The sequence below is a fragment of the Thalassotalea sp. PP2-459 genome (assembly GCF_001913705.1).
Classification (GTDB): domain Bacteria; phylum Pseudomonadota; class Gammaproteobacteria; order Enterobacterales; family Alteromonadaceae; genus Thalassotalea_C; species Thalassotalea_C hakodatensis.
Map to the genome: position 1 here is coordinate 1 of NZ_MKQD01000037.1, position 115,343 is coordinate 115,343.

The following is a 115,343-nucleotide window of genomic DNA, read 5'->3' on the forward strand; positions in this document are numbered from 1 at the left end:
GCTGTTATATCGTAGCTCCTTCACTCATTCCTAAAAAACCTGGCGACCGAGTAAAAACAGATAAACGTGATGCGGCTAAACTAGCGCTACTTTTTAAGGCAGAAACGCTCACCGCTATTTATGTACCCGAAGCAGAAGATGAAGCCATACGAGATTTATCTCGTGCACGGAAAACGGCCATGAAGGATTTAAAAGACGCCAAATTTCAACTGAAAGGCTTATTTCTTAGAAACAATATTCAATGTGAAGTTAAAGATAACTGGTCGAAAAAACACTTACGCTGGTTAACAGAATTGGTGTTGCCCCTCCTAGTCAACAAATTGTATTGTAGGACAAATGAAACTGGTGAATGTTAAGTAGGCTTTTATGACGGAAATATTATCCAAACTATTAAAGGCTTGATGTTTAAAGGGCATAGAATCTTAACGCGGTTTTTCAGTTGGCGTTTAGAAAGAGCAAATGTAGTTTGTGATAACTTGGAGTTCTGTATATAACTGTACGGAAAATTAGTTGAGTAAAAATAAATACTTAAATATACTCTTTGCTATTATATGGATTTATTTGAAAGGATACTCATGCGTTTTATACTTTTTGTTACTTTAATTATTTTTAATTTCGATATTATTGCGGAAACTAAAGGAAAAAAAAAGAATATAGAAGTTGAACCAAAAAATAGTATTTATCTAAAATCCAATCATAAAAAAAGATATTTAATAGAGCTGCATGATGATTTTTCTGTAAATTCAGATACGCGAGTTTTAACTAGCGCTCAGAGTCGCTCAAATAAAAGGATAGAGCAGCAAAATAAAATATTAAGGGATACGAAAGATCCTCTCCCTAAATTCAATGTTATTTCAAGACTAACAAAATCAACAAATACGATTATTGCTAACCTTGATCAAAATGAATTATCAAAGGTTAAGGCGCATTCAAAAGTAAGAAGTGTTTATCCTTCTCTTAATTTGAAGCCAATTCCAGTTCAAGAACATAACCAAAAGATACTAAGTAAAAACAAATTAGCTACACCCGATAATACTAATCAAGGTGAAGGAATTACAATTGCAATTATTGATACAGGCATTGACTATACACACCCTGCATTAGGGGGGTGCTTGGGTACTAGTTGTAAAGTTATAGGCGGGTATGACTTTATTAATGATTCTAATGACCCAATGCCTAAAGAAACAGATTCTCATGGCACGTTAGTCGCAGGAATTATTGTCGCTGAAGGAGAAGTTAAAGGTGTAGCTCCAAAAGCATCATTATTATCGTATAACGTTTGTTCTCATTACTGTCCAGATCATTTAATGATTAAAGCAATTGAAGCATCAATGGATCCTAATGGTGATGGAAATATTGATGATGCAGTTGACATTATAAATATTAGTTTAGGTAGTGAAGAAGAAATTAATAACCCAGAACATCCTTTATTAAGAGCTATTGATAAAGCAATAGCAGCTAACATCTTAGTTGTTGTAGGTGCAGGAAATGACGGCGGTAAAAACTTTACATTAGGAAATATATCCGCGTATGACAATGTTATAACTGTTGCAGCATCTGAAGGTGAATCACACATCGCAAATTTTAGCTCTAAAGGTATGTCTGAGCAAAGTGGATATGCAAAACCAGATATTTCTGCTGCAGGTGTTAATATTCAAACAACTGGCCTCAATGGTAGCTACACAACTGCGTCAGGAACTAGTTTAGCGGCTCCCGTTGTGTCAGGTTATTCTGCATTATTATTAAAGGATAAACCCAACTTAAAACCAAATGAAGTTAAAGCCATATTAATGGGAACAGCCATTGACCTTGACGAAGATTATAGCGCACAGGGAATGGGAGTTATTAATTATGCAAACGCTCAACAGATAGATTTTTTAGTTGATGAAAGTGTTTTCAATCTCGGTTGGTATGAAGATATTACTGAATTAAATCAGCTCAAAGCATTGAAGGTTACAAACTCTAGCAATGATAGACAACGTTTTGATATATCAGTTATTAAAAATAATGAAAACCCCATTGTTTATACCCCTTCACTAAAAAGCATAGAACTACTTCCTGGTGAAAGTAAATCAATAGAAATTGAGATCGAACTTCCAATCGATTTAGCTGTTAAGCCTATTGAACATCCAACATATATAGCGAAAATTTTAATAAAAGGAAATAGCTCCGAACTTTTAATTCCTATCGCTATCACTAATGTAAACAGAGTTGTTCTAAATGTAGAAGAATTAAATAGCGAGGAGATTCTAGATAGCTATCAATTTACTCTAAGTATTTTAGAAAAAAGCAAAGGGCTAATTGAGAATATCTGGTTCAATAACAATGACATAACACAGAAAACCTTTGTATTACCTGAAGGTGAATACAGAATTATTCTAAATGCATTGGGAGGGTTTACTTCAAAAGCTTATATATTTGATAAATACTCGCTCAATAATAATACAAAGCTCACTTATCAGATCGACGAAAGCTTAAAAAAAGTGAATTTTGACTTAAAAGATCAATTTGGTAGGAAGTTAGATCTTAATGGTGCATTACCGCCTTGGTTACAGATTCATATAAATGCTATGCATTCAGATCACGCTGGTAAATGGTCAAGTATTTTGGGTGCTTACCCTGAACAACCTCCATTAGAACTATATATGAATCAGCCTACAGATGATGTTTTCTACGATTTTCAAATTAGAAAACGAGACGACTCGTTTAATTATCACAACGAAATACTGATAGATCATCGGTTTGACAAATATTCAATTAATGGTGATGAGCTTTTATTTTCTAATGATGTTAATAACATCCGAATGTTAAATTTTTCCTATGCAATGAAAGATGATAAAGAAAATCAATTTATTAACCCCACTTTTTGGAGATACGAAGAATATCCACTAAATAACTTAAATGGGACTGGCAGTTCAATTTTAATGCCTGAAAATAGCGAAACCACTTTTAGTATGATGTCATTATCACCATCACCCGATTTTTCATTTTTTGCTAATAGCAAAGCATATACTAATTCAGATGAAAGCAGTTATGCGTATTTTCACGAGATTGATGGCGTTTATAAGAGTGCTGAATATTATTTCGACTCTCAGGGAGACCTTATAGTTTTTGATGCTCAAAATACTAATCACTCTGAAAAGAAAATAGAAATGAATGATGCATTTTATGATTTTAAATTAGGTTATGATTTACCTGTTTTCAGGGCGCGAATAATTGACAATGACGGTATATTTATTTTAAGCCATAAATTTGCCAATAGCACAGCTTACTTTTCAGATGACCTAATGACATATTATAAAGGGGATGTAAGTTATTATATCGATGGAAATGAAGGAAAATCGAAAAATAGAGACGTTTATATAAAAAGCGCTGGCGGTATTAATCTCTGGGAAATAAAATCTATTGAGTTACCACAAGAAACAGAACAAATAGAGCTTCAATTTAATAGTTATTCCATTGAAGATACCCTCGTATCTATAAATACAATATTAAATTATGATCTTAACGCCGTAGATAAGTCGCCACCAATGATTAAAGCTTTTTCAATTAGTACACTTGGCTCTTCACATAATTATCTTGCAAATGGTAATGGAAAAATTTCTGTCAAGTTTGATGACGATTCATCAATTATATCAAATATTATTAGCATAAGGTTCAGCGGTACTGAGCAGTGGGTAGAATTAGCAAATACATCAAATTCCTTAAATGAAGCTTATTTAACTGATCTCGAATATGGAGCATATGATATTCAACTTATAGCAACAGATAGTTATAACAATAAAATAGAATATACCGCAGTACCTGCATTTATTGCTGAAGAAGGTTGTAGGTATGACGCTGACTGTAATGGCCGATGGGATGAATTGGAGTTAGGGATTATTGATTCAGACGATGATGGTATAGAAGACTCCTCAGATGCTTTTCCATATGATATAAGTGAAACCGTAGATACCGACAGTGATGGCATTGGCAATAATGCTGATACAGATGATGATGGTGACGGTGTAGATGACAGTGCCGATGCTTTCCCGTTAGATGCATCTGAGTCAGTGGATACAGATAGTGATGGCATTGGCAATAATGCTGATACAGATGATGATGGTGACGGTGTAGATGACAGTGCCGATGCTTTCCCGTTAGATGCATCTGAGTCAGTGGATACAGATAGTGATGGTATTGGTAATAATACTGATACAGATGATGATGGTGACGGTGTAGATGACAGTGCTGACGCCTACCCATTAGATTCTTCACGTAGCTCTAATTCGAGTACAACAGATAATTCAACTTCATCAGATAGTTCTGACGGAGGAGGAAGCATGCATATTTTATTATTTCTTTTGTTTTCAATTACACTAGTAAAATTTAGATCAAGAAATACATTTAAAATAAATTGAACACTTGCTTTGCTTACATGGAATCTACACAAAGCATCACCAAAGCATTAACCGTTGTTATGTAGCGCTTTTTTTTGCGAACAATTATAATAAACTGTTAGGCGACCATAATTTATGGTTGTCGCCGACAAAACTGTATGTGTCGTTATTTTGTCGTGTTTATTCTCCTGTAAGGCTGTCATAAATAGGCATCAAACAGCAAAAGGAAAAGTGATGAGTATTCAACAACGTCGATTAGACAAAGGGTGGACTCAAGAAGACCTTGCTCTTCATTCAGGTCTAAGCGCTCGTACTATTCAACGAGTCGAGAGTGGACAAAGTGTTGGTTCAGAGTCTTTAAAGTGTCTTGCTGCTGTATTTGAAACGTCAATTAACAATATAATTCAGGAGCAAAATATGAATGCAACCAAGCACGATGAAAAATCTGAACAGATAACGCTTAATGCAATGGAAAAATCTGCAATTAAATATGGTCAGTCATTATTTCAAACACCTAAAAATGGTCAATCTGACCCTTTAACTAAAATTGAGCGTGAAGCTATAGATTACGGAAAAACCTTACTCGGTAAACTTAAACCGCAGTAGGATCGCCTAACAACGCGCCCTGAGGTGGACTGTTATTTCTATGGTCTCCTTTGACATTAATAAACGATTTTTGCCTCTTAATGAGGCTACATGGCCTCCACTTTTCTTTGAATTTTATTATTTAGTTGTATACGGTTTTTCGTGCATAACCTTTATTGCTTTTTGTAGTCTGTCGCTTAAGTTTTGATCTTGACGAACGCTTGCTTGTTTTATTTTTTATTGCGCTTTCTATAAAATTTATACATACAGAATCGCTATTCATCTCTACTACATTCATTGTCGTGAATCCTTCATAAACTCGTCATGTCATTGTCAATCAATGCTTCTACTCTACACGTTGTTTTTAATGTGTAATTCGAAGGAAGTATTGTGAATAATTATAAAAAAAGTGCACTATGTTTGTCATTGATTGTTGCCTTATCGGCTTGCGGTGATGACGTTAAAATAGTTGAAAAAGAAGTCGTTGTTGAGGTGCCTATTGCACCCGAACAACCTCAAGAACCTCAAGAGCCAGAACCTGTTGTTTATAATCCATTTAAAATTGGGTTGTTGCCAGATACTCAAGGAGGAACCGATGCAGAAGGTCAAGCACACGTTGCCTTACACCCTATGGCAGAAGTGGTAAAACATCAAAAAGCTCATAATGTTGATCTGATCATTGCTGTTGGAGATTTAACCGATAATGGTACTGATGTTGAATTTGCAGAATGGCGCTCAGTAGCAGATGCCTATGCGGAACAAGGTATCGAATTTTTACCCGTGATGGGAAACCACGAAACCAGTTATGCGTACACATATAATTGGATAGAAAACATGAAAAATTTTATCCCTGAAGACGCCATTCATATGCCTGCTTATGAATGGGTAAATTATTCAGTGATTCGTGAAAATGTGCTTATTTTTGGCCTTGCTTATTATAATTTACCATTAGCTTTTGATTGGATCAAAGAAACCGTTGAAGCTAATGAAGGGAACTTTGAGCATATCGTGGTAGCCAGCCATGATGGTTTAATTGGTGCGAAGTATGGCCAAACTCGTGAGCAAATTGTCGATGGTACTAAAGATGATAATTGGTTGTATGATGTTCAACCAGAAATACGTAAGTTTTTTTCAGCGTATGATGTGATTTATGTGCAAGGTCATGAGCATCAATATCAGCGCTCATTAATTACGGCTAAGTCAGTACTTACTACTTATCCTTCGAGTTCTACGCCAACGGGCGGAAATTATCGCATGGACGCCTATACTCAAATCATGGTGGGTAATGCGTCTTATAAAGGGTATGAGTATCGTTACGGAGAGCGAGATCTCGTGCAGGCAGTAATCTCGCAAAAGAACCAAACTGATCGCTCAGATGATCCCGGTTATGATGTTAATTCATCAATATTAACGTTTAACAATGACCGTGTTGAATACGAGTCGTATTTTGCGAATCATCAAGCACATTCAAATGCGCCTGAATATGCATTTAATGCACAGTGGCAATTAATGGATAAATTCGCTAGAACCAATAATCGTTGTGAAACACTTGTCTATCCTAATGCTATTCACCCTAACACACGCCCTGCAATGGTGTTTCAACCAGAATATATTACCAATGATTGTTACGCGAATGATGGTTCGTATGCTCGTTTAGTCGGCGGAAGTAATGATACTTTTAATCGTACTGATACGCGTGAAAGAGATATGGGTTATACGCCAGGTATCAGCCGCGCAGAAACAATGAATGATTTAGTTCGGTTAGCGTATCAATGGCTATTTCAAGTTCACGAACGCTGGTCACCTAACTTAAATGCTGCTTACCGGGTTGTGCCAGACAATGAAAATGATGAACTGGTTATTCCCGAAACGACTTTTGATTTAAAAGAGCATGTTACCTTAAGTTGGACTCCTGCTAACGACAATACTGCTTCAGACATTTTGATTGTAAGTGGTACACAAAACCAAACAGGTATGTATCAAGATGATTATGGTGTGGAAAAAAATATTGAAGCAGATGTTGGTCTTGCGTTTTCTTTATCTGGTCCTGATTTAGGTGATATTGAACAAGGTGCAGGCAAACCAGCTGTTACCTTACCTGAAACCGCGACTAAATCTTGGGATATCAGTGATGCTGTATCAGACAAATACGTAGTGCAATACAGTGCGAATGAAGACATTGATTCAGCGACCGTTCAATTAGCCATAAAAAAAGACGATTGGCAACCGATTGCGCCAGATGAGTGTATTATTGACGCTGCTTGGGATGATACGTTTTTAACGACAATACCTACTCAAGCAGAAGGCTGTAGTGATTACCCATTGGTCGGTTTTGATTCAGCTTTTGGTAATCGCTGGTGGGTGGTGCTTAACGCTGATGCTGAGCTAGCCTTAATTAGCAAGTAAACAATTAGGCCTGTTGATCTTTCGCGTTTAGTTCAAACAACATTTAATCTAGAAAGATCAACAGACCCTAATTAACCAAACGGGGCAATTCTCGTTTGGTTACCTCTATTTGAAATTTATCTTTAAAACAATATTAAATGACAATAACAGCAAACTATATGTTTTATGCGCTTATTCTGTATACTGAATAAGGATGAAAAATAAACAACTGATACGTTGTTAAATCAAAACAATAATAAACATGGAGTTTACTGATGAGAAAATTTCCATTACTAGCCACTATTATTTTTACTGGCTTTTACCTATCGGCTTGTTCAAAGCCAATTGAAGAGGCTTCTGAGCAACCTACTGCTCAAGAAGAATCAAGCTTTCAAACATATACTGCTGAAGAATTTCATAAAACGACATCTGTTTTTGGGTCGTCAATTAATGCAGACGCTAGTGCGGTACTAGTAAGTAATGATACAAGCGGTATTTTTAACGCTTATAAAGTACCGCTTGATGGTTCTCCTGTAATACCGTTAACGCATTCCACTGTGGAATCAATTTATGTGGTTAGCTGGTTTCCAAAGGATGACAGAATACTTTATACCGCTGATAAAGGTGGTGATGAATTAAATCATTTATATGTTAGAGAACTATCAGGCGATGAAAAAGATTTAACCCCAGGTGATAACTTAAAAGCAAGCTTTGTCGGTTGGCATGAAAATGATAAACAATTTTATGTTGCCACGAATGAAAGAGATCCAAAGTTTTTTGATGTTTACCGGTATCAAGTGAGTGACTATTCAAGGGAGCTTGTGTATCAAAACACCTCTGGTTACTCAGTTGAGAGTATTAGTCCTAATGGTCAATATATCGCATTAAGCAAAACAATCACCAACGCTGACTCAAATTTATATTTAGTTAATCTAAAAGAAGAAAATGAGGTGGCTCAATTAATCACTGAGCATGAAGGAGAGGTTGAACATAGTGCCTATACGTTCACGCGTGATAGTCAAAAACTTATTTATTCCACTGACGAATTTGGCGAATATCGACAAGCATGGGCTTATGATCTCAATACAAAAACAAAGGAAGTGAATTATAAGGCGAATTGGGATGTTAGCTTTACTTATTTTTCTAAAGATGGTCGCTATCAGGTGGTGGGCGTTAATGCAGACGCGCAAACAAAAATAGAAATATTAGACTTATCAACCATGAAACCATTGACCTTACCTAAAATGCCAAGCGGTGATTTACGTGGTGTTAACTTCTCAAATGATGCTAACACGTTAGTATTTTATATTAATTCAGATACATCTCCGTCAAATTTATATGTTCATCAACTGGGTTCCGATAACGTAAAGCGTTTAACCAATACAGGCAATCCCAACATACTTGAAGACAATTTAGTTTCCGGCGAAGTTGTTAGGTTTAAGAGTTTTGATGGTTTAGAAATTCCAGGCATTTTATATAAACCTATTCAAGCTGAAACGCAGAAAGTGCCAGCACTTATTTGGATACATGGTGGCCCAGGAGGGCAAAGCCGTAAAGGGTATTCCGCGACTATTCAACACTTGGTAAATAATGGCTACGCAATCTTTAAAATTAACAACCGAGGATCAAGTGGCTACGGTAAAACATTTTTTCACTTAGATGATAAAAAACACGGTGATCATGATTTGAAAGATGTGGTGTATAACAAATATTATTTACAGTCGTTAGATTGGGTCGACAATGACAGAATAGGTGTGATTGGTGGCAGTTATGGTGGTTATTTAACCATGGCGGCAATGGCATTTACTGATGAATTTGAAGTGGGGATCAATATTTTTGGGGTGACAAATTGGGTTCGTACCTTAGAGAGTATTCCACCTTATTGGGAAGCCTTTAGGCAATCACTTTATGACGAATTAGGCGATCCAAGTACTGATAAAGAGCGACTTCACAGTATTTCACCTGTTTTCTTTGGCCATAAAGTTAAAAAGCCAGTATTAGTGGTGCAAGGCAAAAACGATCCTAGAGTGTTGAAAATTGAAAGCGATGAAATGGTTGAGTCAATTAGAAATGGCGGCACCTTTGTCGACTATTTAGTGTTTGATGACGAGGGTCATGGCTTCAGTAAAAAAGTCAATCGTATAGAAGCATCCAAAAAATACGTTAGCTTTTTACATGATCATCTATAGTGCTTAAACCACGCACTTAAAAGCTTACAGCAATCACGCTGGTTTTATGTTGGCGCAACGATAACCAAGTTGCGCTTATACACCTCTTTTTTTGTTTTCAACGGCAATCAACGCTGGTACATGTTGTAAAGATGACATCATTAAATCGAGTTGTTTGGTTAACGTTGAAGAATACTGTGAAGATGACTTTATTTGCTGCCATTTGTTTTGTTGAACAACATATAAGCCAGACATCTTTACTTCGGTGTCATCATTTAAGGTAATATCGAGTTTAACAGGTTCTAATAATGCATCATCGTTGAAGGGAAATAGCGTATGCGCACTATTTTCTTCATAGGGAAATTTTTTATTATGTTGGTTAGTTTGATGAATGCTTCCTTGGTCAGTTAAGTGGGTTAAATAAATAGGTGTATAACCGGATGCTATTTTCTTAAAAAATATTGGATACTGCTGGCTAACCTTGGATAAGTTATCGCTTGATAAAAATTGCCATGGTTGATTGTTTTGTCTATTGTCTTGATTAATATCGATGTGAATTTCGCGGTTCTGTTGGCGAATTTCGGTGAGTATTTCACGGTTTGTTGGTAATAACGAAGGCATTTTATGTTGTCTAGATTTTACTTTATTAATCGCTTCGTTTGATTGTTTAGTTAATTCTGTTTCGTTGCCTAAGCAGTTGGCTTGAGTGTTAAAGCCCATACCATAGAGAATATACTGATAGCTTGCCGCAGGGAATAGGTCATAAGGGCTTAAAAAACCATTGTTTTCTGGTGGTTGGTATTGCCATAAGGTCAGTAACTCTTTTAATGAGTCAGGTATTGTTGCTGGGTCTCGGTTATCACGCCAAAAACGACTATCATCTCTTTTACTCAACACATAATGTAACTTTAAAAAGTCGATAATACGTTGCCATCGAAAGGTCATATTTTTATTGTACTGCCGGGCGATAACATCCATTGCTTCACGACTCGCTGGCATTTGTAGTGCAATGGTTTTCGCTGCCAGTTCTACCATAACTAGGGCAGATGCTTCTAAAGGCTCTAGAAAGCCAGAAGACATGCCAACAGCAACACAGTTTTTATGCCAAAAGGTTTCTCGGTGCCCAGGGTTGATATCAAGCGTTCTGAAGGTGAGTTGCTCAATGTTATCCACTGATTGACCTAAATACGATTTAAGTTGTTTAGTAGCCGTTTCAATAGATGTGTATTTAGTACTAAATACATGGCCAACACCTCGTCTTGTCGGTAAGCCTATATCCCATATCCACCCTGCTGTTTGTGCGGTTGAAAGGGTGGCAGATTCAACGGGCGAATTTTCACAAGAGTAGGGCACTTGTACCGCAATGGCTTTATCAATAAACAATACGTCTTTTTTGCTGATAAACGGTACTTGAAAATGTTTACCTATTAATGCTGCTGCTTGACCTGAACAGTCTATAAACAAATCTCCGTTAATATCTCCGTGTTCTTTGGTTGTTAACGATGCAATATCACCGTTTGACTTACTTTTTACCGCGATAACATCATCAAGGATATGTTTAACGCCCAGTTTTTCAGTGCCGTGTTCTGTTAATAGCTGTGAAAATTTACCGGCATTTAAATGATAGCCATAGTTTTCTATGGTCTTAAAATCGCCAAGTTTAAGCTGTTTAGGAGCACGTTTTTGCTGACAAAGTAATGTTTGTAAACAAACGGTTTCTGCAAAAGGTTTATCTGCGTATTGTTGTTGCCAAGTGCTGGCTAAACTAATTTGATCAAATGATTGTGGTGGGGTGAACGGGTGATAATATTCATCGCCTTGTTTATTGTTCACCCAATTTACAAATTTTGACGCTTGTTTAAAAGAGGCATCGCAGCGTTGCATAAAGGTTAATTCGCTTATGCCAATTTGTTGTAAAGTGTTTACCATGGTTGGCCATGTGCCTTCCCCTACACCAATCGTTGGAATATTAGGAGACTCTATTAATGTCACGGAAAAAGGGGAGTTTTTGTTAACATGTTTAGCTGCTATTAAGCATGCGGTTAACCAACCTGCACTACCACCACCTAACACAACAATTGATTTAATCATTTACTTTCCCCTGAAAATGTGAAGAATATAAAATATATAGTATAAATGGGATATTTTAAAGTGTTAGCGAAAATGATTCGCAACCATTATGCTCGTTAATTGCATAAGCACTTGATATTCATATTAAAGAGGGTGTTATGATAAAAAGATGGTTAATAGGATGTATCTCCTTTTGTTTGATCAGTACTGTTCAAGCATCGGTGGAAGAAAAGCCGTTTAAAAACTTGATCAATCGTGCAGGTACACCAGCTTCACATCAAAACTTTGACCAATATGGTAACCAAAAATACAATCCGCTTTTTGATGCAGGTAGTTGGCATGGCTTTTTATTGCCTGAAAACCAACACGAGTTAGGCGGTTTTACTGGACCAATGATAATCGCCGAAGAATATGGCGTTTTCATTGCTAAACAGTTAGATAAGCTAACACTGATTAAGCAAAAAAATGGTGAGAAGATAGATTGGTCAACGTTCACCGTTAGCAAGTCATCACAACCAGGAAAACTTATTCAGCACTATCGTGGTGAAGACATTCAGGTAACCTTTACCTTGCAATTTGTCTCGAAGCGAACGGCATTGGTTAACACGACAATAATAAATAACAGCAAAGATACTCAAGCATATTCACTCAGATGGTCAGGCGAATTATTATCTCAATGGACGCCAGAAATATCTGTGTCAAAACAATACCCTAATTGGCAACGAAGGTTATCGAAATCAGCACGAGGCGTATCTGTTGAGTTTGATCGTTTACGTAGTACGTGGAATATGATGTTTTCAGGTACTTCTCGTTATGTAATAAAGCGTTCAATAAACAGTAAAACACGCTTAAATCAGCAGCAATTGTCTTATATCAGCCAGGCTTCACTAACGCTATTACCAAACGAAAGCCAGACGATTTATGCAACCCATAGTTATTATCATAACGAGCAAGAAGTGGAACAAGGTGAAGCATTAACAACAAAAGTGTTAAAGGATCCTGAACAATATTTGTCTGCTACCTCTAAACGTTGGCAACAATATTTAGCCAGCGTTGGCTTTATTGAAAATATTGAACAACAGCGTGTTGCTGCAAAATCGATTGAAACGTTGATAGGTAACTGGCGAAGTGCGGCCGGTGAATTAAAACACGATGGGGTAACGCCTTCCGTAACGGCTAGGTGGTTCAATGGTGTGTGGGCTTGGGACAGTTGGAAGCATGCGGTTGCCATGGCTCACTTTGCACCTGATGTGGCGAAAAATAATATTCGAGCCATGTTCGATTATCAGGTTAAACCAAATGATACTGTTCGCCCGCAAGATCACGGCATGGTGATTGATGCCGTCTTTTATAACAAAGATAGTGTTCGCAATGGCGACGGTGGTAATTGGAATGAACGAAATACTAAGCCAGCGTTAGCGGCTTGGGCTGTTTGGGAAGTATATAAAGCAACACAAGATACAAGTTTTGTGCAAGAAATGTTTGAGCCGTTAATGGCTTACCATGATTGGTGGTATCGTAATCGAGATCATAACAACAATGGATTAATAGAATATGGCGCAACTAAACATCGTTTTCATAATGATGAACAAGGAAATATCAGCTTTACGCTTAAAGTCTCAGATAAAAACAAAGATAAATATCAACACCAATGCCAACCTGCAGATAACGGCTGGTTGTCTTGCCATGGCTTAGCTCTCTATGAACAAGTGCTAGCAGAAGGTGACTATGAACAACTAGATATTGGTGCTCAACACGGTGCGGGTTGGGAATCAGGGATGGATAATGCCGCACGTTTTGGCTTTATCAATCAAGCACAGCTAACAGCTTATGCAAATAAACACTATCAAGGAGATGTAGCTAACGCGAAACAAGATTGGCAAGTAAGGTTTTTTGAAAATCGCGACAGTAAAGGACAGTTACTTGGCTTTTCCATTGATCAGGAGTCAGTCGAACTGAATGCCTACTTGGTTAAAGAAAAGAAAATCTTAGCTGACATGGCATCTTTACTTGATAAAGAGGCACTTAAAAAAGATTTATTAAAAGACGTAAACAGATTAACAACATTAATAAATCAGTGCTTTTTTGATGAGAAAACTGGATTTTATTACGACCTGCAAATAACATCTGAAATGTTAGCACCGTTACAATGTCGGGGAAAATTACTCACTGCTAGAGGAATGGGGCCAGAGGGTTGGAGCCCACTTTGGGCTGAGATTGCCGAGAAAAAACAAGCAGAGCAAGTAGTCGAAAAAATGATGGCGAAAACACAGTTTAATTCGCTGATCCCATTACCTACAGCAGCGCTTACAAATCCTGCATATGATCAAAATATTTATTGGCGAGGGCGTGTTTGGTTAGATCAGTTTTATTTTGGCATAGCAGCCTTAGAAAATTATGGTTATTATCAACAAGGTAAAGCGCTTACAAATAAGCTTTTTGATAATGCACAAGGTTTAATATTAGCAGAGCCGATCAGAGAGAATTACAATCCAATGACCGGTGATATGCAGGGTGCAACCAACTTTAGTTGGAGTGCTGCACATTTGTATATGCTTACCATTAATAATAAAAAATAATTAATAATTAACGCACATAAAAAATAGCAAGAATTAGGGGAGAAATGATGAAATTAGAGATGTTGGATGCCGGTGTATTCATCGCCTACGTGTTAGGGCTTTTAGTCTTAGCGTTATGGGTGTCACGAGAAGATAAACAGGGAGGTAAAAACACCGAAGATTATTTTCTCGCAAGTAAAGCACTGCCTTGGTGGGCAATTGGTGCATCGTTAATCGCATCTAATATTTCAGCAGAGCAAATTATTGGTATGTCTGGTTCCGGTTATGCACTGGGTTTAGCAATCGCGTCGTACGAATGGATGGCTGCTATTACGCTTATTTTAGTAGGTAAGTATATGCTGCCTATCTTTTTGAAAAATGGCATTTATACAATGCCGCAATATTTAGAACAGCGTTTTGATAATCGTGTTAAAACGACCATGGCATTGTTTTGGTTGGCGGTTTATATCTTTGTCAACTTAACCGCCGTTCTTTGGCTTGGTGGCCTAGCGATAGAAACCGTAGCGGGTGTTGATTGGATGTACGGTATGATTTTTCTTGCTTTTTTTTCAATTGCTTACTCATTATATGGTGGCTTAAAAGCGGTTGCATACACTGATATTTTACAAGTTGTCTTGCTCGTATTTGGTGGACTATTTTTGAGTTACCTTGCACTTGATGCAGTGTCTGGTGGTGAAGGGGTACTTGCTGGTTTTGGTGTATTAACTGAAAAAGTTCCGAGTCATTTCGATATGATTTTAAGTAGTGATAATGAGCACTACATGAGCTTACCTGGTATCTCTGTATTAATTGGCGGTATGTGGGTCATGAACTTTAGCTATTGGGGCTTTAACCAATACATTATTCAACGTGCGCTTGCAGCGAAAGATGTAAAAGAAGCGCAAAAAGGTATTGCTTTTGCCGCGTATCTTAAACTCTTAATGCCGATTATTGTTGTGTTACCGGGTATTGCAGCAGTGATTTTATATCCTGACTTAACGACACCTGATCAAGCATATCCATCGATGATGGCCTTAATGCCTGTAGGTATTAAAGGGTTAGTATTCGCAGCACTTGTGGCAGCGATAGTGTCATCGCTCGCTTCCATGACAAACAGTATTTCCACTATTTTCACCATGGATATTTATGCCAAGATGAAGCCTGCGAAATCGCAACATCATTATGTGCAAGTAGGTCGAATTGCCGCATTGGCATCATTGGCTATTGCCTTGGTTGTTGCAGAACCATTATTAGGTAAGTTTGATCAAGCATTCCAATACATTCAAGAATTTACGGGCTTTTTTACCCCTGGAATTGTGGTGATTTTTGTCATGGGCATGTTTTGGTCTAAAGCCAGTTCATCGGGTGCTTTAGCGGCAGCTATTGGTTCAGCGGTATTTTCATTATTGCTTAAATTTACTTGGCCAGAATTACCCTTTATGGATCGTGTTGGCTTAGTGTTTTTAATGTGTCTGGCATTATGTGTATTAGTATCATTATTTACTGACAGTAAAGCATCGAATTCTAGTGTTAGCCTAAAAGAAGTGAATTTTTCCACTGATAAAGGCTTCAATGTGGCAACGGTAGGTGTTGTGATTATTTTGATCGCGTTATACGCTGCATGGTGGTAATAAATAAAACAGCAAGCAGGCCGAATCTTCGGTCTGTTTGCGTTTTTATACGTCTTAAGTCACTTAGTAGAAAGGTTAATAGTGAGTGTTATCACTGACTGTTTATTTGAGACGGTATTTTCTACAAACAAAGGAGAGTTATATTTTTGATAACATTCAACACATGATTTTTATATCATTAATGTTTATTATCGCGTTAAGATGATTCTTTACATCAGTTATATCAATGAACCTTAAAAAGCAGGGCAATAATCAAGTTGTTACACGCTATAAACTCTCAATTATAGGGATTTTTTTCGCGATCTTGCTGGTTGCCGTATCTATGGCTGGTTATCGCTATTATCATCAACTTGAGTCACACGAGTTGAATGAGTATGGAGCATTAGAAAACCAAAGTTACGCGTTAAATGAAACGCTCAAACAAGCCATAAATTCCATTAGTTCTATTCAGCGTTTTGCTAACTATGCACTCAGTAAACCCGATCATTTTCCTTTGGCAACACCTCTACTTGAGCAAGAAGACGAACGTTTTTATCTAGCCCAAACTAAACGCGATATTATTGAACAACGGCAGCAACTTAGCGTTAATATCACCGGTATTGGACAAATCAAAGAATTCAACGATGAATTAAAACATGAGCTAGCAATGGCTTACACCTTAACCCCTGCATTTGTTAACGCGCAAAGTACCAACCATGCTGCAAACTGGTTTTATTATGTATCGAAAAATCAATTTGTCAGCATTTATCCTTGGATAAGCCGTGAAAACTGGCAGTATTCAGCGTCTTTACTCGACAACGATCAAATTAAACAGTTAAGTAACACCGCTTACTTTTCCAATAGCTATCAGTGGTCAGCACCTTATTTGGGATCTTCTGCAACCAGTTTATATAGTTCCGTTGGTGCAGGGGTATTTGATAAAGAAACCTTTGTGGGAGCCGTGGTGATCAATATTGATCTTGCAAGGTTACACAACGCGATATTAATGAATGATGACGATAAACATAGCTATATTTTATTTAATCAGCATGACCAAGTGTTGCTGCACAAAACGGCGAACAATTTAGCGATTAATCAAGTCAGCAAATGGCAAAGCTTAATGCCTGACACGCTAAATGATTTAACTTACAAAACATTGCAAAATGAGCCAGCATCGTTTCAGCACAACGGATGGTTAGTGCAACAATTTCTTTTACCATCAACTGATTGGGTATTATTACGATATCAACCCTATGATCACTTTTCTCAACCAATAGTTAGCCGTTTTATTTGGTCGTTTTTGTTGCTTTTTATTGGACAAACAGCCTTATTAAGTGTTGTTTATTTTGTCACGCGTAAAACGTTTATTAAACCGACACAGGCATTTATCAGTCATATTGCTTTTAGTGCGCAAGGTGACCACGGAAAAATAAGACCACCTTCTGGTTGGCAACATTGGTTCAATATTGTTGGCGATATTTTTAGTCAAAATAGAAGCCTATTGCAGCAGCTAAAAGATCAAAATAACGTGCTTGATATGCGTGTGCACGAAAAAACGCAAGCACTATTAGAAAAAAGCCAACAACACCAACGAGATTATGCCATTTTACGTTCCGTAATGAATGCGATTCCTGATTATTTGATTTTCAATGATTCTAGCGGTCAAGTTATCGGCTGTAATTTAGCCTTTGAGCGCTTTGTTAGCTCCTCAGAAATGCAAATAATAGGTCAACAGGCAGGAAAATTAATTAATAACGAACTCGGAAAAGCACTGCTAGCCTGTGAAACTGGAGGCAAAACGACTGAAAGCATGCACGGCATTTTTCGTGTCATTGAAACAGTAAGTAATACGTATGAATTATTCTCATCAAACTTTTATGATCAAGGCAATAAAGTGCTTGGTACGATTATTATCATTCGTGATGTGACTGAACAATACGCAGTCAATGCTGCTTTAGAAAATGCGAAAGAACAAGCTGAATTAGCCAATAAAGCTAAAAGTCAATTTTTAGCGAATATGAGTCATGAAATCCGCACTCCGATTAACGCAATTCAGGGCATGCATGCTTTACTGACAAATACACAACTTACTTCACAACAAACACAACAAATTGCCAATGCTCAAGATGCTTCAGATACCTTATTACACCTTGTTGACGAATTACTAGATTTAGCAAAAATTGAATCAGGTAATATGAACATCGTTAAAGATTTTTGTAGTGTGGATCATATTGTACATCGCGCCATTAATCTTAATAAAAATATCATTGTACGAAAAAAATTAACTTTACAGGTGGTGGTTGAACCTGATGTACCTGAGATGGTTTTTACCGATGATATGCGATTGGTGCAAGTGTTAAGTAACTTACTTAATAATGCAGTGAAATTTACGGAGCAAGGCTCAATAAATGTAAATGTTGGTGTTATTGCCAACAGTAATGATAAAACATTAGTTAAATTTAGAGTTAAAGATACCGGGATAGGAATTGCTCTAGAGAAACAAAAAACACTCTTTGATGCGTTTATTCAAGCGGATGAGTCAATGACTCGTAAATATGGTGGTTCTGGGTTGGGCTTGTCAATTTGTCAAAGAATTGTCAATTTACTTGATGGTGAAATAAAAATTAAAAGCGCGCCTAAGCAGGGGAGTGAGTTTAGTTTTATTTTACCTTTTAACAAATCAAACAATGCGCAACAACAAACGATATATACGCCTGTCACTATTGAATCATTTGGCGTTACATTACCTGATTCATTTGTACAACTACTGTCATCACTCCACTATCGCTATCAACAACTATCAGATTTTGAGCAACATCAAGTAACAGAAGGTGATACTTGTTTCTTGTTTGTCAGGCTCGATGTCATCACCACTGAAAACTGCCAAAAAATTGTTGAGTATTTTTATCATGCAACAGCAAAAACGGCGGGGGGTTTTGTGCTAGCGGTTTACCAACAAGACAACACGTTGCCAGCTAGTAATGCTTATCAATTGCTAGATCAAGCGCAAATTCCTTATGTAATATGTGATGCGCCATTATATCGTTATACGTTATGCCAGCTTCATTTAGCGTTGAAAAGTGTTCAACAAAATAAGCCTTTGAACCCCGTAAGTACGCCAAAAAAAATTGAAAAACAACAGATTAAGAAAGAACAATTAGCAGACGTAACAGTATTGCTGGTAGAAGATAATTTGGTCAATCAACTGGTGGCAAAAGAATTATTATTATCAATGGGCGCAAGTGTTATTGTTGCTGAAAATGGCGAAGTTGCTTTATCACAATTAGATAAAAACCCTGTCGATATTGTGTTAATGGATATACAAATGCCGGTAATGGATGGTCTCACCGCGACGAAAATTATTCGTGAAAATCCAAAATATACCCAATTACCGATTATTGCGATGACCGCACACGCTAGACAAGAAGATAAAGATAACAGTATTGCGGCTGGTATGAATATGCATGTTGCTAAACCAGTAAAAGCAGAAAAGTTATTGAAGAACATACTGGCAGTGCTAAATTAGCAAGCGCTAGTGGCATGCTATATTTTTTATTTTCTCTCTTTATCTTTGATTAACATTTCATCCCCGAGCAATATTTTTTCACTTTGTTTGGCTAATTTTTCAAAGACGGTAGCTAAACATTGCTTTTCTTGTGTTGATAGTACGGATAAAAGTGCTTCTTCCTGTTGGCTCACCAAGGGAACTAATTGCTTAAATAATAAATCACCTTGCGCAGATAATGATAATAATTGCGCACGTTTGTCTGTTTGAGAATTTACGCGAATAATAAGTTGCTGTGCTAATAAGCCTTTAATTGCTCTGCTGGTCGGCATTTTTTCTAAATCGGCAAGTGTGCCAATTGATTTAGCATTAATAGGGGCATGCGTTGCTAAAATAGCTAATACTCGCCATTGTTGTCGAGAGAGGTCAAACTCACCTTGGTATACTTGAGCAATAGATTGACTGACTAACGCTTGTAAACGGGTTAGTTGATAAGGAAAGAAGTGAGACAACGCAAATTGCTTATTCGACATAGCTTTATTGAGAATAAATGCCTATTAATCTGATTGGGATAACACAGATTATAACGGACAACGCGTTGTTATTATAGCAATTGAGTTAAAGATTTAATCAACTTACAACTTCATTAGCGCGCTTAGAACAAGCTACATAACCTGAGCTCGGGATAACAACTTACTTTCTAGCAGTTGTTTTTCCTTATTACCACACAAATTTGCCTTGCACTAAGAAAAAACTCCGTGCTAGAACAGTGTGATATATAAAAAGCTTACCGTTTCAGTTGGTATAACTTCTTATCCCGAGATCAGGTTAAATAATGTAAGAATAGTCGCTCTATGCTTTGATTATTGGTATTAAATGTATTGAAAAACGTGTGATTTAAAACTATTGAAGAAAGCTCAAGCAAGCTTGGGGGAGAGCCAAACTTGCTTGAGTGAAAGCGGAACAATGTAGAAAATTAAATAAGCGCACCAACACCCCTGCAACTGCACTAAAATTAACCTTTTATTAACAATGTTTTGTTACGCTCTCAGTCTTAAAGGTCACTTAAGACAAAATAAGACTAGCAGAACGTTTGCAAGTTAACAAAAAAATAACATAAAAGTTTTTCGTATTGGTAGCTGTGCAAAATGAAATTTGTACAAAAACTATTACAGATAACGAAACAAATTTTCTGAAAAGCTATCAAAACAAAAGAAAACATCACAAAATAAAACAATACCCCTGTAAAATGAAGCTTTCATAGTGCTTCATAATATTCTTTAGGGAGTATGAATTTTTTGGCAAGGTGCGCGGCATACAATAATACCGCACATGAAGTATTGTGTTATTTTACTGTTTTGAAATGTGTCATTAGTGATTCTAATTGGTCGGTTAATTGAATTAATGCAGAAGTGGCATCTCTGCCTTTATGGGCCAGTTCAGCTGCATCATGCGAACTTTCAGCGATCATATTAATACGTCGTGAAATGTCGTCACCAACTTTATTTTGCTCATCAGAAGCTGTGGCAATGTGATTATTCATATCGGTGATAGAGCTCAGTGCTTGCGCAATTTGGTTGAGCGCTGTCGCTGCCTCTTGAGTTTGCTCTACTGTGCCTTCGCTTGAGATTTTGCTTGTCTCCATCGTTTCAACACCGCGGTTAGAACCCGTTTGCAAGCGTACTATCATATTTTGAATTTCTTCAGTGCTATCTTGCGTGCGTTTCGCTAAGTTACGTACTTCATCGGCAACCACGGCGAAACCCCTACCTTGTTCACCAGCACGGGCAGCTTCAATAGCAGCGTTTAGTGCTAATAAGTTTGTTTGATCTGCAATGCCACGAATAACATCGAGTACTGAGACAATGTTGGTTACATCATTACCAAGTTCCGTAATAACGACGCTTGCGTCTTCAATTTGGCTGGCAAGGGTTGTAATTGATTGAACGGCTGAATCAACAATTCCGTGGGCTTTTACTCCTTGTTGATCAGCTTCTGCTGTTGATTGTGCAGCAGCATTAGCGCTGTCAGCAACGGTTTGAGACGATGAAGACATTTCTGTCATGGCAGTGGCAACCATATCAATTTCGCTACGCTGTGACTCAAAGGTATGATCAATTTCTGCACTACGACGATTGGCGTCTTCCGTTTCTTGTCGTAATTTTTGAATAGACTCCTCAATACTACCTAAAATAGTCGCTAATGATTCACGTAAACGTAATATCGAGCCAAGAATTGAATCTTCCCTAGTATTTGAACTAGAGTTATTTCCCGTTAAGTCGCCGGCTGCTACCTTTTGGACAATTTTTAAAACAGCTGACGGCTCGCCGCCAAGATCATCAAGTAATTTACGGGTAAAAAAGAATAATAAAACACCCAAGCCGCCTGTTAATGCTAAACAGATAAACACCTGCCAACTTGCGTTAGACCAAAAACGTGCTTCAACTTCGGCAAAACCAATACCGGTACCTACATACCAACCCCAAACTGGTGTTTGTTGGGCGATAGATAATTTATCTTCTATGGAGCCATCTGGTTGTTTTTGGGTCCACTCATAAGTGGCAATGCCATTAGGTTTTTTATTGACGGCATTTTGAAGAATATTACCTACACTTTGCCCTTTACCGTTTTTAAATTCGTGAAAGCTAGTGCCATGTAATTCAGGATCTAAAGGGGTTGCGATAAAGTTTAAGTTTTCGTCAGCGACGTAAACGTATTCAGACTTATGATATTTGTTTTCTCTGAGTAGCTGAGTGGCTAGCTTCTTGGCATCTTGCTCTGACATTTTACCATCAGCAACATACTTTTCCATTTCAACAATTATATTGTAGGTGGATTTAAATAATTGCTCAACACGTGCGCGGTTATCATCATTGCTTGCTATGCGTAGTGCCGTTAACCCTACTACCATTAACATTAAAAACGAAATTAAAATTAGCGCAACCAGCGCACTTACTTTAAAGCGTAACTTCATTCTGCTTACCCCAATTATAGTTGTTCTGACAATTCGTTTTGCAATTCTTTCCTTGTTTACACTGCTACTTTAATAGCATAAGGCTAGTTATAGTTACAAGAATTACTGTTTTTTATTTAGCCTAACATTGAAAGGGAAGAATTTGATAATTGATTTAATAATAAACAATTACTTAGTGATATTAGGGAAAAAGCTATCTTTATAGAAGAACCATTACTGAATGAAAGATTTTTTACCGTCAAATACGAAAAATTTATAGTTGAATTAGATGGTTAGGTGGGAGAGTGTCAGCATGTTCTGTTTTGAACATTCATATTGTTTTACTTTCAAGAAAATAATTGATTGCACATAATAGGGTTACAGAACAATAGCTCTGTACGCGTTGTTACCTGGTCAAGTTTGGCAGGGTAGGGAGTATCCGTTAAATGTTTTATGTAACGAAGCAGGTTTTATCTATGCGCATTCATTACGATATCGTGTAATGTTTCACGTTGGTCTTTTAAGCGTTGATACATGGTAATCTGATTTAACGCGCGCGATAAGTTGTGTTCGTTGTACTGAGTGTGAAAGTAATTATCGCCATCTAAATAGTCAGTTAAAAAGCGTATGCCGATCATAAATGGTAATAACTGGGCGCCAATCACTAAGCTTTGTTGTTCAAGTGTAGACAACTTGCCTTGAAAACTTTCAATATAGCCTCGGGCTAGTCCTTGGAAAATTTCTATTGAAATAGATAGTTCGTCAATATTTTTGCCATCTTCTGGTAAGTTTGAGCAACAGGTTCTCACCATGTCGCCGAAATCATGCATAACAAACCCTGGCATACACGTGTCTAAATCGATAACGGCGACGGGTTTATTGGTGGCCTTAGCAAACAGCAAATTATTAATCTTAGTATCATTATGAGTGACTTGAACGGGTAATTTCTTAACGATATCAGCTACCTCATCAATAAAGGCGGTTTCTGATAAACAAGCGGTGACTAAATGCTGGCAGTTTGCAAGACGACCCTTAGGGTCATTAGCTTTTGCTTGGCTGAGTTGGGATAGCCTAAATGCTAAGTGGTGAAAATCAGTAATAATTTCATCTAGCTGTTCTGCAGGAAAATCACTTAATGCACAAGTAAATGCACCAAACGCGTTTGCGACTTCGTGGGCTTGTTGTGCAGATTCTACTTTTTCTATAGTAAAGCAGTTTGGAATAAATTGGATAGCGCGCCAACTATTGTCGCGATACTGCACCATTGAATCACCTTGATGATTCTTGATTTGCCAGATGGGTTCGAGATGATACTCCCCCAGTTTTTGTTTGACATGTAAATGTTCGTTGATCAAATCAGCATTGTTAATGACTTGGTTTGGTTCAGTGAACACATGATGATTAATACGCTGCAATACAAACTTTTTATCGGGATTCGATACTAGGTACGTCGTATTGATCAAACCGTTACCTAACGGCATTATTTTACTGGTTTCTGTGTCGCATAGGTACGCTTCTAAAACGTGGCTTATTTGTGCACGATCAATATTAATGTTCATAAAAGTATCGCTGTCCCTAGTTTTATTATTGTTAATCGTTAATGTCGAACGCTCCATTACTCGACAGGTTCTTTAACGCTTGCTCTACAGATGGAGAATCGGCCGCATATGTTACGCCAAACCACGCATCTTGTGAAGTTAAAAGCGTTACACGTGCATTTGTTGTTGCCATATAGGCAAAAACGGTTTCAGGTAAATATACTTCTTGGGCTTTTTGTTCAGAAGTATTGGCTGTGTTAGCGGGAAAATATTTGATTAATTGGGTTTCAATACAGTTGAAAATAGCTGGTGTTAAGCGCCAGAAGTTCATTGATACTAATTGTGTTTTAGCAAGGGAAACTTGTTCTCCCTCACAAAACCCCTGACAGTTATTATCATCTACTTCAGTGATTTCAATGACTTCTTTGATGTTTTCTAATTGATTATTTGTGTGATGGCATAACCCTCTGTTTACTCCGCCATGTGCAGATAATGTTTTGCCTAATTCAAAGGCGACAAGGCCAAAGTTATTTGGTGCAAGGGCTTGAATGTTAGCGAATGCTTGCTCACCGTAATAATCATCGGCATTGATAACGATAAAACCCTCTTTGATGACGTCTTTAGCACACCAAACTGCATGCGCGGTACCGAGTGGTTTGACTCTGTCTTTTGCTACACAACAGTTTGCGGGTAAATTGCTTGTTTCTTGTAACACAAGGTGTGTTTTAATACCTTTAGGCAAACGAGGCAATACTTGTTCTATTAGGGTAGTTTGTTGTGACACTTGTGTGATGAAAACAACTTCTTTAATACCCGCTTTAACGGCTTGAATAATGTTGTATTCCATCAATGTTAAATGTTTTGGACCAAATTGAACAAATTGCTTGGCACGGCCAAAACGACTTCCTTGCCCTGCGGCAAGTATCACTAATGTGTGGGTGTTTACGTTCTTACTCATGGCTATAAATATTGTTAGCTGACAATGGAAAGCGGGACGGTATTTTTCCATAAACCGCGGGTAAAGTCAGGAATATCTTTATGGTTGCTTTTATTGAAGACTAATTCATCGATAAGCGGTGAAACCACAGACAAAGCAGCAGCATCGTAAACATTTTGATCAAGTGCTTGGCCATTACGCAAACAAAAAATGATGCGCCACAGCATAAGAAAATCTTTGTCATGCTGTTCGTCGTTTTGTGTAGCTTCCGCTCCTATATGCTGCCAAAAAGGGTGTTGATATTGTGTTTGCCAGTACGCCATATTGTCATCCCATTGGTGTTGACTTGGCATTTCGGGCTTCTTACCCGTTTGACCATTTTCTTGCCACTTTTTAACCGCTAATTGGTGAATATTTTGATAATAATGCTTAACAGTATCTGGCAGTTTCTCTAGAGTTATACGACTTGGGGAACCAGAAAATGTGCCGTTTGTCCCCTGTATAAAGGTATGTTCAATGTTAGGTTTTTGGGTTTTAGTACCGTGTTTAACGCTGATGGTTCGACCGAGTTTTGTCGTAATGACTGTGGTATTAAAATCACTTCTAACAGGCTGTGATTGATTTTGAGTGTCTTCGGTTCGTTTTACTGGAGTTGAGTGAGCAGCGGTGAGAAAATCAAATTGATCGCCACGGTTAATGTTCATGTATTGTGATATGGGCCCTAGGCCGTGCGTAGGGTATAAATGTTCTGGTATTTTCTTATGCGATGAACCAGTGTTATTTGCTTCTTGCGTTACTTGTTCTGGTATCTCTTTGTTCGAAGTGGTTTCAGCATGTTTTAATTCGCCAAACAGCCCCTGTTTTACCATTTGAAGAACCATTAATTCATCTTGACCATAGCAAACACTTTCCATCATCATGCAGTTTTTTTGTGTACGTTCTGAGGTGTCTACCAGTAGCCAGCACTCATCAATGGAAGTTGCTGCGGGTACTTCAACGAAAGCATGTTTGTTACTGTTCATTGTATCGACGGCCATGGGAGTATGCCATCGCGTAGGTGTGGAAATAATAACGATATCGATATCACTTCGGGTGAGCATGTCTTTATAAGCAAGCTCGGAACCCGAGTATTCATCGGGCCGAGTTATTTTCTGTTGTTCAAGGTATTGGCTGGCTTGATTCATGGCGTTTTGGTCGATATCGCAAAGCGCTTTTATTTCTATGCCATCAATATGACTACAGTGCTTAACATGGCTTAAACCTCTTTCTCCTAAGCCAATAAAGCCAATGCGAACGGTTGCCATTTTAGGGGCAATTAAGTTCATTACACTTTTATGATCAAAGAGTGTCGATGGGGATATTTGAGTAAAGGTATCGGCGAGTGTCTTCGCTATATGGGTTGTCGAAATTGCTGCGGCAGATTTGATAAAAAAACGCCGATCGATTATTTTCATGAATAGTAGTGCATGTTAAGTTATTTGCTTAACGTTACTTGTATCGAAATATGAATGCAAGCAAGAGTTTATGGTACTTTGCTATTGGTTTTCACGAGGTAAAGAAAGTATGAATTTAGCGCCTTTTAACAATGTTGATCGGCTTGCTGATATCTGGCCGTGATGCCAATCGACCACTTTGTGACAAATGGCAAGTCCTAAACCAAAATGCCCTTGCTCTCTTGAGCGGTTGGAATCGAGTTTGACGAATGGATCGAAAATAACGGTAAGTTGTTCCTGTTCAATGCCTTTTCCATCATCTTCAATGATAATTTTTATGTTTTTGTGTGATATTTGTGTTCGGATAATGACGCGACTATTGGCGTAATGAATAGCATTAGTGATTAAATTCTGTAGCGCTCTATTTAGCCAGTATAGATCACCAGAAATATATTCATTATTTGCTAACTCTCGATATTCAAAAGAGATGTTATGTTGCAGTGCTAGTGATGTAAAGTCTTGCCAAAGGTTACTAATAAATTGATTAATTTCTATTTTGGTGATGATTAAATGTACCCCTTGTCGTTCCATGCTGGCATATGATAAAAAGGCTGCAGTCATATCCTCCATACGAGAAAGTTCTAACTCCATTCTTTTCAAGTAATTATTTTTACTTTCAATATCGTTAGCATCTAGGGCGGCATCTATGCCAAAACGTAAACAGCTCATAGGCGTGCGAATATCGTGTGATAAGCTTCTGGCAAGTAGTTTATTATCTGCCATGAGTTTCTCTATTTGGTATGCCATTTGATTAAAACGAGTTTCAAGTAATGAAATGTAAGAAAATCGACTAAGTTTAATTCTTACGTTCTTTTCACCTTTTCCAATGAGGTCTGCGGCATTTGTGAGTACATACAAACGTTGTGCTAATGGTAGCAACCAAAGCATAATAATACTTCCTACACCTAAATATAAAATGGCGGTAAAAAAGACATTTAACTTTTGATCTTTTTCGGATGCTGTCGGCAAATGTAATTTCACTAAATGTTGTGGAAAGGTGGTTAGCTGTTTAACTAAATATGCTTGTTTTTCTGAGGCTAACAGTAAACCACCTTGTTGTGAAAGTTGTTTAAATAATGCAGGCGGGAGTGCTATAGCAGATGTACTTTCTAAGGTTAGATCAAGCGAATAGTGTTTGGCAATTTGCGTTAAGTGTTGTGAAAGTTGTTGTTCTGGTGTGCTATTAAGCTCTGCACTGATGCCTTCAATAAGGTTTTTATAGATAATTGTATCGGAATTTTCGTTTTCATCGCTATGTTTTGCAATGAATTGATCGACTCCCCAACTAATGAAAAACAATGAGCCAAAAACAGCAAAAATAATACTGATAAAAAGCTTTTTCATGATTAATCAGTCCAAGCATCAGCAACAAATAAGTAGCCTTTACCCCAAACGGTTTTGAATTTTTTCGGGCTTTGTGGATCATCTTTAAATATTTTTCTCAAGGTAGACAACATCACGTCAAAACGGCGATCTTGGCCGTCATATTCACGTCCTTTCAGTGTTTTAAATACACTGTCTCGGTCTACTACTTCACCTGCATGACTCGCTAAATACCATAGGAAACTAAAAAGGCTGGTTGAAAGTTCAATTTCTTCGTTTTTGTAAGTAACGCGCTTTGCTTCACCGTTGATGTGTAGCAGACCAAAACTAATAGTGTTACTTTGTTTCGATGACATGGGCTGATACTTCAATGCGCTTTGGATTCTTGCTAATAGAGCGCGAGGCCTAACTGGCTTTATAACATAGTCATTAGCACCGGCTTCAAAACCAATCACTTCATCAAATTCATCTGCTCTTGCTGTTAACATAATAATCGGTGTGTCAGATTGTTGCCTGAGTAATCGACATACTTCAATGCCACTTAGTCCGGGTAACATCACATCAAGCAATACCACGTCAGGCGTAAAGTGATTAAAAGCAACTGCTACTTCATCGCCATGTGCGACATGTTCAACATCAAATTGTTGTTGTTCAAGGTATTCTTTGACCCACTTAGCGAGCGATAAGTCGTCTTCAACTAATAATACTTTTTGCATTTTATTCATGATGAGTCCTGCAGTTAAAACAATCGCCAACGACGTTTTCTAGGTGTTGCTTTGTGTACCCAACTGACATTAATACGGGTTTTTGCAATCACTTTTATTTTATTAAGTGAAACTAATTGGTAATCAGTTGTTTCGTTGCCTTGAAATTCAAAGCTCCACTGGCCTTTTTGGCTTTTTTGCCAGCATTTCATGGATTTTCCCGTTGTTTTATGCCGTAAACAGTAATCACCCTTCACATTGCTTTGCCAGACAATCATGACCTCAGCGTAGCAGGTTCTTCCTTGGCGTAAGGTGACACAATTATTCGGGGTAGCTGTGAGTATTATCGTTTCATTTAAGGCTTCTTGCCCTAATGAACATGTACTTACGGTTAATAAAATGATTGAAACAAACCCTGCAATTCCTTTGCGGTAGTTAAAAAACATAGAGTACTCCAAACATGGCGGTTACTTTATGAGATTTATCAACAATGGGGCTATCTGTTATGTTGTCAGTGTACTTAGTAAAGCTAATGCCGGCACTAAATGTCCATGACTCAGAAATAGGGCGTTGCACGAATATTTCAACTTGGCCCTTTAACGTGGTGTCAGCTTCGTAATATGGCCTTGTGTCGGTAACTTCGTGACCTTTTATGCCATAGTAATAGTCCATCATGCTATCTGGATAATAACTTAAGCTGGTATTGATATAAATGTCCCAATTTCGATAAGGGATCAAATGACTATAAAATGCTTCGACTAACCAACCTTTGGCATGGCTAGGTACAGCAAGGTTTGCAACATCTATAGATAGTTGGCTATTTGCATAATAATGGGTATAACGTAAGCCAATACCTTCACCAACATCTCGTTCGGAAAGCCCATAGATACTGTCTATTTTTTTATCGGCTTGTTCCATAATATTATCGGGTGAAATACCGGCAATATAAGCTTTACTGATGATATCGAGTTCCCAGTTTTCGCGGACTATTAATTGATAACCGAGTTCGGCACCCAGAGCGAAACTTTCAGAGCGTCGATGATTGGATTGAATGAAAAAGCCTTTGTAGTAAAAATCGAATAGTAGCGGTATGGTGAGGTAACTTTTCAGATCTGTTTGCTCAACGTCTTTGAGTATAATGTCGGTATAATAGGCTGAAATACCTATTTGTGCTTGCCAACTGAAGGTTTTATTAAAAACCGTACTTTGGTTCTCTGGCTTTTTTTCATTAGCGTTAACGTTGGCGCACATCAAAACGAACATGATGCTGATGAGCAATTTAGGCATTTGGGCAAGTTCCTATGAAGTAAATGCAACTATCTTTCAACAGGATTATTGAGAAATGATCAACAGTCCCTTAGTGACAAGGGCAATGTTAACAAATTGTGCTATTTATTGGCAGTTCTAGCATAAGGTAAAGTGTTTAAAAATTGTAAATAAAATTAGCATTGTTGAATGCGTATAATGGTTTATCTGCTCAAGTACGCTATTTAAGAAGGTACAAAATGCTAACTTGTGCTCTTCATGCTCTGAATTGTTGACTGTAAACTGGTCAGCAATGGCGAAGCTTGTTGAAAGGCAAGTACAACTTCTCGTGTTAACGCTAAACCTTGTACTGTTTTAAAACAGATATCGGGTAATTCGGTGATTTCTTTATGCGCAGGGACAATTGCCCCGCCAAGCCCAGCTCTTACTAACCCTATTGCATAATCAATCGTTTGAATATTTGCCCTTATTCGAGGATAAATACTTGCTTTTGTTAACGTTGATGAAAGTGTTTGCCATGCGGAACAAGGGACACGTTGAATAAAGTCTATTTGATGAAAGTCTGCTATGGTGATTTCATTTTTAAGTGCAAGAGGATGATTATGAGGTAATGCGATAACAAAACGTTCTTGCCAAATTGTGATAAAATTTTCAGCGGAGATTAGCTCTTCTTTTGTGATGATTCTAGCATGGCATTGCGCATCTTGAGGCACTAGTGTGAGTGACATAGAAGGCTCTTTAGAAATAAATGCCTTAAGCAGCTGGCTCATACGTTCTACGCCTAAGCCTTTCGTTACGCCAAGTGAGAATTCACTTTTAATGGTTTGTTGGTTAAAACTGGTTTTTATGGCTTGTGCTTGGCCAAGTAATTGTTTAGCCATAGGGTAAAGTTGTTTACCTTCTTGTGTGGGACAAACTCCTGTTGACTGACGAGTAAATAACCCTTGTTGTAATTCACGCTCTAACTGTGCAACAGCGTTTGAAATAGACGGCTGAGCAATAAAGCAAGCTTTTGCTGCGGCGTTAAAGCTGCGATGTTCATAAACAGCGACAAAATACTTTAATTGTTTTAAATCCATGCCATTCTCATGTGTCATTATTTGCTATAGTTTAAAGCTATAGCAGTTAGATAAAAACTATATTTTACCTTTAATGAACGTTTGCGTAACCTTACGTTGTAAATTGGAATGCACACTGAGTTGTAATAGCTCTAAAAGAGAGATTTAGCATGAATACACCATGTTTTAATTGGCAAGATCCGTTACTGTTTGATGCGATGCTTTCTGAGGAAGAGAGGCTGATTCGTGATACTGCGCAACAATATTGCCAAAAGTCATTAATGCCTAGAATTTTGCAGGCAAATCGCAACGAAGTTTTCGATGTGAGTATTATGCAAGAATTGGGTGAACTTGGATTACTTGGATGTACCTTACCTGCAAAATATGGTGGCGCAGAAACAAATAATGTCAGTTATGGTTTAATTGCTCGCGAAATTGAGCGGGTTGATAGTGGTTACCGCAGCGCTATGAGCGTGCAGTCTTCACTGGTGATGCATCCTATTTTTGCTTATGGGAATGAAGCTCAAAAGCAAAAATATTTACCACAGCTTGCAACTGGAAAAATGATAGGCTGCTTCGGATTAACTGAGCCTAATTCTGGATCTGACCCTGCAAGTTTAACAACCAGAGCTGAAAAAGTATCTGGTGGATACCGTATTACGGGTAACAAAATGTGGATCACAAATGCCCCAATCGCTGATGTTTTTATTGTTTGGGCTAAGCTTGCTGGCGACATTAAGGGTTTTATTTTAGAAAAAGGCATGCCAGGGCTTTCAACGGCTAAAATAGACGGTAAGTTTTCATTACGGGCATCAAGCACGGGTGAAATTATCATGGACAATGTGTTTGTTGAAGAGCAACAAATGCTGCCAAAAGCTTCTGGACTTTCAGGCCCTTTTGGTTGTCTAAATAAAGCACGTTTTGGTATTGCTTGGGGAGCGTTAGGCGCCGCTGAATTTTGCTGGCACGCGGCCAGACAATATACATTAGATCGTGAGCAATTTGGTAAACCATTAGCAGCAACACAGTTAATTCAAAGAAAACTAGCCGATATGCAAACTGACATTACCACAGCTTTGCTTGCTGTTTTACAAACGGGTCGTTTAATGGATAGCCAACAATTAGCACCACAAGCAATTTCGTTAGTAAAACGAAACTCTTGTGGTAAAGCATTAGATATTGCTCGTGCCGCTAGGGATATGCACGGTGGTAATGGCATTGCTGATGAATATCATGTCATTCGCCATATGATGAATTTAGAAGCTGTGAATACTTACGAGGGCACACATGACGTGCACGCGTTAATTTTAGGCCGTGCGCAAACAGGTATACAAGCGTTTTATTAATATGGAATATTATTCGTTGATCAGATCATTCTCATAGGCAGGCGTGTTAAGCAACGTTGAAACGGTGACGAAGGTATAATTGTTTGCCAGGTAGTGTGAAATTATGTTGTCTAAAGCGTTAATGGTGTTTTTACGATTTCCGCCACCATCATGCATAAGAATGATCGCTTCTGGGTGCATAAATTCAGTTGCAGAGCTCACTAAATTGGTAACTGAATTTGTTTTTTCATTCCAGTCTTGAGTGTCTATCGACCAGATAATGGTTTTAATATTACGCTCGGCAAGGAATTGCACTTGTTGATCAGAAATTCGGCCAAAAGGAGGCCTAAATAATAGTGGTGTTTTACCCGAAATAGACTGACTGATTTTGCGTTGTTTATTGATTTGCTGACGCCAAAATTCATCAAGATTAGGGTAATTGAGCATATCGTCATGATCCCATGAATGATTTGCAATTTCATGACCGTCGTTGAGCACTTGAGTAACAATGTCAGGATATTGTTGCATTTGATCACCCAGCATAAAAAACGTTGCGTGAATTCGGTGTTTTTTGAGTATCTTTAGCAACGCGATGGTATGGTGCGAAGGGCCATCATCAAAGGTAAGCGAAACGGTTTTATTTGTGTAACGACCTTCTAATATATAATGCTGAGGGAACGTTTTAGCTCGATGTTCATGTACACCAAAGTTTGAAGGCTCTGCGCGTCTTATGTGAGAAGGTTCTGATTTTTCATTAATCGCTGGTATTTGTTGGCAGCTGAACAGCAATAAAAGCACAGCTAAAAGAGTAAAGCGCATGTTCATATAGAGACGGTTAAAAAGCAATGATTTTATATACCTTAAAGTAAGCACGGGGTCATTACAATCTGGCTGCATAAATATTCATGGTTTTATAATATTTATATTTATCAAGCTAGGGAGTATTCAGCCTTTGTAAGAGGTGTAAACTACAAAAAGAATGAATAAAAGATAGGACTAACGCTAAAAAGTCGTTAAAATATTCGCTAATACACTTACTTGAACAAAGACAGATAATGACATCTATACGCAAGAAAAATGAAGCTGAATTAATTATAGCCTTTAAAAGTTTATTAAAAGAGCAATGTTACGGCTCTCAAGGTCAACTTGCAGCGGCACTTGCTGAGCAAGGCTTTAAAAATATGTCTCAAGCTAAAATTTCGCGTTTGTTATCTAAACTTGGCGCCGTTAAAATGCGTAACGCTAGCGATCAAGTGGTCTATATTCTTCCTGATGAATTAGCTATTCCAAAATCTCGTCAAGCGATTCAATCTGTGGTTGCCAGTGTAAAACACAACAACATGCAAATTATTGTTAAAACAGGCATTGGCGGTGCACCACTCATTTCTCGTATGCTAGACAGCATGGGAGAGTCTGCAGGTATTTTAGGTACTTTAGCGGGTGATGATACTATTTTTATTGCACCGATAGATGTCAAAAGAATCGATCAAACCACCGAAGATATAAAGCGTTTACTTGACGTTTAATATTAAAAAAGCGCTCAGCGCTTTTTTTTTGCTTTAATTTCAATTGAATATAGAATGTGACACTAAGTGTCATATGTCAGATTCTTGTCCTGTCATAAGCATGTCGCAGACCATTTTACTTGCTTGTGATGTACTTGCTCTCGAAGTGAATTAACAACAGGATATCAAATGAATAATGAAAAACTCCAAACGGATATGAATGAATCAATGCAAGAAGTTGGTTATCGAGATGGCTACCATTTCCATTTCATCTTAGATGAACAACGCATCCATGTGCATTGCTCAGCACTATCGGGAAAAGAGAACATCTATGTAAATGATGAATTGATATTGTCTCAGCGAAGTTTACGCCGGAAATCTTGTCATGCGTTAACTATTGCCAATCGAATGGTTGAAGTTGAAGTTACCATGGCAAAGATATTAATCGGTGAAGTGCATTGTACTCTAATTGCTGATGGCACACATGTAGCAACGCAAAAACAAGTGCTTAAAAAACACTATCAACTTAAAGATAAAAAAGTAATACCTTGGCTACTGCTCTGTGGTTTATTGGGAGGCGTAATAGGGTATATGAGTGTTGAAATAATGAATAAGTTGTTTTTGTGAACACGTTTGCAAGTAGAGGCTATACATGGATATAAGTGCAAAAAAAATAAAACAGCTCCGTACTGATAAATCGTGGACACAGCAACATTTAGCAGATGCCTGTGGTGTTAGTCTACGAACCATTCAGCGTGTAGAAAGGTATGGCAATAGTTCGAAAGAGACGTTAATGGCATTAGCCTCAGTATTTGAGCAAGAGCAAGCGACGTTATTAGATCTTACGAGCCAAATCGAAGTCGTAGAGCACGTTGTCGATATTACACCTCAACATAAGCGTAAAGCGCTTGTATTAGCGGGTGTATGCGGTCTTGTCGTCGGTGTACTGGTCACTATTCTCGTGCAAAATTTAGTTTAGTAAGAGGTCATTATGAAAACATGGTGGAAATCTTTAACTGCAGCAGAGCAATCTGCATTAGCAACCTTAGGAGGCATCAGTGCCGTTATTTTTTTATTCGCTAGTGGTATTGTTATCGGTAGTGCTTTAGCAAGGTTGTTATAAACAAACCTAGTTAGTACAAAAAAGCAGCTGTTAGGCTGCTTTTTTATTGTCAATTTTAAACAACCTCCTATGAAGGTGGCTTTTTACTTCTAATCGCTATCACGCTTCGATTGAAAAAACATACCGTGATTTACTATAAAAAGGTGTGTTGGGGGTTAACAAGGTATTGTTAATGTCAGCACCTGTTTTCATGTTGTTCGCTCGTTGTGGCTCTAAGCATAAAGCTGCACGTTGTTGATAACGACTGTTGTTTTTTCCTGTGTGACTTCCGTCAATATAATTTGCTGTGTATAAAATGACACTTGGCTGATCACTATACAAGGTAAGGGTTCTTCCGGAGGCTGGATCTACAACTTTCGCTATGTAATGTTCACCTGTTTGAGCATCTGGGTTTACCAACCAATAATTATCAAAACCTTTCGCTATTTGTACTTGTTCATCATCGCCGTCAATATGTTTACTTAAGGAGGTTAATTGACGAAAATCTTGTACTGTTCCTGATACCTCACAAATTTCCCCTGTGGGGTAAGCGGTTGGCGTCATAGGCAAGAAGTGATCAGCATTAATTGCTACTTGATGCTGCGCTATTGAACCACTGTTATGTCCTGCTAAATTAAAGTAACTATGCTGGGTTAAATTGAGCAATGTAGTTGCGTCGGTTTCAGCGAAATATTCAACAGACAGTGTATTGTGATCGTCAAGAGTGTAAACCACCTTAATCGTGACATTACCAGGGTAACCATTTTCACCATCCGGGCTAACATAGCTTAACGTTAAGCTGGTGTTTTGGTGTTCGTGCTTAGCAACTGCATGCCATAGCTTTTTGTTTAAAGCATGCGGACCACCGTGTAATTGGCTGTCTGGAGCATTTAACGCTAGTTGATATTGTTTTCCATCAAGCGATATTTTACCTTCGGCAATTCTTCCAGCATATCGACCAATAATGGCACCAAGGTAATAAGTATCTTGCTCGTAATCTGCCACGTTATCGTAACCAAGTACAATGTCGGCAAGACGCCCTGTAATGTCGGGGGTGAAAATAGACACAATAATACCACCATAATTGGTGATGTTAACTTGCATGCCTTGCTTATTTGTTAAGGTGTATAGCGTAGCTGATTCACCTGATAATAATGTACCAAAAGGCTGTTCAGTAATGCTTGAATCGCTAAAAATACCGGTCACACATGTCTCCATTTTTGATGATACTACTGTGATATCTTATCTATGTAAAAGCTAGGTGCAAGTATTTGCTGATAAATCAATTTTTTAAAATGTATTTTGGTATTTTAGGGGACTACTATTATTGATATTCTCAGGTTGCAATTATTCTTATTGTTTGGGAAGCTTAGCGCTATAAAAAAAATTGATAAGAAGTTGTTATGAAAGGACTCAACATTCGTGTTGCTACCCAAGATGATATCCCAATATTACAGACGTTAGAGCAAGGTGTGATAGCTGCAGAGCGTCCGTTTGAAAACCAATTCAAACCTGAACCCGTTACCTATTACAATCTTGATGAATTGATTAAGAGTGATGAAAGTGTATTAATTGTCGCCACATTGCAAGGGCAAATCGTAGCCAGCGGTTATGCCAAACTTAAAGCTGCAAAACCTTATTTACAGCATCGATTTTTGAGCTATATCGGATTCATTTATGTTGCGCCAACGCTTCGTGGAAAAGGGGTGGCTGAACAGGTTTTACAATACCTAGAAGAGTGGTCGATATCGCAAGGGGTTAATATATTGCATTTAGATGTGTTTGCACAAAATGAACCCGCAATGCGCGCTTATGAAAAGTTTGGTTTTGTACCCCATTTAATTGATATGAGAAAGGTTATCTAACTCTTAACAAGGATGTAATTATGAAAAGTATAAAAACAACAATCGTGTTAATGTTTACAACGTGGTTTGTACAGGCGAGTCAAGCAGAAAATCAAGCCTTAGCAACACATTTGAGCACAGTTGAGGCACCAATACCTATTAAACGCGTCAACCCTAAATATCCTATGTCTGCTGCCAGACAAGGAAGAACGGGTTGGGCGACATTTAGTTTTGTGATCGAAAAAAATGGATCTGTTTCAAACATCGTGAAATTGGATTCATCCGGCAGCAAAGATTTCGAACAGGAGTCTTTAAAAGCAATAAAACATTGGAAATATAAACCCGCAATGGAAAATGGCGAACCTATTCAACGTTGCGTCAATACTGTTCAGCTTGATTTTAAAATGTCTTCAAAAGCTGAGGAAGATGGCGTTCGTCGACGTTTTATGAAAAAATATCGCCTAGCACTAGAGGCGTTAGAAGAAAAGAAAATAACGGCTGTTGAGCAGTATATCGAAGAAATGTCGTCGTTTAATAATCGCTATGCGTCTGAAAGCAATTTATTGAATTTGCTCAAAGCAAAATACAATGAAGCAACTGATAATAAGCAATTACAGCTCACGTATTTATCAAAAATTCAGTTTAACTACGGTAAAGACAAAGGCGCACAATATAAATTAGCGATAACGCATAATAAACTCGTACTTGCTGTGCAATTAAATCAGTTAACTAAAGCGTTAAGCTTTTTAGATAACTTAACAGCAATGTCGTTAAACGAGCAGCAAAAGTTAACTTACCAACAACTTGAGCAAAATATTCACAATACCATTAAGAGTGACAAAACGATCTTGGTCAAAGGGGTGTTACATCAAGCACCGTTTTGGAATTTTACCCCTGTTCGTAATAATTTTTCGATAGTTAATGTTTCTGGGTTACTGACTAAAATGGACGTGCGTTGTGCTAATAAATACCATACCTACACTGTGAATGAGCAATCTACGTGGCAAATACCTGAAAATTGGCAAGGATGTAGTGTTATTTTATATGGTCAATCAGGGACTACGTTTGATTTTGTCGAGTTATCTGAATCAGCTAACGAAGCGTAAAGGTTAACTTCTGCTTGTTTGTTATAACAGCAAATGACAGTGGGTGATTAAAAAGTATTGTTTTAATAATCAGCCAATGGGTAAAATAACGCTAATAAAATATGTAAGTAACTACTATGTCAGGCAATTTGTTTTTTCAAACGCAATATAAATTAGATAAAGCGTATTATACCGAATGTTTTGAACAGTCTTCTCAACAAGAGCAGGGTTGGCAAAAGTACCGCAAAGCGATGCTTTTAAGCGGCATAGGTGCAATTTTGATTCTGATTACTGATATTTTGCCTTATGCCGCTTGGTTTTTGTTTATTTTGGGGTTAGTTGAAGCGTTAAGTGTTAAATACAAAAAGCCGTGGTGGATCACCCGACAAATGTGGAGTCAAGCGGCCAATAATACGGTACATTTAACCGTAGATCACCGTGGTTTTACCACCACATTAACGGGTGTCAAACAACATACTGCTTGGCAAGATATCAACGGTATTAAAATGACTGAGAAAGGTTGGGTATTAGAAACCGATAAAGGTAAACAATATTTATCTTCACAATCTTTGTCGCCAGAGGTGATAGCCGTATTAGCTGAGAAAGCAAAGTAAGTTAACATTATACGGTTTGCATAATTTTTAACATCAACAGACCCTAGTCAAAATTAATCCTATTGAGATCAATATTTTTGCTTATTGGCAATACTATGATGGTTATTCAAAAATAAATGGTGATACAACGTTAGTAAATGAGAATAATTCTCAGAAACCTTGACTCACCATGCTAATCTGATTAGTCTTGCTGCATTCATTTTTCCAGTATTTGTTGAGACCTTGTTATGTTAAAAAACACCCTGATAAAATTTACGGTATTAGCGGGTTGCTTTTTACCGTTTACCTTCGTTCATGCTAGTGAGGAAGTAAATGTTTACTCGTATCGGCAAGCTAACTTGGTAAAACCACTTTTTGATGTGTTTACGCAAAAAACAGGGGTTAAAGTCAATGTTGTATTTGCAAAAAAAGGGATGGCGGAACGGTTAGCGCGTGAAGGTGAACATAGCCCGGCAGATGTTTTATTAACAACCGATATCAGCCGATTAATTGCCTTACAAGATAAAGATTTAATACAACCTGTTTCATCAACTGTGTTGGAATCGAATGTTCCTGCTCACCTTCAAGCGAATGATAATACTTGGTTTGCGTTAACAACACGTGTTAGAAATATATACTCTTCGAAACGCTTAGGTAATATCAACGTAAATTATGAAGATCTTGCAGATCCTAAATGGCAAGGGCGAATTTGTACCCGTAGTGGTAAGCATCCATACACAGTTGCGTTAGTTGCATCGATGATAGCAGAACATGGTGAGCAGAAAACACTTGAATGGTTAAATGGTTTTAAAGCAAATTTAGCGAGAAAGCCTCAAGGTAATGACCGTGGTCAGGTTCAAGCTATTCACCAAAACTTATGTGATTTAAGTTTAGGTAACAGTTACTATTTCGGAAAAATGTTAACCAACCAAGAGCAAAAAGTATGGGCTGACGCGGTTAATATTAATTTTCCTAACCAAAATAACCGTGGCGCACATATCAATATTTCGGGTGTAGCCATGGCAAAACATGCACCAAACCGTGAAAACGCCCTTGCGTTGATGGAATTTTTGATTTCAGAACAAGCGCAGCAAATGTATGCTGAAGCTAATATGGAGTACCCAGTGAGAAAAGGTGTGCCATTAGCAGAGTTGGTTGCGTCTTGGGGAAATTATAAAGCGGATGATCTACCGTTAACTACTATTGCAAAACATCGTAAAGCAGCAATATCTTTGCTAGATCAGGCTAAATTTGATTTGTGATCACTCGCGTTAAATATCCTGCTTGGTCTTCAACAAGTTGGCTAATTGCATTGGCGTTAATGACGCCAATTGCAGTAATGTTTTTTTCAGGTATCGCAGCTAATAGCGATACCTTTTTACATTTATGGCGAACTGTTTTACCTGATTATGTATTAAACACTGTATTGTTAGCAGTGTACGTGGTTGTGCTTGTCATCTTATTTGGTGTGCCTAGTGCTGCTTTAATTAGCTTAACGAATCTAAAAACACGCGGTGTACTTCGTTGGTTACTGTTATTACCGCTTGCAATGCCCGCCTATGTAATTGCTTATTTATATACTGATTTATTTGATTATGCGGGACCTATACAGCGCTATTTACGTGCTCTTTTTTCTTGGCAATCTCCAGCGGACTATTGGTTTTTTGATTTAAGAACCTTAACAGGGGCAGCAGTGATGATCGCCTTAGTGTTGTTTCCCTATGTGTATATGCTGACAAGAACAGCGTTTGAGTATCAAGATCAACAACTTGTGAAGGCGGCTCGTTCATTGGGCCTGAGTTCACGTCAATGCTTCTTCAAGGTTACACTCCCGCTCGCTCGACCGGCAATTGCTATTTCAGCTAGCTTTGTATTAATGGAAACCTTGGCTGATTTTGCAACGGTGCAGTATTTCGCAGTTAATACGTTAACAACCGCAATTTACGATACATGGTTGGAGTATGGCGAATTATCAACTGCCAACGCCCTCGCGAGTATTTTGATGGTTATGGTGCTGTTAACGGTAGCTGCAGAGTATCGAGCAAGGGCTCATCAACGACACCAATCAAAAGATAAACAAACCAGTAAGGCGCGTATTTCACTGACAACCCGTCAACATATCATAGGAGGGATCTATTGTTGGTTTCTGGTGTTTGCAGGGTTTCTTCTACCCTTTATTTTATTAGTCGATATGGCGGTTCAGTATTTTGAGCAAACAAGCTTAGCGGGTCTATGGCAGGCAGGTTTGAATAGTTTAGAGGTATCGATTTATGTTGCAACAATGGCAACATTGATAGCTGTGTTGTTAGGGTTATATCGCCGATTAAGTGGTGTAAAAAATTGTGCAATACCACTACAAGTTTCTGGCTTTGGTTATGCTGTACCAGGAACCGTATTAGCAATGGCTATGTTAGCTACGTTTGGTCCGTTAGATCATTGGCTGAACGATGTTGCAAAATGGTTTGAAATACCTACGCCTGGGCTGCTGTTGTCTGGAAGCCTATTTGCCATTATTTTTGCATTAGTGACACGTTTTGCCGCAATTGCAAATGGTACTATTGCTAGCGGACTTACTAAAATCCCTAAATCTTTGGATCTGGCGCCTGCTAGTTTAGGCGTGAGTAAATGGCGGAGTATATTCAAAGTACATTTACCGTTATTAAAATCCTCCATCATGGTAGCTTGGCTATTAGTGTTTGTTGAAGCAATGAAAGAGTTACCTGCTGTTTTGGTTTTACGACCTTTTAATTTTGATACACTAAGTACCCAAGTATACCAAATGATTTCAGATGAAAGGTTAGAGCAAGGGGCCATAGGCGCTTTATTCATCGTACTATTTGGTTTATTACCTATTATCGTACTTAATAAAAAAGAGTAATACCGTTGAGTGAAATATTAAAAGTTCAACACTTATCCGTTGATCTACAACAAAAACATATACTTTCTGATGTGAACTTTTCGCTCTATTCAGGTGAAATTTTAGGGTTGGTTGGCCCAAGCGGTTGTGGGAAAACAACCTTGTTAAACGCGATTGCAGGCTTTGTTGATTTTACTAAAGGACAATTAAAAATTGACGGTGTTACGATTACCGCATCACAAGTTGTGCCAGCTGAAAAGCGTAATGTAGGAGTTATCTTTCAAGATTATGCATTGTTTCCACATTTGACTGTCAGAGAAAATATTGCATTTGGTATCAGCAAATTGCCAAAACAAGCACAGCAACAACGTATTGATGAATTATTAACGTTATTAAAATTAACGGAGCAGGAACAACAATACCCTCATCAATTGTCTGGAGGCCAACAACAGCGTGTAGCAATTGCACGAGCATTAGCGGTTAGACCTTCAATTTTGTTATTAGATGAACCTTTTTCAAATATTGATACGAGATTACGAAATAGCTTAATGATTGAATTACGTGCGTTACTCAAGTCCTTAAATATTAGTGCTATTTTCGTCACTCATAACAAAGATGAAGTGTTCTCTTTTGCCGACAAAATCGCTTTGATACATCAAGGGAATATTATTCAATACGGTACACCTAGGGCAGTTTTTGATCAGCCAAAAAGTTGGCATGTGGCTGACTTTTTACAAATTGGCAGTTGGCTACCAATCACGCGTAATGGCGACAAAGTATTTACTGCGCTCGGCGAGATAACTAACATTGAAAACACGAATATTAACGAGCAACAACAAGTCATATTGGTAAAGCCGCAGCACTTAACCTTATCTTCTACAGCACCAAACTGTGTGGTTAAACATGTATCTTTTACCGAACAAGGCTATCGCTATACGTTAAGTAGCATTACTCAAGATGACGATTTATCATTTGACGATCTTAGTTTCTATAGCGACACTTTATTAGCTGTAGGACAAACTATAGCATTAACGTTGACACCGCATTCTTATCAGTTATTCGCGTGTCCGAAAAGTAATTATTGATAAATTGAGATTATCTTACGTAAATCCTACTAGTTAGTTCGACTCATATAATTACTATCAACAATATCCCTGATTTTTCCCGTTTTTATCCCAAGCTGAACTCGTACTCTTTTAGTATTCCATAGACGATGTTTATTAATATTTATTTACAATTTTATTACTTACTGCTACCTTTTGGATATACGATATATTGTATACATTAAGTGGTTTGTATTTTTTGTCCACTTTAATCAATTAGTTAGGTTGTTTTAACTAGTTGGTTGTTTGATCGTAATGATAAAGCAAAGGTGTGATTGAACTTGGTATTAAAAAGGAATTGTAGTTTTAATATTTTAAAACTACAGCGTAAGAAATTAAATCAAGAATTAAAAAGGAAGTGTTCGTCACTTATATTTTAGTTGATTGGAAGGTAATAATTATAATGAAAATAATCGGAAAAATAATTATAGGAGTAGTAATACATGCATTATTTAGCATGCAAGTAGCAGAGTCAGCTACCATCGAACAAACGTTTACTCAAAGCTATCAATGTAACTCAACCGTAACGTTGTGGGCTCAAACAGGTATCTCTCAACAGCAATTAATAAATAGTTGTAATGAAATAGCTGAAACAGATAATGCATTCCATAATTTTTTTTATACAAATTCACCATTACCAAACGATAATAATAATACTCTAGATGTTTATATTTATTTATCTAGTAGTGAATATCAAACGAATGCAGGTACACACTTCGGTATAAATACTGACAATGGTGGTATGTACTTGGAAGGAACCCCTTCAAACGTGAATAACCAAGCTAAATTTATTGCACATATTTGTGAAAATAGCTGGGTACCTTATTCTTGTTCCTATGTAGGTCAGGTATATAATCTTAAACATGAATATGTTCATTATCTTGATGGCCGCTACAATGTGTATGGAGCTTTCGGTACTTTTACTTACAATGCTGGTTTAAGCGAAGGTCTTGCTGATTTTATTGCGCATGGCACGAATTATTCTAGAACGATTAATGGTATGAGCGGTCTAGATGTACCTCCCTTGTATAATATTCTGACTGCCGATTACAGTCATCCTGATTTGTATAAGTGGGGTTACTTAGCAATACATTATATGAGTGCTAATCACCGTAATGAATATGATCAAATAATTAGTGCGTTACGCTCAGGGAATACCTCTTCGTTTAGAAGTAGTGTTAAAAGTGTGGCAACCAATATTGATAGTGGGTTTGATGCTTACGTGAGCTCATTAACCAATGCTAATGCAGTCATTGACGCTGTTGAACCAAATGATAATGCTTTTGGCTCTTGCGATTTAGAACAAAAATACGTTCGGTACGTGGATGACCTTTCTAATTCAACACTTTCAGTCACTAATAATAGTTCTGTTCCTTTAAGATTGATGTGGATAAATAACTACACAGGCGTAGCTGGTGTTGATGAAATCGCACTACTTAACCAAGGACAATCATATAACAATAATTATTGGCGGAAAAACGATCGGTTTATCATGATGAGCGAAAATCGAGAGTGTGTGGGAATTGGAATTGTTGGCCAGACTGCTACCTTTTCTGTTGATGAAAGTTTAGTTAGCAATGTGACTCCCGATATCTTGCCTGCACAAAATGAAATTGGAGCATGTAGTTTAGAACGACCATATTTCAAAACCGAAACTGCAACCAATGTTACAGTAACTAATAACCTGAGTGAAACAGTTGAGGTACGTTGGGTAAACTATGTAACAGGGGTAAGATCTGACACTGTTTACGCAACGCTGAATAGTGGTCAAAGCTATACTGGTTCAACATGGAAAGCCGGTGATAGAATGATTTTTGTTGATTCTACAAATAGCTGTAAAGGGGTCGTTTCTTTAGGAAGCAATAGTAACATTTATAATATTAATGGTTCTGTATCGAATTCTGCACCAATAGCAAAAATTAATGGTCCTTACACAGGGGAAGAAAACTCTTTAATACCTTTTAGTAGTGCGGGCTCTAATGACACTGACGGCAGTATTTCCAGTTATAGTTGGAACTTCGGTGATGGTTCAACCAGCAATGCAGCAAATCCAAGTCATGCTTTTACTTCTGTTGGTACCTATACTGTGACATTAACGGTTACCGATAATGATGGGGCAACTGATTCGCAGACTACTACCGTCACTATTAGTGAAAACAATGGTGGTGGAACCAACCCTCCTAATAACATACCTAATGTGTGCTCTTCTGAAAGCCCGATTACTAGTGGTAGCTTAACCCCTGGTGATGCAGCTTGTTTGGGTAATGCATCAGTTATTTGGTTATCAATCCCGGATATTAGTGGACATAATAGTGTTACTATAAAAACTGATCATGGTAGTGGTAACTTACGAATAGATTACGATAATTCACAATGGCCAAATGGTACAAGTAGTGATGATGGTAGCTCAGACAATTCAACAAACAGTGAATGTATTCATGTTACTGGAGGTACTAATTACTGGGGTAATCTAAAAGTATCAAACTCAAATGGTACGGCATCTATTTTAGTCGAGTTTGATACCTCTGGTTGTGGAAATGGTGGTGGTAATAATCAAAATACTGCCCCTGTAGCCAATGCTAATGGTTCGTATAGTGGTGTTGAGAATGTCGCATTAAACTTTAGTAGTGCAGGGTCAAGTGATATGGAAGGGCCAATTACTGCTTATAGCTGGAATTTTGGAGATGGTTATACAAGTACTTCAGCAAATCCATCACATACATATAGTGCCGCAGGTACATATAGTGTCAGTTTAACAGTTGTCGATAGCGATGGCTTATCTAATACAGCAACAACGAGTGCAACTATACAACAAGCTCAAACTGGCGGTGGTAACATACTTAATGCTTGCCTGAATCAGAATCCAGAATCTGGCTGGGTTGACACAAATAATGCTTATTGCGTTCCAACAGGAGGGTTGAGTAATTCTATTGCCTATTATGGTATCAATGTGCCAAGTGGTATGAACTCTTTAGTCATCACAACTGCTCACGGAACAGGAAATGGCAATCTTTACTATAAAGCTTCATCTTGGGCGAATGAATCAAATTATGATTCAAAATCAGATCAAACTGATAATAATGAATCAATAACTATCAACAACCCTGCAAGCGGCTATCATTATATCAGTATTGTTGGGGAACATAGTGGAATGGCTGTCAATATTGCACTTGAATAATGGTTTAAAGTATTAAGATAGCTAACGTCACAGGCTGCTTTATCACAAGCAGCCTGTTTGTTATTACGATGACAAGAAATATAAAACTAGAGGGCAATATAATCCGCATTAATAGGTATTTTATGTCGTAACTATGAAAGTTAAATCAGCAAAACTATAACAACTGTTGTCTTTTTTCTTATAATATAAAATTACATCCGTGTTGTTGTATAGAGAACCCCACTTATGAAGTTTAAATAAGCTTGTAAGTGACAGCATTTGATACAACCCTCCCTTATTTTGCCCATTTAGGTTAAATAATCGGGCGAGAAAACCACAAAACTCCACAAAAACATAAACTTCCTTCTATACCGCAATTTTATTGCTGATCACGCAGATCAAATAAGCAATTCTTTGCTTGACATACCTTTACTAGACTCACTAAACTGTATAAATGTGGAGAAAAGTGGAAAAAAGTGGATCTTAGTAGATCTTCAAATAAAAAGGCAGCATGTTTAGAGGCACCAGTTCAATCACGCTTGATAGTAAAAGCCGTATCACGATACCAACAAAGTATCGTGAAGAGCTTGTGGCTGATTGTCAGGGAAAAATGGTGTGTACGGTAGATATACAACATGCGTGCTTATTGCTGTATCCACTGCCTGAATGGGAAGAAATTGAATTAAAACTTTGTGGGCTTTCGAGTATGAACCCACAAGAACGTTTATTACAGCAAGTATTGCTGGGAAATGCGTCAGACTGTGAGATGGATAAGAGTGGTCGCTTATTAATCAATGGTCCGTTACGCAATCATGCTGGTCTTGACAAAAACGTGATGTTAGTCGGTCAGCTGAAAAAGTTCGAAATTTGGAGCGAACAAGCATGGCAAAGCCAAATGCAGCAAGGCATTGCCAAAATACAGTCAGGTGAAATTGAATTAACAGAGCGCTTGCTCGACCTGTCTTTATAACAAAAGAATTCATTACAACTAAAACGGCGTTTATTTAAAATGCAAACTGATAAGTCTCACATTTCTGTGTTGCTTGACGAAGCAATATCAGGACTCGCGATTAACCCCGACGGTATTTATATCGACGGTACCTTTGGTCGCGGCGGCCACTCAGGACTTATCCTTTCCAAGCTCTCTGACCAAGGGCGTTTAATAGCAATCGATAGAGACCCTACCGCAATAGCTGCTGCAGAAAAATATTCTGCCGACCCGCGATTTTCTATCGAACACACTGGTTTTGCTGATTTGTTATCAATCGCAGAAAAAGAACAGCTGTTAGGAAAAGTAGACGGCATTTTACTTGATTTAGGGGTGTCTTCACCGCAATTAGATCAGGCAGAACGTGGTTTTAGTTTTATGAACGACGGACCGCTTGATATGCGTATGGATACCACACGAGGGCAAACTGCCGAACAGTGGCTAGCGATTGCTGACGTTGAAGATATCACTTGGGTGCTGAGAACCTTTGGCGAAGAAAAGCACGCGTGGCGCATTGCTAATGCGATTGTTGACAGTCGAGAAGAGTCTCCCCTTACTACCACTGGACAGTTGGCTGCGTTAATTAAAAAAACAGCGCCACAACGTGAAATTAAAAAACACCCGGCAACACGAAGCTTTCAAGCAATCCGCATGTATATCAATAGTGAATTAGAGCAAATTGAACAAGCACTTGCCGCATCGTTATCTGTATTAGCTGAAGGCGGCCGTTTAGTGGTGATTAGTTTCCATTCGCTGGAAGATAGATTGGTGAAACAGTTTATGAAAAAACATTCACAAGGTAAGCAAGTGCCGCGAGGTTTGCCAGTTAGTGAAGCTGAAATTAATAAAGGTAAAAAGTTACGTTTAGAAGGAAGACAAAAACCTTCAAAACATGAAGTTGGTGAAAATGTGCGCTCTCGTAGCTCTGTTATGCGAGTAGCAACGCGGTTGGCTGAGTAAACATGTCAACCAAAGTGGTTTTGGCGTTTGAAGTTTGGCATGACATTAAACAGCATATTTGGATGTATTTGTTGTTACTAGCTGTTGTATTTTCAGCGTTTACGGTGATTTATTTCACCCACTTAAATCGACAAAGCACCAGCCACTTGGAAGTGTTATTAACAGAAAGAGATGAGTTAGATATTGAGTGGCGAAATTTGTTACTTGAACAAAACAGTTTAGCAGAGCACAGCTCCATTGAGAGTAAGGCAGAAAAATTGCTCAATATGGAAAAACCTTCTGCTGATAATGAAATAATTATTAGGTTGAAATAATTAATGGTTAAGAAAGTAAGTAAGTACAAACAAATGACAGCATCATGGCGGTTTTATCTCGTCATAGGCGTTATTGTGCTTGTTTATTTAGGCTTAACCGCTCGCACTGCTTACATTCAAGTGATTGAACCTGATATGTTAAAACAACAAGGTGATATGCGCTCGCTTCGTACTGCTGCGAATAAAGTACATAGAGGCTCAATCGTTGATCGAAATGGCGTTGAACTCGCCGTTAGTGTCCCCGTTGATACTGTTTGGGCTGATCCTAAAATCATTATGGAGCAAAATGCACTGGCTAAAGTTGAGCATTGGCAGGCCTTAGCGGATGTACTAGATAAAGATGTGAATAGCTTAAAGTCGCGCGTCACTAAAAGCCCTGCAAAGCGCTTTGTCTATATTGAGCGTCAAGTGTCGCCTGCCATGGCGGAGTATATTAAACAATTAAAAATCCCTGGTATTCATTTACGAAAAGAATCTAAACGATTCTATCCTGCAGGCGAAATAAGTGCTCATGTGGTAGGTTTTACCAATGTTGATGACATAGGAATTGAAGGGGTAGAAAGCGTATATGATGACCTATTAACAGGTGAACAGGGTAGCAAGCGTTATCGAAAAGATGCAAAAGGCAATCGCATCGAAGTGCTAGAAACAGTAGACGCTAAGCCACCACAAGATTTAGTGCTTAGTTTAGATCAACGTATTCAAGCATTAGCATATCGTGAATTAAAAGGGGCAGTAAAAGCCTTTAATGCCAGCTCTGGTTCGGTTGTGGTAGCTGATGTTGATAGTGGTGAAGTATTAGCACTTGCCAATAGTCCGTCTTACAACCCGAATAACCGTAGCAATGTTGCTTTACATCGTTTACGTAACCGCGCAATAACCGATTTTTATGAACCTGGTTCAACGATGAAGCCAATGGCCGTGTTGTCAGCACTTGAATTTGGTGAAGTCACCAAAGATACCGTGATTGACACCAGTAAACGTATTATGCGTTTAGGTGGCAGAAGAGTTGGCGATCCTCGTAATTACGGAAAACAAACACCAACTGATATTTTAGTGAATTCATCAAACTTAGGTACGTCAATGTTGGCGTTATCACTTCCTAAAGAGTTCTTTTTAGATAAATTTTTCCAAGCGGGCTTTGGTGAAAGTACCGGTATCAATTTGATTGGTGAAAGTGAAGGCATTATGCATACGCGTTCTCGCTGGTCACAAATTGAGCTAGCAACACTTTCTTATGGCATGGGGGTTTCTGCTACGCCGATTCAAATGGCCCGTTTTTATGCCTCAATTGCTAATGGCGGTGTTAAAAAACCATTAAGCATTTTAAAACGCGAAAAAGTTAACAGCTATGACGAACAGCGCATTTTTTCAGAAAAAAACACCGAAAGCTTGCTAGGCATGCTAGAGCAAGTGGTTGAGAAAAAAGCACATAGAGCCAAAGTGGAAGGCTATCGCGTAGGTGGAAAAACAGGTACAGCGTTTAAAGCGGTAGCTGGTGGTTATGGCAATGACTATGTTGGTTTATTTACCGGCATTGCGCCTATCTCAGATCCTAAAATTGTTGTGATCGTGGTAATAAATGAGCCAGGTGGTGATTTATACCACGGTGGCGAAATTGCAGCGCCAGTATTTTCTAGGGTGATGCAGGGTGCTTTACGTTTGTTAAATATTGAACCTGATGCTGATACTCGTGTGGTAAATGCTAAAGATGATAACGGAGGTAAACGTGTTTAACGTTGATGCTCGTTATCTAGAAACGCTACTCGCTAAATTTACTATTACCGTCTCATTGACGGTTCCGAGCATGCCTCGCCAATTATGCAATGATAGCCGACAACTAACCGTTGGTGATGTTTTCTGTGCGGTGAATGGCACCTTACAACAAGGTAAAGCCTATATTAGCCAAGCATTGCAAGCTAATTGTAGCGTGATACTTGTTGAAACGTCTGTTCAAGCCGAACATGGTCATGTCAAAAATGCGCATAATAAAGCGGGAGAGTTAGTACCTGTTATTGCGTTTTATCAATTAAATAAACAGTTATTTAATGTCGCAAAAGCATTTTATCAATCGCCGCAAGCTTCATTAAATATGGTTGGTGTTACAGGAACGAATGGCAAAACAAGTACCAGCCAATTAATTGCGCAGCTACAAGATCAATTAGGTTTTGAAACCTCTGTTATTGGCACTAATGGCGCAGGTAAAGTCAATGCTCTTGAGCCTATTAATAATACAACTCCTGGTGCTTCAGAGCTTCATGCTTTATTACAACGTTTTGTCGAATCAGCTCAGCACACGGTAGTGATGGAAGTTTCTTCGCATGCTTTAGCACAAGGGCGGGTAAATGCTGAATTGTTTGATATTGCTGTTTTTACCAATCTTTCTCGTGATCACTTAGATTATCACGGCACCATGGAAAATTACGGTGAAGCTAAGGCGAAGATATTTGCACAAAATGACAACCAATATGCGGTAATCAATGGTGATGACCATTGCGCTCAGCAATGGCTGAGTAAGAAAGCCATTAAACAACCGACTATTGTCTATGGAAAGCTAAGTAGCGTTCGTCAATATGAGAAGTTTGTTTACGCTGCAAAAATAACCCCGAACCATGATGGCGTGAAAATAGAATTACAAACACATTGTGGAGAAACCGAAATACACAGTCCTTTGCTAGGCATATTTAACGTTGACAACTTATTAGCCGCGATCAGTGTATTGCTAGTACAAGGGATTGGTTTAACTGAGATTGCAACGGCAATTACCAAGTTAACACCGGTAACTGGCAGAATGGAAACATTCCACGCAAACCATCTACCTCTCGCTGTTGTTGATTATGCACATACACCAGACGCTTTACAAAATGCATTGCTTGCCTGCCGAGAACATTGTTCAGGCCAATTGTGGGCAGTGTTTGGTTGTGGTGGTGATAGAGATAAAGGTAAACGTAAATTAATGGGGCAAGTCGCTGAAAAATATAGCGATAGAATTGTTGTGACTAATGACAACCCGAGAAGCGAACAACCTGAAGCGATTGCTAATGATATTTTGTCAGGTTGCGTTAAGCCAGAGCATATTACTGTGATGTTAGATCGCCAACAAGCGGTTATCTATGCGTTAAAAAACGCAAGCCAGAAAGATGTGGTGTTATTTGCCGGTAAAGGGCATGAAAATTATGTCGAAATACAAGGCGAACGCCATCAATACAATGAACGCGAGTGGGTAAGCTCACAATATAAAATTGGTATAACGCAATGATAAAACTACAACTATCAGAAATTGCTAATGCGGTAGATGGCACCTTAATCGGTGAAGATAAAACGATTGATGCTATCAGTACAGATAGCCGTTCATTGGCAGAAAAAAATGTTTTTCTAGCCTTGCGTGGTGATAAGTTTGATGGTCATAAGTTTGTGCAACAAGCTGAAGATATTGGTTGTTCAGCGGTAATTGTTGATCATGACTGCCAACTAAATATTGCTCAAATTGTGGTTGAAGATACCCACAAAGCACTAGGAAAAATAGGTGCTTACGTGAAAGAAAAGGTATCACCGAAAACAGTGGGTATTACAGGAAGTAGCGGTAAAACAACAGTAAAAGAAATGGTAGCGGCTATTTTGGCTCGTTTAGGCAACGTGCTTGCGACTAAAGGTAATTTCAATAACGATATTGGTGTGCCATTAACGTTATTGCGTTTAGAAGAAAACCATGATTTTGCCGTGGTGGAAATGGGCGCGAATCATATGGGCGAAATTGCCTATACTTCTGGTCTTGTTCAGCCTGATGTTGCGGTTATCAATAATATCGCCGCCGCTCATTTAGAAGGGTTTGGTGACTTATGCGGTGTTGCACGAGCAAAAGGCGAAATTTACGAAGGCATGAAAAGCAACGGTGTCGCACTTTATAACCAAGACTGTAAGTTAGCGAATAAGTGGCAATGGCGTTTAGTGGATAAAACCGTAAAAACCTTTTCTTGTTATAACAAAGCAGATTGTTACAGCAACGATGTTGTTCTTGATGACAATGGATGTGCAAGTTTCAACCTGTTTTGCGACCAAGTAGGCTCTACTTTTGTTGAATTAAGCATTCCAGGCCGACACAACGTATGTAACGCCGTTGCGGCCGCATCAATTGCACTTGAATTTGGTGCTAGCTTAGAAGATATAAGATTAGGTTTAGCTGAAATGACACCCGTTCAAGGCAGATTAAACCTTCATCGTTTAGATGAAAATTGTAAATTAATTGACGATAGCTATAACGCCAATGTTGAATCAATTAAAGCTGCTAGTGATCTACTCGCCAGCTATCCAGGCAAGCGTGTACTGATTCTTGGAGATATGGGTGAGCTTGGCACAAATGCACGGAGCTACCATCAAGAAGTGGGCGAATATGCAGCAGGTCGAGATATCGATGAGCTATTAACGCTTGGTGTATTAAGTCAAAGCACTGCTGATGCATTCAATCAACGTAAACCTTCTCACGGCAAACACTTCAGCGAGCGCAGCGTTTTATTAAAGCACCTTGCTCAAGTATTGGCAGGTGAGCAGCAAGAAATTTCGATATTAGTGAAAGGATCCCGTAGTTCTCATATGGAGTTGGTTGTTCAAGATATTAAAAAGTGGCGTAGTGGCCAAATGCATGAGGAAATTGCTTAATGTTACTTTGGCTAAGTGAATACCTAACTCAATATTTTACCGCGTTTAACGTTTTCTCATATTTAACGTTTAGGGCAATTGTTTCCACGTTAACGGCGTTGGGTGTTTCTTTATATTTTGGTCCTAAATTAATACGCTACTTACAACGAATGCAAATTGGTCAAACGGTACGTGACGATGGGCCTGAAAGCCATTTATCAAAATCAGGTACACCAACCATGGGCGGCATTTTAATTTTAGCTGCCATCGTGTTTAGTGTTTTATTGTGGGGCGACTTAACCAATCGTTATGTGTTAACCGTGCTGTTTGTCGTGGTCAGTTTTGGCATTATTGGTTTTGTTGATGATTATCGTAAAGTAATTCGCAAAGATTCTAATGGTTTAATTGCGCGCTGGAAATATTTTTGGCAAACGGTGTTAGGGTTTGGCACTGCATTATTCTTGTATTCAACGACACAGCAAGCATCTGAAACGGCACTCATAATACCGTTTGTCAAAGATGTGCTACCACAATTAGGTATGCTTTATATTTTATTAACCTACTTTGTCATAGTGGGTACAAGTAACGCGGTTAACTTAACAGATGGTTTAGATGGATTAGCTATTGTTCCAACCATTATGGTGGCGGCGGCTTTTGCAGTATTTGCTTATGTAACCGGCAATATTAATTTTTCAGCCTATCTCAACATTCCATATATCCCACTGACCAGTGAGTTGGTGGTGGTATGTACGGCAATTGTGGGTGCAGGTTTAGGGTTTCTTTGGTTTAACACCTACCCAGCACAAGTATTTATGGGTGATGTTGGCTCTTTAGCCTTAGGTGCGTCCTTAGGCGTTATTGCTGTACTTGTTAGGCAAGAGTTGGTGTTGTTCATTATGGGGGGCGTGTTTGTCATGGAAACGGTCTCTGTCATTTTACAAGTAGGCTCTTACAAACTACGTGGTCAGCGTATTTTTAAAATGGCGCCTATACATCATCATTATGAATTAAAAGGTTGGCCTGAACCACGCGTTATAGTGCGCTTTTGGATAATTTCTTTAGTGCTGGTATTAGTCGGCTTAGCAACGTTGAAACTTAGATAATTAGTAAGGTTTGTAATCAATAACATGAAATTAAATGTTGTCAATCATTATAAAAACAAACGCATTGTGGTGTTGGGTGCAGGCCTAACGGGCATGTCTTGCGTGCGTTTTTTACAACAACATAATATTTCATGTTTATTAAATGATAGTCGTGACAATATTATTAATGGTGCTGAATTTACACGTGCTTATCCAAGCAATACGTTAGTCACCGGTTTGTGGGATCTTGATGAAATTAGTCAGGCCGACATTCTCATTGTTAGTCCAGGAATAGATTTACACGCTGAGGATCTTTCTCCTCATATCTCAATGGGCTGCAAAGTTATTGGCGACGTTGAACTTTTTTGTCAGTTAAATGATAAACCAATTGTTGCTGTTACTGGCTCAAATGGTAAATCTACCGTCGTCAGTATTTTATCGCATATTGCTAGTGCTCTTGATGTCAATATGGCGCTTGCAGGTAATGTTGGTACGCCAGTACTTGAATTGATAAACGCGGAAGTAGATGGCTTTATTTTTGAATTATCAAGCTTTCAAATAGAAACATTGCAGAGTATGCAGGCTAAAGTGGCCACGGTTTTAAATATAAGTGACGATCATTTGGATCGGCATTTAACTGTTGAAAATTACAGCGAAATTAAACAAAAAGTCTATCAGCAGTGTGAATTTGCAGTAATCAACCGTGATGATCCTGCAAGCTTTAACCACTTAAGTTTATCGGCTGAACGTGTAACATCATTCGGGCTTGGTGTACCAAATCAGAATGATTTTGGCATTATCACGGAAGATAAGAGTCAATATTTAGCGTTTGGAAAACAAAAAATTATTGCCATAAATGCACTACCTTTAGCGGGTTTACATAATGCCTTAAACTATCTTGCGATATTTGCTATTGCTCATCGTTTAGGTTGGCCGCTTGATGCAGTAGCAAATGCATGCAAATCGTTTCACGGACTTGAACATCGTTGCCAACGAATTATGACTTCTGACAAAATCAATTGGATCAATGATTCGAAAGCAACCAATGTGGGGGCCACTGTAGCTGCTATTGAAGGACTTTATCCAACCCTAACCTCAGGTAAAATAATACTCATTGCTGGTGGTGAAGGGAAAGGTGCAAACTTTTCAGTTCTTGAAGATGCCATAACGAATAAAGTCGCTAAGCTAATTACATTCGGCAAAGATGGTCATCAAATCGCACAACTTAACTCATCAAGCTTACAAGTCGAAAGCCTTGAACAGGCGGTAAAGCAAGCAAGTGTATGTGCTAAAGCTGGTGATATAGTTTTACTTTCTCCTGCTTGCGCAAGCCTTGATATGTTTAAAAACTTTGCCGAGCGTGGTGATGTATTCGCTCAAACCGTTAAGTCGTTACAGGGGGCGGAATAATGTCGTCAGTAACTCAGCTGTCTTTATTCAAGTTTCATCAATGGTTCACTCATGAACGTAAAACAGTGGCTACGTTTGATAGAGACTACGTGCTACTTGCTGCTGCGATGTATGCTATAGGTCTGGTAATGGTGATGAGTTCGTCAATGCCTGTCGCTGAACGGTTATTTGATAATCCATTCCACTTTTTTATCAGACACAGTGTTTATATTGTATTAAGTGTGATTATTGGTGGTTTGGTCATGCAAATCCCTATGGTGAAGTGGCAGCAATATAGCGGACCGCTGTTGATATCTGCGATTGTGTTACTGCTCGCTGTACTTATTATCGGTCGTACCGTGAACGGTTCTACGCGTTGGATTGTTATCGGACCGATCACGGTACAAGCTGCCGAGCCAGCAAAACTTTATTTTTTCTGTTATTTATCTGCTTATATGGTGAGACGCAGAGAAGAGGTGATGGAAAACTTTAAAGGGTTTTTCAAGCCTCTTGTTGTTTTTGGTGTTTTAGCCAGCTTACTGTTATTTCAACCTGACTTAGGCACTGTGGTGGTGATGTTTGTGACCACTTTTGGTTTGTTGTTTTTGGCGGGAGCAAAGCTCTGGCAGTTTATTTCAATTGCCTCTGTAGGGTTGTCAGCGATTGCTGCGTTAGCGTATTTCTCGCCGTATCGCTGGGCGCGAGTAACCAGCTTTTTAGATCCATGGGCTGATCCATTTGGTACAGGTTATCAACTCACACAATCATTAATGGCTTACGGGCGGGGTGAAGTATTAGGACAAGGTTTAGGTAACAGCATTCAAAAGCTTGAGTATTTACCTGAAGCTCACACCGACTTTGTCATGGCGATTTTAGCCGAAGAAATGGGGTTTGTAGGTGTCGCTATGGTACTTATGTTGAGTTTAACATTGGTCTGTAAAGCCTTACTGCTTGGCAGAAAAGCGCTATTAAAAGAAAAATATTTTGAAGGCTTCTTTGCTTATGCCATTGGCATTTGGTTTAGCTTTCAAACGGCAGTAAATGTTGGTGCCAGTGCGGGGATTGTACCTACTAAAGGGTTAACTATGCCGCTGATCAGTTCTGGCGGTAGTTCAATGATCATCATGACGATAGCCTTAGTGGTATTAATGCGAATTGATCATGAAATTCGGGTGCAAAGCTTACAAGCGACGAGTAAAGGAGGTAAAAAATCGTGAATACGACTAAAACACCTACTTTATTAGTCATGGCTGGTGGTACTGGTGGACATATTTTCCCCGGTATTGCAGTAGCAGAACACTTAAAAGCACAAGGTTGGCATATTCATTGGCTTGGCACCAAAAAGCGTATGGAAGCTGAAATTGTACCTGCACATGGTTTTGACATTTCATTTATTAATATTGCGGGTATACGGAATAAAACATGGTTAGATTGGCTAAAGCTACCGTTTAAACTAGGGCAATCAGTTTGGCAATCAATTCAGGTTATTCGCAAAGTTAAGCCAGACGTTGTTTTAGGGCTTGGGGGTTACGCAAGTGCGCCAGGTGGAGTAGCTGCGTGGTTATGCGGTAAACCGTTAGTCTTGCACGAGCAAAATGCCGTTGCGGGGATGAGCAATCGTTATTTATCCAAAATTGCTGAAAAAGTGCTCTGTGCATTTCCTCATGCCTTTAATGATAGCGTTAAATGCCAAGTCGTGGGTAACCCATTGCGTGGTAATATTATTGCCTTAGAGCAAGTTATACCTGTAGAGCCAACAAGTACGAAAAAAGTATTAGTGGTAGGTGGAAGTTTAGGAGCAAAAGTGCTTAATGACACCGTACCGAAAGCTATCAGCCAAATTAAACGCCAAAATATTCAAATATGGCATCAAACGGGTAAAGGGCATTTAGCCTCAGTTAAGTCGCTATATCAACAATACGGCATTGATACTTCACAAGTCATATTACATGAATTTATTGATGATATGGCGAGTGCTTATCAATGGGCTGATGTAGTGATATGTCGAGCGGGCGCGTTAACGGTTTCTGAATTAGCGATGGCAGCTAAACCGGCAATATTTATTCCACTCCCTCACGCCGTAGATGATCATCAAACAAAGAATGCGCTGTATTTAGTTGAACGACAAGCGGCGAAACTAATTGCACAAAACGATTTAAACGGAACAAGCTTAGCTCAAATGTTAAATAGCTTATTTATCTCCGATAGCGTCATACAAGCCATGGCGAAAGCTGCACATGATGCTGCACATGCAAACGCCACAAAAGATGTTGCTAATATTTGCCAGGGGCTTGTTCAACGATGAGTAAACTTATGAAAAAAATATCGAATACCATTAGTACTATTCCAGAAATGCGCCGTGTTAAATCAATCCACTTCGTTGGTATTGGTGGTGCTGGCATGGGAGGCATCGCCGAAGTATTATTAAATGAAGGTTATCAAATCACCGGTTCAGATATCGGTGAAAACTCAGTGGTTAAACGCCTTGAAGGTCTTGGCGCAAAAGTAACGATAGGACACCAAGCAGACAATATTATAAGCGCAAGTGTAATTGTGGTATCAACGGCAATAGATCAAGAAAACCCTGAACTCATCAAAGCAAGAGAGTTACGTATACCAATAGTTAGGCGTGCAGAAATGCTAGCAGAATTAATGCGCTTTAGGCACGGTATCGCTATTGCTGGTACACATGGTAAAACGACAACCACTAGCTTAATAGCCAGTGTCTTTGCAGAAGCTGATCTCGATCCAACGTTCGTTATTGGTGGCTTATTAAATAGTGCAGGTACCAATGCACGTTTAGGTTCAAGCCGTTATTTAATTGCAGAAGCTGACGAAAGCGATGCGTCATTTTTACATTTACAGCCTATGGTTGCAGTGATCACTAATATCGATGAAGATCACATGGAAACCTACCAAGGTGATTTTGAAAAGCTTAAAGACACCTACATTGAATTTCTACATAACTTGCCTTTCTATGGGCTTGCTGTGGTCTGTATTGATAACCCAGTAGTGCGTGAAATACTGCCAAGAATTGGTCGCCAAGTGATTACCTATGGTTTTTCTGATGACGCAGATGTTGTTGCCACGAACTATCAACAAAGTGGTGGCGTTAGCTATTTCTGTGTAGAACGCCAGGGCTTACCAAATCTTGACTTAAGCGTTAATTTGCCTGGCCAACATAATGTATTAAATGCATTAGCGAGTATTGCAGTGGCAACCGATGAAGGTGTTGCTGATCAAGCGATTGAAAAGGCTCTCTCGAACTTTGCAGGTATCGGACGAAGGTTTGAACAGTTGGCTGACTTATCAACGGATAAAGGTCATATGGTGTTGGTGGATGATTACGGTCATCATCCACGTGAAGTTGCCGCAACGATAAAAGCGATGCGTAATGGTTGGCCAGATAAACGCTTAGTGATGATCTTTCAACCGCACCGATATTCCCGAACACGAGATTTATACGAAGACTTCACTGAAGTGTTGTCTGAAATCGATAGCTTATTTTTGCTTGATGTTTATGCCGCAGGTGAGATACCTGTAGCAGGTGCAGATAGTAAAAGCTTAGCCAGAAGCATAAGGCAACGGGGCCAAGTAGAGCCCATTTACGTTAGCGATTTAAAGAAACTCCCTGAGCTACTTGCCAGTCATCTCATTGATGGTGATATGGTGATCACTCAAGGTGCCGGTAATATTGGTGCGCTTGCTCGTTCATTAGCGAATGATGCGATATTGGGAGGCAACGATGAAAGCTAACCTTCATATTGCGGTATTATTTGGCGGTGATTCAGCTGAAAGAGAAGTGTCATTAAGATCAGGGCAGGCAGTAGCAAACGGCTTAACCGAAGCCGGCTTTAAAGTAACGTTAATTGATACTAAAGATTATTGCTTGTCTGATTTAGCAAGAGCTGATGTTGATCACGTGTTTATTGCTTTGCATGGTCGAGGTGGTGAAGATGGTAGTGTGCAAGGGGCCCTAGAGTATATGAATATCTCATATACTGGTTCTGGCGTACTTGGTTCAGCACTTGCGATGGATAAAATACGTTCTAAACAAGTGATGCAGTCGGCGGCAATACCAACCGCTGCGTTTGAGATAGTACATAAAGATAGCTTTAACAATGCTCAGGCTAAAACGATCCTGCAAAAGCTAGGCGATAAAGTGATGGTTAAACCCGCACACGAAGGCTCTAGTATTGGTATGTCAGTAGCTGAAAATCCCTCTGAATTAACGCATAGCCTTGAAACAGCTTTCCAATATGATGAAGAAGTATTAGTGGAAGCATGGATTTCAGGACCAGAATACACAGTCGCGATTCTTGGTAATAATGCGTTACCAGCAATTCATATGGAAACGCCAAATACCTTTTATGATTACCAGGCGAAATACCAATCAAGCACAACACGTTATCATTGCCCTAGTGGTTTATCTGATAATGATGAAAAAGCACTTAGTGACATCGCATTGAAAGCATTTAAATGCACTGGTGCAAAAGATTGGGGGCGCGTTGATGTTATGCGAGATAATAAAAACCAATGGCAGGTATTAGAAGTAAATACGGTACCAGGAATGACAGAAACATCGTTAGTGCCGAAAGCGGCCAAAGTTTATGGGTTATCGTTTGTTGAACTGGTAACAAAGATTGTTGAATTAAGCATAGACAATAAAGGCAAATAAGCACCGTGGCAACCAAGCAGAAAAAAGCAACGTCACAAAGCAACAATGTAGAACAACTTCATTGGGGGTTCTGGTTTGGTGTTAGCTTTTTTGTGTTAGTTATTTTATCGCTTTGTTATATGGGATGGTTGATGTCAGAACGCTTATCTGCGCAAGAATCTGCGCCGGTAACTTCTGTGGAAATCATGGGTGAAATGCCATATACCACAAGGTTAGACATTGAAAAGGCTATCGAAACAATCAATTTGGGTAACTTTTTTAACGTTGATGTAAATAAAGTACAACAGCATGTGGCTGATTTACCGTGGGTGTACTCTGTTTCCGTGCGAAAACAATGGCCTAATGAATTGAAAATTTATGTGGTAGACCAAGAGCCTGTTGCATTTTGGAATGGTGATTTTTTAATTAATACGCAAGGTGTTGCCTTTCAGGCAGATACCTCAAGGGTCGTTAAACATTTACCTGCATTTTACGGCCCAGAAGGTAGTGAACAAACAGCGTTAGAAAACTACACAAATTTGAGTGAGATTTTAGCATTTGGTGAACTAAGCATTGATGAGTTAATGCTTTCAGAGCGTTATTCATGGCAGTTGACACTAAATGATGGCGTATCGCTAAATTTAGGTCGAGAAAATAGAGTACAACGAATACAGCGATTTATCGATGTATATCCACAAATTAAAAAAAATGCTGAGCAAAAGCAACAAGTAGATTATGTGGATTTACGTTATGACACCGGCCTTTCAGTAGGTTGGAAACCTTTAACAGAGAAAGAAAGAGTTTAACTTAAATGGCAAAAGTTAATGACAGAAATTTAGTAGTAGGCTTGGATATTGGTACATCCAAAATCTCTGTTGCTGTGGGCGAAATTACGTTAGATAGCCAACTTAGCATTGTAGGTGTTGGGAGTCAGCCGGCGAGAGGAATGGATAAAGGGGGCGTAAACGATTTAAACCTCGTGATCCAATCTATACAGCGCGCAATTAATGAAGCGGAATTGATGGCTGATTGTCATATTACCTCTGTGTACTTAGGTATTTCAGGTAAGCACATTAGTTGTCAAAACGAAAACGGCATGGTGCCAATTAACGATCAAGAGGTCACGCAAGAAGACGTTGATAACGTGATCCATACCGCACGTTCAGTACCGCTTTCAGCAGAAAGACGTATGTTGCATGTGTTGCCCCAAGAATATTCTATTGATTGCCAAGACGGTATAAAAAGTCCAATAGGTATGTCAGGTGTGCGTATGGAAGCAAAAGTACATATCGTCACGTGCGCTAATGATATGGCAAAAAATATTGTTAAGTGTGTTGAGCGTTGCGACGTAAAAGCGGATCAATTAATTTTTTCAGCACTAGCGTCAAGTTATGGTGTGATCACTGATGATGAAAAAGAACTGGGTATCTGTGTGGTAGATATTGGTGCAGGTACCATGGATATTGCTGTATTTACTGGCGGTGCTTTGCGTCATACCGCGGTGATCCCTGTTGCTGGCAATCAAGTAACCAGTGATATTGCAAAAATATTTAGAACGCCGTTGAGCCATGCGGAAGACATAAAAGTGCAATATGCGTGTGCATTACGCCAAATGGTCAGTATGGAAGAAAACATTGAAGTTCCCAGTGTAGGTGGTAGACCTGCGCGCTCTATGTCACGTCATACGTTGGCTGAAGTTGTTGAGCCTCGATATCATGAATTATTCGAGCTCATCCAAGAAGAATTACGCCAGTGTGGTTTAGAAGACCAAATAGCAGCGGGCTATGTGTTAACAGGTGGTACCGCGAAAATGGAAGGCGTTGTTGAGTTTGCTGAAGAAGTATTTCAAATGCCAGTACGTGTTGCAGCCCCTCAACGCATAGCGGGTTTAAAAGAGTACGTTAATGATCCTACATACGCGACAGTAGTAGGGCTATTGCAATATGGCATGCAAGCGAACGAACAAAACCAAAGTGAAGAAAAGCCAACTGATGGTGTCACCAGTATTGGCACAAGAGTTCTGGCTTGGTTTAAAGGTGAATTTTAAAAAGGGTGACATTGTTATCCTGTTATTTTTAAAAGTTTTGGTGGAACAAAACATAACAATCGGAGAGAGAAAAAATGTTTGAATTAATGGAAGATCATAACGAAGAAGCTGTAATAAAAGTGATTGGTGTTGGCGGCGGTGGCGGTAATGCCGTTGAACATATGGTTTGCCAAACCATTGAAGGTGTGGAATTTATTACGGCAAACACAGACTCACAGGCGTTACGTAACTCATCAGCGAATGTCACGTTACAAATAGGTGGTGATGTCACAAAAGGTTTAGGTGCAGGAGCTAACCCAGAAATTGGGCGTCGAAGCGCAGAAGAAGACCGCGAAACCATCAAAGAAACCATTCAAGGAGCAGATATGATTTTCATTGCTGCTGGTATGGGTGGCGGTACAGGAACTGGCGCGGCACCTGTTGTTGCAGAAGTTGCTAAAGAATTGGGCATTTTAACGGTTGCTGTAGTGACTAAGCCTTTCCCTTTTGAAGGTAAAAAGCGTATGAACTACGCAGATCAAGGGATAGAATTTTTAGCACAAAACGTAGACTCGTTGATTACTATTCCAAATGAAAAGCTATTAAAAGTGTTAGGCCCTGGTACGTCATTATTAGATGCATTTAAAGCTGCCAATAACGTATTGCTAGGTGCTGTTCAAGGGATTGCGGAACTTATTACCCGTCCTGGACTCATAAACGTAGATTTTGCTGATGTTCGCACAGTAATGTCAGAAATGGGCACAGCAATGATGGGCTCAGGTATTGCTTCAGGTGAAGACAGAGCAGAAGAAGCTGCAGAAGCTGCAATTTCTAGCCCATTACTTGAAGATGTTGATTTAGCCGGTGCACGCGGCATATTAGTTAATATTACTGCTGGCATGGACATTTCTATTGATGAATTTGAAACAGTTGGTAATGCAGTTAAAGCGTTTGCTTCTGAAAATGCAACGGTTGTTGTTGGTGCGGTCATCGATCCTGAAATGACTGATGAATTAAGGGTAACCGTTGTTGCAACAGGTATTGGTGCAGAGCGCAAGCCTGATATCACGTTAGTGAATCCGACGCCAGCAGTTGAACCCATTGCGGTTGGTCAGGAATTTACTTCGGCACCACAACCAGAAGTAAATACACAATCAGCAGCAATGCCAGAAGCAAATGCTCAGGCACAAACACAAAAAGTAACAGCGGCTGCGATTGATGACTACTTAGATATTCCAGCATTTTTGAGAAAGCAGGCTGACTAAGTAATTATTTATTCCGGTATAAATACGCCGATAACGCGTAGGTATTTTGCTAAATTTTGATTTTGTTAAATTTTGATTTTGTTAAGCATTTTTGCTATATTATGCCGCCGCTCGAAAGGTGGTGCCATATTTGGCAATTAGTTAGAGCTTAAGAAGGCTACTTATGATTAAACAACGTACATTAAAAACGAGTGTTTCAGCAGTAGGTGTTGGTTTACACAAAGGTAAAAAGGTGCAGCTCACTCTCCGTCCTGCGCCTGCAAATACAGGTATTGTATTTCGCCGTGTAGACTTAGAACCTGTTGTTGATATTAAAGCAACGCCAGAGGCTGTTGGTGAAACCACGATGTGTACGTGTTTAGTGAATGAACAAGGTGTGAAGATTTCCACCGTCGAGCACTTGTTAGCTGCAGTTGCAGGTATGGGAATTGACAATTTAATTATTGACGTTGATTCTCACGAAATTCCGATCATGGATGGTAGCTCCTTACCGTTTGTTTATCTGATTCAATCGGTAGGTATTGAAACATTAGAAACAGCAAAACGCTTTATTCGTATTAAACGTCCAATTAGAGTAGAAGAGGGTGATAAGTGGGCTGAGTTACGTCCACACGAAGGTTTTAAAATTGATTTTGCTATTGATTTTGAACACCCGATTATTGCCAACACGGTTCAACAGAAAACAATGGACTTATCAACGTGCTCTTTTATTAAAGAAATTAGTCGAGCACGTACCTTTGGTTTTGTACGTGATATTGAACTGCTGAGATCACATAACCTTGCGTTAGGCGGTAGCTTAGAAAATGCGATTGTGTTAGACGATTTTCAAATGTTAAACAAAGATGATTTACGTTATGACGATGAATTTGTTACACACAAAATTTTAGATGCCATTGGTGATTTATTTATGTGTGGTCATAATATGCTTGCTGAATTACGTGCATTTAAATCAGGACACGGATTAAATAATTTATTATTAAGGGAAGTTTTCAAGCATAAAGATGCTTGGGAGTGGGTAACGTATGAAGACTCATCGGTTTCCCCGATAGAATTTCAAGAGGCTAGTGCAACAAGCTTCTAATAAAAATAACAAGCCGAACAATTTGTTCGGTTTTTTATTTACTTTAGTAAAATATTGTTTTGATATTACCTATCAGCAAGTTTAGCTAAGTTAAGAATTTTTTGTTTCAGTGAGTCAGATGCGTGCTCAGCGACTGCTTCAAGTTGCTTAGCGGTATTTTTGGAAAGGTGTTTGCGCGGCTTTGAATCCTCGCTTTCTTTTGCTATTTGATTTGCAAACGGTCGTACTTTTATGTCAATTTGATTGAACTGGCCTTGTGTAATGTCTGCGAGTTTACGGCAAATGTTCATTCGCTCAAATTGTAATCGTTGAGACCACACTGCAGAAGAAACACCAATAACACAGGTGTTCTGATTAAAGTTACTGATGTGCCACACTTGCTCTGGCAAGTCAGGGCAAGACTGCCGGATGATGTCTTCAAGCTGTGATAAAAATTTGGTTTTTGTGGCAATTTGTGCCAAAGTGCCTGCTGACGATTTTAGTAAGCTAGACGCATCAAACGGTGATTTATTTTTTCTAGCCATCGTATTTATGAAATATCAACAAAAGGTGAAATAGGTAGTATGAGTTTAACACTACTATACCGAGGAAAAAACGTAAGATTCTCAATGAAGCTTAATAAATTTCATTGGTTGTCTGCTATTACGGTATTTGCCATTATTTCTGGTTTTGTTGTTCACCTTTTTATGTCTGCCGATGCAGTGCCTAACAGTTCAACATTTACCGTTAAATCTCCCACTAAAGAGCCTGAAGCATTAACGGTAAGTAAACAACAGGTCACGGCACTTACCATGAAATTAGCTGAATTACAGAGCCAAGTATTAAGGCTTAATGCTTTAGGTGATCGTCTTGCAGAAGAAGCGAATATTCCCGCGAAAGAATTTAATTTTCAAGACTTACCTCCTAGTGGTGGCCCCATAGAACAAACGCTTTCTAGTCAAACTAAAACCTTAGCAGAGTTGCTTGCAGACATTACAAGTGTTGAATCATCACTAGCGTTTGAAGAAAAACAATTGAACTTGCTTGAATCTTTGACGTTAGGTCACCATATAGAAAATACCAGTTATTTATCCGGTCGTCCTATCACAAAAGGGTGGCTTTCGTCGTATTTTGGTACGCGTAAAGACCCTTTTACAGGAAGACCTGCGATGCATAAAGGGGTTGATTTCGCTGGTAAAGAAGATGCTGAAATTATTGCCACAGCCGCAGGCGTTGTATCTTGGGCTAGCCGTCGTTACGGTTATGGTAATTTAATCGAAATTAATCACGGTAAGGGATTAAAAACACGCTATGGCCATAATAAAGAGATTTTAGTGAAGATTGGCGACGTAGTGAGTAAAGGGCAAGTTATTGCACGGATGGGAAGTACAGGGCGTTCCACTGGACCGCACGTACATTATGAAATCTTGCGTAATAATAAGCAAATTGATCCCATTAAATATGTCTATCGCAAAGCAAAATAGAGTTAAGATGTATTGAATGATTGCATAGGTTGTATGATATTTATCACGCTTTCTGACAAGCAATGTACTAGGTAGGTAGTTTTTCTACGTAAACATGCGATAATGCAGAATTACTGACAAGTAAATACAAATAACAGGGCAATTAAACTCCAGTTTATTAACGATTGATGGCATGCTATTTACCACGAATTTAATCAGTGTGAAGGTAAAATCATCAACGTGAGTGAAATGTGCACAGTAAAATTCAATTTGTCCTAGTAAAATGTAAGTTTCTGGTGATCGGCTTAGACCGATCACTTTTATTTTTATCAGCTGAAGAATTTTCTTCTAACAATGGTTATACGAGATGTTTGTAAAGTTAATGACAAAGCTGTTTGGTAGTCGTAATGATCGACTTATCAAACAAATGCGCAAAGAAGTAGAAAAAATAAATGCCTTAGAACCAGCTATCGAAGCGTTGAGCGACGAAGAACTAAAAGCAAAAACTGCTGAGTTTAAAACCCGATTATCAAACAATGAAACGTTAGATGCTATATTGCCAGAAGCGTTTGCTGTTGTGCGTGAAGCAAGTAAACGTGTGTTTGGCATGCGTCATTTCGATGTACAGATGATCGGTGGTATGGTGCTTAATGACGGTAAAGTTGCTGAGATGCGAACCGGTGAAGGTAAAACACTTACAGCAACCTTACCCTCGTATCTAAATGCATTAACTGGTAAGGGCGTTCATGTTGTTACGGTCAATGATTACCTAGCAAAGCGTGATGCTGACTGGTCTCGTCCATTATTTGAATTTTTAGGATTGACGGTTGGTTGCAATATACCTGGTATGTCTCCTCCTGATAAAAAAGCTGCATACGAAGCTGATGTTACCTATGGTACCAATAACGAATTTGGTTTTGATTATCTTCGCGATAACATGGCATTCTCTCCTGAAGAACGGGTACAAAAACCGTTAAACTTTGCTGTTGTTGATGAAGTTGACTCAATTTTAATTGATGAAGCGCGTACACCATTGATTATTTCTGGGGCAGCAGAAGATAGTTCTGAACTATATCGTTCAATCAATGAATTAGTGCCAACACTTGATATACAAAGTGAAGAAGACAAAGATGAAGAAACCGGTCAATCTGCCGATTTTGTTGAAGGTGACTTTACCGTTGATGAAAAAGCTAAACAAATTTATTTAACGGAACGTGGTCAAATTCGTATTGAGCAAATATTGCAAGAAAAAGGCTTAATTGAAGAAGGCGATTCATTATTCTCTGCAAGTAATATTACGTTATTACATCATGTAATGGCTGCACTGCGCGCGCACAAGTTGTTCCAAAAAGATGTTGATTATATTGTTAAAGATGATGAGATCATTATTGTTGACGAACACACGGGTCGTACGATGGAAGGCCGTCGCTGGTCAGAAGGTTTACACCAAGCTGTAGAAGCGAAAGAAGGGGTAAATATTCAAAATGAAAACCAAACATTAGCATCAATTACCTTCCAAAACTTTTTCCGTATTTATACCAAACTTTCAGGTATGACAGGTACTGCGGATACCGAAGCTTTTGAGTTTAATCATATTTATAGTTTAGAAACTGTGGTTATTCCAACCAACCAGCCAATGGTGCGAAAAGACATGGCTGACTTGATTTATTTAACGGCAGAAGAAAAATTTGAAGCAATTTTAGAAGATATTCAAGATTGTGTGAAACGAGGCCAGCCAGTACTTGTTGGTACCATTAGTATCGAAACCTCTGAATTTCTATCTTCATTTTTGAAAAAAGCTAAAATTAAACATAAAGTGTTGAATGCTAAATTTCACCAGGAAGAGGCTGACATAGTAGCTCAAGCAGGTAAAGTTGGCGCAGTAACAATTGCCACTAATATGGCGGGTCGTGGTACAGATATCGTTTTAGGCGGTAATTTAGACTCTGCCATTGCAGCGCTTAAAAATCCAAGTGAAGAAAAAATTGCCAAAGTAAAAGAAGAATGGCAGGAAGAACACGATAAAGTACTTGAGTTAGGCGGCTTACATATTGTCGCAACAGAACGTCATGAATCACGCCGTATTGATAACCAATTACGTGGTCGCTCGGGTCGTCAAGGTGATCCAGGTTCTACACGTTTTTATCTTTCGATGGAAGATTCGTTAATGCGAATTTTCGCCTCTGAACGTATTACTAATATGATGCGTAAATTAGGCATGGAACGTGGCGAAGCAATTGAACACCCTTGGGTGACAAAGAGCATTGAAAATGCTCAACGTAAAGTTGAAGGTCGCAACTTTGACATTCGTAAGCAACTATTAGAATTTGATGATGTAGCGAATGATCAACGTAAAGTTATTTATGAGCAACGCAATGAATTAATGGATGAAGCAGACATTAAAGAAGTGATTGCTAATATTAGAACTGATGTTGTTAATAGCGTTATTGAACAACATATTCCGCCACAATCTCTTGAAGAAATGTGGGATATTCCAGGGTTAGAAGAGCGCTTAAAAGGTGACTTTGCGGTTGAAATGCCAATTGCTCAATGGCTTGAAGAAGACACAAAACTGCACGAAGAAACGTTACGTGAGAAAATTCTTGAGACCATTGAACAAGAGTATCAAACAAAAGAAGAAATGGTTGGCCCTGATGTATTGCGTCAATTTGAAAAAGCCGTGATGTTACAAAGTTTAGATTCACATTGGAAAGAACATTTAGCAGCGATGGATCATTTAAGACAAGGTATTGGCTTACGTGGTTATGCGCAAAAAAATCCTAAGCAAGAATACAAACGTGAGTCGTTTGAACTGTTTTCAGAGATGCTAGATAACCTTAAACATGATGTAATTGGAATTTTAAGCAAAGTAAGAATTCAAGCTGAATCTGATGTTGAAGCCGTTGAAGAGCAACACAGAAAATCAGACGAAGCACCTAAAGCTTTTACTCATGAATCAGCAAGTGAACCGGCAAGTGAAAACGCGATACCACGAGTTGGTCGTAATGAACCTTGTCCCTGTGGTTCAGGTAAAAAGTATAAACAATGTCATGGCAAGTTAAGCTAAGCACACATTATTGATATTTGAATAAAAGGGCTTTTTTAAAGCCCTTTTTAATGGCTAATTTTGAGTAAATAAGATGAGTACAAAGGTAAAACAAGTTCATGTTGCCGTAGGTGTTATTATCAATGGCGATCAAATATTTCTAACTAAACGCCTCAACAACGCGCATCAAGGCGGTAAATGGGAATTTCCGGGTGGTAAAGTTGAACAAGGTGAAAGTGTTGCTGGAGCACTGTATAGAGAACTACAAGAAGAAATAGCGATTGATGTACTATCATGCATCCCGTTAATTAAGGTATCACATGACTACGGTGATAAAAGTGTATTGCTTGACGTGTATATTATTGATAATTACCAAGGTGAACCTTGTGCTCAAGAAGGCCAAGGTGAAGGTTGGTATCAAGTAGAAGCACTAAAAACCCTTGAGTTCCCTAAGGCAAATGAAGCGATTATTGATGCTGTGGTTGCTTGGTTTCAAAGCAACAATCAGTGAATAGCCATGCCTAAATGCCAAGTTTCAAACCTATGAAATAGCTTGGCATTAATAACGCTAAACTACTGCAATAAGTGAACAGGGTAACCGCTGGTTATGCTCAATTATCATTCGGGTTCGATGAAAAATTTGCTGTGTTGTAATACTTCTTCTTCGAGTTGGTCGATCATTTCTTCAGTCAGAGGAACATCTTGCTGAATGGGTTGAGTGATTTTATGATTTTCGTCGGCCCAATCGCCAAGATCAATTAAGCGACAGCGCTCGCTGCAAAAAGGTCTAAATTTACTTGATGCTTGCCAAATTACGTCTTTTTGACAGGTTGGGCAATTCACGTTTATGGTCATTTATTCCTCCCATAAAAAATGCGTATTATAACAGTAGATTTTGTAATTGATATAACAGATGGTTTAGCAGCGGGCTAACTCAAAGGGTATCGCTAAATCACAGTACTTACGACCAGTTTGTTCACATGGACACATAAATCGAATGGAATACCGAATACGGTTACCACTAACTGTTGGATAGTACTCCGCGCCTTCAGGTACTTTCATCCTTAACAGCAATAACCCGTCACCACTTTCTTGAAAAAAACCATTATTGGTATTTATTTGTTCATAAGATCCACGTTGGCGGATAAACTTGAGAATTAAAGCAAGCGCTTGATACATGTTCTCAAGCAATGAGAGCCACACTGACTGTTGCTCACGCGTTTGTTGCTCTGGTTGAACTAACCAAAATCGAAGTTGTGGTAAATCAAAGCTAGAGCTGCCTCCTTGCATAGCAAAACGCTGTTTGAGTGTAGCAAGAAATTTATCATCTTTAAGCTGCAACCACTGCGGTGAAGGAGACTTTAATTGACTTAACAATGCAACGGTTTCTCTTAAGGTATCTTGTAATGCACTGTTATCAATGTCTGGAGATTTAGACCAAACGACAAGGTTTTGTTCTAACTTTTCTAAATCTTTTATTAAGTCACCACGTATGTCGTTTCTTTCTAGAGTATCGAGAATAGCAAATAATGCGTTGAAAAATACTTGGTGACTTAATGATATGTCTAGCGTTAAACACTCCTCCACTTGAGCAAATAATTGCTCGAGCTTTAAATAGTTTCTGATCCGTTCGTTCAAAGGGTGTTCGTATAAAATGCTAGTCATAATCACTTTTTACTGGGAATCTAACCGCTTATCTTAACCATACATAAATTAAATGGCTAATTTTTTAGGGAAATAGTTTTAATTCTTTGCTAATTCTAAGTATTTTAGGTGAATTTCTTGAACTTTTTCATTCAGTTGTGAAAACGTCAGGCTAGTGTTACTGATTATGTCATCAGCAAGCAAACACTTTTCTGTTCGAGGCATTTGACTATTAATTATTGCGCGAATTTGTGTTTCGTTACTGTTGTCTCGTTTTACACTACGGGAAATTTGCGCGTCTTGTTCTATATCAATCAATAACGTGCGATCAGTATATTTATCCAAACCATTTTCAAATAATAGCGGTGCAGAAAGTACCACGTATTCACTTTGTGCGGCCGCCAGTTTGTCGAGTAATTGCTGCCTAATGAGTGGGTGCAATAAGCTGTTTAGCCATTGTTTTTCATCTTCATGTTGGAAGATTAACGATCTTAACGCACTTCGGTTTAGAGACTTATCTTTGTTGAGAATTGAGTGGCCAAAATGTGCCTCGATTTTATTTAACGCATCACTGCCTTTAGCCACTATTTCACGAGCAACAATATCGGCATCAATAATATCAATGCCATATTGGGCTAGCTGATCAGATACAGTGGTTTTTCCGCTTCCGATGCCGCCTGTTAAGCCGATAACTAATGCCGCCATTATAGTAATAGGTCAAGGTACCATTGCCAGATAGCTTGCCCCCATAATAAACATACCCAGCCGGCGACAGCAATGTATGGACCAAAAGGTATTGCTTGCTCACGCCCGTGGCCTTTAAAAAGCATTAATGCAATGCCAACGATAGCGCCAACGGCAGAAGACATCAAAATTAATAAGGGGAGTAATTGCCACCCCATCCATGCGCCAAATACTGCAATGAGCTTAAAGTCACCGTGTCCCATGCCTTCTTTACCCGTTATTAATTTAAACAACCAAAAAACGCTGTATAAGCTTAAGTAACCGGCAACTGCGCCAATAACCGCTTCATCTAAGGGAACAATCAAGCCGTTGATATTAATCAACAGTCCTAACCATAATAAAGGATAAGTGATTTGATCGGGCAGTAACATATGGTCAAAATCGATCATGGTTAGACATATTAGCCCCCATGTTAATAGTAATACGGCTAGTGTGCTCGCGGTAACACCAAAATGAACAGCCACAACGATGCTTAATAACGAGGTGGTTATTTCAATACTTGGATATCTTGCCGAAATTTTTTGTTTACATTGGCTGCATTTACCGCGTAATACAAGCCAACTGATCACTGGGATGTTTTCGTAAAAGCGTATTTTGTGCTGACAATGTGGGCAAGTGGATGCAGGGCTTGATAAAGTTATTGGTTGTTGTTCTTTTACAGGCTTAGTGCTGAGCTCGTCAGCTAAAAATTCTCTACACTCTTGGTACCAAGTTTGTTCTAACATTTTGGGTAAGCGGTAAATCACCACATTTAAAAAGCTACCAATTAATAAGCCTAAAATACCAACGGTAATGTAAAAGCTAACTGGGGAGGTGGAAAACAATAATTGAAAATTTTCTAACACAATGACACTGCCTTAATAAAATCTAGAGACAGTGTAAGCGAATGCTTTTGAAAAGAAAACTAACGAGTGACTACACCACTTGACCGATTTGGAAAATAGGTAAGTACATCGCGATAATTAAACCACCAATAACGACACCTAATACCGCCATGATCATTGGCTCGAGTAAACTGGTTAATGAATCTACCGCATCGTCTACTTGCTGTTCGTACACCGTAGCTACTTTAGCTAGCATATCATCAACAGCACCTGACTCTTCGCCAATCGCTACCATTTGAATCACCATGTCAGGAAAAATATTACAATTACGCATGGCTAAGTTCATCTGCATACCAGAAGAAACTTCTGCGCGGATATCTAAAATAGCGTCACGAAATACTGCATTGCCTGAGGCACCTGCGGCAGACTCTAACGCATCAGGTAAAGGTACACCGGCGGCAAATGTGGTTGATAATGTGCGTGCATAGCGAGCCACAGCTGCTTTTTGTAGTAAGTCACCAATGACTGGAATTTTTAAAATATTTTTATCAACGGTATCTCTAAATTTTAGGCTATTTCTATGGGCTCTTTTGAACAGAAAACCTGCTCCAAATAATATGCCTAAACCAATATACCAATAAGCCTGCATAAACTCTGATATACCTATCACCATAAGGGTAAAGGCAGGAAGTTCTGCACCAAAACTATCAAAAATTTCTTTAAAAACTGGCACAACAAAAATTAATAAGATAGATGTAACAACGGCGGCAACCACTAATACCGCAATAGGGTAGGTCATGGCTTTTTTAATTTTTGCTTTTAATGCTTCTGCTTTTTCTTTATAAGTCGCGATGCGGTCGTAAATGGTCTCTAGTGAGCCTGATTGTTCACCTGAATTAACAAGGTCGCAATACAAGTCATCGAAATAACGCGGGTGCTCTCTTAAACATTCTGAAAGCGGAATGCCCGACTGTAGCTTATTACCGACATCACCGAGTAATTTTTGCATTTTACCGTTGTTATGGCCTTTGCCTATCATCTCGATGGTTTGCACTAACGGTACGCCAGCGCCAAGCATTGTGGCAATTTGTCGAGTAACAACAGCAATATCGGCAGGTGTAATGGCCTTATCACCGCCTAAGCCAAATAGTGGTTTAGGTTTCTTTTTAACGCGGCCAGGAGTAATACCTTGTTTGCGAAGTTGTGCTTTAAGCTCCATCATATTAACAGCGGAAAGTTCGCCATTAACTTTTTTGCCTTTACGGTTTACGCCATGCCATATAAAGACATCTAACGCTTTAGGCGCGGCTACTTTTGCTTTTGTTGCTGACACTGCCATACACTATTCCTGCTATCGCTGAGTGTTGTTGCTATGAATTCGTTACACGGTTTACTTCTTCTAAACTGGTTACGCCTTGCATGGCTTTTTTCAACCCAGATTGCCGTAAATTGTTAAAGCCTTCTTTTTGACATTGTGCGGCAATATCTAAAGAATTACCACCTTCCATTATGATGCTGGATATACGCTCGTTAATGCGAATTACTTCATAAATACCCACACGGCCTTTATAGCCACCTGTGCACTGATCACAGCCGACAGGCTTAAACAAGGTAATATCATTTAGCTGTTCAGGGAGAAAGCCTTGATTTAGCAGCTCAGGCTCAGGGATATGTTCCTCTTCTTTACATTGTGTGCATAATCTTCTTGCTAAACGTTGTGCAATGATAATTGTGACAGAGCTCGCCACGTTATAAGAAGGAACGCCCATGTTTAATAGCCGAGTTAAGGTTTCTGCGGCAGAGTTTGTGTGTAACGTTGAAAGTACCAAATGGCCCGTTTGCGCCGCTTTTATGGCAATTTCTGCGGTTTCTAGATCTCGTATTTCACCCACCATGACTATGTCTGGATCTTGGCGTAAAAATGAACGTAACGCACTAGGAAACGTTAACCCTGCTTTGGTATTTATTTGAACTTGGTTAATACCTTCTAAGTTAATTTCCACCGGATCTTCTGCAGTAGAAATATTACGCTCTGCGGTGTTGAGAATATTAAGGCCAGTATATAGTGAAACTGTTTTACCTGAACCCGTAGGCCCTGTGACTAATATCATGCCTTGTGGTTGAGCTAAGGCGTCCATGTATATTTGTTTTTGTTCAGGTTCATAGCCGAGCATATCTATGCCGAGCATGGCACTAGATGAATCTAGAATACGCATTACTATTTTTTCGCCCCACATCGTAGGTAGGGTAGAAACACGAAAATCGATTGATTTTCTTTTTGATAATGCCAGCTTTATGCGACCATCTTGCGGTACACGTCGTTCTGCAATATCTAATTTAGACATTACTTTTAAACGAGCCGCCATGCGAGAAGACAATGCAATTGGCGGCTTGGCAACTTCAGTTAAAATACCATCAACCCGAAAACGAATACGATAAGATTTTTCATAGGGTTCGAAATGTAAATCAGATGCCCCTTTTTTGATGGCATCCAATAGTATTTTATTAATATACACTACAATAGGCGCATCTTCTTTATCGCCTGTTGCGGTATCTTCATCATCGTTGCGTTCTTCTTGAACATCGATACCCGATAATTCTTCGGTATCAATATCACTGATATCAAGCGCACCGCTTTCTTCTTCTAATACCTTTTCAATACAGTTGTGTAGTGCTTTTTCATCAACCAGTACTAATTCAGTGGTAAAGCCGGTATTAAACTGAATTTCTTCTAAGGCATCTAAATTTGTTGGATCTGAAATGGCAACATAAAGCACTTTTCCGCGTAAAAATAAGGGGAGGGCATTGTGTTTTCGAATGAGCTTTTCGTTACGAATACCTTCGGGAACAAGGCTGGTATCAAAATGTGCTAGATCAATTAATGGGTAACCAAAGCTTCTTGATAATATAGTGGCAATGTTTTGTGCGTTATAATGTTTATCTTCAACAAGAAAGCGTACAAAAGGTTTTGATTGTTGAATAAAATCTGCACTGATTTTCTCGACCATTTCAGTCGGCACTAAATCATGCTTAGACAAAGCAGACAAAACGCTTGATTGTTGATGCAGTCCTTTCATAACACCTTGGTTACATTAAATTTATATTATTATTCAACAGTGTAACGCATTTTTGTTCACAAACACAAAACAGGAAAAAATTTTTATGAGAAAATAGGATCTTTTAATAACTTTATTATCTTTTTAAGTAGCTAAGTGTTTGTTAGTTCAATATATTAACAAAGCCCTGAAGCAATACAACCACCTGTACCGTTTGTCCATAGTACTCTTCCGCCGGTTACATTGCCGATTAAAATGTAGGTATCGCCAGAAGTAATACCACCAATATTATCTGGTGTGACGGTAATGGTTATTTGAGTAGCATTGCCAGAAAAGGTGACTGTATCAACTAACGTTGTTGCTGACCATTCAGGTTTTTCAGGTAAAGTACTGCAATCTGCTACCATATCGGTTTGCACGCAAATATCGATTAATTTTCGTGCTGGATCGGCAGCGGCAACAACTGTTGCAAAGCGTGCACGGTCAGAATAAGTTTGAAAGGCAGGGATAGCAATAGCGGCTAAAATACCTATGATTGCTACTACAATCATTAATTCAATTAAGGTAAAACCGCTATTTAGTTTTTTCATTATGCAAGAAGCTCCCGTAGGAGCTTATTAACTGATTAACATAAACCAGCCGCTTGGCACGTACCGCCAGGAGTCCACTGAATTGGCGCAGCTACACCGCCTGGCAACATGGTATATGTTACACCGTTTACGTCAGTGGCTGTAATCAATCCATCAACAACAGTAACACTTGCTACCTCACCACTCGCACCAGCAGCAGCAGGAATACCGTTTGTGCCGTGATCTGCATCTGCTAACGCATTGATTCTGCCAGTTTGTGCAGCAACTTCGAATGCACTTTTGTATGGTGTTACTGCTAGTACTACTTCTGAAAACGCTGCGCGATCAGAGTAGGTTTGATAAGCTGGCAGCGCAACGGCAGCCAAAATACCAATGATTGCCACAACAATCATCAATTCAATTAAAGTAAAACCTTTTTGGCCTTTTTTGGCAGTTAAAATGTTTTGTAGTGTCTTTTTCATAATAAGTAAATCCATACTAGTTATTACGGGGGCTAAATTCATACTGCGCCAAAAAATGAGAAATGTAAAATATTGTGTGCGATTTTTTGTTAATTTTTTTTAAGATTGGCTTTTTTGTACTAAATCAGGCTGATTTTTAACAAGTTGTTAACGAATTAAATCAGTAATAAGTTCATATTTTGAAGATTAATAATGGTTGGTTTTTGTTGTGAGGTCACTGTGTTATTAACGATAATGTTTAAACTGGTAAACTAACGCACTGTTCATACTTTGCTAAAAGTATGAACAGTGGCATTTGAGTATTGATATGTTTTAGTGTGGTAGACAATTAGACAAAGCGCATTGAAAGGTCAATAGCATTAACATGCTTAGTGATGGCACCTACTGAAATAAAATCAACGCCAGATTTTGCATAAGTGGTTAAGGTATCAAAGGTCATGTTACCTGATACTTCTAATTTCGTTTTCCCTGCAGATATTTTTTGTGTCAAGGTTACCGCTTGCTCTATCATCTCTGGCGTAAAATTATCTAACATAATTATGTCGGCTTGTGCAGTTAATGCTTCGGTAAGCTCTTCTATACCTTCAACTTCTACTTCAACGGTTTTTGATGGGTGGTTTTGGCGTGCAGTGCTTATTGCTTTAGTGATGCCTCCACAGGCAGCTATGTGGTTTTCTTTAATTAAGAATGCATCAAATAAGCCGATACGATGGTTTACACCGCCACCACAAGTCACCGCATATTTTTGCGCTAATCTCAGCCCAGGAATGGTTTTTCGTGTATCAAGTAATTTAGTTTTTGTGCCAGATAGCCGCTCAACGTACTTTGCAGTAACCGTTGAAGTAGCAGATAAAGACTGTAGAAAATTCAACGCTGTACGCTCACCTGTCAATAAGATTCTTGCGTTACCTTTGAGTTCAAATAAAGTGGTGTTTGCTTTTACTGTTTGGCCGTCGTTAACAAACCAAGTAATTTCAGTGTTTTGTGCTGCACTGTCAGCTAATACACTATCAAGTTGTTCGAAAACTTGATTTACCCATTCTACGCCACAAATAACACAGTCTTCACGTGTGATCACTGTGGCAACAGATTGTTCATTAGCAGGGATAAGTTCAGCGGTAATATCAGCAGATGAAGTAATATCATTAAGTGTATTTACACCAAGATCTTCACACAAGGAGCGAGTGACCGCTTGATTAATATCAGTTGTTAATTGCGCAGAAAACATGAAAAAAGTCTCTTATCTTTCTTTTAAAGTAAGTTGGTTGCCATATTGATTGAATTCTACCTGTTTCAGTGCGCTCATGCCTAATAGAATTTCATCTGATTTCATTCCTGGATTGATGCTAGCGCTTACATCGTATAGAAAAAGGTTACCGATGCTGAGTTCATTGAGTGTTGTTGCAAATACTCGTACGTTGCCATTCGCAGTTTGGGCAATGTGGCTACCTGTACTGGTTAAATTGAGATTGTCTGCAATATGCGCCGGAATAGAGACATTGGTAGCGCCAGTGTCTAATAAAAAAGTCACGGGCTTTCCGTTAATAGTGCCTTTAACGACATAATGCCCAGCTCTATTTTGTGCTAAAATGACTTCGGCTTTACCAGTATTAGACAGCCGAAATTCCGGTGAACTATTAGGGTTCCATTGTTTATCGAGTATATCTTGAAAGAAAAAAACAAGTAAGCCAATAGCGATTATCCAAGCTACCCAAACAAAATATTTTGCAAAGCCAATTTCAGGTGGTGTTTTCTGGTTCAAAACTTTAAATCACTCCCGTGTCGCAGTATGATGCGTTTAAATGTGCATCTATATTGTAAGATGATTATGACTGATTCACTATCGCAAAGTGAACATAAGATTGTAAAGGGTTGGTATTCGGCGGCGGAAAAATGTGAGTCACCGCATTTTGATTTGCGTGAACACTGCCTGCCAAAAGATATCAGTTTGTTAGTGATTCATAACATTTCATTACCCGCTGGGGAATTTGGTGGCCCATATATAACCGATTTATTTTTAGGTCAGCTGGATAAGCATGCTCACGCTAGCTTTAACGAAATATACCAATTACGGGTATCAGCGCATTGCTTGATTAGGCGTGATGGACACATAATACAGTATGTTTCTTTTGATCATCGTGCTTGGCATGCTGGGGTTTCTGAGTACCAAGGAAAATCAAAATGTAATGACTTTTCTATTGGTATAGAGTTAGAAGGTACCGACAACACTCCTTATACAGACGAACAATATTTTCGTTTAGCGGAATTAACAAAAGTGCTGAAATCTAACTACCAGCGAATCAATGCAAATATTACTGGGCATTGTGATATAGCACCTGAACGAAAAACAGATCCAGGCCCAGCGTTTGATTGGCAACGTTATAAATCGTTACTTAACCTGTCTACTCGCGTAATTTAGGTGCTATTCTAGTCACAATTCGTTAACATTGTTCAATAGTAGTAAAGTATAAACTTTATTGAACACTTACAGTTTCTAGTGTTCAGCAACAACAATTAAAAATGGAAGCAAACATGAGCTTGATCAGTTTATTAATTGCCTTAGCTGCAGAGAAATTTCTTTCTTCATCAGCATGGCAATTTAGTGTTTATTACCAACGTTATTTAACCCTGTTTAAAAAAATTAAAGCACTAGCAGCCCCACAGCGTTCAATGATGGCTAATGGTATTTTTATTTTGGTCCCTACAGTGCTTTGTTATGCGGTATTAAGCATTATTAGTGACGGTATATTGCATTTAATTGTTTCTACTTTGGTGCTAATTGTTTGTTTTGGTTGTGTTAAAACACGAGACACCTATAAACAATATTTGATGGCGGCATTCCGAGGCGAACAAACAACGTGCAGCTTGTATCATCAACAACTGACTCAAGATAAGAATTTACCCGAACTTGGCTTTGGTCAATCCTTAGTGTGGTTAAATTATCGATATTTTATTGCCATTATGATCTTCTTTGTATTGTTTGGCGCACCAGGTGCTTTATTTTACCGTTTGCTCACTAAACTGAATGAATCGCCAAAGTGCCAGCATGAGCGAAAAGAAAGTTTAATGAGGGCGGAATTACAAAATACTACCCCCACTGATGCTCAAGAGACGATAACGCAAGAAAGTACGCCACCAACGAATGAAGAGCAATCATGTGATGACGATCAACCCCAAGTTAAAAGTTTTAATGAAACGTTACTTTTCATTGTTGATTGGTTGCCAGTCAGAATAGTGGCTTTTGGCTATATGCTGGTTGGCCATTTTTCAAAAGCTTTACCTATATGGTTAGAAAACTTTTTTGATGTTGAAAAATTACCACATAAAGTTTTGATCAGTGTTGCGCAAAAGTCAGAAGACTTAATGATAGATAAAGACGACTGCACTGCTGAGCCTTGTTTATTGGTAAGGTTAGCTAAACGAACACTTTTATTATGTTTAGCGGTTGTCGCTATTTTAATACTGACAGGCGTAATTAGCTAACTTGTTGAATTTATAGTTAATTAACTTTGTCTACTCATTCCTTTGCTTTCTTGCTAAGCCTTTAATTGTTTTATTTAAAGGCTTCTTTACATTAATTTTTTCCACCTTTTAGAGACTCAACTCTTTATTATTATCATGTGATTTTAGTGAATAGTTACTGTTGTTTTTTTCGGCAACTAAGCTATGTTCTATTTACATTGTTGTTGTTGTTTGTTATTTTTACATCAGTTTCTATATTGGTATTACCAATTTACCACGTGTTTTTTTGATCTAGAATAGTACAAATTTGCGTGATAATATTTTGTATAAGATGGATATTTATGGTGCTTCCTAACATCAAACAGCCACTAAAGCAGGCAAAACTTTCTGATGTGATTCAATCACAATTGGAAACTATGATTTTAGAAGGAAGTTTAAAAGCGGGCCAAAAACTACCGCCTGAACGTGAGCTGGCGAAACAGTTTGATGTGTCACGCCCCTCATTAAGAGAAGCGATACAAAAACTAGAAGCGAAAGGCTTAATTAATCGTCGCCAAGGTGGTGGCACGTTTGTTAGTGAACAAATTTTAAAGGGTTTTTCTGATCCGCTGTTTGACTTAATGGCAAGCAGTAATGAAGCACAATTTGATTTATTAGAATTTCGTCATGGTATTGAAGGTATGTCAGCTTATTACGCGGCAATGCGCGGTACCGCTGCTGATTATGAGCTGATTAAAGCGAAACATGAAGCCATTGGTAATGCGCAAATTGAGCAGGATTACCATGAAGAAGCTGCGGCAGTATACGAGTTTTATTTAGCAATATGTGCTGCGTCGCACAATGGTGTTATTTTACATTTAGCCCGAAGTATGTCGCTTTTAGTGATTGATAATATTGAAAAAAACCTAACAATTTTGGCGCAGCGTCCGGATATATTTGCCAAGATTGCTGAATATAGAACACGCTTACTCGACGCAATATTGAGCGGACAACCGCAAAAGGCGTGGGGCGCAAGCCATCGACATTTAGCGTTTATTGAAGAAGTTTTACTGAATTTGACTGAAGAACAAAGCCGTATGGAACGTTCAATTCGTCGAATGCAGCGAATTTAAACCGTGAAGGTATAAGATTAAGAAGTTAGCAGGTTCATGCTTATTTGTTTATTACTCGTTGAATTTACCACGAGCAATAATAAGAATAATCGTTAATCTAAAAATTTTACATTTATAAATAACATATCGGAGACTAAGTAATACTATGTCTGAGCTCCCAGAAAACATGGATATTGATTCATTAGAAACACAAGAGTGGATTGAATCAATGGAAGCAGTTTTGGAAAATGAAGGTCCAGAACGCGCTCATTTCTTATTAGAGAAGCTAATTGATCAAGCGCGCCGTAGTGGCACACACTTACCGTTTGATGCAACTACAGCGTATGTAAACACTATTCCTCCAGGGCAAGAACCTCACATGCCTGCGGACCAAACCATTGAGCAACGTATACGTGCTGCAATTCGCTGGAATGCGATGGCTTTAGTATTACGTGCTTCGAAAAAAGATTTAGAACTTGGTGGTCATATTGGTTCTTTTGCTTCTTCAGCAACACTTTATGATGTAGGTTTTAATCACTTCTTTAAAGCGGCAACACCTGAAAATGGTGGTGACTTTATTTTCGCTCAAGGTCATATTTCTCCGGGTATTTATGCGCGTGCCTTTTTAGAAGGGCGCTTAACTGAAGAACAAATGGCGAACTTCCGTCAAGAAGTTGATGGCAAGGGCCTTTCTTCATATCCTCATCCTCACTTAATGGATGACTTTTGGCAGTTTCCAACGGTATCTATGGGCTTAGGTCCATTACAAGCAATCTATACCGCTCGTTTTCTTAAATACTTAACTGATCGTGGTATCAAAGATTGTTCTGAGCAACGCGTCTATTGCTTTTTGGGTGACGGTGAGTGTGATGAGCCAGAATCATTAGGTGCCATTGGCTTAGCTTCTCGTGAAGGCTTAGATAACTTAACGTTTGTAATTAACTGTAATTTACAACGTTTAGATGGCCCTGTTCGTGGTAACGGAAAAATTATTCAAGAACTAGAAGGTACCTTCCGAGGTGCTGGTTGGGAAGTGATTAAAGTGATTTGGGGTTCTTATTGGGATCCATTAATTGCGCGTGATACTTCTGGTAAATTAGTTCAGCTAATGAATGAAACCGTTGATGGTGAATATCAAAACTGTAAAGCGAAAGGCGGTAAATATACTCGCGAGAAGTTCTTTGATAAATATCCTGAAACATCAGCGATGGTGGCAAATATGTCAGATGAAGATATCTGGCGTTTAAACCGTGGTGGTCATGATCCTGTTAAAGTATATGCCGCTTATGAAAAAGCGATTAATACTAAAGGCCGTCCAACGGTTATTCTTGCAAAAACGGTAAAAGGTTTTGGTTTAGGGCAGTCAGGTGAAGCGCAAAACGTTGCACACAATGTTAAGAAAATGGACATTGAGTCAATCAAGCAATACCGTGACCGCTTCAATATGCCCATTGGCGATGACCAAATTGAAGAGTTACCCTTCTTTAAATTTGATGAAGACAGCCCTGAAATGCAGTACATGCGTGCTCGCAGAGAAGCATTAGGCGGTTCATTACCGGCACGTCGAGTGCAAGCTGATGAACAATTAGAAATTCCATCGTTAAAAGCATTCGATGCTATTACAAAAGGTTCTGGTGATCGCGAAGTATCATCAACAATGACATTCGTACGAGTGTTGAATGCCTTATTAAAAGATAAAAAAATTGGTAAACGTGTTGTGCCAATTATTCCTGATGAAGCGCGTACTTTTGGTATGGAAGGTTTATTCCGCCAAGTAGGTATTTATGCTAACGAAGGTCAAAAATATATTCCACAAGATGCGGATCAAGTTGCTTATTATCGTGAAGATAAAAAAGGCCAAGTTTTACAAGAAGGTATTAATGAGCTAGGTGCAATGGCTTCATGGGTTGCTTCTGGTACTTCTTATTCAACTTGTAACGCAACGACCATCCCATTTTATATCTATTATTCAATGTTTGGTTTCCAACGTGTTGGTGATTTAGCATGGGCTGCAGGTGATTCTCAAGCGCGTGGTTTCTTATTAGGTGCTACAGCAGGTAGAACAACGCTTAACGGTGAAGGCTTACAGCATCAAGATGGTCATTCACATGTTCAAGCAGGTTTAATTCCTAACTGTGTAACTTATGATCCAACCTATGGTTATGAAGTTGCCGTGGTGGTACAAGATGGTTTACGTCGTATGTACGAAGAAAATGAAAATGTTTTCTATTACTTAACGTTAATGAATGAAAACTATCAACACCCAGCTTTGCCAGAAGATAAAGACATTGCTGAGAAGATCATAAAAGGTATTTACCAGCTAGAACGCGTAGAAGCAAAATCTGCTAAAGCCAATGTGCAATTAATGGGGTCAGGTACAATTTTACTGCAAGTACGTGAAGCGGCACAAATATTGGCCAATGATTACAGTATTTCTTCTGATGTATATTCTGTCACTTCATTTAATGAATTAGCGCGTGAAGGCCAAGCGACAACACGTGACAATATGCTTAACCCAGAAGCTGAGGCAAAAGTGCCTTATATTACACAAGTGATCACGAAAGAGGCCGGTCCGGCTATTGCCGCTACTGATTATGTGAAAGCGTATTCAGACCAAGTACGGGCATTTATCGATACCGAATATCGCTGTTTAGGTACGGATGGTTTTGGTCGTTCTGATAGCCGCGCTAATTTACGTCGTCATTTCGAAGTGAATGCAGCGTACATTGTCGTTGCATCATTATATGAATTAGCCAACAGAGGTGATATTGAACGTAAAGTTGTGACAGAAGCAATTAAGCGTTTTGATATTGATACTGAAAAACTTAACCCGCTTTACGCATAATTAAGACTAGAGGAGAAGATTATGTCTGATGTTCAAAAAATTCTAGTCCCAGATGTAGGCGGCGAAGAAGTTGAAATCATTGAGATCTGTGTTGCTGAAGGTGACTCAATAGAAGCTGATGAAGGTATTGTTACTGTTGAAACCGATAAAGCGTCAATGGATATACCTGCACCGATGGCAGGCGAGTTAACATCACTTAGTGTCAGTGTTGGTGACAAAATTAAAGAAGGTGATGTAATAGGTGAACTAAAAGTTGCGGGCGACAGTGACGCAACTGATGATGATGCCGCGCAAGAAGAAGATAGCGCTGAATCGGAAGAAAAAGCTGAAGATGATGCTAGTTCTGAATCTGAACCTGAAAAAGAAGCTAAGTCAGAGTCTAAACCGTCATCTGGTGGTAGCGAAGTTGTTGATGTTGTAGTACCTGATATCGGTGAAGATGGCGAAGTTGATGTTATCGATGTGCTTGTTTCCGTTGGCGATGAAGTTCAAGAAGAAGACGGCTTGATCACACTAGAAACAGATAAAGCGACGATGGATGTGCCTTCGTCACATGCTGGTATTGTTAAAGAAGTTAGTATTAGTGTTGGTGATAAAGTAGGTAAAGGCGCACTTGTTGTGAAGCTTGAAACCAACAGTGGTGCGCCTGCAGCAATAGAGGAACCAAAAGCATCTGAACCTGCAGATGAAAAACCAGCTGAAGCAAAATCCGAAGGTAAGAAAAAAGCAGCACCTGTACCTCATCACCCTTCAGCGGGTGAGTTTAAATCTACTGGTAAAGTATATGCATCGCCGTCAATTCGTCGTTTAGCGCGTGAGTTTGGTGTTGACTTAACCTTAGTTAAAGGTACTGGCCGAAAAGATCGTATTTTAAAAGAAGATGTTCAATCTTATGTGAAATATGAATTGTCGCGCCCTAAAGCCACTGGTTCAAATGCTGTCGCTAGTGGTTCCGGTGGCTTGCAAGTTGTTGCAAGTAAGCCGGTTGATTTTTCTAAGTTTGGTGAAATTGAAACGAAAGAACTGTCACGCATTCAAAAAATATCAGGGCCGTTTTTACACAAGAACTGGGTAACGATTCCACATGTTACTCAATTTGACGAAGCTGATATCACGAATGTTGAAGCGTTCCGTAAGGAACAAAATGTTGTTTGTGAAAAGCAAAAATTAGGCTTTAAAATTACCCCACTTGTTTTCATTATGAAAGCTGCAGCAGATGCGCTAAGAGCGTTCCCAACCTTTAACGCGAGTTTAAGTGAAGACGGCGAAAGCTTGATTTTGAAAAAGTACATTCACATTGGTGTTGCCGTTGATACGCCTAATGGTTTGGTTGTACCGGTAGTGCGTGATGTTGATAAAAAAGGTATTTACGAACTGTCAAAAGAGTTGCTGGAAATTAGTGGCAAAGCACGCGAAGGTAAACTGAAGGCTGCTGATATGCAAGGTGGTTGTTTTACCATTTCAAGTTTAGGTGGTATTGGTGGTACGGCATTTACGCCGATCGTTAATGCACCAGAGGTTGCTATTTTGGGCGTATCTAAATCTGAAATGAAACCAAAGTGGAATGGTAAAGACTTTGAGCCTAAGCTAATGTTACCGCTTTCGATGTCTTATGATCACCGTGTAATTGACGGCGCTTTAGCGGCTCGGTTTACGGTTCACTTAGCATCGGTAATGAGTGATATTCGCAAACTTATTTTATAAAGATAAAGTGAAAAAAGAAAGTAATCAGCAATAATGTTGATTACTTTCTGCTACTTTGGTCTTAGAAAGTTAGATAAAAGATGGCGATTTACCTCGAGTTTGAGTAAACTTCGAGCCAGAAAAATCAAATGAATAAATACTTGTGGCTTTAATTTTTATAAGTGGCAAGTGACTAAACAACAAGTTAATTGAGGTTAGCATGAGTAACGAAATTAAAACTCAAGTAGTAGTTTTAGGTGCAGGTCCTGGCGGTTACTCAGCGGCATTCCGTGCTGCTGATTTAGGCCTAGATGTCGTATTGGTTGAAAGCCGCGAAACATTAGGTGGTGTATGTTTGAATGTAGGGTGTATTCCTTCAAAAGCATTACTTCATGTTGCAAAAGTAATCGATGACGCAGCAGCAATGGCTTCGCACGGTGTTACCTTTGGTAAACCAGAAATTGATTTAGATAAAATTCGTAGTTGGAAAGAAGACGTAATTGGTCAATTAACTGGTGGTTTAGGCGGAATGTCTAAAGCACGTAAAGTTAAAACCGTAACAGGCTTTGGTAAATTTACGTCAGACAAAGCAATTGAAGTTGAAGGTGCCGATGGTAAAACCACCATTAATTTTGATAACGCGATTATTGCCTGTGGTTCTTCAGTAATTGATTTACCGTTTATTCCAAATGATGACCCACGTGTTATTGATTCAACAGGTGCACTAGAGCTTGAAGATGTTCCGGAAGAATTACTTGTACTTGGTGGCGGTATTATCGGCTTAGAGATGGGTACAGTATATAAAGCACTGGGCTCTAATGTATCTGTCGTTGAATTTGCCGATCAATTAGTACCAGCAGCAGATAAAGACATTGTTCAGGTTTACACTAAGTACAATAAAAAGAAATTCAACATCATGCTTTCAACAAAAGTTGTTGCTGTAGACGCGAAAGATGATGGTTTGTACGTAACGTTTGAAGGTAAGAATGCGCCTGAAAAACAAGTACGTTATGATAAAATTTTAGTGGCAGTTGGTCGTAAGCCAAACGGTCATTTAGTTGCTGCTGATAAAGCAGGTGTAAATGTTGATGAGCGTGGCTTTATCAATGTATCAAATGAGTTACGTACTAATGTAAATAACATTTTTGCTATAGGTGATGTAGTTGGTCAACCAATGCTTGCACATAAAGCAGTTCATGAAGCACATGTAGCTGCTGAAGTTATTGCAGGTAAAAAGCACGTATTTGATCCGCGTTGTATTCCTTCAATCGCTTACACTGATCCTGAAATGGCGTGGGTTGGTGTTACAGAGCGTGAAGCGAAAGAGCAAGGTTTAAACATTGAAACAGCTAACTTTCCGTGGGCTGCTTCTGGTCGCGCTATTGCTTCAGCACGTACTGAAGGTAAAACCAAAATGATCTTTGAAAAAGAAACAGGTCGTGTACTTGGTGGTGCTATTGTCGGTATTAATGCGGGTGAAATGCTAGGTGAAATTTGTTTAGCGGTTGAAATGGGCGCTGATGCAGAAGATGTGGGTTTAACCATTCATGCTCACCCAACGTTAAATGAATCAATTGGCCTTGCAGCTGAAATTTTCGAAGGTTCAATTACTGACTTACCTAACCCGAAAGCGGTTAAGAAAAAGAAATAACAAATAAAAGTATATAGATTAGCGCTTTGTATTAATAGGCGTATTATCTAGTACAATAATAAAAGCCAGCGAATTCGCTGGCTTTTTGCTATTCTTTATTAGGTTATTTTTATAAATTAAGGTGTGAATACGTATGGTTAAATACTTTATGATCAGTTTGTTAATAACGCTGGCGGGTTGCGCAAGCAGTCAGTCGAATAGTCAGTTTGACTTTGATCATGGCGTTCATTTTGAACAAACGACCTTAGATGATGGACGACTTAATATTGTTGTTCGTGCACAAGAGAAGGTTCCTTTTAATCGTTTAGCAACTTTTCTGGTTAGAAAATCTTTAGATGTATGTAAATCTTATGGCTTTAAAATTGAAATTTTAAGAGGTGTAGAAGAATATGATGATCGCCTTGCACACCCAAACTATATCCTTCCTTCCTTAGCTGCAAATGTTGAGTGTCCATCGAAATAGACTGTACTTTGTGTACTTCTATCTTAATAGAATTTTTGATGAGTATTAGGCCTTTCATTTTACATAGTTTGATAGGGCACAGGTTCATATAATTAATTACGTCAAAATAAATAAAGCACTTAAGTGGGAAGGGTGTTAATAATCGTAAGGCATTAAAAAAGGGTTGCTAAATAGCAACCCTTTTTTATTTTAATAACATACTAAACCGCTTTAACAGGAATGTACTTAGTACTCATTTCTTCTGTTGGTGGTTCAAAGTTCGTTAAATCGATGCCTTCAACAGCAGCAGTGTACTCGTCCATTGTTGGGAAGCGACCCAATACCGTAGAAAGAACTACAAGTGGTGTTGAACCAAGAAGTGATTCACCCTTTTTCTCAGTTGTATCTGCTACTACACGGCCTTGGAACAAACGTGTTGATGTAGCAATTACAGTATCACCTGGTTCAGCCTTTTCTTGGTTACCCATGCATAAGTTACAGCCTGGGCGCTCAAGATAAAGAATATTGTCATATTTAGTACGTGCTTCACCTTTTGGTTTGTTATCGTCAAAAACAAAACCAGAGTATTTTTCTAATACTTCCCAATCACCTTCTGCTTTTAATTCATCAACAATGTTATAAGTTGGTGGCGCAACAACTAATGGCGCTTTAAATTCAATAGAGCCATTTTTCTTTTCAAGATTACGTAACATTTGTGCAATGATTTGCATGTCACCTTTGTGCACCATACAAGAACCAACAAATCCTAAATCGACAGACTTGTTTTTGTAGTATGAAACAGGGCGAATAACATCATGTGTGTAGCGCTTAGATACGTCTTCGTTGTTTACATCAGGGTCAGCAATCATCGGCTCAGAAATCGCATCTAAATCGACAGTAACTTCGGCATAGTATTTCGCATTATCATCTGGTGATAGAGCAGGTTGAGCGCCTGTTTTAATTTCTTCAATACGTTTGTCTGCTAGCGCCATTAAGCCTGCTAACATACCCGCTTCATTTTCCATACCCTTGTTGATCATGATTTGGATGCGGCTCTTGGCAAGCTCAATTGATTGAATTAGGGTTTCATTGTTTGAGATACAGATAGAAGCTTTCGCTTTCATCTCTGCCGTCCAATCAGTAAACGTAAATGCTTGGTCAGCCATAAGAGTGCCAATGTGTACTTCAATAATACGACCTTGGAATACGTTTTCTCCACCAAATTGTTTAAGCATCTGTGCTTGCGTAGCGTGAACAACATCACGGAAGTCCATGTGCGACTTCATTTTACCTTTAAAGACTACTTTAACAGAATCAGGAATTGGCATTGCTGACTCACCAGTAGCAAGTGCGATAGCAACGGTACCTGAATCAGCACCAAATGCGACACCCTTAGACATACGCGTATGTGAATCACCGCCAATAATAATGGCGCGATCATCTATCGTAATGTCATTTAATACTTTATGGATAACATCCGTCATTGCATGATAAACACCTTTTGGATCACGCGCGGTAATAAGGCCAAAGTTATTCATAAAGCTCATTAACTTAGGAATGTTTGCTTGTGCTTTACTATCCCATACAGATGCTGTGTGACAACCAGACTGGTAAGCACCATCGACTAACGGTGAAATCGTAGAAGCAGCCATTGCTTCTAGTTCCTGACAGGTCATTGGCCCAGTTGTATCTTGAGAACCAACAATATTCACTTTAACACGAACGTTCGAGCCGGCGTGAAGCGGTGTATCAGATATCACACCTACCGCATTGCGGTTAAAGATTTTTTCTACGGCTGTTAAGCCTTGGCCTTCGTGTGAAATTTCTTTTGACGGTGCGTAAACTTGTGGTATATCAATACCTAATGTTGCAGCAGCAAGTGTTTGAAGCTTCTTACCAAAGGTAACCGCATAAGAGCCACCTGCTTTCATGAATTCCATTTTTTGTGGAGTAAACGCAGAAGATACATCGACTAACTCTTCATCACCTTTGTAAAGCTTTTTAGCTTTTGTATCTATAGTTAACACAGTGCCGGTTGCAACTGAGTATGCTTCTTCTAAAATTGGGTCACCATTAGCGTCAGTAACCGTATTACCGTTTGCATCTACTTTCTTCACCCAGTTTTTAAGGTCAAGACCAATACCACCCGTTACATCAACCGTGGTTAAGAAAATAGGCGCTATACCGTTAGTTCCAGCAACAACAGGTGCGATATTAATGAATGGAACGTATGGAGATGCTTGCTCGCCCGCCCAAAGAGCCACGTTATTAACACCTGACATACGTGACGAGCCAACACCCATCGTACCTTTTTCGGCAATAAGCATAACTTTTGCATTAGGGTATTTAGCTTGTAATGCTTTAATTTCATCTTGAGCTTCTGGTGTGATCATACATTTGCCGTGTAATTCACGGTCAGCACGTGAGTGAGCTTGATGACCAGGAGAAAGTAAATCTGTCGAGATATCACCTTCACCAGCGATATAGGTCACAACATCAATTTTTTCGTCAATCTCAGGCAGTTTTGTGAAAAACTCCGCTTTGGCGTAACTTTCTAAAATGTCTTTTGCTATCGTGTTACCTTTTTTGTAAGCAACTTGTAAACGTGAAGTGTCTGCTTCATAGAGGAATACTTGGATTTTTAATACTTCTGCAGCAGGTGTTGAAACAGTTGTATCGTCACTTAATGCTAGATCAAGTAATACTTCAATTGAAGGGCCACCTTTCATATGAGAAAGTAGTTCGAATGCAAATTCCGGTGTAATTTCGGCTACAGATTCTTGGCCGAGAATAATCTCTTTTAAGAATTTTGCTTTTACACCAGCAGCGCTAGTTGTGCCTGGCAATGTATTGTAAATGAAGAAGTTTAATGAATCTTCACGGTGCTCATGGTTTTGATCTTTAATTTGTGCGATGATTTCTGATAATAACTCTGCACTATCGATAGGCTTAGGCGCTAGACCTAAATCGGCCTTACGGCTTTCAATTTCTTTGATATATTCTAAATAAAGACTCATTTAATACTCTCTTTAGCTTTTTAATTTGCCAATAACTTAAAATCAGCAGACAATTAATTGCCTATAGTTTACCTGATTTTTGCCTTACTTCGAATCCCTTGCGGCAATAAACGCCATTCATCATATTTATAGTTAATAGAAACCTTAGTTATAATGGTTGTATTATCCACAAAACAATACAGCTAGCCCGGCTTTATAATTAAGCTACCTTAATCGCTTAGATTTAGATCAGTTAACCATGCTTTTAGCAAGGTAAGGTTACTTAATTTTGTGCGTATTCGTAGTCTGATATACAGTGTTATAATGCTTACTCAGGTAAGTGACGAAACTTTTTAAGAGAATTTCATGAATCATCAAACGAATAACCCATTACATGGCAAAACACTTGAAGCCATTTTAAGAGAACTAGAAGCAAAAATTGGCTGGAAAGCGATGGGAGAAAACGTTGATATACGATGCTTTAATCATGATCCTTCTATTAAATCTAGCTTGAAATTTCTTCGCAGAACACCGTGGGCGAGAGCTAAAGTTGAGGCGATGTATTTAAAAGTCTTTCATGGTTTTAGTTGGCCTAATACCAATACGCATTAGAAATTAATCACTTAGCGAGAGTTCAAAGGCTAGAGATAAGGCATTGATTACAGATAATGGTTATTCAGGAGAACGATCTCCTGCGTTTTCTAATAGGCCACATCCATGTAATGTCAGTATTAAAATCAATAACAAAACATTTAGTTGCTTATTAAACATCAACTGTATAGGTTTTATTTTTAAATAAGTGTATATGTTAGGTTGCTAGGTATTGGTTTATTGTATGCATCATAAATTATGAACCATCGCTGGAACCTGTAATGGAATTACTCGCGCTTGTACTTTTTATTCTGTCATCTTCTGGAACGCCAGGGCCGAATAATGTGATGTTATTAACCTCTGGTGTAAATCATGGCTTTCGTAAAAGCCTTGCTCATGTGCTAGGTATTAATATTGGCTTTCCAGTTATGGTCATAGCGGTAGGCTTTGGTTTGGTTACGTTGTTTAGGCAATTTCCAAATATATACTTAATGATTAAAATCATCGGGATCTTATACTTATTATTTTTAGCTTATAAAATTGCCATGCTACCTGTTGAGTTTACTGCTAAAGAGAAAAAGCGGCCTTTTACCTTTATGCAAGCAGCTACGTTTCAGTGGGTTAACCCAAAAGCTTGGGTGATGGCGGTTAGCGCTATTATTGCTTTCACTTCATCCGCAAGTAGCGAAAATACGGAAGTGTTCTATATTGCAGCAGCATATTTAGTTTTTGGTTTACCTTGTTCATTATTTTGGCTAAGTATGGGATCTGGATTACAAACGGTGCTAAAAAAGCCTACATTCATTACTTGGTTTAATCGCTTTATGGCACTGATTTTAGTGTTGTCTATTGTGCCTATGATTGAATCAACGATAGTCATTTAGCTATTCAGTGTGGCGTATTTGCACTTTCTGTGTAGTTTAATCACAGAAAGTGCAAGACGTTGATAGAAAGGTTTACCCACCGACGGTAAGTTTTCCACCTTTCCCTAGACCACCTTCAACTTGTTGCGCTTTGTAGTTACGCAATGCCTTAACCATATGATTATATGAATCAGCGAATGCTGCGGTAATGACTTTACCTTCTGGTGTATCACTGTAACCACCAGCACCAACTAGGGCGCCAAAGAAACCTAGACCAAATGCTTTAAAGTCCCAGTTTTTCGCATTACCGACAGAAGACGATACTTGTACACCTGAGCGGTTATCAACTAATAATAATGTAGTGGCTGCTTCGTTACTTTTAGCTCCACCAATAAGTAAGCCGCCAATACCGCCAACTAGACCACCTAAGCCGCCTGTACCTTTTTCACTAAACTGAATAGAAGGTTGCATGGTATAATCAGCTGCTACCATTTGGCCTTTACCAAAGTTACTATTACTGCGTAATTCGCCAGAGTTCATTAGCTCACGTTCTTTGTTTACCGCAGCCATTGCTTTACCACGCTCTACTAACACAAAGCAATTTGACTGTTGGATCATGGTGCGTAATACAGGGAGCGTACTGCCTAAATTAGGATAATGACGTTTATAATACCCCCACCAATCTTGGTGCGTATCTTCAAAAACAGACAAAGTACCCAGTGTTTGTGTACAATTTTCTAAGCTACTATTTTGTCCTGACGATTCGCCGCCAGCAGCACCACCTGAGACAGTATTCCCTGATGACCCCCCCATAGAAGGACCTGTACTCATACAGCCAGCTAAACCAATACCCAACGCTAGAGAAAATACTACTGTGTTTAAGGCTTTCTTCATAAAAACTCCATTCATTTACTTCCAACAACTCAAGAGAGCACCTTGGTCACGTTAGGTGGCTCCTTAAAAAACTGTACTTATATTAGCGTTAATTGTTATTCCTTCGCTAGTTATTTTTTAACATAATCAGTAATTTCAGGTGATAAATGTACTCAAGCCATTAGACGAGAAGCTATCTGTTTATAACTAAACGAATAAAGGCACAGCTTGTATAATTAGCCAAAGAATCGCGACTAAAAACATAAAAATTCGAGGGGTTTTAAACGTTACCTACGTACACCAGTGGAAAATAAGTGAGTATTGTTACTGTTATGTTGGCTAGAAATGCTTATTTGCCTATTTTATTTTTGAGTTTTTTCATGTGCGCTTTAAACGCTTTATCGAATTCAGACAAACCACAAGCAAAACTCTCTCGTGATGTTAACCCTTCCATGCCAATGAATGATAAATCACGATCTACATAGCAAGTGCCATTTTCACCTTTAATTATGTTAATACCTGAGCCGAGCTGCTGAGTAGCCATTTTACGTTTTTCAGACTCATCAATCGTTACGGTTGAGTGAGGAACCAGTGCCGGCTTAGGATTAAAGATTGATCCTTTTGCTTGACCGTCCCTTAGTCGTGTAAGGTTTTCGAACATTGCTTGATCACGCTTTTCATTGATTGCTTTTATGGCACTAAATGTTTTTGTGCTTAAAGGGGACTCCAGAACCTTTTTCTTTTCAAGCATCTTATCTGGGTTACTAGCTATCGCTGGCAAAGATTGACTTTTTTCTTGTTTAACAGTTGTAGAGGTTGGAATATCGGCTTTAGGTGTAACAGATACATCAGCAACACGTTTTTTAGTAGTTTCGGTTACGCGTTTATTATCTTTTTTTATTTGAGCACTTTTAGCAGGTTGCTCAGAAGGCTTTAACGGCGTTTCTTTTACTTGTGGTCGTCGATATAAATAACTTTTTATTGGTTTTACTTGGTCAATGGTTTTATCAATACTCACCTTTGCTTGACTAACCACCCATAATAAAATCAGGTGAATAGCTATGGAGAATAATAAAGCTGGATAAATTCCTTTTAACACTATTTACATTATCGTTAATTACACTGTAACGATAGACCCCCTTGTTGAGTCTTAGTTCCAGATAATAATGAATTTTTTAGTTTTCTGTGTTTTAAGTCAGTGATAATAATCTAAAAAATTATATAGGGCTGATGATGTTAATAACGTGCTTATTTTTAGCTGATATTCATCGAAAACTAAAATGGCATTTTTGTGTCAAGAAAACGTCAATAACCAGCTTTTCATGTAGTAATTACATATGATAGTAGCGCGTTAAAGACGTTTTTCCTCTATACTTATATTACTCATTCACCGCGTGAGAAAGCGATGGAATACGATTTTATTCATGATCCTATTACAGGACAGGCGACAGCCAACTTTTCTTTAGACCACCAATTATTAGGGCCTTGGCTAGAAACTGAAATTGGCAGTGATGTTGATAAATTATCAAATATATTAAGTGCAATTAAACGTATTGAGCAAGGCAAAGAACAAGAATTAATGTTTATGGGGAGTGAATACACACTAACGCTGAACAGCCAAGATGCCGAGGTAAACACGAACGTGATGCTTAATGGTGAAGTGATTATGCCAGATGAACTAGCGGTTGATGCGTTACAGTTTGACTTTCAAGAAGGAGTGAGTTGCGGCGTTGATGATTTACGCTATATATTATTGTCTTGGGAGCAGTTTATCAAAACTAACTAAAATCAAATTGAATTATCTCATTTTATTTAATGATATTGTCATCACAATAACAATAAGTTAACAAAAAATGTGTTGTACGTGAGTGTGGTATTCAGCTATATACTGCGATTTAAGCGTATGTTGAACTGTAAATCGTGATGATACATTCCTTGCCTTTTCTGTTTTATTTATCATTTCAACCTTCGTTGTCAACATTATAGTGTTGAACCTGAAAGAGAAATAAATGTAACTATTTGACAATAGTGGTAATACTGTTCATCTTATATTCTCATGTCTTACGATTAATTAATCTGTGGATTTTAGCAATCATGAGATAATATCCGCAGATTTTGCTATGTTTTTTAAAGTATTCAAATAAAGTTGAAGCGTTTAATGGGTACTGTTTAAAACGGTGTGAATACTATAATCAGCATATAGGCAATTATGCCAATGCAGGAGGTCATCTTTTAATGTTTTTAAAAACAATATTAAAGCGTCAGTTTTTATTGATTGTTATCTTACTTTCTCAGCAAAGCTATGCTTTAGATTCACACCCGCTTGATACTCAAACCTATGCTGAAAAATTTACGACGGAACTTGTCACAAATGATATTAATGTTCCTTGGGGTATGGTGCAATTGCCAAGTGGCGAACTGTTAGTAACAGAACGCAGTGGAACCTTATATCTTGTTGTTCCTTCAACAGGTAAAAAACATACCATATCTGGGTTGCCTCCTATTGATGCAAATGGGCAAGGAGGTTTACTTGATATTGCTTTACATCCAAATTATCAAAAACACCCTTGGCTTTATTTTACTTATGCAAGTCCGGCTGGTAAGCCTGAAGGAAGTCATACCGCATTAGCTCGTGCTAAATTGTCAGCAAATAAGCAAGCACTTGTTGATGTGGAGGTGCTTTATAAAGCAACAGAGAACACAACTCGTGGCCAACATTATGGTAGTAGAATTGCCTTTGATGCTCACGGTTATGTGTATTTTTCAATTGGAGATCGTGGCGCTCGTGATGAAAATCCGCAAGATTTAACTCGTGATGCAGGAAAAATCCTCCGCTTACATCTTGATGGGCAGGTGCCTGAAGATAATCCTTTTGTAAGCAATAGCAAGGCAAAGGCTGCCGTTTATAGTTATGGTCATAGGAACCCTCAAGGGTTAGTTTACCGATATGATACTCAACAGCTCTGGTCGCATGAACATGGACCTCGAGGGGGGGATGAACTAAATTTAATCGAAAAAGGTGGTAATTATGGTTGGCCTGTTGTTAGTCATGGCGTTAATTACAATGGCACTATTTTTACACAATTGACCGAAAAGGAAGGAATGGTTCAACCGAAATTATACTGGAAGCCGTCAATAGCACCTTCTGCCTTTATTCATGTGTCCACAGATGTTTTTCCTCGTTTAAAAGGGAAGCTATTATTAGGTTCGATGAAGTTTGGGTATATTGTCGCTATTGAGATGAATGAACAACAAAGTATTAGCCAATACCAGTTATTAAAAGGTGTAGGGCGAGTTAGAAGTCTGCTTCAAGGTCATGATGGCAATATTTATATCGGCTTAGATGGTGAAGGTGTTCATAAAATTGTCGCATCAAAAACGGAATAAGTATAAAAGGATTTAACCATGAGTGAATTAACGTTAACGCAAAAGGTGAGAAAGCGTAATATTATTGCGTTATGTTTTTTTGCATTGTTAGCAACGTTATCATATGCACTTACAAGTAATGTTATTAAACAACAGCAGCATGATGCGCGTATTATTAATGTTGCTGGAATGCAACGTATGTTGTCACAAAAAATAGCATTGCACATTCATGAATATTCAAGGTCCGTAGAGAAGAACCAAGACGCACCGAACATCACTCAACTTCTGCAAGCCGCAACCTTAAAAATCAATGAAAACCAGCAGTTCCTAACAAATACTATTTTAGCGAATGATGATTTGTTTTCTGAAAAATTAACTCGGTTTTATTTTGATCCCCCTTTAGATCTTAATAAACGAATCACCCTCTTAAATAAACATGTTTCGGCGGTATTAGCATTACGAAATATAGATGAAATTAACGCCTATATTGCAACATATCTACCAGCTCAAATGATAGAAAATTTACTTAGTGACTTAAACAAAACTGTCACTTTAATTGAGCAACAAGCACAAGAAAGAGTCGCGCTAACCATTAAATTAAAAACAGTCACCTGGTTCCTTAGTATTGGCGCGCTCATTATTGCTTACATTGTCTTATTTAGACCTACTCAGAAAGCACTTAAAAAAAATTATACTGAGCTATTACAGGCTAAAAATGAGAGTGCTGAGTATCAATTTGCTATCAACCGCCATGCTGTTGTTTACAAAATTGATCAGCAAGGTCTGTTAACTTATGTAAACCAAAATTTCTTGAAATTCTACGGCTATCAAGAACATGAATCGATAGGTTTAAATGTTTTTTCTATTTGCTCTGAAGACTACTCTAAGGAAGCTTTTTCAACAATTTTTGCAACCTGTCTTAAAGAAGGCTATTGGCATGGACAGTCGATTAATATAGATAAAAAAGGTCGAATTTTATGGTTTGATACCACCATAGTAGCGTTGAAAAACGAACATGATGAGCAAGGTAAGATTGAAAACTTTATTGTTATTCAAAATGACATAGCAGAGCAGAAAAAAACAGAATTAGCTCTTAGTGAACTACATCGTATCACCTCAAACACTTCACTTACTTTTGATAAAAAAATTACAGAGTTGCTTACTTTAGGAAGTAAATTGTTTAATTTACCGTTCGGCATTTTAAGTGAAATAAAAGAAGATCAATACACTATTCTTCACTGTATATCACCGAATGGAGAATTAGCATCTGGTGCTCAGTTTAGTTTTGATGATACATACTGCTGGCATACCTACTTAGCTAACGAACCTAAAGCTTTTCATCATGTTGGCGAAAGTGAAATACGTGAACATCCCTGTTATGAAAACTTTTCTTTAGAAAGTTATATAGGTGTACCAATATATGTTGAAGAAAAACGTTTCGGTACACTAAATTTTTCAAGCCCTGAACCGGCAGAACATCCATTTAGTGAGCAAGAACTAGAGCTGATCCAACTTATCGGCAATTGGGTAGGTGCAGAATATACACGACAATTGCAACAAAAACGTATGCTAGAGCAACAAAGAATGATGGAGCAAATGGCACATCAAGCTCGTATTGGTGCATGGGAAGTTGATGTAATCAATGAAACTTTACATTGGTCAGCAATGACAAAAATGATCCATGAAGTGAGTGATAATTATCAGCCAAATTTGCATACCGCCATTGAGTTTTATAAAAAAGGGGATAGTAGAGACCGTATTGAAGAAGCATTACAAACTGTTACTGAAAAAGGTGGCTCGTTTAATGTTGAGTGTCAAATTGTTACGGCAACAGGGCAAGAAATATGGGTTGTAGCCCGTGGTACTGCTGAGCACACAAACGGAACTTGCGTTAGAGTGTTTGGCTCTATCCAAGATGTATCAGAGCGTGTGCGCGCGGCAGAAGAAATTAAAGGTTTTAATCAGCGGATGACACTGGCAGCCGATTCTGCAGGTATTGGTGTTTGGGAATATGATGTCGTGAATAATGTACTGAAGTGGGATGATTGGATGTGCAAACTATATGCCATTGATCGTAATACATTTTCAGGCGGCATTGAGGTTTGGGAAAACAGTATTCACCCAGACGATAAAGCACGTGTTCAGGAAGCATTTAACAAATCAAATATCGCCGATCAAAAACTTGAAATTCAGTTTAAAATCATTTGGCCATCAGGTGAGGTAAGACACATTCAAGCGGCTGCTCTCGCATTAGTTGATATAAACGGTAATACAAAAGCATTAATTGGGGTGAATTACGACATTACAGAACGCGTTGAAAATGAAATAGCACTTACGCAAGCTAAACTTCAAGCGGAGTCTGCAGCCAATGCCAAAAATGAGTTTCTTGCCAGTATGAGTCACGAAATTCGCACACCCATGAATGGCGTGATAGGGATGTTAGATCTATTACAAGATACCAAGCTTGATATCGATCAAAGTCAGCGGGTTAGAATCGCGCAAGAAAGTGCTAACTCTTTATTAACGTTAATTAATGATATTTTAGATTTTTCAAAAGTTGATGCAGGAAAGCTAGATTTAGAACATATTTCTTTCAATATAATTGACACGCTTACCAGCTTTATTCGTTCTATGTCTCTGCAAGCACAACAGAAAGGGCTTGAATTAATCTTGGATGCAACAGAGGTCGAGCAATGTTTAGTGATGGGCGATCCTAATCGTATTCGTCAAATTTTGATAAATTTAGTCGCAAACGCGATTAAATTTACCGAACAAGGTGAAGTAGTTGTCAGTGTAGCCCTTAATGAAGCCACGGATACAGATTATAAATTAACGATATCGGTAAAAGATACCGGTATTGGCATACCGACAGAACGCCAAACAAAGTTATTTAATGTATTCGAACAATTAGATGCATCAACTACTCGCCAGTATGGCGGTACAGGCTTAGGTTTAGCAATCGTGAAAAAGCTTTGTCTACAAATGAAAGGAGATATTCGAGTTGTCAGTGAGCATGATCAAGGAAGCGAGTTTATTTGCCACTTATTGTTAAACAAAGCGACAGATACATTACCGGTAAAACCCGCGAGTACTAAGATAAATTCAGTGTTAGTTGTCGATAAAAATCGTACCGCAGGCGAGGTGCTTTGTCGTCAATTAAACCATTGGCAGATCAATACGCAGTATGCTGCAGATGGAAATCAAGCAATAAAGATGTGCGAGCAACTTGTTGCATTTGAAAAGCCGCTATTTGATGTAATATTAATCGATGTTGAATTATCACAAGTTGATGGACGTCATCTTATTGAACGGTTAGACGCGGATAGTCGCTTTGATGCCGTAAATATCATTATTATGACACCTGTGAATATGCCAAGTATTGTTAGTCCTTTTATGGCTTTGAATGTACACCAACACATCACAAAACCAGTGACAACAGATGCTCTTTTATCAATTGTTAATGCTGACAATAAAGATGTTGATAATGAGCTGATTAACACGGCTTCTCATGATGAGGAACACACTGACGTTTCGAATAAACCAAATTCTGAGGTTTGTAATCCCCGCGTATTATTAGTCGAAGATAACCGTATCAACCAAGCGGTTGCCAAAGGCGTATTAACTAAATTGGGTATTGAATGTGAGGTTGCACAACATGGCGTGGAAGCTTTAGCGACATTAAAAAGTTTTGATAATGACTACTTTCAGTTGATTTTGATGGACTGCCAAATGCCGGAAATGGACGGTTATCAAGCTACGGAGGCGATACGTGCAGGAGAGGCAGGTATGACCTACCAAACGATTCCTATCGTTGCGATGACAGCTAACGCAATGAAAGGAGACCGAGAAAAATGCTTAGCTGCAGGAATGGATGAGTATATCACCAAACCGATAAACCAAAACAAGGTGAAATCGGTTCTCTCGCAATACGTTTCTACCGTTGAATAAAGTGTATTAATTTAGAGTAAATACTATTAAGCACTCGCTTGTAATTCAATGCTTTCTTCTAATAGGTCGAGGTAATCCTCTTGATCGAAATCTAAACAGCACAAAACATCTTCTTTAATCGCTTCCCAATCAGGTGCATCGCGGAAATGCTTTTGCTGAAAAACAAGATTCTCTGCCATTTTTAAAATAGCAAAATAGACTTGTTGGGAACGACTTTGAGACGTTGAAAGAAATTGACGGTCATGATGGCATAAAATTAACTGACAAATTTCTTTTGGTAAACGCCAAGATTTAGCAACATAATAACCGATTGTGGCATGGTTAACGCGAAAAATGTCATCTTCGATGACGGTTAAGGTTTTACTGGGTGTATTAAAAGCCTGTTGATAAACTTCTGGGTAATTTGGGTACTTCATTGCCATAACAGGAATACCACAATCGTGAAATAATCCTAACGAAAACAACTTATCAGTAGAAACGGCTAATTTTATTTTTTTGCCAATATTAACTGAGGTACTAGCAATATTTTGAGCATTATCCCAAAACTCCTCTAAGGCTATACTAGAATCATTTTGACTAAAGCACCGTTGCATTAAAATATTAGTCACTAACGTTGAAATGCCAGTTAAACCAATAAACTTGGTTGCTTTATTGATATCAGAAATAGAGCGGGCTAAACCATAAATAGGTGAATTAATGGTTTTGATCACGGTAGAGGAAACAGCAACATCTTGAGAAATAATGGATGCAACTTGATTAATATCAGGTTCATCTGCTGCAATAACACGTTGTAAACGTAGCAGCAACTCAGGTTGAGGCGGTACTGAAAACCCACGTTTTATATCCGCTAATACTTTTTCATCGACTTCTAGCATAATATTGATCTTTTGTTATTGTTCTTGTTTTCGTTATGCTTCCCATACATTATGATGGGAATGAAAATTAACGCTTTGTTTAAAAAAACGACACTTTACTATCGCTCAAATTGTTAAAATAAACAATGCAAATTTTAAGTATCTCTTTTAAACAGCCAATAAAAGTAACCATAAAAATGAAAACATCTAACAGAAAATTCAATCGTACTAACTTTTTAACCGCACTGATTATGTTGTGTAGCTTAAGCTTTTCAGCGGTGGCAAATGAGCTTTCATGGCAGGTAAAGCAATTACCCAATGAACCTTCTTTGCGTGGTAGCGCTATGGTTGATGGGAAAATGTGGGTGACTGGTACAAACAAAAGTGTGTTTATCAGTGAAGATCAAGGAAATACTTGGCTTGATAAGTCAGTTAATACTGAGCAATTGTTAGACTTTAGAGACATTGAAGTATTTGATAAACAAACCGCCATTATTATGAGCGTGGGCTCAGGGAAAGATTCTAAACTATTGAAAACTAATGATGGAGGAGATAGTTGGCACTTACTATACCAAAATGAAGATGAGCAAGGCTTTTTTGATTCCATTGGTTTTTGGGATAATCAAGTGGGTTTATTATTAGGTGATCCCGTTGATGGTTATTACGTTGTCAAAAAAACGCAAGACGGTGGAAAAACGTGGCGACGCATCGCAAAAACTAAACTCCCTTTGCTTCTCAACAATGAAGCAGCATTTGCTGCTTCTGGTAATACTTTACTCGTTGGCGAGCAAGGGAAAGCTTGGATCACAACTGGTGGCTTTTCTGCATCTGTCTATGTTTCTCATGATTGGGGCGAATCATGGCAACGTCAATCTGTTCCACTGTATCAAGCAACACAAACAGCAGGTGGTTACGGATTGGCGTTAAATCATCATCAACAATTGTTTGTTCTCGGTGGTGATTATCAACAGCGCCCTAAAGCCTATGCCAACATTGCACGTTTTGAAAAACAGTGGCAATTAGTCAATGCAGGGCAAAGAGGCCTGAGAACTGCAATGAGCTGTTCTGAACGACTGTGTATCGCTACAGGAAAAACAGGCAGTGATTTGTCTTTTGATCAAGGCAAAAAATGGCAAGCCTTTGATAATGAAAATGCTGAGCAAGGCGATAAAGGTTTTTATACACTGGCAAATGAAGGTGAAATGTTTATTGCCGCAGGTGCGAAGGGCAAAGTAGGTGTTATTCGCGTTAAACCATAGTGCCATGAATTGTGCTGCGAAATATCTCGCAGCACTAATGTGACATCATTCAATTTTTTCTGCTTACAATATTGGTTTGCTTCCGCTGTTTTTGCCTCGCTGACAACTCAAGAGCTAGGGCAAGTAAACTTGCCAAAATGGTTGTAATGAATAAAAACTCTTTATTTACTGTTTGATCTGAGACTTTAATTACAATGTCAGTAGTACGCTGTGCTTGCTGTTGCGCTGTATCTACAATTAACGAGAATGTAAGATTAATATCGCTTGATATTTTAGGCGCTTGAAATGATATTTTATTGTCGCGAGTTGTGAAATTAACCTTAGGGCCAGTGAGTTGTTGCCAAGAGTAATCTATTGGTTGTCTTTTGCCACCATCAACCACGGCAACTAAGGTTACTTTTTTGCCTGAAAAAGCGTTGTAAGTATTAATGCTCTTTATATGTATAGCAGCCGCATTGTTTTTAATGTGCGACTTTTTTAAACTGCTCTGCTGATATTGATTAAGCAAAAAAGCACCGATGGTGATCGCCATTAGTATTCCAAATAACATACCAAAAATTCGTAATAGGTGGTGGTGATAAAATTCGTTAATAGTGTTTATTTTGTTCATATATTTCCTACTGTGATGATTCTTGTTATGAAGAGGTAAATGTTTAATAGGGACCAAAAATGTTTTCTGGTGCATACCAAAAACTGCGCCAAAGGTTGTTACCGTGTATATAGTAAACATCGTCAAGATTAAAGATTGCTCTATCATCTAATGATGAAGGGAAGTGTGGGGTGACATTCAAAGAATTATTAAACGCAGATACATTCCCAATGTGGTGTAATTGAGCACCAGTGTTTTTATTCGTTATTTCTATTAACGTTAGAAAGTTTTCTTTAGTCCAAGTTTCTATATTGGTATTTTTTTGTTGCTCGCTTTTTACTTGCCATCTTTCCATAGGAATGCCAAAGCGATGACGTTCGTTAGGTTCACTTACGTGATGCGCGAGTGCAAGATAATTGAATTCAACAGGAGTGAAAGCTGCTGGCTGTGTAAAAGAGGCGATGACTCTAGGTGAATTAATGTTACTGACATCGAAAAGGCTAATTTTCGACCCTTGCACTATCGACGTTTGATCGTTCGTGTGAGTATTCTCAATTTGACTTTCTGGAGTATTTTGTTCTATGCCTAGTAAAAGTTCAGTTGAAATGGGGTGTAGATATGATAAACCGCTAGGTATGCTGAGAGTTCCACTAATATACGGTGCGTTTGGATTTGATAAGTTGACAAGATAGATAGGATCGCTTGCTAAAGACGTCATAATGTAGGCTAAATTATTATCAAAACGAACCGCTTTTATATTTTGCTGCACACTGTGATCAAGAGGACTTACTCCTATCTTTTGGGGCTGAGTATCATTGGGTAACCGCGCAATAATGTTAAGGGCTTTTTGCTGGCTATTTATGGGTTCCTGTAAAATAAATAATTGATGTTCAAAGCCTGTATTTTCATTTCCTTCAGTAGTAACAACGCGTAACATCGACTGGAACTCACTGAACCGTAAGTTCTCGTTTAATTCGCCAAAACCACCGGGTAGTGCAACAGAACCACGATAACCAAGTTCTTGTTCTTTAAATGAAAACTTATGAATGACAGATGTTTTTGCATTGTTGATATGTTTTTTTGTGTTGTATAAGTACATGGCTTTTTTCGAAGTATATACACCTTGAATATCACTATTAATGCACCGTGATGTGATTGACTCTGGTTTATTAATATCAATTACAGTCAATGTTGTTATTCCATCAAAACCATCGTCATCGTTACTTGTTGCAGAAATAAAACATTGATCAGATGTTACTAGTGGTGAGCTGATACCTTGATCATTGGTTATTTGGGGGAGAATATCTGCTATCGGGGTTGAGTAGATTTTTCGATAATTAGCAAGGTGTTCAGCGTCGTTGTTTGCAAGTGGCAGCCCAGGAATATAAGGGGAGAAACTACTTAGAAAGTACAGCTTATTACCAATTTTTCTGCTATCAATAATGCGTCCGTCAACGGTAAAAGTATGTTGCAATATCGCTTGTTCAGGTGACGAAATATCAAGGATAGACAGGTGGGATCTGTGTCCTACAGGAAAAAATGACGCTTTTTCAGGGGTATTTTTACTTGCGTAACCTGCATAGTGTTGTTGATTGCTAAAAGCTGCTAATCGATTATCGGTGATATATATACCATTAATTACGGCATCTTTTAACATCAGTGGAACGTAAATAATTGGCGTGATATCGCCTTGTTGATATGTCGATAAAATTTTAATACCTGGTGCTGATTCATCAGTTGATTGATCGTTATAGTGTGGGTTAGTTGCGATAAATATATATTGATCATTTTGTTTTATTCGATCGCCTGCGAAGGTAGTATTTTTTATTGCCGATGATGAATAACGTAAAGAGGTTACTGCGTGTTTTTCATTATATATTGGTACTAAAGGGTATTTATTCCTCGCTTTACTTCTTAAATAAATACCGTTTCGTAAATGACGTTGAAAAGTATGACGATCTACTTTTTTTAATGGCGTTGTTGAGTTTTCCAATGCATTTAACGGCGGGATTGCGTGAATATTTTGTGTCACGATAATGTCTGCTTTGTCTGAGTTGCAGCCAAGAACACAGAGACACAGTGTAAAAAGAGTAACTTTCAATGTCATCATGTTGTTCCTTATCGAATACTATGCATTATTGAATTACTATGAATGAAGTTAAGGTGAACTGCTGTTGCCAATTGCTATTAAATGTAATCAGGTGTAATCGCCGCTAGTATTTGTTGGCTTCTGTGATAAATTGAGGCAAAAATTTTCGGAGTAAACTTGTTGAAGTATTTAGCACTGCTATGTTGTTTTATTACTTATACTGCAATTGCTGGTTGCCACCCTGAGAGTGATTCGTGCGCACCCGTATCGCAATGGCAGTTTTCAATTGCTGTTGGTGGTGGTGTTCATACGAATCCGCTAAATGGCGGAGATAACATTCCTTTAGTGCTTGTTCCATCTGTAAGTTATTACAGTGAAAAGCTTTTTTTTGATAATGGGTTGCTAGGTTATTCGTTAGTAGAAAATGAACGTTGGGTTTTTAGTGCGATTACACAGCTTAATCAAGAGAAAGCTTATTTTACTCGTTGGCATCCAAAAAATATTTTTGTCGTAAGCATGAATAATGCGTTTCATGGCGCGTCAAAAGAAGCCATTGATATAAACCAAGTTGAAGATCGCGACTGGGCGCTTGACGCGGGGGGGCAACTTAATTGGTTTATTGATCAACACACAGATGTCATGGCAAAACTTCTGTGGGATGTTTCCAATGTTTACCAAGGTTACACAGGAGAATTGAGTGTTAATCACCGAGTAACTGTACCATTTATAGAACATAGCCAACTTTCTTTTGGTTTAGGCGCACAGGTTAATAGCCGTAAACTAGTGAATTACTATTATGGTGTGGAGCAACAAGATAGCCTGTTTACTCAAGTGACTTTTCAAGGCAAAACCAGTATTAACCCTGTTTTTCATGTGAAATTTACGAAAGCAATTTCAACCCAGTGGCGCTTATCGTTTTATTGGAAACGAAAGCTGCTTGATGCCAATACAGCTAACAGTCCACTGATTAACACATCACAAATAGATACCGTATTTCTAGGGATGGAATATGCGTTTTAAACTCGGTGTTAAGCGATGGTTACTTATCGCTGGAATACTCAGTCAGCCACTTGTAAATGCACAAGAAGTGGTATTAAATATCTCTCCTACCATATGTATTGTTAATAAAATGGGTGAACCGTGCACCATGACAGTAAATGTGAATTGGCAAACCCCAAACGCTGGTAATTACTGTTTATATCAAGATGCCGAGCAATTAACTTGCTGGCAAAACACGGCAAGTATAGCAACACGGTTAAATATTCATCTCCAGCAAAACATGATGTTTAGTTTACGAGATCAAGAAACAATATTGGCGCAAAAACAAATTCGCGTGAATGCGAGTGCACCAAGAAAATTTAGACGTAAATTACGAGCTCAATGGAGTGTATTTTAATGGCAAACATATTGTTGGTTGAAGACGATGAACGTTTAGCTAAATTAATCAAAGACTTTTTAAAACAAAATGGTTTTGATGTTACGGTGCTACATCGTGGTGATCACGCACTTGATTACATAAAAAAAAGCCAGCCTGACTTAACCATTCTTGATGTGATGTTACCTAAAGTAGATGGTTTTTCAATTTGTCGTGCAGTGCGTCCTTTCTATCAACAACCGATATTATTTTTAACAGCTAAAGACAGTGATATTGATCACGTACTTGGCTTAGAAATTGGTGCTGATGATTACCTAACAAAGCCCATTGAACCACGTGTACTACTTGCCCGAATTAATACACGTTTGCGGCGTAAGAGTGCTCCTGAACTCGCCGTTGAAACACTCTCTTATGGTGAGTTGTTTATAGATAAAACGGCTCGAAGAGTGACTTTGTCAAATCAGCTTATTGATTTAACAAGTCATGAATTTGAATTGTTATGGTTGTTAGCTGAAAACGCGGGTGAACCGCAAAGTCGTGATTATATTCATCAAAAAATGATCGGACGTGAATACGATGGCTTAGACCGCAGTGTAGACGTGAGAGTGTCTAGACTTCGTAAAAAATTACATGATAACGTAGAACAACCCTTTCGTATTATCACTGTTTGGGGTAAAGGCTATATGTTGAGTAAAACGGCTTGGCACAGTTAATGGTAAGGGAAGCATTTCACTGTAATGGCGCATTGAGGCTGCATTGAACCGCTTATTTATTCATTTATTTCTCGTGATCGTGCTAGGTTTAGTGACCATTAACTGGTTAACAGAATCACTATGGCAGCAATGGTATCCTCAGGGGAATGTTGAAAACCCACCGTTAGTTAGATCGTTAAGCGTTATTGTAGAACAACAAGCCTTACAGCCTTTGCCTTTATCGTCATTGTCTACCTTGTTAAACATGCCTGTGAGTATGCTTTCTTTGCAAGAAGTGGCATGGTTACCACAGCAACTTAAACAGTTAAACGCACATAGGCCAGTTGTAACCTATGATGCCTTTGATCAACTCATTGTTTATGTCAAAGAGCAGCGCTCTCAACAAGTGTATATGTTTGGGCCGATTAAGGTTAGCGCGATGGAGCCTGAGCACAATACGTTAAAAATCGTTTTACTTTGCTTGTCTTATTTGCTGCTCGCGCTGATTATTTACTTGTGGAGTAAACCGTTATGGCAAGATCTCAATCGATTAAATGCAATGACCGCACAAATAGCGAAGGGAAATTTCGCCATCACAGGTTTGAAGAGTAAGTCATCACCAATTAGTAATATTGTAAAGACATTTCATACCATGGCGCAACGCGTTACTCAGTTAGTTTCTGATCAGCGACAGTTGGTTAACGCTGTGTCGCATGAACTTAGAACGCCGTTAGCAAGGTTAAGGTTTTCACTCGAAATGTTAGAACAAGTTCCCGAGCAGCATCGAACTGAAATGAAGCAAGATGTTACAGAAATGTCGACGCTCATTGATGAAATGCTTAATTATGCGCGATTAGAAAACATTGACGCAAGCGATAGCAAACAACAGAACGATCTTGTGTTGATTGTAAACCAAGTGGTTGATAAAGGTATTCGCCTATCTGATAAACAGATCCAGTGTTATCTACCAACGCATTGCAAATATTTTTGTAATGAAGTTCTCATTGAACGCGCACTACAAAACTTATTGAGTAATGCGATAAGGTACGCTAAGCAACAGGTGACAGTTTCGCTCACTCAGCATGAAGATAATATTCAATTAATCGTTGAAGACGATGGTTGTGGTATCCCTTCCGAGGAACGCGATAAAGTATTTGATGCTTTTTATCGTATTGATAAAAGCCGCAATAAAGCATTAGGCGGCTTTGGTTTAGGTTTAGCAATTGTTGAACGTATTTGTCGCTCACATCGTGGTTATTGTCAGGTAAACGAATCTTCGCTTGGTGGATGTAAGTTTATTATCAGCCTACCTCAACAGTAACAACACGTCCTGGTGTTTAGGTAGAGCTAATAGCACGTTCTTCAAGTAAGCAGTAAAAGTCGAATGCGTTAGGTAAGCTTTCACCGTCAACCTGATACGAACCTAACATAAATTCGTAAGGCATATAGAGGTAGCCAGATAAACCAAAATTTCCCCCATAAGAGTTACGAATGAGCAAAGCTTGTTTGTCATCATCAAAGCCAACGGCACAAACAGCATGGCCGCCAATACGTAATTCATCTTCACTTGGCATTGGCATAATGCCTGAAGATGGAATTTCGAAGAAACTACGGGGTTCAATAAAACCAAAAATTACCGGTGTTTGGTTACTCAGTGCGTGTTTAATTTCATCTATACCATGCTCAATACTTAAGCGGCAATATTTAACTTGTCTAAATGTTTTTGCTTGTTCAATCGCCTTTTTAGACGGTTTTTCGCTCATCAATTTTCGAATGATCGCTTGCTTTTCTGTCAGTACTAACTCAAGATTTTCGGTGATTTCTTCAAGAGATGCGGTTTTTATTAATTGATATAACGACTCAGGAACATGTGTTTTGGGGTAGGGCCATAAATCAGCACAACATACACCGAAAAGTTGCAATGCTTGGAAACCGTCACTGATCAATACCGGCATATTTTGTAATTCTTTGCCAGCTAATAAGCGCTCATGGTAGTAAATGTACATCGCAGAGGCTTTAGAAACTTGGCTGCAATCATCAAAAAACTCAGTTTTTTGCCTATTTAACGTGATCTCCATGGCGGCTGATAATGCACACCCCGTACAAGCATTCAGTAAACCCTGATCCATCACCGGTGAAATAATAAACTCGCGCAGATCAACGCGTGCTTGTTCACATGCTTGCCAATGGCTTGAATCGCAGTTTTGTTGATATAGAGAAGATGCAGTGCATTGATCATTTGGCACGACACTTCGGCAGTATAAATGTTGCATGGTATTTCCTTATGTTGAATTGAGCGTGGATCCGAATCAAAGCAATATTTGTTTTGCTAGAGTTAACATACACTTGCTAATCATACATTTTTTTATCTCGACTAAACAAAGAACACTTTAATGAATAGTGGATGTTTTGTAGTACTTATGTTGTATTATAATCTTTGTAATTCAAAATATTACACTAAACAAGGATCGTAATTGAAATCGTTTAACCTTAATTTGATATACGTACTTGCATTGTTTACGCAAGTGTTTGTCGTTCATGCGGCTGAATTTCCAACTAAGCATGAGCGGGAAGCCATTGTTGAAAGTTTATTGAATGGTATAGAAAGTGTTGATGGTGTAACAATTGAATTACGCGATAGTACGCGCGTAGTTAAATGGGATAACTTCAAAAAAATAGCTACACGAAATGTGGTGTCGGCATCTGATTGGAGTAGCTTGTATAGTGCGATTAATAATATTCACGATGGCATTATCAATCGCCATTCTTATATTCAAGTTGAAGAAGGTATCAGAAAACATGTAAAAGCCATTGCTAAATGGCCACGTTATAAACTTGGTTATACTTGGCCAAACATTACCTTTTTTGACTTAGATAATAAGCAAACGATTCTTTCATTAAATGGTACTTCGGTGATTGATCTCTTCGATGAGTTTTTTAACTTATATTGTAATGACGTGCATGATATTGGTTGCTTGAAGTTATTCTCTGTTGCAATAGGGCGCGGTTATCGCTTCAAAGACAATGCTGAAAAACTAGATGTTACCTTTAAAGGTGGCAGTAAAAAACAAGTTTTAACACCTCAAAAATTAAAGAAAATTGCAAAAAAAGGTGAGCCAAAACAATGCGAAAACTTATATACCAATTTACCTAAAAATCTTGTTTTTAAAGGTGATCAAAGTTGTTTATTTGAAATTGATAATCACTATTTATTGAAGATTAGATATTTTGGTCGTTGGGGTACTGAGCAAAACGATATTTATTGTCAAAAAGTTACCACAGAAGGAATGTGTTCGGATATTTTGGCTATTAAAAATATACTAAGCCAGCAAACTGCTAAACCTTTGATTATAGACCTTCAAAATAATGGTGGTGGCTCTGAGAATACACCATGGATTGCTGCATTAACTACAAATGGATTCATGGACAATGTGGTTTTATATAGAAGTTTAGCGCTTTTAAAAGATAAAGACATTCGAAAAGATTCATTTTATGACAATGAATATGCCGAAAATTGGTATCAAAAAATTAAAGTCAATATGAGTGAACAACACAAATACTTGCCGCCACGCGCAGATTTTTGCCGAGGCTCTAAGGAGTGCGCACTAGAAAATATTCCTTCAGCGAAGTTACCGATAAAGTATCGTGCTTTAACTTTAGTCATAAATGAAACATGTGTGAGTTCATGTGATGATTTTGTGTGGCGAACAAGGCGATATGCTCAAGCGAAAACTGTCGGACAACTGCCTGCAACGGATGGTGCTTACGCGAGAATTAAAGGGTATATCTATGTTGATAAGCAAGGCAATATTGGTCATACGCACGTTGGTGAAAGCCAAGACGTACCTGCTGAGGCGGAAACACTTTTAGTGAGCTATCGTATGCCAATATCTAAAACTATTGATGTAGATGGCAATAACTTAGATGGGGCTGATAATGTTTTGGATGTCGCAATTCCAATTACTAAGGAAAACTATACTAACATTGAAGATATCAACGTTAAGTTTGCGTTGGGCTTGTGAGTACACTTACAAGCTTCGAGTGATATAACAGTAAAATGACCAATATCTTATGCTGTTATCTAGTTTATCCGCAGTTTGCCGATATAATAGTATAAATGCAGTGTTGTTTGTGAAGTGGTAACCTCCTTGTATCAGAATATCAACGTTGATCACTTACCTGTGATCTCAACAACAGTAGAAGTCACAGGATTTAATTACTCGCCAGATATTATTTGGATATTTGATCTAGACTGTCATGGTTTTTGGTGGGGGAACACACGAGCGCTTGAATTTTGGGGGCTAGAAAGTGTTGAACAACTGATCAATAAAGACTTGTCAGATGATACTGAAGGCGCCCGCAAACGCACCGAACAAACGTTTGTAAAAGCGGCCGTTGAGGGGCAAACACAAGACCCATGGACGACGTACCCCAATGGTCAACCCAAGCTGATGTTAATGCGTCATGTTGCCGTGCTCTTAGGCGAAGAAAAACATCGAGGCATTATTGCGTTTATTAGTGAACAACTAGACAGCAGTTTTCAACCTGAAAATTTGTTATTTGCCGAAGCTGTGCGCTATACGTCAGCGATGGTCAGTTGTTATGACTTAACTGGAAAACGGCTTTTTGAAAACCCGGCTTTTACCTCATGTTATGACACGGCAACGTCGACACAATCTGTTAATGATTTTGTTGTCCGCTTTTGTGATACGGCTCAAGGAGAACAAAGGTTAAAGCAGGCACAGCAGCAGCAAGATTGTCAGCATGAACATTTAATGCAAACTAAACAAGGCCTTAAACGCCATCATGTTGATGTAAGATCGAGTCGTCACCCCTTAACGGGAGATTACGTTTGCTTAGTCACTGAATACGATGTAACGCAGCTTCACGATACGATTACTGAACTAAAACAAACTAAAGCAAGGCTGAAAAAATTAGCACATTATGATCCATTAACAACGTTACCTACGGTATGGTTGTCACGTGAGCGCGTGCAAACTGCTTTGGTAAAAGCAAAACGAGACAAAACGATAGTCGCGGTTATGTTTATTGATTTAGATGGCTTCAAACATGTTAATGATAGCTATGGTCATGCAGCGGGAGATAAATTATTAACTCTCGTAGGTAACAGGCTTGCTAGTATATTCAGAGAGTCTGATACCGTGGGTCGTATCGGAGGCGATGAATTCCTTGTTTGTCTACCAGAACTTTCTACAAAAGATAACTCATACGATTTAGCAGAAAAAACCATTGCAGAGTTATCACGTGAATTTGAGATTTTGGACGATAACGGTCATAGCCAACACGCCAATATTAGTGCAAGTATCGGCATCGCCTTTTATCCGGATGAAGGGCAAGATGTTGACTCATTAATTAAAGTGGCTGACAAGAAAATGTATCAAGCGAAAAATAATGGCAAAAATAAGTTCGTTGTTTAGTGTTTAGTTGCTCATATTTGACCTTGTACTTTTAAAGAATAGGTTTGTATTTCACCTGACAGGCAGCTATGAGCGATATACAGTCATTGAGGCTCAGACGTCTGAATGACGTCTCCAGCGCAATAGCCGACATTCGAGGACTAGAATTATCCCTAATTTGAATCCCTGATATGTGCCAAAACCAGATCGTTAAAATCCTTTTGTTGAACGATCCCTTAATACGTTTTGCAGTCACTTAAAGCCCAGTGATCCCAATGTAAATTGGGATCTACTTCGTACTTATTGTGAGAGAAAACAACGGAGAATCGAATTTGTAGCGCTATGTAACATCCGGATAGCCCACGTTTATATTCTATAGCATGACCTGCTGTATTCTACATTTATAGCCTATCGCCCGCAAATGGACTAGCCATTTGCGTTATTGTGCAAGTGGTAAAACATTTTCTACCGTGCACTTTCCGTCTTTAAGAACTACATTTTTCAGTGTTGCCTTGTTGCCTACTTTTTTAATCTCGGCACGAATTGAGCGAACTTGATTTCCATCTAATAACTTTTCAATTTTAGCTACACCTTCGCACTCATCGTCTGGATTCTTGACGGGGTTGCCGTCTTTATCTAGCAACCGAAAGCGGAGCATATTTCGACCTAATATGATCACAGACACCGACATATCCCCTAATGCGTACTCGACTGTAGTGTTAGGTTCAATTTGCTGTGTTTGTTTTTGTTCCACTTTCTTATTGGCTACCTCATCTGCGCTTGCCAACACCTTAAAATTTGTAAATGTGCAACCTAGTGAACCAGCCACACCATAGTGTCGTTGTACGCCATTTAATTCAACCCTAGAGCCCCCATGTTGTTTTGTGAAAGCAACGTGTTCTTCAGCGGTATAACTTTCGTCCTTATGAAACACTTTGCAGTTTTGATAGGTACTGTCGCCAAGAGTGATTTGCAAAGGATACTGCGCATTAAAACCAAATACCCTCGCCATATTTGTTAGAGAAGTTTCGTAAAAAAGCGGTATGGAAGCAATGGTTTTATTACTAATGGTTCCACTTACGACCCCGATGTCTTCCGAGCGTTTGATAGTCGTATTACTAGCTAAAACCTGTAAGGAAAATATCGCTAAGAGCAATACCAAGACCGATTTAACTTTTGATTTCATAAGTACCCTCCTTGTAAATGTTGAACAAACTATATTAGCGTAGCTTTAGGTAAATTCAACGATAAATATGAAATAACTAGTAGGAGCTTGGAGTAGGTTAAAGGCGGTAACCGTCAGTTATTCGCTCATTGATTTCAGACCAAAACGATTCTAAAAAACCAATGTCGGCTTACTGTGCAAAGTTAGCATTCAAATCTCGTGATGCGTTCGACTGGAAATGGCACATATGCGACAGCCAGATTTGATTGATTTCTATAAATCGAGTCTGTCAATTCAAGTAATGACTGATTCGTTTAATGCTGATTAGTTTTAATGCAAATAGATTTTCACTAAAGCTTTGTTAATTCGGCAACTTTTGTTAATACTTGCGCTTTAAAAGACTTACCAATATTGATCTCTCGTTCATCGATTAGCGTTATTTTATTTCCTTCAATAAAACGAATATGTTCAAGGTTTACCATGGCCGATTTGTGCACTTGTAAAAAGGACGAGTCTTTAAGTTGCTCTACAAAGCTTGACAGTGTTCTTGGTGTTAAAACGCTTTGACCATCACGCCAAACCTTCACGTAATTTCCGTAAGCTTCAAAACAACTAACGTCTGCTAAGTTTATTTTAAGTTGCTTTTTATCTACTTTAACAAATATCTGCTTTATGGTTTTGGGTTTATCTGTGTGCGTTGCTTGTTGAACTAATTTATAGTGATTAAGTGATTTGTTGCAAGCCTGAAGAAAGCGTTCAAATGAAAAGGGCTTTAAAAGATAGTCACTTACATCTAATTCATAGCTTTCTAATGCATGCTCTTGATAGGCACTAGTGATAACAACCTGTGGTTTTTCTTTCAAAACTTTAAGCAAGTCTAGGCCCGAAAGCATTGGCATATTAATATCCAAAAATAGCAGGTCTACCGATTGCTTGGAAAGGAAGTCAAGCGCTTGGGTGGCAGAATAACACTGTCCAACAACGTTGATAAACGGAACGTTTTCGCAAAAACTTAACAATATATCGTGTGCAAGTGGTTCATCGTCAATGATTAAGGCGTTAAGCTTGTTCATTATTTTCTAACTCTATTATCAATGTGACTAAAAATTCATGCGGTTGAACCGAAATAGTCAACGTGTGTTGGTTGGTGTAATCAAGCGCCAACCGTCGTTGCAGGTTTTCAAGTCCAAGACCTCCATCCGCTTGTCCTTTTGTTTGATTACTATTAACTCGTTCATCAATGGAATTATGGCATATTAGGCTAAGTTTATTGTGCTCGAGTGATAAATCGACAGATAACCAAGCTGGCTTATCTGTTGCATCAATACCATGTTTAAAGGCGTTTTCTATGAGTACGATTAAGAGTAATGGAGCTATTTTAAATTGGGTATTCTCTGCTAGTTTTTGGTCAATATTAATGGTTAATGTCGCTTTATGGCTGACGCGAATTTGTTGTAGTGCAATATAGTCAGTTAAGTAAGCAATTTCGTCTTTTAAACTTACACGATGATTACCACCTTTATACACGACAAATCGCAACAGGTTGGATAACTGTAGTATACATTGCGGTGCTTGCGCTTTTTTAGTTAACACCATTGAATATAAGTTGTTGAGGGTATTGAACAAGAAGTGAGGGTTAATTTGTTGCTGTAACCACTTTAATTCTGCTTCGGTATTTTGCTGTTTGAGTAATGATACTTCTGCAACCTGTTGTTGCCACTTAAAGGCTAAAATTAGAGGTAAACTTATCATCATGATAATAAAAGCAATACGTAAGTTCCAAACATCAAAGGGATCATCATTACCGCTAGGTAATAACGTGAATTCAACGCTATTTATCGGTAAAAACAACGTAAGCTGGCTTAATAGTGGCGCTGCTATTAACGTGAATGTGCAGGCAGTCCATAAATAATGAAATACCCCAAAACGAGCCATAACGTTGTTAATTAATACATGATGATTTATCCAATAAATAAAATAGCCACACATATAAAATGCAAAAAACTGAATAAAGTAAAAAAATAATTCGTCAAAACGTAACAGATTTCGTTTAATATCAATAAGAATGTGAATAGGTTGGTTTTCCATCGGGTTGTCTATCGAATTAAACACTAATGACCAAAACAAACTAAAGCACACCACGATTGCGAGTAAAGTATTGTCCATTGTGACTTTATCTTTAAATCTCGATAGATTTAGTGGTTTTACTTTTCGCCTTAAAAAAATAATGATCTCAATGGCAACTAAGCTAATAAACAAGGCTAACGTGTTATCAAAGAACTCTTCATAGCTGTTGCTGTTTTCTCTTATTATTAAATGCCCTAGTGGCAACATTATAAAACCGATGGCCCACCAAGCGAGTGCTGCTGTTTTTTCAGACCGTAAGCTTTGATATTTGCACCAAAGTACAGGTGAAATGAGAATCGCCAATACGCATACTCTTTGAGCAAAGGTTATCCAATTAAGCTCGTTAACGGTTAAAAAGGCATAAGATACGATAAAAGCAAGGTAGAGACTAAACGGCATAAATGGCGAGAAAAAATAAGAGAAAAGTTTTGTAGATAAAGCGTGACGTAACATAGCTGCCCGATGGAATTACAAGTTAAAGCCAAAGAATATATTGCGATGTTCTGTGTTAAATGTCAGTAAGTAAATGACAAAAAGCATTATTTTCATGATCAACGTACGAGAGGAGCTCATTTGCGGTTGATTTTGACATTCATCATTGAAGAGTCGACCTTGGTCATTGTTTACTCGCAATGCTGTGAAAAGTTATTAAAAATAG

At 38.5% G+C, this 115,343-nt stretch carries 90 protein-coding genes and 2 pseudogenes; 58 read left to right on the top strand and 34 right to left on the bottom strand.

Annotation, left to right across the window (positions count from 1 at the left end; genetic code table 11):
• From BI291_RS08085 to BI291_RS08105, 5 genes and pseudogenes are all read left to right on the top strand, one after another.
• A pseudogene (locus tag BI291_RS08085) lies at positions 1 to 305 on the top strand (transposase); the annotation flags it as partial.
• A 270-nt stretch (positions 306 to 575) separates the two neighbouring features.
• The gene (locus BI291_RS08090) at positions 576 to 4,400 is read left to right on the top strand and encodes a S8 family serine peptidase (RefSeq protein ID WP_074498158.1); all 3,825 of its coding nucleotides are present in this window, start codon (positions 576 to 578) and stop codon (positions 4,398 to 4,400) included.
• A gap of 213 nt (positions 4,401 to 4,613) precedes the next feature.
• Positions 4,614 to 4,985 carry a helix-turn-helix domain-containing protein gene (locus BI291_RS08095; RefSeq protein WP_074498161.1) on the top strand — a complete coding sequence of 124 codons (372 nt, stop codon included), beginning with the start codon at positions 4,614 to 4,616 and terminating at the stop codon, positions 4,983 to 4,985.
• A 369-nt stretch (positions 4,986 to 5,354) separates the two neighbouring features.
• The gene (locus BI291_RS08100) at positions 5,355 to 7,370 is read left to right on the top strand and encodes a metallophosphoesterase (protein ID WP_254849547.1); all 2,016 of its coding nucleotides are present in this window, start codon (positions 5,355 to 5,357) and stop codon (positions 7,368 to 7,370) included.
• 254 nt (positions 7,371 to 7,624) lie between these two features.
• A complete protein-coding gene (locus tag BI291_RS08105; RefSeq protein ID WP_074498162.1) occupies positions 7,625 to 9,538 on the top strand; it encodes a S9 family peptidase in 1,914 nt (637 codons plus the stop codon).
• Between the two features lie 75 nt (positions 9,539 to 9,613).
• Here BI291_RS08105 and BI291_RS08110 read toward each other — a convergent pair whose 3' ends face one another.
• The gene (locus BI291_RS08110; protein ID WP_074498165.1) at positions 9,614 to 11,608 is read right to left on the bottom strand and encodes a tryptophan 7-halogenase; all 1,995 of its coding nucleotides are present in this window, start codon (positions 11,606 to 11,608) and stop codon (positions 9,614 to 9,616) included.
• A gap of 137 nt (positions 11,609 to 11,745) precedes the next feature.
• Here BI291_RS08110 and ygjK point away from each other — a divergent pair, with 137 nt between their 5' ends.
• The 3 genes from ygjK to BI291_RS08125 all read left to right on the top strand — a co-directional run bounded on the left by ygjK (position 11,746) and on the right by BI291_RS08125 (position 19,281).
• Positions 11,746 to 14,166, top strand: coding sequence for an alpha-glucosidase (ygjK, locus tag BI291_RS08115; protein WP_074498168.1), 2,421 nt, complete (start codon positions 11,746 to 11,748; stop codon positions 14,164 to 14,166).
• 47 nt (positions 14,167 to 14,213) lie between these two features.
• The gene (locus BI291_RS08120) at positions 14,214 to 15,776 is read left to right on the top strand and encodes a sodium/sugar symporter (protein ID WP_074498170.1); all 1,563 of its coding nucleotides are present in this window, start codon (positions 14,214 to 14,216) and stop codon (positions 15,774 to 15,776) included.
• Positions 15,777 to 16,002: 226 nt separating this feature from the next.
• Positions 16,003 to 19,281, top strand: coding sequence for an ATP-binding protein (locus tag BI291_RS08125; protein ID WP_074498173.1), 3,279 nt, complete (start codon positions 16,003 to 16,005; stop codon positions 19,279 to 19,281).
• 26 nt (positions 19,282 to 19,307) lie between these two features.
• On the opposite strand, the gene BI291_RS08130 is transcribed toward BI291_RS08125, so the two are convergent.
• The 10 genes from BI291_RS08130 to BI291_RS08175 all read right to left on the bottom strand — a co-directional run bounded on the left by BI291_RS08130 (position 19,308) and on the right by BI291_RS08175 (position 30,553).
• Complete coding sequence (locus tag BI291_RS08130; RefSeq protein WP_074498176.1) at positions 19,308 to 19,793, bottom strand: MarR family winged helix-turn-helix transcriptional regulator; 486 nt, start codon at positions 19,791 to 19,793, stop codon at positions 19,308 to 19,310.
• 812 nt (positions 19,794 to 20,605) lie between these two features.
• The gene (locus tag BI291_RS08135; protein ID WP_074498179.1) at positions 20,606 to 22,234 is read right to left on the bottom strand and encodes a methyl-accepting chemotaxis protein; all 1,629 of its coding nucleotides are present in this window, start codon (positions 22,232 to 22,234) and stop codon (positions 20,606 to 20,608) included.
• A gap of 449 nt (positions 22,235 to 22,683) precedes the next feature.
• Complete coding sequence (locus BI291_RS08140; protein ID WP_074498337.1) at positions 22,684 to 23,772, bottom strand: phosphotransferase enzyme family protein; 1,089 nt, start codon at positions 23,770 to 23,772, stop codon at positions 22,684 to 22,686.
• Between the two features lie 31 nt (positions 23,773 to 23,803).
• A complete protein-coding gene (locus BI291_RS08145) occupies positions 23,804 to 24,709 on the bottom strand; it encodes a sugar phosphate nucleotidyltransferase (RefSeq protein WP_175573093.1) in 906 nt (301 codons plus the stop codon).
• Between the two features lie 14 nt (positions 24,710 to 24,723).
• Entirely contained in the window at positions 24,724 to 26,142 is a 1,419-nt protein-coding gene (locus tag BI291_RS08150; RefSeq protein ID WP_074498183.1) for a Gfo/Idh/MocA family protein, read from the bottom strand.
• A gap of 81 nt (positions 26,143 to 26,223) precedes the next feature.
• A complete protein-coding gene (locus BI291_RS08155) occupies positions 26,224 to 27,525 on the bottom strand; it encodes a cell wall metabolism sensor histidine kinase WalK (protein WP_074498186.1) in 1,302 nt (433 codons plus the stop codon).
• Positions 27,526 to 27,527: 2 nt separating this feature from the next.
• On the bottom strand, positions 27,528 to 28,229 hold the full coding sequence (locus tag BI291_RS08160) for a response regulator transcription factor (protein ID WP_074498338.1): 702 nt from the start codon (positions 28,227 to 28,229) through the stop codon (positions 27,528 to 27,530).
• 14 nt (positions 28,230 to 28,243) lie between these two features.
• Positions 28,244 to 28,654 carry a DUF3019 domain-containing protein gene (locus BI291_RS08165; RefSeq protein WP_074498188.1) on the bottom strand — a complete coding sequence of 137 codons (411 nt, stop codon included), beginning with the start codon at positions 28,652 to 28,654 and terminating at the stop codon, positions 28,244 to 28,246.
• Positions 28,644 to 29,495: a MipA/OmpV family protein gene (locus tag BI291_RS08170; protein WP_074498190.1), complete on the bottom strand. Its 852-nt coding sequence runs from the start codon at positions 29,493 to 29,495 to the stop codon at positions 28,644 to 28,646. The genes BI291_RS08165 and BI291_RS08170 overlap by 11 nt, the downstream gene beginning before the upstream one ends.
• Before the next feature lie 221 nt (positions 29,496 to 29,716).
• Positions 29,717 to 30,553, bottom strand: a complete 837-nt coding sequence (locus BI291_RS08175; RefSeq protein WP_074498192.1) for a LysR family transcriptional regulator — start codon at positions 30,551 to 30,553, stop codon at positions 29,717 to 29,719.
• A gap of 149 nt (positions 30,554 to 30,702) precedes the next feature.
• Between BI291_RS08175 and BI291_RS08180 the strand changes: the two genes are divergently transcribed.
• Entirely contained in the window at positions 30,703 to 31,878 is a 1,176-nt protein-coding gene (locus BI291_RS08180) for an acyl-CoA dehydrogenase (RefSeq protein ID WP_074498195.1), read from the top strand.
• Between the two features lie 9 nt (positions 31,879 to 31,887).
• Here BI291_RS08180 and BI291_RS08185 read toward each other — a convergent pair whose 3' ends face one another.
• A complete protein-coding gene (locus BI291_RS08185) occupies positions 31,888 to 32,754 on the bottom strand; it encodes a polysaccharide deacetylase family protein (RefSeq protein WP_083601967.1) in 867 nt (288 codons plus the stop codon).
• A gap of 158 nt (positions 32,755 to 32,912) precedes the next feature.
• On the opposite strand from BI291_RS08185, the gene argR reads away from it, so the two are divergent.
• The 4 genes from argR to BI291_RS18680 all read left to right on the top strand — a co-directional run bounded on the left by argR (position 32,913) and on the right by BI291_RS18680 (position 34,485).
• Positions 32,913 to 33,383 (top strand): transcriptional regulator ArgR, encoded by a 471-nt coding sequence (gene argR, locus BI291_RS08190; protein WP_074498200.1) that lies wholly within the window; start codon positions 32,913 to 32,915, stop codon positions 33,381 to 33,383.
• Between the two features lie 168 nt (positions 33,384 to 33,551).
• Positions 33,552 to 33,989, top strand: coding sequence for a hypothetical protein (locus tag BI291_RS08195; RefSeq protein WP_074498203.1), 438 nt, complete (start codon positions 33,552 to 33,554; stop codon positions 33,987 to 33,989).
• 25 nt (positions 33,990 to 34,014) lie between these two features.
• Positions 34,015 to 34,341: a helix-turn-helix domain-containing protein gene (locus tag BI291_RS08200; RefSeq protein WP_074498205.1), complete on the top strand. Its 327-nt coding sequence runs from the start codon at positions 34,015 to 34,017 to the stop codon at positions 34,339 to 34,341.
• A gap of 12 nt (positions 34,342 to 34,353) precedes the next feature.
• Positions 34,354 to 34,485, top strand: a complete 132-nt coding sequence (locus BI291_RS18680; protein ID WP_303046029.1) for a hypothetical protein — start codon at positions 34,354 to 34,356, stop codon at positions 34,483 to 34,485.
• A 99-nt stretch (positions 34,486 to 34,584) separates the two neighbouring features.
• Here the strand turns inward: BI291_RS18680 and BI291_RS08205 are convergent, their stop codons facing one another.
• Complete coding sequence (locus tag BI291_RS08205; RefSeq protein WP_175573094.1) at positions 34,585 to 35,670, bottom strand: aldose epimerase family protein; 1,086 nt, start codon at positions 35,668 to 35,670, stop codon at positions 34,585 to 34,587.
• A gap of 197 nt (positions 35,671 to 35,867) precedes the next feature.
• On the opposite strand from BI291_RS08205, the gene BI291_RS08210 reads away from it, so the two are divergent.
• The 23 genes from BI291_RS08210 (at position 35,868) to lpxC (ending at position 63,500) form a co-directional block, all read left to right on the top strand.
• Complete coding sequence (locus tag BI291_RS08210; protein ID WP_074498211.1) at positions 35,868 to 36,329, top strand: GNAT family N-acetyltransferase; 462 nt, start codon at positions 35,868 to 35,870, stop codon at positions 36,327 to 36,329.
• A 20-nt stretch (positions 36,330 to 36,349) separates the two neighbouring features.
• Positions 36,350 to 37,414 (top strand): energy transducer TonB, encoded by a 1,065-nt coding sequence (locus BI291_RS08215; RefSeq protein WP_074498214.1) that lies wholly within the window; start codon positions 36,350 to 36,352, stop codon positions 37,412 to 37,414.
• A gap of 116 nt (positions 37,415 to 37,530) precedes the next feature.
• Entirely contained in the window at positions 37,531 to 38,007 is a 477-nt protein-coding gene (locus BI291_RS08220; RefSeq protein ID WP_074498217.1) for a hypothetical protein, read from the top strand.
• A 227-nt stretch (positions 38,008 to 38,234) separates the two neighbouring features.
• Positions 38,235 to 39,248 (top strand): Fe(3+) ABC transporter substrate-binding protein, encoded by a 1,014-nt coding sequence (locus BI291_RS08225; protein ID WP_083601968.1) that lies wholly within the window; start codon positions 38,235 to 38,237, stop codon positions 39,246 to 39,248.
• Positions 39,245 to 40,864, top strand: coding sequence for an iron ABC transporter permease (locus BI291_RS08230; protein ID WP_254849548.1), 1,620 nt, complete (start codon positions 39,245 to 39,247; stop codon positions 40,862 to 40,864). The genes BI291_RS08225 and BI291_RS08230 overlap by 4 nt, the downstream gene beginning before the upstream one ends.
• 5 nt (positions 40,865 to 40,869) lie before the next feature.
• Positions 40,870 to 41,928 carry an ABC transporter ATP-binding protein gene (locus tag BI291_RS08235; protein ID WP_074498219.1) on the top strand — a complete coding sequence of 353 codons (1,059 nt, stop codon included), beginning with the start codon at positions 40,870 to 40,872 and terminating at the stop codon, positions 41,926 to 41,928.
• 421 nt (positions 41,929 to 42,349) lie between these two features.
• On the top strand, positions 42,350 to 45,124 hold the full coding sequence (locus BI291_RS08240) for a collagenase (protein WP_083601969.1): 2,775 nt from the start codon (positions 42,350 to 42,352) through the stop codon (positions 45,122 to 45,124).
• A 490-nt stretch (positions 45,125 to 45,614) separates the two neighbouring features.
• A complete protein-coding gene (gene mraZ / locus BI291_RS08245) occupies positions 45,615 to 46,073 on the top strand; it encodes a division/cell wall cluster transcriptional repressor MraZ (RefSeq protein ID WP_074498224.1) in 459 nt (152 codons plus the stop codon).
• Between the two features lie 39 nt (positions 46,074 to 46,112).
• Entirely contained in the window at positions 46,113 to 47,051 is a 939-nt protein-coding gene (gene rsmH / locus BI291_RS08250; protein WP_074498227.1) for a 16S rRNA (cytosine(1402)-N(4))-methyltransferase RsmH, read from the top strand.
• A 2-nt stretch (positions 47,052 to 47,053) separates the two neighbouring features.
• Entirely contained in the window at positions 47,054 to 47,365 is a 312-nt protein-coding gene (gene ftsL, locus BI291_RS08255; protein WP_074498229.1) for a cell division protein FtsL, read from the top strand.
• Positions 47,366 to 47,398: 33 nt separating this feature from the next.
• A complete protein-coding gene (locus BI291_RS08260; protein WP_254849549.1) occupies positions 47,399 to 49,102 on the top strand; it encodes a penicillin-binding protein 2 in 1,704 nt (567 codons plus the stop codon).
• Complete coding sequence (locus BI291_RS08265) at positions 49,095 to 50,624, top strand: UDP-N-acetylmuramoyl-L-alanyl-D-glutamate--2,6-diaminopimelate ligase (RefSeq protein ID WP_175573095.1); 1,530 nt, start codon at positions 49,095 to 49,097, stop codon at positions 50,622 to 50,624. Before BI291_RS08260 ends, BI291_RS08265 begins: the two co-directional genes overlap by 8 nt.
• The gene (gene murF / locus BI291_RS08270; protein WP_074498237.1) at positions 50,621 to 52,021 is read left to right on the top strand and encodes a UDP-N-acetylmuramoyl-tripeptide--D-alanyl-D-alanine ligase; all 1,401 of its coding nucleotides are present in this window, start codon (positions 50,621 to 50,623) and stop codon (positions 52,019 to 52,021) included. The genes BI291_RS08265 and murF overlap by 4 nt, the downstream gene beginning before the upstream one ends.
• Positions 52,021 to 53,103, top strand: coding sequence for a phospho-N-acetylmuramoyl-pentapeptide-transferase (mraY, locus tag BI291_RS08275; RefSeq protein WP_074498239.1), 1,083 nt, complete (start codon positions 52,021 to 52,023; stop codon positions 53,101 to 53,103). The genes murF and mraY overlap by 1 nt, the downstream gene beginning before the upstream one ends.
• A 24-nt stretch (positions 53,104 to 53,127) precedes the next feature.
• Positions 53,128 to 54,492 carry a UDP-N-acetylmuramoyl-L-alanine--D-glutamate ligase gene (gene murD, locus BI291_RS08280; protein WP_074498241.1) on the top strand — a complete coding sequence of 455 codons (1,365 nt, stop codon included), beginning with the start codon at positions 53,128 to 53,130 and terminating at the stop codon, positions 54,490 to 54,492.
• Positions 54,489 to 55,688, top strand: a complete 1,200-nt coding sequence (ftsW, locus tag BI291_RS08285) for a cell division protein FtsW (RefSeq protein ID WP_254849551.1) — start codon at positions 54,489 to 54,491, stop codon at positions 55,686 to 55,688. Before murD ends, ftsW begins: the two co-directional genes overlap by 4 nt.
• A complete protein-coding gene (gene murG / locus BI291_RS08290) occupies positions 55,685 to 56,776 on the top strand; it encodes an undecaprenyldiphospho-muramoylpentapeptide beta-N-acetylglucosaminyltransferase (RefSeq protein WP_303046030.1) in 1,092 nt (363 codons plus the stop codon). Before ftsW ends, murG begins: the two co-directional genes overlap by 4 nt.
• A gap of 8 nt (positions 56,777 to 56,784) precedes the next feature.
• Entirely contained in the window at positions 56,785 to 58,227 is a 1,443-nt protein-coding gene (murC, locus tag BI291_RS08295; protein ID WP_139302587.1) for a UDP-N-acetylmuramate--L-alanine ligase, read from the top strand.
• Positions 58,217 to 59,149, top strand: coding sequence for a D-alanine--D-alanine ligase (locus tag BI291_RS08300; protein ID WP_139302588.1), 933 nt, complete (start codon positions 58,217 to 58,219; stop codon positions 59,147 to 59,149). Before murC ends, BI291_RS08300 begins: the two co-directional genes overlap by 11 nt.
• Positions 59,150 to 59,154: 5 nt before the next feature.
• Entirely contained in the window at positions 59,155 to 59,934 is a 780-nt protein-coding gene (locus BI291_RS08305) for a cell division protein FtsQ/DivIB (protein ID WP_074498251.1), read from the top strand.
• Positions 59,935 to 59,939: 5 nt separating this feature from the next.
• A complete protein-coding gene (ftsA, locus tag BI291_RS08310; protein ID WP_074498254.1) occupies positions 59,940 to 61,175 on the top strand; it encodes a cell division protein FtsA in 1,236 nt (411 codons plus the stop codon).
• Positions 61,176 to 61,249: 74 nt separating this feature from the next.
• On the top strand, positions 61,250 to 62,419 hold the full coding sequence (gene ftsZ, locus BI291_RS08315; protein WP_074498257.1) for a cell division protein FtsZ: 1,170 nt from the start codon (positions 61,250 to 61,252) through the stop codon (positions 62,417 to 62,419).
• A 163-nt stretch (positions 62,420 to 62,582) separates the two neighbouring features.
• On the top strand, positions 62,583 to 63,500 hold the full coding sequence (gene lpxC / locus BI291_RS08320; protein WP_074498259.1) for a UDP-3-O-acyl-N-acetylglucosamine deacetylase: 918 nt from the start codon (positions 62,583 to 62,585) through the stop codon (positions 63,498 to 63,500).
• A 65-nt stretch (positions 63,501 to 63,565) separates the two neighbouring features.
• Here lpxC and BI291_RS08325 read toward each other — a convergent pair whose 3' ends face one another.
• Positions 63,566 to 64,024, bottom strand: a complete 459-nt coding sequence (locus tag BI291_RS08325; RefSeq protein WP_074498262.1) for a DUF721 domain-containing protein — start codon at positions 64,022 to 64,024, stop codon at positions 63,566 to 63,568.
• An 84-nt stretch (positions 64,025 to 64,108) separates the two neighbouring features.
• Here BI291_RS08325 and BI291_RS08330 point away from each other — a divergent pair, with 84 nt between their 5' ends.
• The 3 genes from BI291_RS08330 to mutT all read left to right on the top strand — a co-directional run bounded on the left by BI291_RS08330 (position 64,109) and on the right by mutT (position 68,499).
• Positions 64,109 to 64,963, top strand: coding sequence for a M23 family metallopeptidase (locus tag BI291_RS08330; RefSeq protein ID WP_254849550.1), 855 nt, complete (start codon positions 64,109 to 64,111; stop codon positions 64,961 to 64,963).
• A gap of 346 nt (positions 64,964 to 65,309) precedes the next feature.
• Positions 65,310 to 68,009, top strand: coding sequence for a preprotein translocase subunit SecA (secA, locus tag BI291_RS08335; RefSeq protein ID WP_074498268.1), 2,700 nt, complete (start codon positions 65,310 to 65,312; stop codon positions 68,007 to 68,009).
• A 73-nt stretch (positions 68,010 to 68,082) separates the two neighbouring features.
• Positions 68,083 to 68,499: an 8-oxo-dGTP diphosphatase MutT gene (gene mutT / locus BI291_RS08340; RefSeq protein WP_074498271.1), complete on the top strand. Its 417-nt coding sequence runs from the start codon at positions 68,083 to 68,085 to the stop codon at positions 68,497 to 68,499.
• Between the two features lie 107 nt (positions 68,500 to 68,606).
• Here mutT and yacG read toward each other — a convergent pair whose 3' ends face one another.
• The 10 genes from yacG to BI291_RS08390 all read right to left on the bottom strand — a co-directional run bounded on the left by yacG (position 68,607) and on the right by BI291_RS08390 (position 77,069).
• Positions 68,607 to 68,843 carry a DNA gyrase inhibitor YacG gene (gene yacG / locus BI291_RS08345; RefSeq protein ID WP_074498274.1) on the bottom strand — a complete coding sequence of 79 codons (237 nt, stop codon included), beginning with the start codon at positions 68,841 to 68,843 and terminating at the stop codon, positions 68,607 to 68,609.
• Between the two features lie 63 nt (positions 68,844 to 68,906).
• Entirely contained in the window at positions 68,907 to 69,653 is a 747-nt protein-coding gene (gene zapD, locus BI291_RS08350) for a cell division protein ZapD (protein ID WP_074498277.1), read from the bottom strand.
• 78 nt (positions 69,654 to 69,731) lie between these two features.
• The gene (gene coaE / locus BI291_RS08355; RefSeq protein WP_074498279.1) at positions 69,732 to 70,337 is read right to left on the bottom strand and encodes a dephospho-CoA kinase; all 606 of its coding nucleotides are present in this window, start codon (positions 70,335 to 70,337) and stop codon (positions 69,732 to 69,734) included.
• Positions 70,337 to 71,221: an A24 family peptidase gene (locus tag BI291_RS08360; RefSeq protein ID WP_217693815.1), complete on the bottom strand. Its 885-nt coding sequence runs from the start codon at positions 71,219 to 71,221 to the stop codon at positions 70,337 to 70,339. The genes coaE and BI291_RS08360 overlap by 1 nt, the downstream gene beginning before the upstream one ends.
• A 70-nt stretch (positions 71,222 to 71,291) precedes the next feature.
• Positions 71,292 to 72,539: a type II secretion system F family protein gene (locus tag BI291_RS08365; RefSeq protein WP_074498281.1), complete on the bottom strand. Its 1,248-nt coding sequence runs from the start codon at positions 72,537 to 72,539 to the stop codon at positions 71,292 to 71,294.
• A 31-nt stretch (positions 72,540 to 72,570) separates the two neighbouring features.
• Positions 72,571 to 74,277 (bottom strand): type IV-A pilus assembly ATPase PilB, encoded by a 1,707-nt coding sequence (gene pilB, locus BI291_RS08370; RefSeq protein ID WP_074498284.1) that lies wholly within the window; start codon positions 74,275 to 74,277, stop codon positions 72,571 to 72,573.
• Positions 74,278 to 74,432: 155 nt separating this feature from the next.
• A complete protein-coding gene (locus BI291_RS08375) occupies positions 74,433 to 74,846 on the bottom strand; it encodes a prepilin-type N-terminal cleavage/methylation domain-containing protein (RefSeq protein WP_074498287.1) in 414 nt (137 codons plus the stop codon).
• 35 nt (positions 74,847 to 74,881) lie between these two features.
• On the bottom strand, positions 74,882 to 75,307 hold the full coding sequence (locus tag BI291_RS08380; protein ID WP_074498342.1) for a prepilin-type N-terminal cleavage/methylation domain-containing protein: 426 nt from the start codon (positions 75,305 to 75,307) through the stop codon (positions 74,882 to 74,884).
• Between the two features lie 328 nt (positions 75,308 to 75,635).
• A complete protein-coding gene (gene nadC, locus BI291_RS08385; protein WP_074498290.1) occupies positions 75,636 to 76,535 on the bottom strand; it encodes a carboxylating nicotinate-nucleotide diphosphorylase in 900 nt (299 codons plus the stop codon).
• A 12-nt stretch (positions 76,536 to 76,547) separates the two neighbouring features.
• Complete coding sequence (locus BI291_RS08390; RefSeq protein WP_074498293.1) at positions 76,548 to 77,069, bottom strand: TIGR02281 family clan AA aspartic protease; 522 nt, start codon at positions 77,067 to 77,069, stop codon at positions 76,548 to 76,550.
• A gap of 66 nt (positions 77,070 to 77,135) precedes the next feature.
• Here BI291_RS08390 and ampD point away from each other — a divergent pair, with 66 nt between their 5' ends.
• The 7 genes from ampD to BI291_RS08425 all read left to right on the top strand — a co-directional run bounded on the left by ampD (position 77,136) and on the right by BI291_RS08425 (position 86,502).
• Positions 77,136 to 77,726 carry a 1,6-anhydro-N-acetylmuramyl-L-alanine amidase AmpD gene (ampD, locus tag BI291_RS08395; RefSeq protein ID WP_074498296.1) on the top strand — a complete coding sequence of 197 codons (591 nt, stop codon included), beginning with the start codon at positions 77,136 to 77,138 and terminating at the stop codon, positions 77,724 to 77,726.
• 113 nt (positions 77,727 to 77,839) lie between these two features.
• Positions 77,840 to 78,790, top strand: a complete 951-nt coding sequence (gene ampE / locus BI291_RS08400; RefSeq protein WP_074498298.1) for a beta-lactamase regulator AmpE — start codon at positions 77,840 to 77,842, stop codon at positions 78,788 to 78,790.
• A gap of 335 nt (positions 78,791 to 79,125) precedes the next feature.
• Positions 79,126 to 79,881 carry a pyruvate dehydrogenase complex transcriptional repressor PdhR gene (gene pdhR / locus BI291_RS08405; protein ID WP_217693817.1) on the top strand — a complete coding sequence of 252 codons (756 nt, stop codon included), beginning with the start codon at positions 79,126 to 79,128 and terminating at the stop codon, positions 79,879 to 79,881.
• A 145-nt stretch (positions 79,882 to 80,026) separates the two neighbouring features.
• Positions 80,027 to 82,705, top strand: coding sequence for a pyruvate dehydrogenase (acetyl-transferring), homodimeric type (gene aceE / locus BI291_RS08410; protein ID WP_074498304.1), 2,679 nt, complete (start codon positions 80,027 to 80,029; stop codon positions 82,703 to 82,705).
• 21 nt (positions 82,706 to 82,726) lie between these two features.
• The gene (gene aceF, locus BI291_RS08415) at positions 82,727 to 84,409 is read left to right on the top strand and encodes a dihydrolipoyllysine-residue acetyltransferase (protein WP_074498305.1); all 1,683 of its coding nucleotides are present in this window, start codon (positions 82,727 to 82,729) and stop codon (positions 84,407 to 84,409) included.
• A gap of 199 nt (positions 84,410 to 84,608) precedes the next feature.
• Positions 84,609 to 86,039 (top strand): dihydrolipoyl dehydrogenase, encoded by a 1,431-nt coding sequence (lpdA, locus tag BI291_RS08420; RefSeq protein ID WP_074498306.1) that lies wholly within the window; start codon positions 84,609 to 84,611, stop codon positions 86,037 to 86,039.
• Positions 86,040 to 86,172: 133 nt separating this feature from the next.
• Positions 86,173 to 86,502: a hypothetical protein gene (locus BI291_RS08425; RefSeq protein WP_074498307.1), complete on the top strand. Its 330-nt coding sequence runs from the start codon at positions 86,173 to 86,175 to the stop codon at positions 86,500 to 86,502.
• 200 nt (positions 86,503 to 86,702) lie between these two features.
• Here the strand turns inward: BI291_RS08425 and BI291_RS08430 are convergent, their stop codons facing one another.
• Positions 86,703 to 89,498 (bottom strand): bifunctional aconitate hydratase 2/2-methylisocitrate dehydratase, encoded by a 2,796-nt coding sequence (locus tag BI291_RS08430; RefSeq protein WP_074498308.1) that lies wholly within the window; start codon positions 89,496 to 89,498, stop codon positions 86,703 to 86,705.
• A gap of 345 nt (positions 89,499 to 89,843) precedes the next feature.
• On the opposite strand from BI291_RS08430, the pseudogene BI291_RS08435 reads away from it, so the two are divergent.
• Positions 89,844 to 90,044 (top strand): annotated as a pseudogene (locus tag BI291_RS08435) (VF530 family DNA-binding protein); the annotation flags it as partial.
• Between the two features lie 305 nt (positions 90,045 to 90,349).
• A complete protein-coding gene (locus BI291_RS08440; RefSeq protein ID WP_074498310.1) occupies positions 90,350 to 90,952 on the top strand; it encodes a LysE family translocator in 603 nt (200 codons plus the stop codon).
• Positions 90,953 to 91,024: 72 nt separating this feature from the next.
• Here BI291_RS08440 and BI291_RS08445 read toward each other — a convergent pair whose 3' ends face one another.
• Positions 91,025 to 91,825, bottom strand: a complete 801-nt coding sequence (locus BI291_RS08445) for a CsgG/HfaB family protein (RefSeq protein WP_074498311.1) — start codon at positions 91,823 to 91,825, stop codon at positions 91,025 to 91,027.
• 328 nt (positions 91,826 to 92,153) lie between these two features.
• Positions 92,154 to 92,903: a hypothetical protein gene (locus BI291_RS08450; RefSeq protein WP_074498312.1), complete on the bottom strand. Its 750-nt coding sequence runs from the start codon at positions 92,901 to 92,903 to the stop codon at positions 92,154 to 92,156.
• 306 nt (positions 92,904 to 93,209) lie between these two features.
• Between BI291_RS08450 and BI291_RS08455 the strand changes: the two genes are divergently transcribed.
• From BI291_RS08455 to BI291_RS08465, 3 genes are all read left to right on the top strand, one after another.
• A complete protein-coding gene (locus tag BI291_RS08455) occupies positions 93,210 to 93,590 on the top strand; it encodes a YacL family protein (RefSeq protein WP_074498313.1) in 381 nt (126 codons plus the stop codon).
• Positions 93,591 to 94,039: 449 nt separating this feature from the next.
• A complete protein-coding gene (locus BI291_RS08460) occupies positions 94,040 to 95,191 on the top strand; it encodes a PQQ-dependent sugar dehydrogenase (protein WP_074498314.1) in 1,152 nt (383 codons plus the stop codon).
• Positions 95,192 to 95,209: 18 nt separating this feature from the next.
• Positions 95,210 to 99,118: a response regulator gene (locus tag BI291_RS08465; protein ID WP_074498315.1), complete on the top strand. Its 3,909-nt coding sequence runs from the start codon at positions 95,210 to 95,212 to the stop codon at positions 99,116 to 99,118.
• Between the two features lie 26 nt (positions 99,119 to 99,144).
• On the opposite strand, the gene BI291_RS08470 is transcribed toward BI291_RS08465, so the two are convergent.
• Complete coding sequence (locus BI291_RS08470) at positions 99,145 to 99,993, bottom strand: HDOD domain-containing protein (protein ID WP_074498316.1); 849 nt, start codon at positions 99,991 to 99,993, stop codon at positions 99,145 to 99,147.
• 176 nt (positions 99,994 to 100,169) lie between these two features.
• On the opposite strand from BI291_RS08470, the gene BI291_RS08475 reads away from it, so the two are divergent.
• A complete protein-coding gene (locus BI291_RS08475; protein ID WP_074498343.1) occupies positions 100,170 to 101,231 on the top strand; it encodes a YCF48-related protein in 1,062 nt (353 codons plus the stop codon).
• A 49-nt stretch (positions 101,232 to 101,280) separates the two neighbouring features.
• On the opposite strand, the gene BI291_RS08480 is transcribed toward BI291_RS08475, so the two are convergent.
• A complete protein-coding gene (locus BI291_RS08480) occupies positions 101,281 to 101,841 on the bottom strand; it encodes a hypothetical protein (RefSeq protein WP_074498317.1) in 561 nt (186 codons plus the stop codon).
• Positions 101,842 to 101,884: 43 nt separating this feature from the next.
• Positions 101,885 to 103,930 carry a beta-propeller domain-containing protein gene (locus tag BI291_RS08485; protein ID WP_083601973.1) on the bottom strand — a complete coding sequence of 682 codons (2,046 nt, stop codon included), beginning with the start codon at positions 103,928 to 103,930 and terminating at the stop codon, positions 101,885 to 101,887.
• Positions 103,931 to 104,086: 156 nt separating this feature from the next.
• On the opposite strand from BI291_RS08485, the gene BI291_RS08490 reads away from it, so the two are divergent.
• From BI291_RS08490 to BI291_RS08505, 4 genes are read left to right on the top strand one after another with little or no spacing between them, the layout of a single operon-like run.
• Complete coding sequence (locus tag BI291_RS08490) at positions 104,087 to 104,929, top strand: MipA/OmpV family protein (RefSeq protein ID WP_074498319.1); 843 nt, start codon at positions 104,087 to 104,089, stop codon at positions 104,927 to 104,929.
• Positions 104,919 to 105,305, top strand: a complete 387-nt coding sequence (locus BI291_RS08495) for a DUF3019 domain-containing protein (RefSeq protein ID WP_074498320.1) — start codon at positions 104,919 to 104,921, stop codon at positions 105,303 to 105,305. Before BI291_RS08490 ends, BI291_RS08495 begins: the two co-directional genes overlap by 11 nt.
• Positions 105,305 to 105,997 carry a response regulator gene (locus BI291_RS08500; RefSeq protein ID WP_074498321.1) on the top strand — a complete coding sequence of 231 codons (693 nt, stop codon included), beginning with the start codon at positions 105,305 to 105,307 and terminating at the stop codon, positions 105,995 to 105,997. Before BI291_RS08495 ends, BI291_RS08500 begins: the two co-directional genes overlap by 1 nt.
• 43 nt (positions 105,998 to 106,040) lie before the next feature.
• The gene (locus BI291_RS08505; protein WP_074498322.1) at positions 106,041 to 107,297 is read left to right on the top strand and encodes an ATP-binding protein; all 1,257 of its coding nucleotides are present in this window, start codon (positions 106,041 to 106,043) and stop codon (positions 107,295 to 107,297) included.
• Between the two features lie 16 nt (positions 107,298 to 107,313).
• On the opposite strand, the gene BI291_RS08510 is transcribed toward BI291_RS08505, so the two are convergent.
• Positions 107,314 to 108,249: a C1 family peptidase gene (locus BI291_RS08510; protein ID WP_074498323.1), complete on the bottom strand. Its 936-nt coding sequence runs from the start codon at positions 108,247 to 108,249 to the stop codon at positions 107,314 to 107,316.
• A gap of 201 nt (positions 108,250 to 108,450) precedes the next feature.
• Between BI291_RS08510 and BI291_RS08515 the strand changes: the two genes are divergently transcribed.
• Complete coding sequence (locus tag BI291_RS08515; RefSeq protein ID WP_074498324.1) at positions 108,451 to 109,998, top strand: S41 family peptidase; 1,548 nt, start codon at positions 108,451 to 108,453, stop codon at positions 109,996 to 109,998.
• A 126-nt stretch (positions 109,999 to 110,124) separates the two neighbouring features.
• Positions 110,125 to 111,414 carry a GGDEF domain-containing protein gene (locus tag BI291_RS08520; protein WP_074498325.1) on the top strand — a complete coding sequence of 430 codons (1,290 nt, stop codon included), beginning with the start codon at positions 110,125 to 110,127 and terminating at the stop codon, positions 111,412 to 111,414.
• Between the two features lie 418 nt (positions 111,415 to 111,832).
• On the opposite strand, the gene BI291_RS08525 is transcribed toward BI291_RS08520, so the two are convergent.
• The 3 genes from BI291_RS08525 to BI291_RS08535 form a co-directional block, all read right to left on the bottom strand.
• Positions 111,833 to 112,579: a hypothetical protein gene (locus BI291_RS08525; RefSeq protein WP_074498326.1), complete on the bottom strand. Its 747-nt coding sequence runs from the start codon at positions 112,577 to 112,579 to the stop codon at positions 111,833 to 111,835.
• A 329-nt stretch (positions 112,580 to 112,908) separates the two neighbouring features.
• On the bottom strand, positions 112,909 to 113,631 hold the full coding sequence (locus tag BI291_RS08530; protein ID WP_074498327.1) for a LytTR family DNA-binding domain-containing protein: 723 nt from the start codon (positions 113,629 to 113,631) through the stop codon (positions 112,909 to 112,911).
• Positions 113,618 to 115,138 (bottom strand): sensor histidine kinase, encoded by a 1,521-nt coding sequence (locus BI291_RS08535; protein ID WP_074498328.1) that lies wholly within the window; start codon positions 115,136 to 115,138, stop codon positions 113,618 to 113,620. The genes BI291_RS08530 and BI291_RS08535 overlap by 14 nt, the downstream gene beginning before the upstream one ends.
• Between the last annotated feature and the right edge of the window lie 205 nt (positions 115,139 to 115,343).

Excerpts from the sequence above, each read along its gene's own strand:
- BI291_RS18680 (WP_303046029.1), top strand. The coding sequence starts at position 34,354 with ATGAAAACATGGTGGAAATCTTTAACTGCAGCAGAGCAATCTGCATTA.
- lpxC (WP_074498259.1), top strand. The coding sequence starts at position 62,583 with ATGATTAAACAACGTACATTAAAAACGAGTGTTTCAGCAGTAGGTGTT.
- BI291_RS08380 (WP_074498342.1), bottom strand. The coding sequence starts at position 75,307 with ATGAAAAAGACACTACAAAACATTTTAACTGCCAAAAAAGGCCAAAAA.
- secA (WP_074498268.1), top strand. The coding sequence starts at position 65,310 with ATGTTTGTAAAGTTAATGACAAAGCTGTTTGGTAGTCGTAATGATCGA.
- murF (WP_074498237.1), top strand. The coding sequence starts at position 50,621 with ATGATAAAACTACAACTATCAGAAATTGCTAATGCGGTAGATGGCACC.
- BI291_RS08140 (WP_074498337.1), bottom strand. The coding sequence starts at position 23,772 with ATGAACATTAATATTGATCGTGCACAAATAAGCCACGTTTTAGAAGCG.
- BI291_RS08495 (WP_074498320.1), top strand. The coding sequence starts at position 104,919 with ATGCGTTTTAAACTCGGTGTTAAGCGATGGTTACTTATCGCTGGAATA.
- BI291_RS08500 (WP_074498321.1), top strand. The coding sequence starts at position 105,305 with ATGGCAAACATATTGTTGGTTGAAGACGATGAACGTTTAGCTAAATTA.
- lpdA (WP_074498306.1), top strand. The coding sequence starts at position 84,609 with ATGAGTAACGAAATTAAAACTCAAGTAGTAGTTTTAGGTGCAGGTCCT.
- ftsZ (WP_074498257.1), top strand. The coding sequence starts at position 61,250 with ATGTTTGAATTAATGGAAGATCATAACGAAGAAGCTGTAATAAAAGTG.
- murC (WP_139302587.1), top strand. The coding sequence starts at position 56,785 with ATGAAAAAAATATCGAATACCATTAGTACTATTCCAGAAATGCGCCGT.
- yacG (WP_074498274.1), bottom strand. The coding sequence starts at position 68,843 with ATGACCATAAACGTGAATTGCCCAACCTGTCAAAAAGACGTAATTTGG.
- BI291_RS08365 (WP_074498281.1), bottom strand. The coding sequence starts at position 72,539 with ATGGCAGTGTCAGCAACAAAAGCAAAAGTAGCCGCGCCTAAAGCGTTA.
- BI291_RS08260 (WP_254849549.1), top strand. The coding sequence starts at position 47,399 with ATGACAGCATCATGGCGGTTTTATCTCGTCATAGGCGTTATTGTGCTT.
- BI291_RS08135 (WP_074498179.1), bottom strand. The coding sequence starts at position 22,234 with ATGAAGTTACGCTTTAAAGTAAGTGCGCTGGTTGCGCTAATTTTAATT.
- coaE (WP_074498279.1), bottom strand. The coding sequence starts at position 70,337 with ATGGCGGCATTAGTTATCGGCTTAACAGGCGGCATCGGAAGCGGAAAA.
- BI291_RS08130 (WP_074498176.1), bottom strand. The coding sequence starts at position 19,793 with ATGTCGAATAAGCAATTTGCGTTGTCTCACTTCTTTCCTTATCAACTA.
- BI291_RS08220 (WP_074498217.1), top strand. The coding sequence starts at position 37,531 with ATGTCAGGCAATTTGTTTTTTCAAACGCAATATAAATTAGATAAAGCG.
- BI291_RS08090 (WP_074498158.1), top strand. The coding sequence starts at position 576 with ATGCGTTTTATACTTTTTGTTACTTTAATTATTTTTAATTTCGATATT.
- rsmH (WP_074498227.1), top strand. The coding sequence starts at position 46,113 with ATGCAAACTGATAAGTCTCACATTTCTGTGTTGCTTGACGAAGCAATA.
- BI291_RS08180 (WP_074498195.1), top strand. The coding sequence starts at position 30,703 with ATGAATACACCATGTTTTAATTGGCAAGATCCGTTACTGTTTGATGCG.
- BI291_RS08375 (WP_074498287.1), bottom strand. The coding sequence starts at position 74,846 with ATGAAAAAACTAAATAGCGGTTTTACCTTAATTGAATTAATGATTGTA.
- BI291_RS08160 (WP_074498338.1), bottom strand. The coding sequence starts at position 28,229 with ATGAATAAAATGCAAAAAGTATTATTAGTTGAAGACGACTTATCGCTC.
- ampD (WP_074498296.1), top strand. The coding sequence starts at position 77,136 with ATGACTGATTCACTATCGCAAAGTGAACATAAGATTGTAAAGGGTTGG.
- ampE (WP_074498298.1), top strand. The coding sequence starts at position 77,840 with ATGAGCTTGATCAGTTTATTAATTGCCTTAGCTGCAGAGAAATTTCTT.
- ftsA (WP_074498254.1), top strand. The coding sequence starts at position 59,940 with ATGGCAAAAGTTAATGACAGAAATTTAGTAGTAGGCTTGGATATTGGT.
- BI291_RS08155 (WP_074498186.1), bottom strand. The coding sequence starts at position 27,525 with ATGAAAAAGCTTTTTATCAGTATTATTTTTGCTGTTTTTGGCTCATTG.
- aceE (WP_074498304.1), top strand. The coding sequence starts at position 80,027 with ATGTCTGAGCTCCCAGAAAACATGGATATTGATTCATTAGAAACACAA.
- aceF (WP_074498305.1), top strand. The coding sequence starts at position 82,727 with ATGTCTGATGTTCAAAAAATTCTAGTCCCAGATGTAGGCGGCGAAGAA.
- BI291_RS08095 (WP_074498161.1), top strand. The coding sequence starts at position 4,614 with ATGAGTATTCAACAACGTCGATTAGACAAAGGGTGGACTCAAGAAGAC.
- BI291_RS08165 (WP_074498188.1), bottom strand. The coding sequence starts at position 28,654 with ATGTTTTTTAACTACCGCAAAGGAATTGCAGGGTTTGTTTCAATCATT.
- BI291_RS08195 (WP_074498203.1), top strand. The coding sequence starts at position 33,552 with ATGAATAATGAAAAACTCCAAACGGATATGAATGAATCAATGCAAGAA.
- BI291_RS08485 (WP_083601973.1), bottom strand. The coding sequence starts at position 103,930 with ATGATGACATTGAAAGTTACTCTTTTTACACTGTGTCTCTGTGTTCTT.
- BI291_RS08430 (WP_074498308.1), bottom strand. The coding sequence starts at position 89,498 with ATGAGTCTTTATTTAGAATATATCAAAGAAATTGAAAGCCGTAAGGCC.
- BI291_RS08440 (WP_074498310.1), top strand. The coding sequence starts at position 90,350 with ATGGAATTACTCGCGCTTGTACTTTTTATTCTGTCATCTTCTGGAACG.
- BI291_RS08225 (WP_083601968.1), top strand. The coding sequence starts at position 38,235 with ATGTTAAAAAACACCCTGATAAAATTTACGGTATTAGCGGGTTGCTTT.
- ftsL (WP_074498229.1), top strand. The coding sequence starts at position 47,054 with ATGTCAACCAAAGTGGTTTTGGCGTTTGAAGTTTGGCATGACATTAAA.
- BI291_RS08145 (WP_175573093.1), bottom strand. The coding sequence starts at position 24,709 with ATGAGTAAGAACGTAAACACCCACACATTAGTGATACTTGCCGCAGGG.
- BI291_RS08530 (WP_074498327.1), bottom strand. The coding sequence starts at position 113,631 with ATGAACAAGCTTAACGCCTTAATCATTGACGATGAACCACTTGCACAC.
- BI291_RS08510 (WP_074498323.1), bottom strand. The coding sequence starts at position 108,249 with ATGCAACATTTATACTGCCGAAGTGTCGTGCCAAATGATCAATGCACT.
- BI291_RS08325 (WP_074498262.1), bottom strand. The coding sequence starts at position 64,024 with ATGGCTAGAAAAAATAAATCACCGTTTGATGCGTCTAGCTTACTAAAA.
- BI291_RS08240 (WP_083601969.1), top strand. The coding sequence starts at position 42,350 with ATGAAAATAATCGGAAAAATAATTATAGGAGTAGTAATACATGCATTA.
- BI291_RS08215 (WP_074498214.1), top strand. The coding sequence starts at position 36,350 with ATGAAAAGTATAAAAACAACAATCGTGTTAATGTTTACAACGTGGTTT.
- BI291_RS08425 (WP_074498307.1), top strand. The coding sequence starts at position 86,173 with ATGGTTAAATACTTTATGATCAGTTTGTTAATAACGCTGGCGGGTTGC.
- ygjK (WP_074498168.1), top strand. The coding sequence starts at position 11,746 with ATGATAAAAAGATGGTTAATAGGATGTATCTCCTTTTGTTTGATCAGT.
- BI291_RS08170 (WP_074498190.1), bottom strand. The coding sequence starts at position 29,495 with ATGCCTAAATTGCTCATCAGCATCATGTTCGTTTTGATGTGCGCCAAC.
- BI291_RS08475 (WP_074498343.1), top strand. The coding sequence starts at position 100,170 with ATGAAAACATCTAACAGAAAATTCAATCGTACTAACTTTTTAACCGCA.
- mutT (WP_074498271.1), top strand. The coding sequence starts at position 68,083 with ATGAGTACAAAGGTAAAACAAGTTCATGTTGCCGTAGGTGTTATTATC.
- mraZ (WP_074498224.1), top strand. The coding sequence starts at position 45,615 with ATGTTTAGAGGCACCAGTTCAATCACGCTTGATAGTAAAAGCCGTATC.
- BI291_RS08460 (WP_074498314.1), top strand. The coding sequence starts at position 94,040 with ATGTTTTTAAAAACAATATTAAAGCGTCAGTTTTTATTGATTGTTATC.
- BI291_RS08185 (WP_083601967.1), bottom strand. The coding sequence starts at position 32,754 with ATGCAGCCAGATTGTAATGACCCCGTGCTTACTTTAAGGTATATAAAA.
- pilB (WP_074498284.1), bottom strand. The coding sequence starts at position 74,277 with ATGAAAGGACTGCATCAACAATCAAGCGTTTTGTCTGCTTTGTCTAAG.
- mraY (WP_074498239.1), top strand. The coding sequence starts at position 52,021 with ATGTTACTTTGGCTAAGTGAATACCTAACTCAATATTTTACCGCGTTT.
- BI291_RS08175 (WP_074498192.1), bottom strand. The coding sequence starts at position 30,553 with ATGGATTTAAAACAATTAAAGTATTTTGTCGCTGTTTATGAACATCGC.
- BI291_RS08110 (WP_074498165.1), bottom strand. The coding sequence starts at position 11,608 with ATGATTAAATCAATTGTTGTGTTAGGTGGTGGTAGTGCAGGTTGGTTA.
- BI291_RS08105 (WP_074498162.1), top strand. The coding sequence starts at position 7,625 with ATGAGAAAATTTCCATTACTAGCCACTATTATTTTTACTGGCTTTTAC.
- nadC (WP_074498290.1), bottom strand. The coding sequence starts at position 76,535 with ATGTTTTCTGCGCAATTAACAACTGATATTAATCAAGCGGTCACTCGC.
- BI291_RS08470 (WP_074498316.1), bottom strand. The coding sequence starts at position 99,993 with ATGCTAGAAGTCGATGAAAAAGTATTAGCGGATATAAAACGTGGGTTT.
- BI291_RS08535 (WP_074498328.1), bottom strand. The coding sequence starts at position 115,138 with ATGTTACGTCACGCTTTATCTACAAAACTTTTCTCTTATTTTTTCTCG.
- argR (WP_074498200.1), top strand. The coding sequence starts at position 32,913 with ATGACATCTATACGCAAGAAAAATGAAGCTGAATTAATTATAGCCTTT.
- BI291_RS08300 (WP_139302588.1), top strand. The coding sequence starts at position 58,217 with ATGAAAGCTAACCTTCATATTGCGGTATTATTTGGCGGTGATTCAGCT.
- zapD (WP_074498277.1), bottom strand. The coding sequence starts at position 69,653 with ATGACTAGCATTTTATACGAACACCCTTTGAACGAACGGATCAGAAAC.
- BI291_RS08150 (WP_074498183.1), bottom strand. The coding sequence starts at position 26,142 with ATGAAAATAATCGATCGGCGTTTTTTTATCAAATCTGCCGCAGCAATT.
- BI291_RS08210 (WP_074498211.1), top strand. The coding sequence starts at position 35,868 with ATGAAAGGACTCAACATTCGTGTTGCTACCCAAGATGATATCCCAATA.
- BI291_RS08330 (WP_254849550.1), top strand. The coding sequence starts at position 64,109 with ATGAAGCTTAATAAATTTCATTGGTTGTCTGCTATTACGGTATTTGCC.
- BI291_RS08480 (WP_074498317.1), bottom strand. The coding sequence starts at position 101,841 with ATGAACAAAATAAACACTATTAACGAATTTTATCACCACCACCTATTA.
- BI291_RS08465 (WP_074498315.1), top strand. The coding sequence starts at position 95,210 with ATGAGTGAATTAACGTTAACGCAAAAGGTGAGAAAGCGTAATATTATT.
- BI291_RS08525 (WP_074498326.1), bottom strand. The coding sequence starts at position 112,579 with ATGAAATCAAAAGTTAAATCGGTCTTGGTATTGCTCTTAGCGATATTT.
- murD (WP_074498241.1), top strand. The coding sequence starts at position 53,128 with ATGAAATTAAATGTTGTCAATCATTATAAAAACAAACGCATTGTGGTG.
- BI291_RS08125 (WP_074498173.1), top strand. The coding sequence starts at position 16,003 with ATGAACCTTAAAAAGCAGGGCAATAATCAAGTTGTTACACGCTATAAA.
- BI291_RS08120 (WP_074498170.1), top strand. The coding sequence starts at position 14,214 with ATGAAATTAGAGATGTTGGATGCCGGTGTATTCATCGCCTACGTGTTA.
- BI291_RS08455 (WP_074498313.1), top strand. The coding sequence starts at position 93,210 with ATGGAATACGATTTTATTCATGATCCTATTACAGGACAGGCGACAGCC.
- BI291_RS08445 (WP_074498311.1), bottom strand. The coding sequence starts at position 91,825 with ATGAAGAAAGCCTTAAACACAGTAGTATTTTCTCTAGCGTTGGGTATT.
- BI291_RS08200 (WP_074498205.1), top strand. The coding sequence starts at position 34,015 with ATGGATATAAGTGCAAAAAAAATAAAACAGCTCCGTACTGATAAATCG.